The organism is Bacteroidia bacterium, from assembly GCA_041391665.1.
Lineage (GTDB): Bacteria > Bacteroidota > Bacteroidia > J057 > J057 > JAGQVA01.
In genome coordinates this window covers 1,557,129-1,672,471 of the sequence record JAWKNO010000002.1, presented here as the reverse complement: position 1 = coordinate 1,672,471, position 115,343 = coordinate 1,557,129, and the positions used below count along the sequence as shown (strand labels likewise).

Here is a 115,343-nt window from a genome sequence, read left to right as displayed (position 1 = left end):
CAGCACAAATGGCAGGGGATCGCTCATCGCCTGGCTTACCGGCGAATCTTTCAGCGATGGGTCATCCAAAATGGTATTGAGCACCCGGGTTTCATTCAGGCTGCCGATAATGACGTTTCCTTCGGTTACGGGTATCTGGGAAATGTTTTCTCCTCTCATGATTTGGATGGCTTCTGCGAGTGTCTGGCTGGCACTCAGTGTTACCAGTGGCGTATGCGTCTGCTTTTTCTTCAGGATCTGCTCTGCATTCAACATATTTTCCTCGTCGAGGAAATTGCGGTCCTTCATCCACGTATCATTAAACACCTTGCCCAGGTACCGGGTGCCGTGGTCGGGAAGGATGATGACCATTACATCGTCTTTTTTCAATTCGCGCGCATACTCGAGGGCACCGTGTACAGCCGAGCCGCAAGACCATCCTACAAATAATCCTTCCACCCGGGCAAGTTTGCGCGCCATCAGTGCGGCGTCTTTATCAGTCACCTTGATGATCTGGTCTATCACCTCCATATTGCAGTTCTCCGGGAGAATGTCCTCCCCAATCCCCTCGGTCAGGTAGGAATAGATTTCTTTCGGATCGATTTCTCCTGTCTCGTGAAGTTTTTTGAAAACCGATCCGTAAGTGTCAATCCCAATGGTTTTGATGTCGGGATTTTGTTCCTTTAAATAAGTGGATATCCCACTGATTGTGCCGCAGGTTCCCATACCAGCAGCCAAATGGGTGATTTTTCCAGCGGTTTGTTTCCAGATTTCCGGACCCGTAGTTTCATAATGAGCTGCAGTATTGCTCATATTGTCGTACTGGTTCATCCAGATGGAGTTGGGGATTTCGGCGCCAAGCCGTTTGGCGATGGAGTAATAAGACCTCGGGTCTTCGGGTTCGACGTTGGTGGGACAAACGATGACTTCCGCGCCTACGGCGCGGAGAATGTCTATCTTTTCCTTTGATTGTTTGTCTGCCATTGTAAATATACAACGGTATCCCTTCACGGCAGCAGCCAGAGCCAGCCCCATACCTGTATTGCCGGAAGTGCTTTCAATGATCGTACCGCCAGGCTTGAGCGCGCCGCTTCTTTCGGCGTCTTCAATCATCTTGACCGCAATGCGGTCTTTGATACTGTGGCCAGGGTTGAAATATTCAACCTTGACCAAAACGGTTCCTTTTATATGGGAAGCTATGGAATTTAATCTTACCAGTGGGGTATTCCCGATGGTTTCTATGATATTATTGTAGATCATGTAAGTGTTTTGTTTGATCATTATCCTGCCAGGGACAAATATACAAAGTCAAAGGGTGATAAAGTACCACAAATCGTAGAATACATGCGTCCAGACCACAATGGCCAATTGCCTTTTTACGAAAATATAGAACATGATCATCCCAAACAGAAAACGATAGATAATCGTGTAAATGCTGAATTCATCTCCAAATGGATAAAGATAATGAGACAGTGTGTAAATCAGGGTTCCCACTGAAACGACCAGCCAAAACCCGGAATTTTTGGGATTATATTTGGGAACCTGGATTTTCATCCGGCTGATGGGTTGCGTATCGGTTTTTAGTTGCTTAAAGTATTTCGACTTTTTTGCCAGCCAGGCTATTAGCATAAATAACAGCCCTCTGAAAATAATTTCCTCATAAAATCCTGCGCCAAAAGCCAGGGCAATATCCTGAACAAAATTGGTGAGATAGTCGCGCATGGACTGACTGGATTCAAGGGAAAGCGGAATGCTCAGATTGGGGTCCGCAATTCCCCCGAGAAAAGAAACGATCCATGGCAGAAACAAAATGATAAGCGAACCATAGACAAATCCTTCCAGCGCCATAAATCCGAAGTAATACCAGTTTGGGCGAAAAGGTTTTTTGACAATTGGTTTGAAATCTTTCCCCTTTTTTTTCTTTTCCTCGCGCTCTTTTTTTCGGTCATAGCGATCTTTTTCTCCCATCCAATCCATACGAAGGAGATCCCCCCAGTTGACAATCAGCGCTAATGAGATCAATAGAGTACCATGCGGCACAACTTTCTGCGCAAACTTAAACCAGGCATCAACGCCATTGTAAGCCAAAACATGGGGGTTTAAAGAAATTGCCAGTAGCAGTTCGTAAAAAACAAGGACAATGATCAGGTGTCCGAATTCATAAAACCGATGATTCAGGGAGTTGTTATATTTTTCTATTGCCTTGTAGAGCTCTGTTTCGACGAATACGAATACTGCCATATATAAAAAGGAAATAAGCTGTAAGGATCGGCCTTACAGCTTATTCAAAGCTAAAAAACTTTAATCAATAATCCACTTATTCATACATAATCGTAATGTCGGCACCACTTCCTGCGCCTTCCAGTACTTTGAGGCAGGCAGGCGAGAGGGCTACCATTGCGGGATTTTGGGGATCCAGTCTGCTCACGACTTCCACTTCTACAAAGCCTGCATTATTGGGAATCATCAGTTTGAATTTGGATCCGGGAGCCAGTGTTTTGTGGGCTGCATAGAAACGTTGCTGGGTTATGCGATTGTCAACATACTGGCGGAAACTTCCGCGTTCAATGGTGTTGGCGGCCGGGTTGGACCGTGGAGAAGAATTTTCATAACTGCTACCAGTAGTTCTGTAGCTGGAAGCAGTTTCCGGGGCATAAGACTGCATATTATAGTTTGGTGTGGGGGCAGCCGTGCGTTCACTTACGCCTCTGGATTGAGGCTGATTATTGGTTTCCCACTGGCTTCGGGCAAGACGGGCCCTTTCCGCAGTTTCGCGTGCCTGCTGGGCTTTCAGGTCTTCGGTTGTAGCCGATTCATATCGCTTGGCAACAATGATCGCCTGACCTGGGGTAATATTGGAGATGGCATTCCATTCCAGTATTTCTTCCGGAGAAACCTGGTAGGTATCAGCGATGGAAAAAAGATCATCGCCTTTTCTTACCTGATAATAGACGCGTTTTTCAATTTTAGTGGTGGAGGGATCCTGTACTTCTTCGCGTTCTCTCATACGGCTGACCAGGTAAGCGTCCGTAGTGTAGGTGGCGGTAGAAGGTGGATTGGGGCTGTCATTGACAAAGAGATCCCCGAGACTACGGGTTCTTTCCTGCGTGGGGGTGAGGTCAGGTGTCCGGATAGGATCTTCCTGTGCAGGTGCGGCTACTCTTGCCGTTGTGGTTGTACTGACTGTTGCCGAGCGGGTAGTGGTTTCGACGATCAATCGCTGTCCGGGATAAATGGTGTTTTGATTCAGGCCATTGAGCGACTTAATGCGCTCCACCGGAAGATCATATTTTCTTGAGAGGCTGTAAAGGGTTTCGCCAGCCTTAACAAAATGGATAGAAGAGGCGGTTTCCGTCTGGTCATCAGACAAAAAAACCAAATCTCCGACCTGGGCGCGAAGCGGTGTCATTGCCAGAATCGTTCCGGCGAACAGGAGGGTAAAGAAAGGTTTGATTGTGTCTCTTAAATTTCTTTTCACCATAGCATCATTCGTAAGATATTTAGGGATTTGAGTCAGGACGGCAAAATATGCATTGGAATCATTCAGAAGTGGATTTTGCAACAAATTATGGTCATTAGTACGAATAAAATACTCATTTATTGTAAATTTCTATCATGGAGATAATAATCCATATAGTTACTTCAATACAATTGATGAATTCAAAGTCGAAACATCATTGAGCAACGTTTTGAAATTGGTTTCTACCGTTACGTTCCGGTCTTTTTTCCCACCAATGGCTGTTTCTGCGGCGGAGTACACCACCTTAACCGATTTGTCAAAGGTAAAGTTGAGTTTATATTTCATCGATTCCATCAGGCTGCTGACCTGATCTGCTGTTTCCGGATCTTCGAGCTCTGCGGGCAAAGCATCGGTTGGCATCAGGTGGTTTCGGGTAATGGTATTGCCTTCCATCGTAAAAAAAGTGTGAAAACCCGAAGCCTCATTATCTACCAGCATCTCATTGAGTGCCTGGTTGAGCGCCTGAATATTGGAAAAACTAAAGGAAACCCCATACAGCCCTTTGTCTTCATTATCAAGGACCTGGACTTTGGATATTCCGGCAATTGATGATAACTCTGTGGCGGTTTCTGTAAATGAAAGTGAGTTATCCGCTCCGGTAGAATCCGCTTCTGCATTCATTTTCAGGAGAGCGGCGATTTCGCTCATATCTATGAGGTACTTCATTGAGCCGGAGCCGTTCTTTTTAAATACATAGCTCTCCTCAAATGTGAGGCAGGAGGTGGCACTGACTGCCAGAAGAATTACAAGGATTCTTGAAAAGAGAGAAATTATTTTTCTTGGAAGGATCATAGTTAAGAATATGTTACCAGAAAACGGATTGATGAAATACGATACACCCGGAAAACCTTACAATATACACAATAGAGCCGGGATGATCCTAATTTATACGTGCAACATCCTACATGTCTGTTGCAGATTTTGTTTTTTTTCGGAGGAATAAAGATTTATGAATACTTTCGTATCTATGGAAAAAGTGATACAATGCCCAACTTGCGGGGGTTCTTCCCCGTCCAAATCTGAAAGATGCAATTTTTGTGGTAATTACCTGCTTCATCTGACCATTTTTGAGAAAACAAATGAGCCCATACCCGCACAAGCAAAAAAGGAAAATGCTCCGGTTCACTATTTTCGCTCGCTGAAATTATTGTACCAGATAATGATTACTTCTGGCCTCCTTATGGCGGGGACAATTTATTTGTTCATGTTTGATGAGTTTTCGGAAACCGAAATGGTAACCGTTTCCCCAATCTGGTTTTTGTTGATTATTTTTGGCACAGGGGGGTTGTTTACTGAAAAGGCGCTACGTTTGATTTTGGATAAGGAAGTATCGGACTTTCCTTCAGCCGTAAAAAAGGCCGCTGAATCCTTTTCGCCAATTGTGCAGATTGGTGTTTTCCTGATATTTTTAGTGCCTTTTTTTGTCTTCGGGCTTACCAGGTTTTTTTCTTCGCCCCTGATCATAACCACGCTCATGACCCTTGTATGGGCTGCGGTTTTATATATTTTCCTGATAGGGATATTTCCTTCGCTTTGATAAGCAAAAAACCGGTGGCTGGGGTTTCTCGAAGCCACCGGTTTTTTACATTAAATTCCCGGGACAGATCCGTTTAGCTGCCGGGCTTTTGCTTCATTTATAGATCCCTCAAATGAGGTATATATTATTTCAGCTTGATTGTTACTCCAACGTTGGTGAGACCAAAAAGTGCTCTCCCTGCTTCCAGAAATACTGCAATTTTCGGGTTAAAATAGTACCGTCCGCCAACTGTAATGGCAATAGCGGCGCCATCTCCATAGCTAAATGTATTTCCTCCTACGGTTACCCCGTCTGAAGTTGTGTACCTGGCAAATCTGTAACCTGCCAGTGCGGCTACATAGAGGTCAAATTGTTCGGAGTTGAGGTCAGTTTCCAAGGTTTCTTCCAGCAATTCCCAGTAATGAAAATCAACCCTTACCCCTACAGATGAAAACGTCCATCTATAGCGAAATCCCGGAACACCATAGCCATAGCTTGCATATCCTATAAAAGGGCCTACCCCAAGCATGTCGGAAACGCCATATTCCGCCGAAGCGACTACCGGGATGCCTGCGCCGCTGTTGTAAATACCCAAACCACCAAACATAATGCCCGGGCTGACCGTGAGCTGTCCTTGTTCATAGGCCTGAGAAAAAGTCTTCTGGATGGAGAAAATACTCGCCAGAAAACATACTAGTAGAATAGTTTTTAAGTTTTTCATTGGAGCAGATTTTTTTGGAATGTTGTGTTCTTTGAGTAAAAATAAACAGCGTGAGTAATTCTTCCTAGTTGTGAGTCAGGTATTTTATCAGATCAATTTGTCTTTTATCGCCTTTTTTACTGCCTCACCCCGTGAATTGACATGAAGCTTTTTATAAATATTTTTGACATGGGTGCGAATGGTATGACCGCTGACAAACAGATTTTCTGCTATGACTTTATAGTTTTGTCCGTCGCAAAGTTGTTGTAAAATCTCTGTTTCCCTTGCTGTCAGTGGATTCTCGGATGTTGTGCGGAATGATTGTAAAACTTTTCGTGCAATTTGTGAACTCATGGGGGCTCCTCCTTCTTTTACTTCTGAAATTGCCTGAAGCAATTCTACCGGCGGAGTGCTTTTGATCAGATATCCGGTAGCCCCGGCCCTGAGGGATTCAAATACGCTATTGTCATCTGCCTGTACCGTCAACATCAGAATGTCGAGGTCTGGGAGGATAGTTTTTAACTTTTTTGTGCCTTCAATTCCGGACATACCCGGTAAATTGATATCCATTAACACTACGTCCGGCCGGAACGCGGTGAGATCCGGGATGGCAGATTCACAGTCATGAAAAGTTTTCAGGCATGAATACCCCGGGGTACCGTCTATAATAAGTGCCAGTGTCTGGCAGATATCTTTGTCATCTTCAATAATAGCAACATGGATCATAATAGATGGTTTAGATCAAAAGTATCTTGTTTTTATTTGCCTGGCTATCCCCCGAATGAGGTAATATCATGGTTACAACAATCAGCGTACCTCCTTCAGGCGGAGAATTAATCTGAAAAGTAGCCCCGATTTTTCCAGCACGTTCCTGCATATTTTTTAGCCCATAACCAGTTCGTTGGCCTTCTTTATCCAGGCCTTTCCCCTGATCCTGGAACTCAATGGATAAGGAGCCTTCAACATAGTGTACCCGAAAAAATACATCTCCGCCTCCAGCGTATTTTAGGGCGTTGTTCATCGCTTCCTTAAAAATCAATACCAGATGCCTCCTGACAGGAAGTGTCAGCCTGATTTTTTCCAGTTCGGGACTTATGCCTGTTGTGCGGAAACGGGTTTCTGTATGCTCAAACAATCCATCACCAAAGTCTTTGATGTGAACGATTGTATCATATAAAGAATCTTGATCCGGATCAAGTACCCAGATCAGATCGCGCATCCCGTCAGAAAGTGCCTGGACATTATTTTCTACCTTCTGAAGCAATGGTTGCTGAGTCTGAGAAGCCTGACGTTTGGCCAGTTCGATAAACAGGTTGATTTTAGTGAGTTTATTGCCCAGTTCATCGTGAAAGTCGGCTGCAGCATTTTTCCTGACTTGTTCTCTTTCTTCTGCACGGGCGGTTTCCAGACTTATTCTTACCTGATCCCTATAGTGAATAAATCCAGCCAGAAGTATTCCGGATATTATAAAATAGATCGAATAGGCCCACCATGTTTTCCAGGGTGGGGGAGAGACATGAATTGATAGACTGGCTCCTGTTTCATTCCATATGCCATCGTTATTACAGGCTTTTACCTTAAAAATATAATCTCCCGGGTGGAGGTTGGTATAAGTCGCTTTTTGATCCTGACCTGTATATATCCAATCCTCATCAAATCCTTCCAATTTATAGGCATATCTGTTTTTTCCAGGGAATATATAATTCAACGCGGCAAACTCTATGGATACCACATAGTCTCTGTGGGTAAGGTTCAAATCGTGGGTTTGACTGATTGATTCTCTTAGGGGTGTGCTTCCATTGCTGAGGGTTTGTCCGGCAGATACGGTTTCATTCAATATTTTGAGTCGGGTTAATACTACTTCGGGCGGATAGGGATTTCCCTGAATATGGTCTGGCCAAAATGAATTATATCCATTCATTCCTCCAAAATACATTTTGCCTAAAGGGCTGGTAAAATGTGCGCCGTTGTTGAACTCATTGCTCTGAAGTCCGTCGTTTATATCGTAGTTTTTAAAGGAAGAGTAAGTCTCTCCGTTTGTCTCAGGTGAAAATCGGGATAACCCCTGGTTGGTACTGATCCACAAATTGCCTGACTGATCCTCTTCAATGCCATAAATCACATTATCGGGCAACCCGTTTTTTCGGGTATAATTCTGAAAAACAACCTGTCCACCTTCCCTCAGCATTTTATTGAGTCCCCCTCCGTCTGTTCCCACCCAGATCGTTCCGTTGTGATCTCTGAAAAGGGTATTGATAAAATTGTTGCTGAGGCTGTTGACAACGTTTCGCTGATGGGTAAAATGTGTGAAAGTTCCTTTTTCTTTGTCGAATAAGTTTAGCCCTTCATCTGTGGCCAGCCAAATGAGCGTTTCTCCTTCAGGTTCCAGCGCCCATACATAGTTATTGCTAATACTTTCAGGCTGGCGGGGGTCATTCAGGAAGTGGGTGAAAATTTCTGTCTTAGGATCAAAACGATTCAAACCTCCGCCACGGGTTCCAATCCATAAAATGCCGTCCTCGTCAAAAAGAGTTGCAAAAATCCGTTGGTTGTTTAATCCGCCCGCTATATCTTTTCCTGCGAAATAACGGACAAATCCCTGTTTTTCTGGTAAATACCGATTTAACCCTCCAAATGTGCCTATCCAAATATGCCCTTCACGATCTTCTGTAAATGTCGTTACGAGAGAATGACTCAGACTTTGGGGATTTTTTTCATCCGGATAAAAATGTAGTACCTGTCCGTCCGGAGATATTCTTCGGCATCCGCTTCCTTCTGTACCGATCCACAAATTTCCATTTTTGTCTTCATAGAGCGCTGTGATGACATTTGCATAAATCGATTCCCTTGTATCGTCAGAGGTTAAATGGTGGTAGAAACTCCCATAGCCGGGATTTTCGGACGATAGAATTGCCTGTCGGGTAACTATTTGGCTGATTCCATTAGTTTCCAGCCCCACCCAAAGCAAACCATGATGATCTGAAAATAGTGCGATCACCCGATTGCCACCCAGAGATGTAGGATTTGATGGTTCATTTATATGTCTGTGAAAGTGAATTTTTCCATGACCCTCGATCAACTGATTTAATCCGCCACCACGGGTACCTGCCCAAAGTGTGCCGGATTCATCCCGTACCAGACTTGTTACAAAGTTCTCACTGAGGCTGTCTGCCTGTTCCGGATCACCAGAATAGTAGGTTAGTCCAACCGGTAGATAGTTTTTCCCCGAATCCAGCGTAATCCGGTGGAGGCCATTGCGGGTTGCTACCCATAGTATTTGCCCCCTGTATTCGGGATCTTCATAGAGATATTTAATATTCAGACTTTTAAGCCTTAGCTGATGGTCGGGATTTCGGTTAAATCCCCTGACTTCAGGGTATTTTTTTCCGGGTTGAAAGTGCAATTGATTCAGCCCATTTTCTGTTCCTGCCCAAATTACTCCGGAAGGATCCTGCCATAGGGAGGTAATGGTATTGTTACTAAGGGCTGTTTGATGCGGATTTTGATTAGAGAAAACTTCGAATGATCCGTTGGGTAGTGGAATAAATCTATTGAGTCCCTGATTGGTTCCTACCCATATGGTTTCATCCCTGCCGGAATAAATGACATTTACATAATCGTTGCTGAGGCTGGAAGTATCATTTGGGTTGTGAAGATAGTGGGAGAATGTTTCGGTAGCGGGATGATAGACACTTACCCCACCGCCGCTGGTGCCAACCCATATGGATCCGTCAGCAACCTCCAGAAGCGACGTTACGGTGTTGGCACTCAGTGAAGATGAGTCAGCAGGGTCATGTTCATATATACGCACCTCATTCCCGTCGTAGCGATTGAGGCCATCTGAGGTGCCGACCCACATAAATCCCTGCCGATCGCGGAGAAAAGCGTTGACTGACCCATTGGAGAGACCCATTTCGACGGTAATATGACTAAACCGAAGATTGGGTGATTCCTGGCCGTATAAAATACAGGGGATTAAAAGAATTGACAGAAACAGTATTTTACCAGGCAGATTCATAAAGGTAAAATACTAAAATAAAAAAAGGCTGCCAATTCATTGGCAGCCTCTGTATATTTTGCTGGTAAAGCAGATTAGGCTTCGGCCTCAACCACGCTAACTACTTTGCGGCTTTTTTGATTGTAAGTACGGTCAGTAAAAGTAACCACACCGTCTGAAAGCGCGAAAAGGGTATGATCTTTACCCACGCCTACATTTTTTCCCGCACGGAAAGCTGTACCACGCTGACGAATGATGATATTTCCGGCGATTACACTTTGGCCACCATAAACTTTTACACCAAGCCGTTTGCTGGCTGATTCGCGACCGTTTTTAGAACTACCTGCACCTTTCTTATGAGCCATGACGAGATTGTTTTATGGGTTTACGCTTTGATAGATTCGATTTCGATTCTGGACATTTGTTGACGATGTCCATTTTTTACTTTGTAGCCTTTGCGGCGTTTTTTCTTGAAAACGATAATTTTATCGCTTTTTACGTGGTCAACAACTTTTGCAGATACGCTTGCGCCTTCTACAAATGGCTTTCCAACAGCAACTGCGCCTTCATTGTCCACAAGGAGAACTTCTCCAAATTCAACTGATTCGCCGGTATCCTGCGGGAGGCGATTAACATATAGTTTTTGGCCTTCTTCAACCTTAAATTGGATACCCTGAATATTTACGACTGCGTACATGTTCGTTTTTATTTTTGAGTCTGCAAAGATATACAAATTTCCCATTCTTCAAAAAGTTGAACCATAAATTTTGCAATCCGCTGTATTCTATTCACTTATGTTTTAAGCAAATAGGACATTCATGGGTATTTTGGTAGTTTGACTTACAGATTTATTCAAAACTTTCCCGAACTTCCTGTCATGATCTACTGTATCCGCATATTTCATTACACCCTGTTACTCTGTTTACTGACAGGTATTGTGGCCCGGCCCTTATTTGCTGCTGAATCTCCCCAAAAACCCAATGTCATTTTTATACTTACCGATGATCAACGCTGGGATGCATTGGGCTATGCCGGCAATACGATTATTCAGACGCCTGAAATGGATAACCTCGCAAGGGAGGGAGTCTTTTTCCAAAAAGCCTTTGTTACCACCCCCATTTGTGCGGCGAGCCGGGCATCATTACTCACCGGTCTGTATGAGCGGACGCACGGCTATACCTTTCAGAAACCCGCATTGCAAAAACCCTATTGCCAGATGATGTATCCGCAGGTTCTCCGCAAAAATGGTTATTATACCGGCTTTTTCGGTAAACTGGGAGTACTGATTGATAATCCTGAGCAATATTTTGATGTTGCTGAATTTTATGACCGAAGTTCATATCCCGATAAAAGAGGTTATTTCTATAAAAAAATTGACCAGGATACTGTTCATCTGACTCAATATACGGGTTATAAAGCACAGGAATTTTTGAAACAAGTCCCAACGGATAAACCGTTTTGTCTTACCCTCTGTTTTAGCGCTCCTCACGCGCACGACCCGGCACCAGAGCAGTATTTCTGGCAGGAAAAGTCTGATACGCGGTATGCTGATATCACAATTCCTCCGGCGATTATGACTGATGATAAATACTTTAACCTGTTGCCGCCTGAGGTTCAGAAGGGATTTAACCGCGTACGTTGGCACTGGCGATATGATACGCCAGAGAAATACCAGCACAGCATGAAAGGCTATTACCGCATGATCAGCGAAATAGACGATGAGATCGGCGTATTACGCACCCTGCTTAAAGAAAAGGGAGTAGATAAAAATACGGTAATTATTCTGATGGGAGATAATGGTTATTTCACCGGAGAAAGACAACTGGCCGGTAAGTGGCTCATGTACGATGAATCTATTCATGTACCGTTGATTATTTTTGATCCGCGTGCGGGGATTCATGCTGACGTAGATCAGATGGTGCTCAATATCGATGTGCCCAAAACCATACTCAGCCTGGCTGGGGCAGAGGTACCTGCTGCGTATCAGGGGGTAAACCTGACTTCTTTTGTTTATCAGGAAAACCGAAAGCCAGACAGGAAAGCAATACTTTTCGAACATTTGTGGAAATTGCCTGAAATTCCTTCCAGCGAAGGGGTACGCACGGAAGAGTGGAAATATATTCGCTATCGGCTGATCGATGCTCCCGAAGAGCTGTATAATTTGAAGAACGATCCTCACGAGGCCGTCAATTTGGCCAAAAGCCCGGCACACCAGGCGGTATTAAAGAAAATGCGCAAAACATGCAACCGGTTAGGCGAACGCTATGTGAAAGACCAGTTGGCGCCTGACTTTCCCGGAATCACTGGGCCGGGAGGATTTTGATTGGATTTCAGGTGTCCCTCTTTTATTCCCTGAAACGAAGCACAACCCCTGATTCTCCTACAACTATTGCATCACCTTCATCAAAAAGGTAAATATCGTATAGATCCTCGGTGGTTCCTTTGTCAAATTTTTGCCAGCTTTTTCCGCTATCGGTGGTCTTCAGAATTAATCCCTTGTCTCCGACGATATAGCCGGTGGTTGTGTCAAAAAAGCGCACTTTATTGTAGGCGTGCCGGGGGTTTTGCGGGTGGTTTCCATTTCTGATTACTTCCCAGGTATCGCCGCCATCGGTAGTTTTTACGATGGTGCCTGTGCGTCCGACGGCAATTCCGTTTTGGGCGGTAGGGAAGGAGAGGGAAGAAAAGAATTCGTTTTTGGCAGGCGTGAGTGTCCAGGACTTTCCGCCGTCGGAAGTTTTGATGATGGTGCCGTATCCGCAGGCGTAGCCGGTTTTTGTGTCTGTAAAAACCACATCCCGTAATTCATATCCGGGGGTATCGACGACTGTCCATGTATTGCCAAAATCTTCAGAACGGTGAATAATGCCCTGATCATAGCCATTTCCCCCTACAATCACTATGACAGAATCAGAAATAATCGCAATACCTCTGAGAGGCATCCAGCCTTCTGTCTGGCGTATCTCCCAGCTTTCGCCGCCATCAAAGGTGCGCAGCACTTTGCCTTCGTAACATACGGCCAGCCCTTGCATATTTTCGTTGAAGGCCATATTAAAGACGATTTTTTCAAATAAGTCAGTCGTGGTCTGGCGTGTCCAGGTTTGTCCGCCATCATCGGTGCGAAAGAGTAAGTTGAGGTCAAACCGCCTTCCTCCGGCGATAAATCCTGTCTGGCTGTCGTGGAAATAGACCGATGTCAGCCGATCTGAAGCCGGAGGGGCAGCAGTTTCCCATCCAGGCGAAATTTTTTCCCGGCAACCTGCTGCGAAAGTTAGCGAAATGGCGACTGCCAGGAGAAAACTAAGCCGAACCATATATGTATTTATTGTGTACAAATTTTGGGGAAGGTCTATCGTTGGAGATTGCGTTCATAGTTATCGAAGTGGTAGAGCAGGATTTCGGCGGCATCTGAAACCGTTTTACCAAAACTCACAAGGCCTTCCAGGTGCCCGCCCATAACAAATATATTATACTCCCCGAGGTTTTCTTCCCGCCAGAGTCGTTGTACTTCTTTCGCCATTTCCGGCGTACCATAGGTCACAGACTCCCGGGTAGTAGGAATTTTGTGAATAAGCTCATCCCATAATCCCCGGTGGTGGATATGAATGACGCCCTGCCAGGCTTCGCTTAGCCCATATACGGCGGCATGCGTCAGGGATTCCGAAGAGGCTTTTACAGGCCCGGTACAGGAAAGCGTGTTGTTCTCCAGATCAAAGTCTGTGACCCGTGTATAATTTTCAGCGGTGAGTGCCGGAAGGTGGCCGGTCTGGGTACCTGATATAATAAATAGCCCATTTCCATGCAGATTTCTGCATGAAATATTTCCATAGCCCACATTAAGCAATGGGTCATATCCGATTAACTTTTTCTCAAAGAGCACCTTTCGCCAATGATTAATCTCATAGAGCGCGTCATCATTGACTGGCGAACCTGGGGTCCAGTCACAGTGATATTTTATATATCCTTCTTCGTTGAGCACGGGGGAAAAGCAAAAGGTGAAATCCTAGCAGTTTGCACAACTGTTTACACAATCCAGCAACTTATGGATTTCATGGTTTTTAATACTGTAGCAGATGTTTTTACCATCTCTTTCAGAGGTCAGGATTCCCACGTCTTCCAGCGATTTCAGATGTTGGGAGGCGTTGGACTGGCTGATTTTTACTGCTTCAAAGATATCTTTGACAGGCAGGCTGGTTTTTTCAAGCAGCAATTCCAGGATTAATAAACGGGAAGGGTGACCAATGATTTTGAGAAGTTTTGCGACCCTTTTCAGTTTTTCAGGATCTTTCCATAAAGTTAGTACTTCCATAATAATAAGTTTGATTAGACAACTTGGGGGTATTAATACGGTGTTTTTTCAGGAAATAGGGTAAGAATGCCAGATTCGCTTGCGTCGCAGATGCCTTTTTCTGTAATAAAGCCAGTGATATATTTGGCGGGAGTTACATCAAATGCATAGTTTGCAGCCGGACTATTCTCCGGTGTCAGCCTTATTTCGACTACCTGATGATTGCTTTCGCTCCATCCGGATATATGGGTAACTTCTTTTTCTGAACGTTTTTCAATGGCAATTTGTTCAAGTCCATTTTCAATATTCCAGTCAATTGTCGATGAAGGGAGTGCCACATAAAAGGGGACATTATTATCTTTTGCGGCCAGCGCTTTCAGGTAAGTGCCAATTTTATTGGCGACATCTCCGGTCCGGGTTGTACGATCCGTGCCTACAAAACAAATATCTACCATTCCATGTTGCATCAGATGCCCACCTGTATTATCGGAAATCACCGTGTGGGGGATGCCTGCCTGCGCCAATTCCCATGCGGTGATGGCCGCACCCTGATTTCGGGGCCGGGTCTCATCTACCCAAACGTGGACAGCAATGCCCGCCTGGTGGGCATGGTAAATGGGGGATGTGGCGGTGCCCCATTCTACACAAGCCATTCTGCCCGCATTGCAATGGGTGAGAATATTTACCGGTTCTCCTGATTTTCGGGCGCTGATAGACGTAAGCAGAGGCAAGCCATGCAGGCCGATATTCCGGCAAACTTCAGCGTCTTCTTCTGCCATCTGGTTTGCCTGTCGAAATACATTCACTATTTTTTCCTCCGGTGTTCCGGGGATTTTCAGGACTTCTATTTGTTTTTCTATCGCCCATTGAAGGTTAACGGCTGTAGGGCGGGTAGAGAGGAGCCGGTTTGCAGCATGTTGAATGGCCGCGTCAAAATTGGCGGCATTTTTTGCTTCGAGCGCTGCGAAATACATGCCATAGGCAGCGGTTACCCCTATGAGCGGTGCGCCCCGGACCCACATATCGCGGATTGCTACGGCAGCTTCCGATACAGAGCGGATTTCAGCCAATACAAAATCGTGCGGCAGGTGTCGTTGGTCAACAATGACCACGGCGGACATATCATGCTTATTCGCCCAAATGGTGCGGCGTTCATATAGGTAATCGGTCATAGGGAAAAATTAAAAGAGTTTGGTCTGATTACCGTGTAAAACGCCCCATTCATGCTGAAGGAGCCAACGCTTTCGCTGCAAGCCACCGGCATAACCCGTAAGCTTCCCATCGCTGCTGATGACTCTGTGGCAAGGTACGACCACTCCGATTTTATTTTTGTTGCAGGCACTTCCTACGGCACGAACAGCATTGGGTGAAAATACGCGCTTCGCAATCTCCAGGTAAGATGCCGTCGTGCCAAGTGGAATATTCATCAATTCCCGCCAAACCTTTTGCTGAAATTCGGTACCTTCCAGATCGAGGAAAACGGTGAAATGGGTTCTTTTTCCCGAAAAATATTCATCGAGTTGCTCAATACATTGCAGTAAGACGGGAAAATTGGGTTGAATTTCGTAGGTTGGGTAGTCAGTAAAGGATAATGACCGGATGCCGATTTCGGATGCAGTGATTTCAACCGGGCCGACCGGGGTATCATAATAGGTTTTTGCTGTGATATTATCCATTGACCTGCGCAAATGACGGGATAATTTACAAACTTTCCCGCAATTATAACTTCATTGAATAAAGAATATCTAAATCACCTTTTACAAATCATAAATATGCATGTAAAAATTGACATCCGCCCGTTTGAGTATATCGGAGACCGCAAATTTGACATTCGGAAATCGCCGACACAGGTTGAAGATTTTTATAAAGATAAAAGCCATTACAAAGCGTTGATGCAGGAATTTCAGGAGGAGATCAACGATTTGCAGACCATGATGTATGCACATGACAGGTACTCCCTGCTGTTGATTTTTCAGGCCATGGATGCAGCGGGAAAAGACGGAACCATTCAAAATGTGATGTCTGGGGTGAATCCACATGGGGTGACGATTCATTCATTTAAAAAACCATCTGAACAGGAGCTGGACCACGACTTTTTGTGGAGAACTACTATTGCTTTTCCGCAAAGGGGCAAAATTGGTATTTTCAACCGGTCTTACTATGAAGAAGTGCTGGTGGTAAAAGTGCATCCGGAGATTCTGACCAAATATCAGCGTTTGCCGAAAGAGCTGGTCATTGATCCTGAAAAGGTATGGACACAGCGCTATGAAGATATCCGGAATCTGGAAAAATTTGCCTTTCGCAACGGGACCCGTGTCGTTAAATTTTTCCTGAATATATCCAAAGATGAGCAGCGTAAACGGTTTCTCAGCCGCCTTGATGAACCTTCCAAAAACTGGAAGTTTGCGGAAGCCGATGTAAAAGAGCGTGGCTATTGGGACGAATACATGAAAGCCTACGATGCCTGCATTAATGCTACGGCATCACCCGAAGCACCCTGGTACGTCATACCTGCCGATGATAAAAACAATATGCGGCTGATTGTCTCTCAGGTTATTCTCGACCATATGAACCAACTGGATATGCGTTACCCGGAAGTTGACGAGACGAGAAAGTCAGAGTTTGCCAGGTTCAGAGAGATGCTGGAGAAGGATTAATCCTCGTCTTCCGTATCCTGTCCTGTATATAATTCGAGTAGTCCTTCAGGCAATGAGGTATAGATGATTTTCTTTTCCTTGTCTGCCTGGTGGACAAATTCGTCGGTTATCGGAACCAGTACTTCAAATCCCTGATAGTCAATAATCATTAGATTTTGTGCAGGTCCATCTGCAAAGTCTTTGACAATTCCCAGCGGGCCATGTCGCTGGTCTTCTACTGCAAATCCGATCACTTCGAAAAAATAAAAATTCCCATCGGGAAGAGCCGGAAGATTTTCGGCAGGGTAAAACAGCGTGGTTCCGGTCAGGTTTTCGGCCTGTTCGCGTGTCGTAATGCCTTCCAGATTCAGGATCACTGCTTTTTTCCCGGTAACCGTAAGTTTGCGTACGGAAAAGGCCTGAAGTGGCGCAGTTTTTCGGGCCAGGTAAAGTGTGCGTACTTTTTGATAGTCGGCGACATCATAAACATCCAGAACAGCGGTAACTTCACCTTTGAGGCCGTGCGCTTTGGAGATATAGCCAATTTCAATACAGTCTTCCTTTTTCATGTTTACAAAAAAATAGTGCCATCTTCAGATATCCAAAGATGGCACATAGTATGTTGAAAAGTAAACTTATTCTTTTCCTTCTTCCGCAGCAGGCGCTTCTTCAGCAGCAACTTCTTCTGCCGCTTCTTCCACGACAGCAGCAACTTCTTCTACGGCCTCAACAACTTCTTCTGCTACTACTACTTCCTCTTCGACGGGAGCAGCTACAACCACAGGTTTGGGTTTTTCAGTTACCGGAACGTCTTCGAGTGGATTGCCACCGATGTCCACGGAAACCATTTTCTTTTTCTTCTTGGCTTTTTTCTGTTCCCACCAGCGGGCAAAAATGCGGGCAGCTTCCTCTTCGGATTTCCCTTGTCTGATCAAGGCAAATTTTACAGTTACCCCTGCATGGCGAAGAATGTCGCCTACCGTGTTGGTAGGTTGTGCACCATTTTGAAGCCATTTAAGGGCTTTTTCGTGGTCAACATAAATTTTAGCGGGCTGGGATACTGAATCGTAGAAACCGATTTTTTCAATGAAACGGCCATCTCTTGCAGCGCGTGAATCTGCTGCTACGATTGCGTAGTGGGGAAGTTTGCGTCGTCCCTGACGTTTTAATCTTAATTTTACTGGCATATAACCACAAATCTTTAGTTGTACAAATCGAGCCGCAAATTTAGACGAATTGATTGAATTTGCAAAAGGTTTTGTGTTTTTGCTGAAACATATCTTCAGGATATCTTCAGGATATCTTCAGGACTCGGGATACAGCGGGTTGCGATAGAAAATTCAATTCCTTAAGTTGTAGGTTGAAATTGCTATACTAACTAGATATAACCGCTAAGATTTTTCCTATGAAGTTTGCCCCGCTTCTGCTTTTTTCGGTGATAGGCTGGTGTTGTATTTTCCATACTGCTACTGCTGCTCCGGAAATATTATTCTTCCGCGCCAATTCAGACACTGTCGGCCTGTATGAAAAATTTGAAGTCCGTATGGACATAAAAGCCGATTTTGTCAATCCTTTTGATCCCGATGAAATTGATTTGTCTGCTACATTTGTCTCCCCCTCGGGAAAGTCATGGAAAATCCCCGGATTTTACAACTATTCGGACTGGCGGTCGCTGTGGATGCTTCGCTTTTCTCCCGACGAAACCGGGCTTTGGCGATATGTTGTTCATATCAGGGACCGCAATGGCCTGACAGACAAGGATTCACTGTCATTTGTCGCTATGAAATCTTCGCATCATGGCCCGATCCAGGTTGCTGCCAATCAACGATATCTGGAATATAATGACAAAACGCCATTCTACGGGGTGGGTATGTGGTACAACGACAGTTATTCGGGTTATAACTCAGGCCGGATCAATCCTGAAGACCTCGACCGTCTTCAGCGGCAAGGCGTAAATTTTATCAGCTCATTTATTACCCCGCTGGAGACCTATGCCTCCGGGCTCGGGCGTTATGACCAGAATATTGCAGGGCGACTGGACCAGGTGCTGGAAATGTGTGAGGAAAGAGATATGGTTTTGAGTATGAATGTCTGGTTTCATTCTTATTTATCTGAAACTGTATGGGGGGGAGGCAACATCCGTTGGAATTCTAATCCTTATCAGACGATTACGGATGCCCGTGATTTTTTTCATAGCAAACTGGCCTGGTATTATCAGGAAAAGTTGTACCGCTATATGATTGCCCGATGGGGATACAGCCGCGCATTGGGTATCTGGTTTATTGTAGATGAGGTAAATGGAACAGATGGCTGGGTTACCGGAGATACTTTAGGCGCAGCCCAATGGGCAAAAAATGTGCATGATTACTTCAAAGGAAATGATCCCTGGCAACATCTGACTACCGGTACCCGTAGCGGCGGTATCAAAGAGTTTTGGCACGAAGGATATCAGACCTTTGATCTCGCTGCACGTGAAATTTATGAAGCACAGGGATTTGCCATAATTCAGGATGGGAAATATAACACAGGTGATATACATCCGCTCAAAAACAGTTATGGCAATTATGCACAGGAGGTGCGGAAGCTGTGGCATGGGTACGGAAGACCTGCGATTATTGGGGAAACCGGCTGGGATCATACTTTTTATGAACCTCGCACCCCCGGTTATCTTGCGCAGTATCACAATGCAATCTGGGTGAGTATGGCAACCGGAACGGCGATGATGCCTTTCTGGTGGGCGTATTCCGGATTGCTCAACGACAATATCGCGACCAGCAGACTGTGGAGTATCCGGCAGTTTACCGATGCTGTGCCATTCTCCCGGCTTACAGATTTGTCTCCGGTTGATTCTGTGGCCTGTAGTGGCGACGGTTTTGCGATGAAAAGCAAAGAAATGATTTACGGATGGATTGTCAATCCGGAAACCGATGTAGCAGGAGATAATGTTGTGTTAAGAGGTGTGGCAGATGGGACTTATCACCTGCGGCTGTTTCACACCTGGCGTGGAAGGTTTCTGGAAGAATCAGAAGTAGTTGTTGCTTCGGGGGGAACCTTACGTTTTTCTATTCCACAGCCGACGATTACAGGGTCTCACGCCAATTATATCGGTCAGGATATCGCATTTTTGCTAAAAAAGCAGTAATTATCGCTGCTCAAACTCTAGAATTAATTTTTTGACATGAATAGAATCTTACCACTACTTACGATTATGATTTTATTGGCCGGTGGTTGCAGTACAACTGCCGATCAAAATAAAAATGCCGGTCAGGCATGGGAAGGAAATCGCGCTTACACATGGGGGAAAGTCTCTCTGGAAGCTACAGCGAGAGATACAGATCGGTTTAAACCGCGTCCTACCGTCACTTCTCGTATTCTGGGTTTGATATGGACATCGGTTTTTGACGCATGGTCAATGTATGATGAAAAGGCTACCCCTATGTATCTTACCGGTGTTGACCGTCGTCCGGAGTCGGAGCGAACCCTTTCAAACAAGGAAATTGCCATAAGCTATGCTGCCTACCGCACGATGCTCGAATACTATTGGGCCGACTCTACGTATTTCAGAGAAACGATGGTGGAGATGGGGCTGGATCCGGATGACGATTCTATGGATCCTTCAACCCCCGCTGGCATCGGGAATCTGGCCGCCAAAGCAGTGATTGAAGCCCGCAAAAATGATGGTTCCAACCAATATGGCGATCATAGTGGTTCTGATGGCACTGCCTACTCTGATTATACGGGATATAGTCCGGTGAATGACGCTGATAATCTTAAAGATATCAATCGCTGGCAGCCCAAGTACTTTTCTGACGGAAAAGGTGGCCAATATGCCCCCGGTTGTCTTACCCCCCACTGGGACAAAGTAAAACCCATTGCATTGGAAACCGGCGCTCAACTACGTCCAGGCCCCCCACCGATGGTAGGGTCAGCTCAGTTGGCTGCTGAGGTGAAAGAAGTCATTGACCTTCAGGCCAACCTCACCAATGAGCAAAAAGCCTTGGTAGAGTTTATGCGTGACGGACCCAAATCTGTACAGCAGGCGGGGCACTGGCTGATTTTTGCCCAAAAAGTTTCGGTCCGCGATCATCACAATCTGGATCAGGATGTGCAAATGTATTTTCTTGTAGCAGCAACTGCCATGGATGCATTTATTGCTGCATGGGATTCCAAAATGTATTATGACTTTGCCCGGCCTTATGCATTGGTTCATAATTATTACCAGACTCAGGTGATCAAAGCGTGGGGAGGACCAGAGACCGGAATGACTGAAATGCCAGGCAATCAGTGGAGGCCCTATTCCCCTGAAACATTTCTATGTCCACCGTTTCCCAGCTATGTTTCCGGGCACAGCTGTGTCAGCGGCGCTTGCAGTGAAGCTTTGCGGATGTTTACCGGTAGCGATATATTTGGCGACTCTGTACGGCTGGCTCCAGGAGCATTGACCGAACCTGAACATATAGCAGATTCTGTTACCATTCATTTCCCAACGTTTACTGAAACCGCAAATATGGCTGGTATGTCCCGGGTTTTGGGGGGGTATCATATCCAGGCAGATAATGTGGCCGGACTGGAATTGGGGAGGGGAGTTGCGGCAGTTGTCTATGAAAAATTCAAAAAACATACCGGTCAGTAGAAAATTCCGTTATTTACACACTGACCAGAAACTAGCTTATGAAAAGAATTTTCGTTTTGTGGGGATTTGCGCTGACAATCGTATCTTCTTTTGCGCAACCCGTATTTCAGATGTCTGATTATGCGGCTGTAGGCGACTCTTTTGTGATGAGTGCCACACAGTTAAATCTCACCGGACTGGATTTTGCTCAGGCAGGTGCCGGCGTATCCTGGGATTACAGTTCGCTTGTGGGGACAGGGCAGGATGTGGTTGGTTTTATAGATCCTGACAATGCCGGGTATCGGACCGCGTGGATTGCCAATTGTATTGTAACTACCGGCGGGATATTTACCTGTTCGCCCAAATGGAATAATATTACCAATCTTGCGGTAAGGGAAACCGATGACAGCAATCCCGGCCTTCTGAATCTCTTGCCGGTGGGGGTGTCAAATATCGTTACTCATTATAATAACAGCAATAATTACCTTCAGGAGACTTTGCTCGGTATCAGCGTTGGCTCAGGCGGACTTTCGTTGCCTTTCCCATTGGATTATACGATTCCCGACACGATATTCCGTTTCCCAATTAATTATCAGGATGTTGATAGTTCTGCAAGTGCGTTTTCTCTGGATCTTAACCCCTTTGGCGTCGATTTTGTCTATTCCAGTTCGCAGAAAAGAATCAATACGGTGGAAGGCTGGGGCAGTTTGATTACCCCTTACGACACTTTTACTTCTACCCTGAAAATACGCACCGTCATTTATCATAATGACTCCATTTCAACTCAGGGAAATACTCTGCCGGGAAACATTACTACAGAGGTTGTGTACTCCTGGCTGGATCCGGGAACCGGTTACCCGGTATTGCGGGCGACGGGATTGTTGGCAGCAGGGGTGGAGGTGATTACCAATGTTCGTTTTCTTGATTCGGTCAGATGTTATGATCCTGTGGCATTTTTTCTGGCGACGCCCATTCCCGTGATTGCTGATCCCTCGTCAGGGCAGGCTACCGTAAATTTTACGAACCTGAGCCAGAATGCCGACCAGTTTTCCTGGGATTTTGGCGATGGCGGAACTGCTATTTCCCCGAACCCTTCGCATAATTTTATTGGGGCGGGGGTGTATCCTGTTCAACTTATCGCCTGTAACTCGGTGTGTGATCCGCTTCGTTGCGATACGATTGAGATACCGGTAATTGTGATTGATACGGCGCAGATTGCTGCGAATTTTTTCCCTTCTTCTATTACCACCTGTGAGGGGGACTCGGTTACCTTCTCCAATTTTTCTGTCAATGCTGATCAGTATTTGTGGAACTTTGGCGATGGGACAACCTCTGTGTTGGAAGAGCCAACCCATGCCTGGCAGACAACAGGGACGTACACTGTAACGTTGATTGCCAGTGGTTCGGGGTTGTCTGACACACTTTCGCGCGCGGTTACCGTGAATATGGTTCCAGTGGCTTTTGCAGGTAATGATACGAGTATCAATCTGGGACAAAGCGTACAACTGGTTGCCAGTGGCGGTAATAATAATGCTATCTATGCCTGGAACTTTGACCTCACGCTCAGTTGTCTGCTTTGTGCCAATCCTGTCGCAACCCCTACTGTGTCAACAGAATATGTAATTTCAGTGCAGAACAATTGTGGCACATCTACAGATACCGTGAAGGTGACTGTCAATCCGACCGGGACAGGCATTGAAGCCGAGCATCTGATTACCCGCACGTTCAAAGTATTTCCCAACCCAGCGAGAGACTTTATCACGATAGAGCGGACGCAGGATGTGCCAAACCGTTCTGCGTTTGTGTGGTTGTTGTATGATGCAGAGGGACATATGGTCGCACAGGGGAAAACCTCGACCCGGAAAACGGAAGTATCAATTTCACGCTTTCCCGAAGGACTGTATCTGCTTCAGGTGCTTTCTAAGGGAGATTCCGGATTTTTTCGGGTGATAAAGCGTTAGGTGTTGGAAATGGCCAATGATTTAAAATAATTAAAGACCGGTTTGCAATTGCAGGGTTATTTTAGGAGTGGTTTCCATGTGCCCGAAACGGTTTTCAAACGGATTTTTAGCGGGGTAAGTATTTCTTTATCAATTGATTAGGTTTGGGTTGTCCGATTTAAACGGTTTGTAACGGTTTGCAACGGATTCCAACGGTTTGCAACGGTTTTTGGGTGGGGTACTTTTATAAGTATTTGTATATCAATTGATTAGGGTTAGGTTATCCGATTTCAACGGTTGCTAACGGTTTGCAACGGTTTTAAACGGTTTTAAACGGTTTATAACTGACCGAAACGGTTTTCAACGGATTTTTTACGGGGTAGTTTTGTAAGTTTCTGTATATCAATTAATTAAGGTTGTGTTATCCGATTTAAACGGTTTGTAACGGTTTGTAACGGTTTGAATCGGTTTTTTTGGGGGGCTGCTTTTTTAAGTATCTGTATATCAGTTGATTATGATCGGGTTGTCCGATTTAAACGGTTTGCAACGGATTTCAACGGTTTCAAACGGTTTTTGGTTGGGATGTTTTTGTAAGTATTTGTATATCAATTGATTAGGTTTGTGTTATCTGATTTAAACGGTTTGAATCGGATTCCAATGGTTTTCAACGGATTTTTTACGGGGTGGTTTTGTAAGTGTTTGTATATCAATTAATTAAGGTTGTATTATCCGATTTAAACGGTTTGAATCGGATTCCAACGGTTTGAAACGGTTATTGGGTGGGCTGCTTTTTTAAGTTTCTGTATATCAATTGATTAGGCTTGTGTTATCCGATTTAAACGGTTTGTAACGGTTTACAACGGTTTCAAACGGTTTTTGGTTGGGGTACTTTTGTAAGTGTTTGTATATCAATTGATTAGGTTTGTATTATCCGATTTAAACGGTTGGAAACGGTTTGAATCGGTTTCCATCTGATTCCAACGGTTTGTAACGGATTCCAACGGATTTTTTACGGGGTAGTTTTGTAAGTTTCTGTATATCAATTAATTAAGGTTGTGTTATCCGATTTAAACGGTTGGTAACGGTTTTCAACGGTTTGAAACGGTTTTTGGCAGGGTAAGTATTTCTGTATCAATTGATTAGGTTTGGGTTATCCGATTTAAACGGTTTGCAACGGATTCCAACGGTTTCAAACGGTTTTTGGTTGGGGTGCTTTTGTAAGTATTTGTGCATCAATTGATTATGATTGGATTGTCCGATTTAAACGGTTTGTAACGGTTTCCAACGGATTTTTTACGGGGTGGTTTTGTAAGTTTCTGTATATCAATTAATTAAGGTTGTGTTATCCGATTTAAACGGTTTGTAACGGATTTTAACGGTTTCAAACGGTTTTGGGTTGGGGTGATTTTGTAAGTATTTGTATATCAATTGATTAGGGTTGAGTTATCCGATTTAAACGGTTTGCAACGGATTCCAACGGTTTGCAACGGTTTTTTGGCGAGGTGGTTTTGTAAGTGTTTGTATATCAATCGATTAAGATTGTGTTATCCGATTTAAACGGTTTGTAACGGTTTGTAACGGTTTGCAACGGTTTGTAACTGATCGAAACGGTTTTCACCGGATTTTTTACGGGGTGCTTTTTTAAGTACCTGTATATCAATTAATTATGATTGGGTTATCCGATTTTAATGGTTCGAATCGGATTTCCAACGGTTTCCATCTGATTCCAACGGTTTTCAACGAATTCCAACGGTTTTCAATCGCAAAGTCCTTTAAGGACTGGTTTCTCCTTATCTTATCCATAATTTCCCAAAATGAATGCTATTCTGTATCGTCGCACGGATAAGGTAAACTCCTGGGGAAATATATTCGGGAACTTCGATCTGCTGCTCAATTCCCTCAAATTCTTTAGTCCAAACGGCTCTTCCCTGCACATCGGTTATCGTCAGTCCGTCGATCGGAAAATCTGACTCAATATATATATACCCTCCCCGCACCGCCGGATTGGGAAAAATCTGTAATTGATGAAAATATTCCTCGTTCAAACCGTTGGTGTTTACGGGCGGAAACTGATCATAAACAAGCATATACTGATCATCGCCGCCTGCTGATGAGAACCCCGCAGCTAAAAATCCGCCAAATGTGGATGGGACTATATCAAATCCCTGATCAATGCTCGCAGTTCCGTAATAACTTCTGTCAGTTTCTTTTCCCATACTGTCTGTTCGCACCACAATCATATCTGTGGACAGGTTGGCAAAATTGTAACCATAACCGCATACCGTAAATGTTTGGCTCTCTGATTCAAATATCTTAAATCCTGCCTCAGCAAATGGGTCACCAATATAGGAATCCCATAAGACTTGCCCCGACGGATCAACCATCACAAGGTAAATATCAAAATAAAGTATTGTAGTATCCGGGGTGGATTCTCCGGTAATCAGATAATTCCCACTAGCGGTCACTATGACATTCTGAGCACCTCCGTTGTTGCCGTTGGCTATCGTTTTTTTCCAGACGCGTTTCCCGAGCGAATCGAGCCTGGTGATGTACATATTGTATTTTCCCGAGGGCTGCTCCTGGTCTCCTGCCACTACATACCCTCCATCTGGAAGGTTTCGGGCTGCATGTGCTACATCTCCAAGGGAATCCTGGTATTCTCCTACCCATTGTGGATGGCCGGTCGCATCGGTTTTCAGGATGTAGGAATCATTGCTTATGTTGTTGGCTCCTGAAATAAAACCACAGGCAATCAGGCCGCCATCGGATGCTTTTTCTACCGTTTTGAAGTACGTATTGCCGGTACTATCCGGATAATCGTGTACCCATATCTCCTTTCCTGTAGTGTCTATAGCCATCAGAAAGGCGACTTTCCGGAAGGCGCCTGCACTTGTTTCTGTACGGCTTCCCGTGATAACGAGATGATCCTCGTCATACAGCAAAAGTCCATTGGCGTAATCTGGCTCTGGGGTGCCATACGATTTTTGCCAGATAAGATTTCCTTCTGGTGAAAGTTTGCTGACCACAATGTCAAATCCGCCAATGGAGTCAGATCCTGCAGCCCCGGCGAGAAAAATAGAGCCTGATGGAAGCTGTACAACGGCTGTTGCCTGTTCTGGAACCTGGCTGTCACCAAAGATTTTTGTGAATGTGGAAGGCTGTCCCAGGCAGGGTGATGAAAGCGTAAAAACCAGAATGAAAAGTGCTGAAAGTCTGTAAGTCATAATTTCAAAGGAAAATCAAAGTTAGATTAATTATATTCAACCCAAAAATAACATTTATCACCAGGGAGGGAAGGTTGTGTTACTACTATGGAGTATAAAGATTACTACAAGATTCTTGGAATAGGAAAGACTGCTACTGAGGAGGAAATCAGAAAAGCTTTCAAAAAACTGGCACTCAAATATCATCCGGATAAAAATCCCGGCAATACTGCTGCGGAGGATATGTTTAAACAGATCAATGAGGCGAAAGAGGTGCTCGTCAATGCTGAAAACCGGTTTCTCTATGACCAGCTGGGGGAGCGTTTTAAACAATCTCAGCGGATGAAACAACAACCCAAACCTTCTGCACGCAACCCGATGCCGGATATTGAAGATGCCGATCTGAATATGGGTTTCGGGCGGTTTTTTGAAGAAATTTTTGGCGGGGGAAATAGTCGCCGCGGAAAAGATCAGCAGGCGAATGTGAAAATAACGCTCGAAGAAGCCTATCGCGGTATGTCGGATGTATTGGGTTTTGAAGGGAAAAAATTGCGGATTCATATCAAACCTGGTATCAAAGATCAACAGGTGCTGCGGCTCAAGGGGCAGGGCGAACTTTCTAAAAAAGGGGGAGACCCCGGCGATTTGTATATGACGGTCATCATTAAACCTCACAGTATGTTTACCAGAAAGGAAAATGATCTCTACACATCGGTAAATGTCGATCTTTATACAGCCGTGTTAGGTAAAAAAGTGCCTGTGCAGACGATGAAAGGGCAGATGTTTATGTCTGTTCCCAAAGGCACCCAGCAGGGCGAAGTGTTGAAACTCCGTGATCTGGGTATGCCTGATTATGAAAATCCACAGGTATTTGGCAATCTCTATGTGACAGTCAATGTAAAAATCCCCAAAACGCTCTCTCCGCAGGAGCGGGATTTGTTTGAGCAACTGGATCGGATGAAAAAAAGGTAAAACCTTTATCTCTGGTTTCCCCCCAGTACAATATTCAACTGACACCTGAAAAAAGGCCGGAAATTTACGATAGCCTTCCGCAATACTGCCTCCTGATAATTGGTCGAAAGGGTGATGAGTTTTGCGATTTCATTGTATTTATAATCCAAATACTGAACCTGCCACCAAACCGAAAATTCTGCATTAGCCGGTTTGCGGTGGAGATAGCGGACACCTGTGACAATTCCTGTCTGATGGTTGCGGATGTGGAGGTTAATGGGGGTCAATATATTTTGCAGGCTGGTCATTGAGGTGTTGAGGTACCGGAGCTGACTGAAATGTTTGTATCCAAAGTCAAAATACAGTCGCGCATTTTCCCAGGGAGACTTCAATTCATATCGGTTGGTTTGCTCCAGAATATAGGTGGTGGTCGTGTCCAGCGTGGTTTCTGTAAATTGTTCCCAGTTCAGATATGACACATGAATTTCTTTACGGTAAGCTGAAAACTCGCTGGTAAGTTTTCGATTGGCTCTATATCGGGCGATCAGCCGGCTTTCGAGGTTTCGTGTACTTCGGTCTGTGAGATTGCGGTCTTCGAAATCTTTCACATTGTAGGTTACATAAATAAACTGATCTCCACGAATCGATAAACTGGGGGAAATCTGCCATTTATAGGCAAATTCCATCCGAAGTGACGGCTGGGTATAGTTGTCCTGACTGCGTTCCTTAAACAAAAACGCATATCGCCGCACGTTGCCAATCAGTTTGTAGCGGGTGGAAAAATTGCGGGACCAACTGGCATTCCATTCGCCGCTCAGGGCATAGTTCAATTCGTCGTGGTCATCGTAATTGGTTTCCGAGGGTGTATCGTATTGCAGGTACCGATTTGTGCCTATGAGGGAAAATTTTTGCCGCGGATTGAATCGGTAGTTTACCCGCATTTCCAGTCGTGTGAGATTGCGGAAATAGTCTTTTTGTTGTTCGCGTTGCAGGAGCCGGTTAAACTCGATGCCGGGCAGCTCCATCGAATTTTCCAGTTCATATCTTCTTCCCAGTGATTCAAATTCGTAAGTAAAATAGCCATCCATTTTTGCCCCGGAATAGGAGAATTTTTGCCGAGTGCGCCAGTTGATCTGGTTGAAAAGCAGGTCATTGAATTCGGGACTTTTGATGGTAAACAAATCGTAGTCAAATTTCCGCCGTGTAATGATCACTTGATTATCCGACTCCCAAAACATGCCTTTAAACAGCTGGTATTGCAGCCCTATTCGCGCAGAAAGTGTATCGGCTTTGATCCTTTCTATTGAGCCGGACTGGTAATTATCCATTTCGTTGCTTCCGCCTTCGAGTTCGAAAGAAATCCCCGCCTGCTCGCTAAAAGTTTTTGCCCATTCGCTCGAAAGAATCAGGTTGCGCTGGTGGCGGGGATTGATATATTTTACCCTCGCAAAAACATCGGTGCGCATCGAAAGCCCGTCTCCGAAATCATGCCGCGACCGCACAAGTAATCCCGGCGTAAACCCCTGATCCAGTACCGAGGACCGGTAATCCCAGCTATAGCCTGCAATAGGCGAAATGGAAACATCTGGTAAGGGCGTGTATGTCGCTCCGGCATAAATGCTAAGGCGTTGGTTGCCGGTGTTGAAAAACTGATCGGTTTCGAGCCAGGAGGTCAGTTCCCACTGTTTGTGGATTCGGTAATATTGCCAGAGGCTGGTGCGGAGATAGAGCTGAACAAAAGGATCTTGCTTGCGGGTGCTGTTGAGAAGGTTTTCATGATAGACAGACAATTCTGCCCGGTATTTGCCTTTTTCAAAACGCTGGAGGAGATCAAGGCGAGAGCTGTAAGTAAAATTATTTTGTCGGGCAATAGTGAGCTCGAGGCCAGGATTTTTCTCCTGAGCCACCTGGGACCAAACAGTAGTAGTGAATGCCAGACAAATTTGCCAGGCAAACCATAGAAGTAGTAACCGGCTCAATCTCACAAGGGAAATTTACTGGCAAAAATCCTCTCATCAAAACGGCGGCTTATAAATCGCTCCCTGAATAAAATTATTCATGATCTTTGCTGATAACGCTGGGTTGGACGAAAGATCTGGCACATGATCACGTACCATATCTACCGTGTCGGACTGGGTATAAAACAAACGGTTGAGGTCTATTTCGATGGTGTATTGGAGTTCTGCGTTTTTGGGAACTGTAAACGCATAGTCTCCCCCCCGATAAGTAAGTGTATTAAACAAATCATCTCCTCCGATAAAATACTCAAACGGAACGTCCAGCAGTGTACCCGTTTTGTTGGGACTGCTGTCAATATTGCCGGCGAGATGAACAAAAGCGTACCCCAGGCTGGTACTTTCGTGCATATTGTAGCCGGGACTCAGCGGATTGTTGGAAGGGTAGGAGAGGGGATCCGTATGGTTGTAGCGCGGGGGCACGCCGAAGCTGATTTTTGCGCCGTCGTAGTCGCCTGCAGGTACTGTAAAAAATTTAAAAAGCCCTTCTCCGTGAGAAGTTTTGCGTATTTCATCTTCCCCAAAATTGAACAACATCACTTCAAAGTTGGTCTGCGGTGAATGGATGACTGTATCCCAGCCGTCGGACCTGTATAGTGTCAGGTCGGAGATAAAAATTTTGGCTGTATGAAATTCAAACTTCCGGCCATCGGCGTTGAAGTAATCATCATTTTTCTGGAAAAGTTGTCCGCCAACCCGAGGCACGATATTTAGTTCGAGAAGCCCGATCCCGGGGTCAGGTTTTGGTGGCGGATCTTCCCTGCAGCTTTGGCAGGCGATCAGTACAGAAGCGATAAAGATTAACAAAACGGTAGGCCGGAGGTTTTTCATAGATTCTTTCATTACACAAATAACGCTACTGGTAATGGAATAGTTTTTCTAATTTAGACGCGAATTTTGAAAAAACTTTTCGTCTCTGCGTCTCCCGAGGGGATGGCTTTGCTCATTTCCGAGACATAACCATTTTGTTCCAAACTATATTTCATGGACCATCTTACAAACTTCCAGCGCCTGACCGAAATTGTCGAAGAACTTCGCGAAAAATGTCCATGGGACCGAAAACAGACCAAGGAAAGCCTTCGCCATTTGACGATCGAGGAGACTTACGAATTGGCGGATGCCGTGCTGAAAGACGACTACGCCGAGATCAAAGCCGAGTTGGGGGATCTGATGTTGCACGTATTATTTTATTCGAGCCTGGCGGCAGAGAAAGGCAAATTTACCCTTGGGGAGATGATTCAGGGCCAGATCGACAAACTGATTCGCCGCCATCCGCATGTGTATGGTGACTTGCAGGGTGCGACAGAGGAGCAGGTGCGGCAAAACTGGGAGCAGATCAAAGCCAAAGAGCGGGAGAACTCAGGGAAAAAGGAAAGTTCGGCCCTCGACGGTGTGCCTGAAAGTTTGCCTTCGCTGATCAAAGCGCAGCGGATGCAGGAGAAAGCCTCGCTGGTGGGTTTTGACTGGGACAATAAGGAGCAGGTATGGGCAAAGGTGGAGGAAGAAATCGGCGAAATGCAGGCCGCTGAAACCGCCGACGCGTTGGAAGACGAAATGGGCGATTTGTTATTTGCTCTGGTCAATTATTGCCGGTTTTCAGGCATAAATGCCGAAGACGCCCTGGCGCGCACCAACCGCAAGTTTCAGTACAGGTTTACCCACATCGAACGCCGCGCCCGTGAAATCGGCAAAACCCTGCCCGAGATGAGTTTGGAGGAGATGGACGTCTTTTGGGAAGAGGCGAAGAAGCCTTGAATGGTTGCTGAAGCTGAGGCTCTCCAGTGGCTGAGGCTTTCCGGTGGCTGAGGTCACTCGAAGCCACTGCTTTACGGCAAAATAGCAAATACCCTCGCAGGAAATCCTGATCCCTCCTTAGGTTTGGGAAAATGTTATACGAATACCTGAAGTCATGTTCCGGGGTAGAATATATTGATCTGGGGGAGCAGACGCAGGCTATTGACTTTGGCACCACGATTGATGAAAAGTTTCGGCTGGAATATGGAATTCAGTCCGGAACCAAACAACTTCCCGCACAGGCCAACACCTTTGTTTTTCTGAAGCTGAAAGCGGGCAATTTTGGCGTGGTTTTCCAAATGGGGGTATTTGATCGCAATGGTGGCCGGAAAGCCTGGGATCAGATCACAGCCGACCTGACTACCAGCAGACTTTACAATACCGAAGAGCGGCAAAAACTAATCCATACGATGATATCCCAGACATTGAACCGCAGTAATTTACAGAGTATGGCCCCTGGCCTTTCTTTTGATTGCCTGCCTTCTTCCCCGGATATTCCTCCTATTAAGTCCTATAACTTATTGTTCGACATAAAGCGCGCAACCCTCCAGGGGAATACGCTGGAAGTAGAGATGGTGATTACCAATCTGGGGACGTCGAGAGATATTGAATTTTATGCTGGTATAAGTTATCCCCAGTACTCCCGGTTGGTAGATCAAAAGGGGAAAAGTTATCAGTTGGTCAATATAAGCAGTTATGATCAATCAACACAATACCAATTCTCCCTTCAACTTGCCAAAAATATTCCCACACCGGTTACTTTTTCCTTTAAGGAAGCAGATTCAGAGCTTGAATTTATCTCAAGGATTTTTATTCAGACTTATAACCAAACTGATGAAACCTACCCTGCTGCAGATTGGGAGGGAATAAAACTGAGCGTTACCAGGTGAATCGGGCGTAAACACAAAAAAACGTTTCTCCATCCGGAGAAACCGGGCTGCGCGCTTCGGCGTGCAACGAGGGGAAATAAAAAGAGGGAGTGGGCTTCTGTTCTACAAACATTCGACTCCTCCGGAGTCCCGGCCCGGCCGGAAAAAGATATGCGGTTTTTTGCCGACCGGCAAGACCCACGGAAGTGGCCTTCTGGCTCGGAGAGTCGTCAGACCACTTTCTATGGGTCAAATGTACCTGAGGCATCTTCGATTTGTAGCCAAGAGGCCCATTTTTCCCCTTTTTTTAATTCAGGGGGCACGACTTCGCACGCTCTCTTAACCTGAGGTTTTAGGAAGAAAAATATCCATGGGTAAACCCATTGAAACCACTTCTGCGTGCAAAGACGCGCCGCTTGAATAAAATTTGAGGGACAGTCATTGAGGCTACAACCACCAACAGCCAACAGCCAACCACCAACAAGGTTTTCATTTTTTCTTTTAAGGTCGGCAGGCGGTCAGATGGGGAACGCACTTCTATCACAAACTCCGGACAAAGTGGTGGAAACTGTTGTTTTTCTTTGAGGGTGAGTTTGTTCCAGTTCTCTTTTGAAACAAATGCGATGTCGGGGGCACGCATACTGCCATCCGGGAGTAAAAAGCCTGCCGATGATTCAAAGATATACCCTGGTTTTTGTTTTCGGTTCCAAATAACCAGATCGGCGTTGAGCGTCGAAATATAGTAGCTACTTAATCCTCCGGAAGGTGATATAATCGTAATAAAACCGTTGGCATCCCGCTCGATTCTAAGATTTTTATTGGCAGCGCAAAACAAAAATAACTCATCCTCTGTCCATGAGCGCGATTGTGGTATATCGAGGGTGAATGAGTTCATAGGACTAATATATGAAGAGTTTGTGAATATCGGAGGTCAGTGTTGCGATTCTCGCAGCCTCAAACTCATTTGTCCAAAAAAAATGAAAAAATGGACAAATACCCTTGTTTCGAAAAAAACTGTGCATATATTTGTGGTATGTCCAATTTTGGGCAAAAAAATGGACATATATGGTGGCGAAAAAATATGATAGAAATCTTCCCTTTAATGACCTTCCACTGCTTCCACCGCCAGAGGAATTAGAGAATGATCCTCAGATATTAAAAAAATTAGTAACTGCATCGAGGGCTTTGGCTTCTGTGAATGGAAATATTCTCAGGCTTCCCAATCCATCTATGTTGGTCAATACGATTGCACTTCAGGAGGCAAAAACATCAACAGAAATTGAAAATATTTTCACTACCGAAGATGACTTATATAAGGCAATTTCTGACAGTGCCAAGGAAGAACGGGCAGACCCTGCAACCAAAGAGGTTTTGCGTTATCGGGAAGCCTTGTGGGCGGGCTATCATGATATTCTTTCCAACAGCTCTATTACGACAGAATCAATTGTAAAAATATTCCAGCAGGTGAAAAACACAAAGGCCGGAATACGACCGCCGCAGTCAAATGTGGTGATAAAAAGAGGTCAGAGCGAATTTCGTTCAGGCGAAGTAATCTATACTCCGCCAAGGGGTACCGGAGTTGTTGAAAATTTGATGGTAAATCTCATTGATTATCTGAACGATGATGAAAAATATCCTACTGACCCTATTTTGAAAATGTGTATTGCACACTACCAGTTTGAAGCAATCCACCCATTTCAGGATGGAAACGGGCGGACAGGAAGAATTTTGAATTTGTTATATCTGATTCATACCAAACTGCTTTCACATCCTACATTGTATCTTTCAAAATATATCCTTGTCCATAAGGAAGACTATTATTACAACCTTGGCGGAGTTACTATGTGGAGGTCCTGGAAAAATTGGATTATGTATATGCTGGATGCTGTAGAAAAAACGGCTATTCTTACCAATAATCTGATTGAAGAAATCGTCAGTCAGATGGAAGCTACTTTAGCCCATGGAAAAAAAGTGATAAAATGGTACAATAAGGAAATAAATGAGGCTATTTTTAGCCAACCTTACATTAAACCTCCGGTAATTATTGATATCCTGGAAAAGTCTTCCCGTACAACTATAGCCAAGTATATGTCCCAACTTGTGGACGCCAAAATTTTGACTCCCAAAAAAGATGGGGTAGAAGTCTATTTCCTTAATGATGATTTGTTGAGGATATTACAGGGCTAAAATAAAACACATCCCCATGCAAACCCTCTCAGAACTCATATCTCTCCTGACCCTCGAAAAGACGGGCGTGTTTGTTGTTCTGTTTTTTTCAGAAACTTATCTTTGATACAAAAATGCATGCCAGCAAAAGACATTTTTCATGAACATGTGAGAGTTGCCCTCGAAAAAGATGGCTGGACAATTACGCATGATCCATATTATCTGGCTATAGGCCGAAAAAGTTTTCCAATTGATTTAGGCGCAGAGAAAATGCTTGCTGCAGAAAAAGGTCTTGAAAAAATTGTAGTGGAAGTTAAAAGTTTTCGTGGAGGCTCTCAGATAAATGATTTCCATACTGCTTTGGGACAATACTTAAATTACCGGCTAGGCCTCCAGGATGTTGAAACTCCACGCGACTTGTATCTTGCTATGCCAAAAGCCGTATATGAAAGTCTGATAGAAGTTACTTTATTTCAACGTTCCGTTGAGTTTTATGACTTGAAGTTGATTATCTTTCAACCTACAGAAAAACAAATTACATCATGGAGAAAGTAGCCAGATACCAAAAACTGATCCGCGAACTTCTGGAAGAATGGGCTGAAGTGAGGGAATCCGAAGAAAATGTTGAAAATCAGGTGATTGTAGATACTATTCAGAATCACTTTCAATTGGTGCGTGTGGGCTGGGTAGGTGACAAATATATATTTAGTCCCATGATTCACTTTGACATTAAAAATGATAAGATATGGTTGCAGGCAAATTTTACTGATGCAGATGTCGCTAGAGAACTGGTGGACAAAGGGGTTCCCCGACAAGATATTGTTTTGGGTTTCCAGCCGCCTTATGTAAGGCCGCACACAGAGTATGGAGTGGCTTAATAATATATGCAAACCCTCTCAGAACTCATATCTCTCCTGACCCTCGAAAAGACGGGCGACAAGACTTTTGTCGGGCAAAATTACCGCACGCCCTGGAAACGGGTCTTCGGTGGGCAGGTGCTCGGACAAGCGCTCCACGCTGCTTATCAGACGGTGCCTGCCGATCGGGTGGCGCATTCGATGCATGGCTATTTTATCCTGGCGGGTGACATCGATGTGCCCATTACTTATGAGGTAGATACCATCCGCGATGGGGGGAGCTTCTCGACCCGCAGGGTAGTGGCCCTGCAAAATGGGCAGGCTATTTTTATTACCGCAGCGTCTTTTCAACTCCGCGAACAAGAGGGCTTTGATCACCAGATTCCTATGCCTAATGTCCTGCCGCCTGAGGTGCTGCTGCCTGATTTTGAACAGATCAAAAGTCTCAGGGAAACCGCCCCCGAATGGTACGCGCGATTAACCATTATTCACCCCAATGCCATCGAGTTTCGACCTGTAGAGAAAGTGGATCCGACCAATCTCACCCAAAACCGACCCTATCGACATGTCTGGATCAGGTCAAGGGATAGGGCCGATGTCGATCTCCCTATGCAACACCAGCTGCTGGCCTACGCTTCGGATTATAATCTGCTGACCACGGCCACCCTTCCGCATCAGGATCAGGTGAATATTTCACGGTTATTTCTCGCCAGCCTCGATCATGCTATCTGGTTTCACCGCGATTTTAACATCGATGACTGGCTGTTGTATGCTACTGACAGCCCGAGTGCATCCAATTCAAGGGGGTTTTGCAGGGGAAGTATTTTTGACCAGCACGGGAGGCTGGTTGCTTCTGTCGTCCAGGAAGGCCTGATCAGACAGTAAAAATTAGCTCATTTTTGAGTTTTCAACTACGAGCTTATCAGCTTTAACTGACGGAGAAAACGTGATCATCGACCAAAATCTCATGACGTTTTCCATCATATTACTAAATTCATGGTAGTCGTTGGGTTTGCGGAAATATCCATTTGCATACCCCTTATAACAACTGATAATATCTGCATAATTCTCAGATGTCGAGAAAACAATAACCGGAATTACCCGGTATTCCGCATGTGATTTCAGAAATTCCAGTACGTCTCTTCCATGTTTAATCGGAATATTCCAGTCCAGAAAAATCAGATCTGGTGCAAATGCGTCCTTGAAATTTCCTGTTTTTTGTATGAAATCCAGTGCATCCCGACCATTTTCTACATCCATGACCTTATAAGGTTTTTTTGCATGATTTTGAATGGTTCGCTTAAACAAATAGAGGTCGCCAGGATTATCTTCTATGATCAGGATATTCATAATTTCTAAAAAAGGTTGTTACTACTGTTTTGTTTATGTAAAAGCAAAATAAGTAAAAAGCCGCTCATTTAGAACGCTATGATAGATTCTGTGTAAATTTGTTACTTTTTGGGAAGGGTAAAATGAAAGGTCGTCCCTTGTCCTACCGCACTTTCTACCCATATGCGGCCATTGTGGTGGATGATGATTTGTCTGACAATAGCGAGCCCGATTCCGGTACCTGAAAACTCCCGTTGTGTATGTAGTCGTTGGAATATATGAAAGAGTTTGTCGACAAATTTCATATCAAAACCGATTCCATTGTCGCTGATGGAGAACTCGATTTCGTATGGCTTCTCTACCGCAGCAATTGTAATATATGTTTCGGGTTTTCTGGAAGAAAATTTAATGGCATTGGAGATGAGATTTTCCCAAACCGTCGTCAGCATATTCAAATCTGCGTAGCAGTCAGGCAGGGGTTGTATGTCCCACGTGATGATTTGATCGGGAAAGAAGCTGGAAACATGATCCGCAAGATGCATGACTAGCTGGAAACTGTCAAAATGAGTCTTATTGGGCAGTGCCTGTTTGTTTCTTGAAAACTGAACCAGCTCATCAATCATTTTCCCCGCACGTTCAGTAGCGCTGGCGATTTTATTCACGAGTCTTAGTTCTTCCTCGGATAAAGTGTTTTCTGTCTGCCCCAAAATATTGACATAGGTTTCGATATGTCTGACCGGAGCCCTCAGGTCGTGAGAAACCGAAAAAATAAATTGCTCAAGTTCCTGAGATGTGCGACTTAGATGGAGTTGAATGGCTCTCTTTTCGCTAATATTATCAGCAATACCAATAACAGATAGGATTTGCCCATTCTCGTCCCGCTCGTAGACACTTTCTTTAGATTCAAGCCATATGTATTCATGGTTTCTTTTGTGCCTTAGCCTGTATTCGATTTTAACCACTTCCTTATCCTTGAGCAATGGCATAATCGTGGTTCGGTGATCCCGAAAATTGGACAGATCCTCAGGATGAATCAGGCTAGCCATTTGGCTTTCATCCATTTGGAGAAACTCTGTTTCGGTATAGCCCAATTCCTCGTAAAGGGAAGGACTTGCATACAGAAAGATTTGGCTTCGGATATCATATAAATAGAAAATCTGGGAGGAAACGGCTAAGATTTTCTGAAGCCAGATTGATGCGTTCTGTGAAGCTGGGGAGTCCTTCATGTTTTATCTTTTAGGCTACTTCATGGATGGAATTTCGGATGACGAGAGAGGCTGTTTCAAAGCCAATAGAAAATTTGCTGCCACAACCTTTCCCTTTACTATAAACCCGAATCCAGCCTTTCTGTAGTTCGAGCAATTCTTTGATGACCGGAAAGCCGATACCAGGAGTGATTTTAGATATTGCCTGAGTATTTTGCATCTGTAACCACCCTGATATTCTATCTACTTCATCCTGCGAAAGTCCGCAGCCCTGGTCAATGATCTCAATGCTGGCTTTCCCGTCATGTTCATCAAGAATAATTTCGGTCGTTTTTCCTTCGGAAGAGAACTTGATGGCATTTTTGAGAATGTGATCGATAATATCATAAACTGCGAGGCTGTCGGCGTAAATCGTAGGTGATTTTCTTATACTTAAAATGAGCGATTGTCCATTTTTCTGCGCTTCAAATCTATTGATAAAAAATGCTTGTTTTACGATGGTGTCAAGGTGAAGAAGCTGAGGATTGACAGATAGTTTCCGGGAGTTAATCAAAGAAATCTGTAAACGGTTACTAATTTTATCTAAGATCATACTGGGTATCTTATATCATAATAAATGTGGGCTTCAATTCATTTCCTCAAGAAAGAATGATTCTGCTAATTAAAATGTCATAGGGTAAAATACTAGTAAAGAAACCAGTAAAAACTTTCATACCGTGGATTATGTAAGAGGAATAGTAAAGAAAAACGTTGTTCCTGAACCGGGAGTGGACTCAAACCATATTTTCCCCCCCATACGGCTCACAATCCTCCTGCATGTAGCTAATCCAATCCCACTTCCCTGATATGTACGGCTGCTATGCAGGCGCTGGAAGAGATCAAATATCTGATCCCCATAATTAGGATCGATCCCAATTCCGTTATCACTCACCGAAAAAAGCCACATATTGTTCTCCTTTATTGCGGAAATATGGATTTTCTTTCTCTTGCGCTGATTAAATTTTGTCCCGTTTTCAATCAGGTTTTGGAAAAGTTGAGCCAGGTGACTGGGGATCGCCTGTACGGTTGGCAGGTTGTCGTAGCTGACTGTTACCTGTTTTTCCTTGAGCAGGGTTCCTAATTGATCGGTGAGATCTCCCATAAGCGCCTGGACATCGACCGCAGTCATGTCTTCTCCCTGATAGCCCAGTCTCGCAAAATTGACGAGTCCGCCAACCATTTCACTCATGCTCAGGGCATATTTTATGATAAAATCGAGGTGATGCACCGACTCAGGTGGAAGCGTTGTGTGATGATCTTCGTGCATGATCTGGGCAAAACTGATAATTGACCTCAGAGGGGTTTTCAGATCATGTGATACTGAATAGGCAAATTGCTCCATCTCTTTTACCCGGGCAATCAACTCCATATTCATTCGCTTTTGATCCGTCACTTTCTGCACGATTACCATTCCATGCGTAGTAGTACCGTATTCGAGTGGTATAAACCTTGAGTAAAAAAATTCACCCCCTATTGAAAACTCTTTTTCCGAGAGTTTGCCTTGCAGGGTTTGAAGAAAAGACGTGGAAAGCAACTTTTGTACAGCTAGCGGGTATATGTCTTTAAAGGTTTTGCCGATAATGTCTTGTTTCAGAACCGATCCTTCAGCAAAATAGAACTTGAGGTTTTCATCGTAAATCAAAACGGCTGCCTCTGAAATATTTTGTGCCAGCAGTCTTCTGGAATATAAGGCTTCATCTTTTGCTTTTTCCAGTTGTACGATGGTTTCCCGATCTTTAATGATAAAGATCAATTCCTGCGGACTTACAGGAATCAGTACGCCTTCGTACCAGGATTCCTTTTCTTTATTTATCTGTGAAAAAGTAAAGGCGTATTCACTATTAGTTTCAAGTGCAATATCGATTCCATCCAATGTTATCTGCAAAATATTGGCCGGGAGGCATTCTGAAAGTTCGTTTACCTGTTTGGCAGAAGATGGCTGAAAACTTTCGATCCCGCTGATATAACTCAAACATTTTCCGTTTGCATCGATATGGGAATAAGTCATGCCGGATTTGTCGAGCATCAATTGAATAAATTGCCTCTGGATAGCGAGTGTCTCCACAAGCGCCTGTTTTTCCTTTTGGGATTCACCCAGTTTCAGCGCGGTTTGTTTGTATTCTCTGGCCAGGTGTTTGAGCCGGCCTGAATCTTTCAATTCACTGATATCTACAATCGTGATCAGTACACCCAATAGTTTGTGCTGATTGTCATAGTAGGGGAAAATGTGGATTTGGTACCATTTCCCTGTAAGGCTTACTACCTCATCATCAATGACTTCTCTCGTTTCCAGAACCGTATTGACAACTTTATCCAGGTCATAATTGGAAAGGTTGTGAGAAAAATGATGAATAGGCCGGCCGATATCGGAGTCCGTGACGTGGATCTCATCTGCAATCTTGTTATTAAACCTTCTGATTCTCAAGCCATCATCTAAAAACATCACGCCGATCCTGGTATACCGGAGCAGGTTATTCATATCGTGATTCAGGCTGGAGAGTTCTTCAATGGTGAGTTGGTGTTCAGTATTGATGGTGTATAATTCTTCATTGACAGATTGGAGCTCTTCATTGGTTCCCTGAAGTTCTTCATTGGAAGCGGTCAACTCTTCATTGGAAGTTTGAAGTTGCTCAATCGTGGCATGCAGGTTTTCACGGGTAATGCGGAGTTCCTGTTGAAGAATTTCAACTTTCCCCTGTTTAAAATCCTTGTTATCGTTGGTGGGAATCTCTTGTTCCACGTCTGTGGGTAGCTCCTTGATAAGGATCATAAACAGCTTTTCCCGCGGGTTTTCTTCATGACTGGGTTTTACGGTAATTTGGGTATTGATGGGTTGGCCATGGATTTCGTAAATGATGTCGCTATAGACAACGGTTTTGCCCATTTCTATCGGCTGTTTGATGGCTACAGTAAGCGCTGCGGCAATATCTGAGGGTACCATTTTTAATATATTCCATGATTCGGGCATATCGGGAATCCGAAGGTATCTGTCAGCTCTGCCAAAATATTTGAGTAACTGAAAATCCTGATTGACAATCAGGCAAGAGGAGGCAATCTCTTCCAGCAGCATATTATTGGTAATATCCAGTAATCGCGCGTTGATAGCCTTTTCAGAAGAGATCTTTGATTTCCATACATTTTGAACCATGTAGCTGGAATCATTTTTATCTTCTCCTCTGACGGAATGAATTTCGTGCGTATGGGGTAAGTTCCGATCGAAGACTGATTTGTAGATTTTATGTTTTCTGGATACCTGAACAAAAACATGGTCATTGTCAACGAGAATTTCGTTGGTACCCACCATGAGGTGGCTGCCAGACTTCAGCGCATAGTTGAATATGGCCTGTATTTTCTTCTGAATGTTGGATTGAAAAAATACCAGCAGATTGCGGCATATGATAAGATCCATTCTGCTAAATGGCGGATCCTGCAAGAGATCGTGGCGGGTAAAGACAATCATCTCCCGGATACTGTTGTTGACTTTATAGCCTTCCTGTACTTTCATAAAATACACAGCAAGTCTTCGGGGAGAAATATCAGCGGCAGTACTTTCAGCAAAAAAACCTATACTGGCTTTTCGGATTGCTTCCGGGTTGATGTCCGTAGCAAAAATCTTGATGCGCACATCCGTCTGCATCCTTTGCTGATACTCGTGGCATAAGATCGCCACGGAATATGCTTCTTCACCGGTAGCACACCCGGCCACCCATATCCGGAGGGTATTTTCTTTTACATTCTCAAACAATTCGGGTATAACTGTTTGCTCCAGATATTCCCACTCCGTAGTATCCCGGAAAAAGTTTGAAACACTCAGGCAAAATTCATTGAGCAAAAGCTGAATTTCCTGCGGGTTTTTGTGGATTAACCTGGCATATTCCTGAACGGATTTCATCCCGGTGAGATTGATTCTCCGCCTGAGTCTTCGCCAGATTGTCTCATAGTTGTAGAGATAAAAATCTACTCCGGAAAGGCTCTTCAACATATTGAGTATGTCAATCAGTTCATCCGGTGGCTCTGCGAGATCAGGTTTGAGGTTTTCAATGGTTTCCGGTTGTGAAATATATTGTGAGATTTTCTTCGGAATCGCTTCCACTTCCATCTCATAATCTGCTAACCCGGCGAGGATCACATTTCTGGGCATACTGGCAAACTGGGCCTGCCTGATAGACTGGGCGAGGACAATGCCATCTGCCTCCTTGATTGCCCTTGCACCACTCAACCCGTCGCTGCCTGTTCCAGAGAAAACCAATCCGATTGCCTGGTGCCCTTTTTCTTCCGCCAAGGACTGGAAAAATCCATCGATCGGGAAAAATGAGTTTTTATGGTCTTCATCGTGGATAAAGTTGAATTTGCCATCTTTCAACCTCAATATACCCCTTGGGGGATTGAGATAAATCTGGCGGGGCTCTATGGTATCCCCCTCTTCGATTACCTGTACCGGAAGATCGGTCCTTCGTTTCAGCAGATCAGGCATCATACTTTTGTAGTGAGGCGATAGATGCTGAATGACGATATATGCAATATTTGCATGAGGATCGATATTCTCAAAAAATTGTTCCAGTGCTTCCAGGCCGCCAGCAGAAGCGCCGATAGCTACGACGTAAAAATTCTCATGATGAGCAAGGGGGGCCTTTTCGTTCGTGCCTTTTTGAGGTATATTCATTGGGGTCGATGGACATAATATGTATAAACCGAAATCAAACTAAGATACTATGCCAGTAGGTTGTGTCTTGAAAGCCAGGGGGTAATGTTCGGACTAGTTTTCTGATTTCATATCTGTATTATTTTCGGGAGTAACTTCATCTTCTCCGGTATTGTTTTCCTGAATGTTTTTGTTGGCAATCTCTTGCATTTTCGCATCCTGGTTGTTAACAAATGCATGTACTTTGTTGAGAATTACATTGTTGGCCAGAATTTGTTTGTGAACACGGTTTCTTGTGGCCAGTACTCTGGGTAGAAATTCATTTCCGACCAATTCATTGTATTTCAAAACTACCGTTTCGATCACATGGGGAAGTATCTTGATATTATCTTTGAGTACATACCCCCATGCGCCACTGAGAATCGTGTCTGCCGCGAGTTGTTCTCCGATAGAGCCGGTTACAAAAACAAATGGAATCATCGAGTTGCATTCCAATGCCATAATCATCGCCTCATGACCGGTAATATCGGGGAGTCGGTAATCAGCAAGAATCAGGTGAGGATTGGTAAGCCGAAGAAGTGCCTGGTATTCTTCCAGCCTCGCTGCAAAGTGGAGGGTAAAGGTAAATCGGGTCTTTTTCAGGATATCAGCGATCAACTCTGCATCTTCGGGATCATCCTCAAGTATTATCGCTGTAATTTCATTTTTAATGTACTCCATTTAATGCTCACAATTTTAACAGATAAATATCATCCTAAAATAATTACAATAATTGAAACTTCTAATTACTTTTTCATATTTTGGCATTATTATCCTGACCTGTTCCTCTGAAATTGGATTATTATAGCATAATCGGCAATAAATCAGGGGAATGGAAACAAGTGTACTGAACAATTACAGAAGCATGCCCGACTCAAAAAACTCTGCCGACCTATCCGTACAAGAAATTGCACCAGACCCTCGCCCTTATATCGTCGGTATTGGTACTTCTGCAGGTGGCCTCGAAGCACTTCAGCTGTTGTTTGATAATATTCCCCAAAGCAGCCAAATCGCCTATGTCATTGTGCAACATCTTGCCCCTGATTATAAAAGCCTGATGGTGGAGCTGCTCTCCAAACATACACATATGAAGATCAGGCAGATTGATGATGGGATGCAGGTCCAGCCTAATTCTGTCTATGTCATGCCGCCCAAAACCAACCTGATCATCAATAAGGGCCGCCTGTATCTCAAACAAAAAGACCCTTTGCTGAATATTAATTTTCCGATTGATATATTTTTTCATTCCCTCGGTGAAGATCAGGGAGAACGGGCTGTAGGGGTTGTGTTATCCGGAACAGGTACAGATGGTACAAGAGGTATCAAGACCATCAAAGAGTACGGTGGGATTGTCATCGTTCAGGAGCCCAACTCTGCAAAATTTAATGGGATGCCCTTGAGTGCAATCTCTACCCAACTGGTGGATTTTGTGCTTACCCCTCCCCAAATTGCCAGCCAGCTTTCAGAAACCATTCAAAAGTCTATGCTGCAAAGAAATCTGACTATTGCACAGGAGCCTTTTGAGGCTGAAATATTCAGGCGAATCATCAATTTGATTAAAGACAAAACCGGTATTGATTTCATCCTTTACAAACGCACCACCATTTACAGGCGGATTGCAAGACGAATGAAAATCAATGGGATGGAATCCATGGAAAGTTACTATGCAGACCTCCTGGAAAATAAAAAAGAAGTGCATACCCTTCAACAGGACCTGCTTATAGGCGTTACCCAGTTTTTTCGCGATCCGGAGGCATTTGAAATTATTGAGAAAAAAGTTATACCTGAAATCTTTAAAAATAAATCGGAACGCGAAACGATCCGGATTTGGACACCTGGCTGTTCCACCGGTGAAGAAGCCTATTCTATCCTGATTTTACTGGAAGACTATAAAGCCAGACATAAGCTCACCCATCCCATTAAAATATTTGCCACAGATATTGATGTGAAAGCGCTGGAAATTGCAGGGAATGGCGTGTACCCCGTGAATATTTCTGCGGATGTGAAAAAGTCTTATTTGTATGAATATTTTACCCAAAAAGATCAGTCTTACCATATTTCCCAGAATCTGAGAAACCAGGTGGTTTTTGCCCGACATAATATTTTTAGCGATCCGCCTTTCAATCGGGTGGATATGATTGTTTGCCGCAACCTGATGATTTATCTGGAATCTACCCTTCAGGATAAAATTATGACCATCTTCCGGTTTGCGATCAATAAAGGGGGCTTTCTCTTTCTGGGACCCAGCGAATCGGTCGGTGATATCGCAGAAATTATGGAACCTGTCAGCAAACGCTGGAAAATTTACCAACATACTTCTGAACCTCAGACGGTAATGCCCGATTTGCTCTCCGGCCATTCTCCTTCTTTTCTCAATATTACCCCGGCTTCTCTCCACAACCCATTGGGTAATCCTACCAAAAAAAGGTTTCAACCTCATTGGATCGATCAGTTTAAAGATACACTGGTTGAGTTATACTCGCCGAAATGTGTTTTTATCAACGAAGATTTTGATGTCCTCTACCTGGCTGGTGGCGTGTCCAAATATGTGCGGCTTCCCGAAAAAGCCCTGACACTTAACTTCCTGAAAATGGTTCACAAAGACCTTGTGATACCTCTTAGTACTGCTATCAGAAAAGCAAGTAAAACCAATGACCCCGTCCGCTACAATAACATCCAGTTTAAATACAATGATTCGGACCATTTTGTCTGCGATCTCAATGTGATCCCTCTGCCTCAACTCAACCGGATTGAAAAAATCTTACTGATCAGTTTTATTGAACATGATGGGACCGTTGAAAGGGAGGATACGGATTTGTTTGAAATAAACGATGCCGTCAAAGACCGGATCAATTATCTCGAACAACAACTGAAAGATACCAGGGAAAATCTCCAGGCGACAATTGAGGAACTCGAAACCTCTAATGAAGAACTCCAGGCCTCCAACGAGGAACTCATGGCCGCTAACGAAGAGTTGCAAAGTACCAATGAAGAACTTCAATCTGTCAATGAAGAACTTCACAGTGTCAATGCCGAATTTCAGGAAAAAATCCTCCATCTTTCTGAGCTCTCAAGTGATATGGATAATATGATGAGCGCCAGTGAAATCGGAACTATTTTCCTTGATTCCGACATGAGAATCAGAAAGTTTACGCCTGCTATTCAGGAATATTTTAATCTCATGCCTCAGGATATCGGACGCCCTATCAGCCATTTTAATACAGATCTTGGAATAAAAGATATTTTGAAGAAAGCCGAGGAAGTGCTGACAAAAGGTATCAGATTCAATGAGGATATAACCATTAAGGATAAAGGCCACTATTTTATGAGAATACTGCCTTATAAGACTTCGGAAAGAGTCATAAAAGGGATTGTCATTACTTTTGTAAATATTGAGGGACTCAAAGCAACGTAAAACTATGAAAATCAAATTAGGGGATTGAGATGATTGATTTCTTTCGGCATTTTTTCCGGGCCAACCATTTTATGCCTCATGGACATTGCTATTTTTGGCAATCTGATGTTCTATGGGCTCAAATAATTGGTGATTCTCTGACGGTTGCGGCCTATTTTTTAATTCCATTTGCATTATGGATCTTTGTCAAAAGGCGGAAAGATCTGAAGTATAGGCGAATATTTATCCTGTTTGGGGCCTTTATTTTTGCCTGTGGTGTCACGCATTTATTGAGTCTTGTGACAATCTGGTTCCCTTTATATTATTTGGAAGGCTTCATGAAGGTGATTACCGGGATCATTTCGGTTTTTACGGCGATTACCTTGTACCGTCTTATTCCTTCTGCTTTGTCTATTCCGGATATGAATGCTTTCCGGGAGGCCAAAAGCTTATCGGAACAGGCCGATATCGCCTTTTCCCAGATCGAAGGGTATGTGATCATCCTGCTGGATACCAGTGGCTTTATCCGTACCTGGAATAAAGGCGCTGAAAAGATCAAAGGATATACCTCAGCGGAAGTCGTCGGAAAACATATCCGCATATTCTATACACAAGAAGACCAGGACAATGGCCTGCCTGAACGGCTAATTCAAAAGGCACTTATGCATGGTATTGCCCATGATGAAGGTGCCCGACAAAAAAAAGATGGGGGCATAGTATGGGTAAGTACGACGCTCACGGCGATCCGCAATGAAAATGGTGAAATTATAGGTTTAAGTAAAGTAACACATGATCTCACTGACAGACACCGGGAAGAACAAATGCGTGAGCGTCATGCAAGTGATCTGGAGACAAAAAACAAAGAAATGAGTCAAATCACGTATGTCGCCTCCCACGATTTGCAAAGCCCTTTGAAAACCATTACCAACTATACCAACCTCCTGTATGACGAATACCACGATAAGCTGGGGGATGATGCCAATATGTACCTCAATGTGATCCGAAATGCAACAGACCGAATGAAATCCTTGATTAAGGATTTACTGGATTTTTCCCGTATTGGTCAGGATCGTCAACAAATAATCGTGGATGGGAATGAGATTATCCGGAATGTATTGGCTGATCTCGCTTTTAGCATCTCAGAATCTAACGCAACCTTCGATCTGAGCCCAATGCCAATCTTTAATGGCTATAAGACAGAATTGGCGCTTTTATTTCAGAATCTCATCGCTAATGCGTTAAAATTCCGAAAAGAAGGGACCGCGCCTCATATTAAGATTTCCGCTCAAAAGGTATCCAGCGATTATCTATTTACCATTCAGGATAATGGTATTGGGATTGAAGAAAAATATTTGTCAAAAATCTTTGAAATTTTTCAACGACTGAATGCCCGGTCCAAATATGAAGGAACCGGTATTGGACTTGCACATTGCGCAAAGATTGTTGACCTTCATGGCGGAAAAATCTGGGTCGAATCCATTCCCGGTGAAGGCAGTACTTTTTATTTTACTATTCCTGATTACCATATATATGAATCAAATACTGAATTGCGTCCTGCTGATTGATGATGATGAAGATGATAACTTCATCCACAAAATGGTAATCGAAAAAGCTGGCGTTGCCCGGCAAGTACTGGCTGTAGAAAGTGGCATGGAAGCGCTTGCGTATTTAACCACAAAACAAAATGGTGCTTACCCGCAGCCTGATCTCATTTTCCTGGATATCAATATGCCCGGGATGAACGGCTGGGAGTTTTTGGAAGCCTACCGTAAGCTCGAATTATTTCAGCAGGGCAGAGTAATTGTGGTCATGCTGACAACTTCTCCAGACCCCAGCGACAAAAATAAGGCAGAAAACCTGACGGAAATCCGTAAATTTTTAAATAAGCCCCTTACCGCGGAAATGCTCATGAATATTTTAAATGAATTTTTCCCTGATAAATAATGAAAACAGGTGTTTTCCTCTATTCTCATTCCCTAAGCCCAGCTCTCTGAGCTTCTGCCTCTGAAACACACCCTGTTTTCCTGCTCCCGGTATCAAAAATCTGCCCGGACCCCCGCGCCAGGCAATATTATCCCTGCAAGCTGAAAAATAATTTTTCGTTTTCGGAAAAAGCGTTCGTTTTCGAACACTTTTTTATTTGATTTTCTTGCATAAGTATTTGTAAATCAATACTTTATATCCTGGCACAACTCTTGGCTTTCTATCAGTAAATCATTGTGAACGATTTCCAAATGGATAGCCCGATTTCCCAGTCCCATCAAAACCAGGCGCGCCGCCGAACAATCACGAGGATCATTTTGATTGTCTTTGCGTTTGGTATGTTTGCCTGGCTTTTTCAGTATTTTCTCCGCCCGTCTGCCGAAATCAACTCCTTTCGGTTTGCTGTTGTGGAGGAAGGTGAAGTTGAAAATGCCGTTTCTACAACGGGTCTGGTGGTCCCGGCCTATGAGCAATTGCTGACTTCGCCCATTACCTCCCGGCTGGATAAAGTATTTCACCGTGCAGGAACCAGCGTAAAAACCGGAGAACTGATTTTGGCGTTGGATGAAGCATTCATCCGTCTGCAATACGAACAACTCGGCGATGAACTCGAGCTGCGCAAAACCAATGTTACCAGCCTCAAACTTACCTACGACAAAGACCTCCGGGACCTTGAGCTTCGCGATCAGATCAAAGCCCTGCAACTCTCCCGGCTGGAAGCCCAGCTTGCCGATGCGCGGCAACTTCACGCCGTAGGCGGCACCGCCAATGAGGAAGTAAAACAGGCAGAACTTGCCTTACAAATTGCCAGACTGGAAAAATCTCAGCTCGAAAACGAATTGGCATACAGAAAAGAATCATTGGCAAGCGACCGCCGGAAACTCGAACTGGAAGTACAGATTCAGGAAAAAAGATTGGCAGAACTGGCAAAGAAGCTGAATGAAACCAGCTTGCGCGCCCCCAGCGACGGTGTAATCACCTGGATTAATGAAAATATCGGTAAAAATATCACCGAAGGTGAAGCCCTTGTCAGATTGTCCAACCTCTCCGGTTTCCGCATAGAAGGTACCGGCTCAGATATGTATGCAGACCGGATTCGCGCCGGACTTCCCGTGAAGGTGAAAATCAACCGGGAGGTTCTTACAGGGTTGATCACAAGTATTTCGCCTGCAGTTGAACAAAATACACTCCAATTCCAGGTCGTATTGGATGACCCTTCCGCAGATGCCCTTCGTCCCAATATGCAGGTGGAGGTATATGTCATTACTGACCGGAAAGAAGGCGCAATGCGCGTGGTCAATGGCCCCGCATTTTCAGGCGCAAAAGAGCAGGATATCTTTGTTGTGGAGGGAGATTTTGCCCGCAAACGCAGGGTAAAAGTTGGGCTCAATAACCTCGAATATGTAGAATTGCAAGGCGATATACGCGTTGGGGAAAAAATTATTCTTTCAGACATGAGAGACTATGCACATCTCGATCAAATCAAACTGAAGCCATGAATGGGATGAAAATATATCTAATCGGATGGTTTCTGCTGGTGTGCACAGTATCACTTCACGCGCAGGCAGATACGCTGGATCTGAACACGGTATTGACACTTGCCCACCGACAATCTTTGCCCGCTTTCAGGGCGAGAGCCGATTTGCAACAGGCGCAATACCGGCATCAGAGTTTCAGAGCCGGCTTACTGCCCCAGTTGACCCTCTCTGGTACAGTTCCCAACTATACCAATACATTTTCAGAGACCACCCAACCAGACGGCTCTATTGCCTTTCAGCGAATTTCTTATAACAATTCTTTTCTCGCATTGGGTGTCTCTCAAACCGTGGCTGCAACGGGAACCCGTATTTTTGCCCAATCTAATCTTCAGCAGTACAACGACTTTGCCAGTGACCTCAGAAGATACAACGGAACACCATTCCGTATTGGGGTTCAACAGACATTTTCTGCCTATAATCCAACCCGCTGGCAACTAAAACTCGATCCCCTGAGAATCGCTGAAGCTGTCAAACAATATCAGTTTGATATGGAAGTAGTTAGTCAGACAGCTTTGTATTACTACTTTGACCTTTTGCTGGCTCAGGTAGATGGGCAGCTGGCGAAAGCGAACCTGGCCAGCAGTTCGACCCTTTATGGTATTGCAAAAGCGCGATTTGAGTTGGGGAAAATTTCAGAAAATGATTTACTGCAATTGCAGTTGGAGCAGATCAATGCCCGGAAAGCGACAAATGATGCCAGTCAGTCTGTCTTACTTGCCGCCAACCGGCTGAGAAATTTTCTGAGAATACAGGAAAACAGAGATATTTTTTTACTCAATCCGGAGGTCGATTCGCTGCCTGAAGTAAATCTCAACACTGCTATCCATCGTGCGGCAGCCAGTCGCCCGGAGTACGAAACCTGGCGCCGCCGCCAATTAGAAGCTGCGGAGCAAACCGCACGGGCTAAATCTCAAAATGGATTTCAGGTATCTGTGCAGGCATCCATCGGTTATGCCGGGAGTGCGGCAACATTTTCGCCCATTTACCAGAATCCTCAATCAGAAAAAGGGCTTTGGCTGGAACTGAGTATTCCGCTCCTAAACTGGGGCAAAGGCAAAGCCGAAACCCGGTTGTCTGAAACAGAACAAGCCTATACCGTCGAGTGGGTCAAGCAGCAAAATCAGGAATTGGAAAACGAGTTAAGGCAAACGATCGCCGCTTACCAACAGGTACAGCAAACGCTGAGGTTTGCGCTTGAAGCCCAGGAAATTGCTCAAAAGCAGTTTGACATATCTCAAAACCGCTACCGGCTTGGAGAAATAAGCACAACAGATCTGACCCTGAGCCTCCGGTCCAAAGACCTGACCAGGAGATCTTATATCAGTAGTTTGCGCGAATTTTGGCAAATAAGCCAGCAACTGCGCCTGCTTACTCTGTATGATTTTGTCAATGATTCGCCCATTCAACATCCATTGCCTTGATTAACTATTATTTATGATAAGCCTGAAAAACGTAAACAAAGTCTATCGCACCCAGACGGTAGAAACCCTCGCGCTCAATGATATTTCGCTTGAAGTCGCTAATGGAGAATTTATCTCAATTATGGGGCCTTCCGGCTGCGGCAAAAGTACCATGTTAAATATTATGGGTTTACTGGATCTTCCCACGAGTGGCTCGGTAACCATTGGTACCCAGGATATTTCGTTGTATAACAGCAATAACCTGGCAAAGTTCCGGAACGAAAATCTGGGGTTTATTTTTCAGAGTTTTCACCTGATTAATGACCTGGCTGTGGTAGACAATGTCGAATTGCCCCTGATTTATCGCAGTCAGGTCTCTGCTGGCAAACGCAAAAAGATGGCTGAAGAAGCGCTCACCCAGGTTGGGCTCAGCCACCGGTTGCACCACAGGCCGAGTCAGTTGTCTGGGGGGCAGAAACAACGCGTAGCCATTGCCCGGGCGATTGTAGGCAAACCAAGGATCATTCTGGCCGATGAGCCAACCGGAAACCTTGATAGCGTCATGGGACAGGAAATCATGGATATTCTGCTCCGGCTAAATCAGGAGGCAAACACCACAATCGTCATGGTTACGCATGATGAAAATATTGCCCGGCAGACCAACCGTGTTGTGCGGCTGTTTGACGGAAGTCAGGTTTTTTAATCCTTCAACCGGAAAATTCAGACTATGCTAAAAAATTATATCAAAATCGCGTGGATTGTGCTCAAACGAAAGAAGCTGTTCACTTTTATCAGCTTGTTTGGGATAAGTTTTACCCTGATGATTCTGATGGCGATCACAGCTTTTTTTGATAATGCCCTGGGCAGCCATCCGCCGCTTAGTAAGGCAGACCGAATCTCTTTCCTCAACCGGGTAATTATGACAAAAGTACTACCCGATACAACCCGGATTATCGATAGTACCGAAGTCGGAGGAATTATGAAATATGACACCACGCTAAACATTGGGGAGCAGACCAGTTTTTATAGCAGTTCCTCTGCATCTTTTTCTCTGCTCGAGAGATATATGAAAGACCTTCCATATGTAGAGAATTACTCTTTTTTCAGTCCGGATCAAAGTTTTGATTTGTTTATCAACAATAAAAAACTGGTGTTTAGTTCCATCTCTACAGATGCTGCGTACTGGGATATTTTTGACTTCCGGTTTCTAGAGGGGGAGCCATACCGGCAGTCTGCCGTAGACAGCCGCAGCCCGGTAATGGTCATCAGCGAGTCTGCCAGAAATTCGTACTTTGGTTCAAATGTCAGCGCCCTTGGTCAGGAGATCAGATTAAACCAGCAGGCATTTAAAGTGGTCGGCGTGGTGGAAGATGTGAGCGAAACCCAATACTTTTTACACGCTGAGGTCTATATCCCTCTCACATTCATGCAACCTGCTGTGCTGCAATCGCCCAGTCTTATGGGCGGGTTTGAAGCTGCTTTCCTTTCTGCGAGATCTTCGGACCGTCAGCGACTGGAAGCTGAAGTAGATCGGCTGGCTAAAGTCATTCCTTTGCCAGATCCGGATAATTTCAATACCCTATCGCTAAAAACCCATACGCTTGTGGAGGGATTCGCACTTCGGATTTTTTCGGAAGACGACAAAAGGATTGCTATGCGGTGGTTGTATGGCGTTTTTGGCAGTTTGTTGACCCTGTTTATGTTGATTCCTACCCTGAACCTGATCAATGTCAACGTAACCCGCATTCTGGAGCGGTCAGATGAAATCGGGGTAAGGAAAGCCTTTGGCGCAAGAACCCGCGACCTCCTGCTACAGTTTGTTTTTGAAAATGTCTTATTGACACTCATTGGTGGGGTAATAGGCTTTTTGATGGCGTTGTGGCTTATTTATATCCTCAACAGCACAAAATTTATGGGCGAAGTAATGCTTTCATTTAATCCTTCTGTTTTTGCCTACGGATTGATAATTACCCTGTTTTTTGGCATTCTTTCCGGACTTTTACCAGCATGGCGGATGTCCCGGTTACACGTAATTGACGCACTCAAACAAAATGCATCATGATATCTCATATATTTAAACTCATCTGGAACCGCAAGCGGCAAAATAGCCTGCTCATCCTCGAAATATTTTTTGCTTTTCTGATTCTGTTTGGGGTGCTGGGGTTTGTGTTCTTTAATCTTGACAAATATCGTCAGCCACTGGGATTTGATTGCGAAAATACCTGGGTAGTATATATTTCTATTCCTATGGGCGCAGACTCTGCCCAGGTTGCCAACACCCAAAAACAAGTAAAATCAGCATTAAAGCAATTGCCCGAAATCGAACAACTCAGTTATAGCTCGAATATCACACCTTTTTCCAATTCAAGTTCTGTTACCGCCAATCACCTTTCCGGATTCGACCTTCAGACCTGGCTTTGTGAGGTGGATGAAGATTTTGCCGAAACCATGGGGCTTAAACTTGTGGCCGGCCATTGGCCCAATAAGGCTGATTATGCCGGAAAATATCAGCCGATTGTTGTCAACCAGTTGTTGCTCGACACATACTTTAAGGATAGCAGCATGGTGGGGAAAATTGTTCCTATTGATGGTGAAAACATCATTGTCGGAGTAGTGGAGCATTACAAGTACTGGGGAGAATTTGAGAAGGAAAATCCGCTGACCTTTCTTCCTCTGTCTGGCAGGGATATCCAAAATATTGCGCTTTCCATCCGGCTTGTTCCCGGAACGCCTGCTGAGTTTGAAGAAAAACTTAATCAAACCATCAGAAATATCGCCAAAGACTGGGAATTTGTTATCGAACACTATGAAACACGTCGAATCAGAAGCAGTCGTGAAACCTGGGTTCCCGTGATAGCCATGCTGGTAATATGTGTTTTTTTGCTGTTGAATATCGCCATGGGCTTATTTGGGGTGCTGATTTATAATGTCAACCGCAGACGTTCAGAGATTGGATTGCGTATGGCAATGGGGGCGTCTTCGGGTAGTATTGTCAGGCAATTTATGCTGGAACTGTTTTTCCTGACAGGACTCGGATTAGTCATGGGCGTGTTTTTTGCTGTTCAGGTGCCACTACTTAAAATATTGGATGTACCGGTATCCATTTACTTTTATGCAGGTTTAGTGGCGATCGTTATTATTTTTACCTTAGTGGGAATTTGTACTTTTTATCCAAGTAAACAAGCTTCACATATTCAACCGGCCATTGCCCTGCATGAAGAATAAATGCCTCATACTGATCATCGACGATGATATTGCGGTTTGTACATCGCTAAAGTTACTGTTTGGGCGTGCGGGCTTTGAGACATGTACGGCTTCCGGCCCTGAAAGTGCTATATCCTTGCTCAGGGAGCAGACCCCTGACCTCATCGTGCTGGATATGAATTTCTCGATCGACACAACCGGAAAGCAGGGATTGGAATTGTTGGGAGAAATTCGCAATGAGTTTTCTACTGTACCGGTGATTTTGTTGACGGGCTGGGGTACTATGGAACTGGCCGTTGCCGGAATGAAAGCAGGTGCCAGCGATTTTTTGACCAAACCCTGGGATAATATACAACTGTTGAGTGCGGTGAATACGATTCTGGATCTCCGGAAACCTGCACCTACGGAAATCATACTCAATAAAAGTTTTAGCCGGATAGTAGGAAAGGACGCCGGGTTATTACAGATTTTGCAGGTCGCAGACCGTGTGAGCCGTACCGATGCCAGTGTGCTGATTCTGGGTGAAAGTGGTACAGGTAAAGAACTGCTCGCAGAAGCTATTCATTTTGCATCTGTACGGGCCAAAGCGCCTTTTGTAAAGGTCAACCTCGGCGGTATTTCAGCTTCTTTATTTGAAAGCGAAATGTTTGGCCACAAAAGAGGTGCTTTCACCGGCGCGGTGGATGAACGACAAGGGCGGTTTGAGCGGGCGGATACAGGTACTATTTTTCTGGATGAAATCGGCGATCTGGATTCCGGCAGTCAGGTAAAATTGCTGAGGGTATTGCAGGAGAAAACCTTTGAAAAGCTGGGTAGCAGCCAACCCAAAAAAGCTAATGTGCGGGTGATTTGCGCGACCAACCAGAATCTGAAAGAAAGGGTTGCCGAAGGGTTGTTCAGAGAAGATCTGTTTTACCGGATCAACCTCATAACCCTGAGCTTGCCCAGCCTGCGCGACCGGCCGGGTGATATTCCGCTACTCGTGGATTTCTACCTGAAAAACCTCAAGGAAATCTATCAGCTACCCCAGCTGAAAATCACATCTGCTGCCCGCAACTGGTTGCAGGAACAGCGTTTCCCCGGCAATATCAGGCAGCTCAAAAACCTCGTGGAGCGCACTGTGCTTGTAGCCACCAGAGACCAACTCGATCGGGAGGATTTTGTCCGGCAGTATGACGATGAACTCCGAGGTACAGATACGATCGTTTTGCCCAGGGTAGGTGAGATAACCTTGGAAGAGATGGAAAAACAAATGATTCTCAAAGCCCTGGAATTTCACCGGCACAATATCAATCGCACATCCCGTGCACTAGGGATTACCCGTTCGGCATTATATCGCCGTCTGACCAAGTATAATATTCCCTATGACAGTCAGGATTAAATATGCGATATATATAACCCTGCTTCACCTTGTGATCCTCGGTATGGCGTTAAAGCTGTTTGATACAGCCCGACCGTGGATTTTTGCAGTCGAAATCGGCCTGATTATTTCGATTGTGATTGGTGCTTACCTCTACCGCAGTTTTGTGAAACCGCTGAATCTCATACGGCAGGGGATTGAGGCGATTCGGTCCGAAGATTTTCAAAATGCGCTGGCACCCAGCCATTCGCCGGATACACAACGCCTGATCGAAGTGTACAATGACATGATGTCCCGTATCAGGCTGGAACGAAAAGATATTCAGACGCAGCATTTTTTTCTTGAGAAACTGATTGATGCTTCCCCATCAGGGATTCTGATTCTGGATTACGACGGACTTCTCACCTATATCAATCCTGCGGCCTGTAAACTGCTGAATATAACCGAAAACCTGGTCGGGCAACCGCTTGATCAGATTCGGCATCCGCTCATAGGGAAGGTTGCAGATATAAAAGATGGACATTCTGTTGTGATTTCACTCAATGGAGTTGCTCAATATAAATGCCAGGCGGCGCATTTTATCCACCGGGGGTTTGCGCGTAAATTTCTCCTGCTGGAAGAACTAACCCGTGAGCTGCTTGAAAGTGAGAAAAAAGCTTATGGCAAAGTCATTCGCATGATGGCTCATGAGGTCAACAATTCTATCGGTCCGATCAACTCGATTTTACACTCTGTGCTGGAAATGCAAAATGAATCTGTAACTCTCACGGAGAGGGAGCAGATTGTCAATGTGCTGAAAATCGCGATTGAGCGAAATGACAATCTCAACAGGTTTATGCAAAACTTTGCCCGAGTGGTGCGATTGCCCGCAATTCAACCCGAAATATACCCTATGGATGAATTGCTGAAAAATGTGGTGGCATTACTTCAGCCGCAGGCATTAGCGGTAGGCATTCATATTCATCTGCGTCTCCGGTCCGAACCCCTGCCTGTAGCTATCGACCGGGCATTGATGGAGCAGGCGATTTTAAATATTGTGAAAAATGCCATAGAGTCTATCGGCGAAAATGGCGAGATTAATATAATTACCCGCCAGAACCCCCCGGGGCTGGTCATCGAAGACAACGGTCCGGGTATAAGCGCCGAACAGGCGCGACAATTGTTTACCCCTTTTTACAGCAGCAAACCCCGCGGACAAGGCATTGGACTTACCCTGGTGCGGGAAATCCTTTCCCAACACGAGATAATATTCTCCCTCAAAACCCATAAAGACGGCTGGACACGGTTTGAAATGGTGTGGAAAAATCGTGTTTAAATTTGTCTAAACACGAAACTGTAATACGGAATACCCGTAAAGTGACATATTCGCATTACACTCCTCCCTGATTTTTGGTGAAATGATATTTCGCCCTTGTTCTTCTTTTGCAACACTCAAATTTTGTAACACCATGAGTCAACCCTATGCAACCTGGCTTCTGAAACTCCGCGAGAAGGTCAAAAAAATGGTCGGTCGTGTCGAGAAAAACGATCCCACCAACCTCCAGGGGGAGTTTGAACACTGCAAATCGTACCTGGAAAATGTGTTCAAACAGTCTATTGAACACAGTATTGACCTGGCGCCGCTTGTGCCCCTGATCATAGAAATACAGGCGGATCTCGCTAAAGTAGATGCTTTTCTAAAAAAACTTCCCCGAAATCTGGGAGATTTGGTGGGGGATGCCTTTGAGGATATTAGCCACCTTGTTTCCAATTTCTTCGGAATGGATTGGGACAACGGAAAACAGATTGGCCCTCCGGGGAATCCGTAATTTTCGCAACAATCGCTCATACTGTCAGTCAATTTCTTTCGTTTTGAGAGAAATACTTGATAGAAATCTGTGCGTACCTTATTTTTCGTTTGTCTAAATTTTATTTCCCTTTCAGGGTTTATTTTCGGACAAACCGGGGATATAAACCCATGGTTGCTACCTACACATCCGCTGGGTCTGCTTGTCTCACGTATTAATCCCAATTTCCAGATACAACCTGTCGGGGAAAAGGTGATCCGGGTGGGCTTTTCCAGTGGCAATGTCTGGCTTCCTCCGGTAACGGGTTTTATCCCGGCAAGTGCTGAAATTCGCAGCCAGATGGCATCGCTCATCTGGTATGACCGCAATGATGTATTCCGACGCGGACAAACAGCGGCAGACAGTTTGAGTTTTGCTGCTGACGGCGTTCTCCGTGAGTTTCGCGCTCAATATCTTATCCCTCTTCCACACCATCAGCAGTTGGAGATTGGACTTCGATCGTATATACTGGGTGGTGGAAAACCACCATTATCTCTACTTACCAGCGATGCGTTTATCGAGTGGTTTCATACCCATATTGCTGGAGGAGAAGATCCTTTTGCCCGAAAAGTTTACGGATTTGGTCGCGCGGGATTTCGTTTTGTGGATGAAAAAGGCACGGAATATCGCATGAATTCCGGCGACTTTAGTCTTCCTGGTCTGGAACTTGATTATCATTTTTTTCCGAAGGTTGAGTCCTGTTTGTTTGGGATTCATCCCAATATTGGTTTACACCTGGGTTGGAATACGTCGCGGTATAATGTTTCCATAGACCCTGGCATTTCACTTGCCGCTACAAGGGTTTTTCCCTGGGGGAATGGACATGCGTTGAAGCTCTCCGCAGGAATTAGCACTTTGTGGCCCGGCTGGCGGGGAAGTCCTTCCCACGTACAGTTTATCAATGTTCAGGCACTCAAAACAATTTCCTGGGAAATCAACTATCGCAAAAATATCAGCGAAACTACTTCCCTGGGCATAGGGTTGTATTATTATTTCCAGAGTCCGTACCGCCAAAGATCAGAATATGAGTCGCTGGTGCTCTTTGGATCGGAAATTTCTACGCATTGGCATTATGCCCTATCACATTTGTACAAATCCAACGAAAATTGGTCTTTATACTTGAATCTAGCCCGAAAAAGATACTCGCTTTCCGTGTATTTTCGGGAAGATTTTAAAGTGAATAATGCCCCGGATCTGCAAACGGGTATTCAGGTTTCTTTTCCTGTCAGTTCAGCCAGTAAGACAATTTAAGTACCAACGCCCGGTTTTTGTTCCGAAAATCATCGGGATAAGCATTGTCTGTGAATACAATAAACAAGTCTGAAACGGGGGCAAAGCGCCACTGAAAGCGAACATTGACATTGATATTGTTGATCTGGTTGTTGTATTGCACAAATGTGGTCAAAAACAGCTTATTGGTGAAGGTGATATCCAGTCTGGGGCCTACCAGTATAAGGGTAGTAGTGGTAAATGGCTGGGGCAGAATGATCCTGTTCCATGAAGCGATCATAGACAGGTTTCCATAAGGTTGCACCCGGTAGGTGAGTTTTCCGCCAAGACTGATCCGCTCTCCGTTGAAAAAACCGCCATATCGTGCAGAGATTTCGTAGTTGAGGAGTTTTCTGCTGTCCGATAAGTAGGTAAATAACGCTTCATTCCAGTGGTAGTCTGAGCTTCTGGCAAGGGTATCGCCGCCGGTATTGGTGGGATCAAAAGGGGCGAGGAGCCGCACGTAGTTTTCTCTTACTTCGGCAGTGATACTTCGCAGATTCAGCCAGTTTACGCTATAGCTGGCGCTGGTGATCCTGTCCGAAGTTTTTCCCTGCGGATCAAAATACATTTCCAGACTTCCGCCCGGGCCGTGGTTTGCGATGGAAGAGTTGGCCGGAAAAAACTTGTATCTGGCTTCAGGATTGATCCGGAAATATCCCTTTCGTCTGACAAAGCCGGTTTCGGCGAGGTAATCGGCCCCTACCCAAGCCTGATTCCAGGAGGCCAGCAGCGTTTGGGTGTTGTAGGTGACATTTCCGGCAAAAGCAAAAGCGTCTTTTCCCGCTTCCGGGTAAAAAGCCTGATGGTAAAAGACCTTGCCGGTCCAACGGTTACTGGCATTCGCCAGGTTGAGGTCAAAACCGGCTACCCGGTTGTAGGGATTTCCTTTATAGGTTGAGTCCGTGGGATTACCTGTGATCTCTTTATTGACCATAAAAACGCCGACATTTGAGCGGGTAAAAAGTTTCCGCTGAAGTGCCGCCACGCTGAAGTTGGTGGAAGGTATATCTGATGTTGCTCCGGTTTGCATATTCATCAATCCCACCCGCCAGTTGTCGCCCAATTTTCCGCTAAGCCGCGCACCTGCATTCACCGGGCTTTGAAGGCCAATTCTTCTCGAAAAAAATGGGCGGATATTTTCTGTTCCCAGACTGGCAAACAGATCGCTGTTTTCCAGAAAAAACTGCCTCCTTTCAGGGAAAAACAGCTCAAAGCGGTCGAGGTTGGTCACCTGTTGATCCACTTCCACCTGTGAAAAATCGGGGTTGATGGTGAGGTCGAGATTCATCGATGTCGATACGGTGACTTTCGCATCCATTCCCACGTCTCCGCCCGGGTTGATGGCTTCGCCTTTTTCTACATTTTGAGACCCACGACCGGAAACATAAGGAATAACTGAAAATCGTGGCCCTAACTTTGGCGGAGGCGTGTCCCAGACCAGCGTACCTGTAAATGCGAGATTTGCAGTGGGAAATTGCCGGGGTACAGGCGCCCAACTGGATTTTTCATTGCCTTTTAAGGCAAGGCGGCTGAAGTTGATTCCCCACTCGGTCACACCCTCGCGATAGCGGATGCTTCGGAAGGGAATTTCAAACTCGGCAACCCAGCGGTCAGGGTAGTTTTGTACGGCAGATTTCCACTTGCAATCCCAGTCGAGCGATACGCCGCCGCCATTGGACTGAATGCCATCCCATTGGGCGCCGGCAGCCGAAAGGCCAAAGGAGAATCCGTTGGTCTTATCGTTGTAGGTGTCGATAAAAGCAAGAAAATTTTCATTTTTCCCAAATACAAAGTCTCGCTTGAGTGACTCTACCGGTCTTTTTCCGGGGAGCGTATCCCAGCATATAATAGCCATATAAAAATTGACATCTGTATAGGTAACCATCACCGTTGTCTTGTGGCTTGCAAAGCCGGTGTCAATAGGCAGTACCCGGTGGAAATCTTCGGCATGTACGGCCTGATTCCATACAGGCTCATCCAATAAGCCATCAACCTTAATGATGTCATTGGTGTGGAAAATAGGCAGCCGGTAGTTTTTTCTGTTATCCTGGCAAAAAACGTGGAAAGTATTAGCCAGAATCATTAAAAAAAGGCAAATCTGAGAGAAACGGATCATGAGGAAAGTTCTTTGCCGGAAGATAGCGGAAGTGCTTGAAAAAGCCACTTTTTTTAACTTTTTGATAAAGATTGTTGATATTTTTTTCTCGCCATCGTCTATCGTTTATAATTTATTCCACACCCTAAAATCATGATATTATGAGTATCCCTCGTTTTTTTTCCGGTCCCTTGTTTGACATGGCTGATACAGGTGGTGGAAGTGGCGGTGGCAGTGGCGGCGGAAGTGGTCCAAAGGGTAATGAAATCTATGCCATTACGATTTCCAAAACACTGACTGCCGGAGGGTGGAAAGCGCAAAAAGTGCGGATTACTCCTCCTGAGAATCCCAAAGACGTTTTTCAGATTGATATTGAGGCCTCGTTGATTGATCCTTCAAGCAGTGAGATTTTATCAAATGCCTCAGCCGTATTGTTTCGCGCGGCACAAAATGTAAATAACGGTGCCAATGCACCTATTCAGATTTTGTCAGACTGTGAATATTCGGTGGCTATGCCTTTCATTACATTTGAAACGCCTTCTCCGGAAAGCTGCCTGCTTCGGATAAAAGTTACACTTACCTTCTCTGATAATGCCCAGCGCATTGTAGAGACTGATATTGAACCTGTGGTCTATACAACCCATACCTATTTCACGTATTTTGCCGGATCAAATCAGTCGGGCACTATACCTGAACGTCCTGAAGGGCCTGCCGAAATTGCTATTACTAACGTAGTGCCTGGCGATAATGGGGTAGGCATGATGATTGACTGGTCAGAAGATTTGGCAGTAGGTGGATTTACGGTTTTGGGCAGGTTTGATATCGATAATCAGAATCAGGCAAAAGGGCAATCGACGACTGGTTTGGATTTTGTTTCGGGAGAAACCTTCCTTCAACGACCTGCACATGTGATTTTGCCATATCCGGCAGGAATGGAAAGAACTACAGGGCAGGCTTACAACTTTCTGCTGACGGCAGATTTTTTTGTTGACAGCAATGGCGACCCGATTGAAATCCAACAGACTTCCGGCGTTTGTAATATCCTGCAAAATGCGCCTGCTAATCTGCCCAATATGGATTTTTCCGTTTGATACATTTTTTCTTTTCATCAGGATATTAAGGCTTTCCTTTTTTTATACCTATATTGTATTCAGGTATAAAAATACGCTATGACCTTTGCCGGGAATGTAAACATCCTTTCCGTTATTTATCTTGGACTTTTTCTTGCGCCTATTTGCGGTTTTTCTTTTATTCCTTCTGATACGGTTATAGCCGCAGATCACCTTTCGTTGGCAAATAATTACCTGCGGATTGAAGAGTTTGACTCCGCCTCAGTCCGCTTCCGGAAGGCGATTGCTTATTCCCATGGTGTCCCGTCCTGGTCAGGCACGATAGGCAGTCACCTGGGTTTTTCCTACTGTTTTTACAACCTGCAGGAACTGGACAGCCTGGAAAAATATCTTTTATTGACAGAAAAAATTATCCTGGCAGACAAACCCGATGTCGTCAATCTATCAGTACTTTATAATCTGTTTGGCGGTTTGTATCACTTAAAAGGGGATCTTGAAAAGTGGTTGGAAAACTCTCAAAAAGGGTTGGCATTGAATGGGATTTCCCGACATATGCAGTTTACCTTTTACCAGCAGGCAGCAGAAGCCTATCGTACAAAGGGCGATTTTGACCAGTCTGTGAAATATGCCAACTATGCGCTGAATATGCCTGGTTTGCAGACTTTCGTGTACCCGGGTGAAATACTGGATATGAAAAATACGCTTGCAGGAGCATATTATCAGCTTGGTGAGTACGCATCGGCGATTGCTGTATTTGAAGAAAATCTCCAGTTACTCAATGTCATGCAACCTGAGCAGATGGCAGGATTTTATATTGGAACTTACAATGGTTTAGCAACAGCTTATATCGGATCAGGAAAATATCCCGAAGCTTTGCTGCAACTGCAAAAAGCTCAAAATATTCATCGCTTCAGTTCCTGGAGTCAGGAGGAAACCTGGCATAATCTGGGTATTCTCTATTTGGAAAAAAAACAGTTGGATTCTGCCCGTCATTATCTGCGCCTTGCGGTAAATAAGAATCTGGAAAATAAGCACTTTGATTTTGCAAATGTGGCCAGGGAATATCGTTGGCTAGGGAATATTTCCGATGCTTCCGACAGCGCGGAAACGGCCTTGCGCTACTATCAAAAGGCAATTGGTTTGCTGACCGAAACGGGATTTCAGTCAGACTGGAGTATAAATCCTTCATTGGAAAATATTAAATCGGAGACCGAACTACTCTCTGTTTGCTGGGCCAAAGGGAGGTTGCTTCAAAAATTAGCCATTGCTTCACCCTCACAACATGAACAATACCTCCGCGCAGCGTTTGATACGTATGCATTCTGTCTGGCGCTCATTGACCGTATGAGAAAAAGTTATCATGACGATTCAAAAAAATTTTGGAATGAGCAGATTCACCCCATATTTGAAAATGCTGTTCTGGTAGCAGCCAGGCTGTATAAGCTTACAGAAAGGGAAGAATACCTGAATGCGGCTTTCCGATTTGCCGAAAAAAGCAAAACCGCTATTCTTGCAGAGGCTGTGCGAGCCTCCTTGGCAAAGCAGGCTGGCGGGATTCCTCAATACCTGCTTACAGGTGAAAAGGAACTGAAAATGAATATTGCCGCCTACCGCAGAAAGATTTTCGTGGAAGAGCAGTTAGGCAAAATGGGAGACATAAAGAAAATCCAATTCTGGACCCGGAAAATTTTTGAATTTGAACGACTTTATGAAAACCTCCGCAATCAAATGGAGGTAAATTATCCGGAGTATTTCCGCCTGAAATATGATACCCATGTGACAGACATTGCGTCGATTCGCCGGTCTCTGAGGCGCGACGCCCAATGGGTGTCCTATGTCCTCTCCGATCAGGAAATGATCATTTTTAGTATTACCCGCAATCACGCAAAGGTAGAAGTGATTTCCCTGCCGGAAAATTTTAATAAAAAATTTACAGATTACATCTACCTGCTGCGAAACATCCGGGCGGTGGTGGACCACGGCCTTGAGCCTGATTTTTTTTATGATTTTGCCAATCAGTCTTATCAATTATTTGAACTGGCCCTACAGCCTTGCAGGGGAGAAGTCTGATATGCCAACCCCAAAATTACAATTTGCCGGTTTTGCTCCCGAGCATGCCGACGATTGTCCCATGCCAGATAATGATTCTCCGAATGACTGTTTTGGACCTGAGAGAAATACTTTTCCCCCATTGGAGAAAAATGCAGAAGAAGTAAACTATGTTTCAAAACTTTTGGGCGGAAATGCCTATTCGGGACCCGAAGTTACAGAAACACTTTTTCATAAGACTTCCCGGTATGCTTCTATTCTGCACTTCGCGATGCATGGGTTTCTCAACGACTGTGATCCCTTGTACTCAGGTTTGGTTTTTTCGGAAGATGATTTTTCTCTTGACGACGGATTTCTCTACACCTACGAAATTTACAATCTCGACTTACAGGCAGATTTGGCGGTATTGAGTGCCTGCAACTCCGGATATGGAGAACTTCGGAAGGGGGAGGGAATTATGTCACTGGCCAGGGCATTTCGTTTTGCCGGATGTGCCAATGTGCTGATGAGCCTTTGGCTTGCAGAAGATGCTGCTACGGAAAACATCATGAAAACTTTTTATCAGTGTCTGGACATCGGCGATGGAAAGTCTGACGCACTGCGTAAGGCTAAGCTGAACTATCTGTCGGAATCTGCCGGGAATCACCCGGCTTTCTGGGCTGGATTTTTAATGGTAGGCGATAATCTTCCTGTGAAGAAAAAATTCCCATGGATACACATACTTTTTGCCGTCCTCATTGCCGGATTCGGATTGGGAATATTAAGGAAAATCCGGGCCCGTTTCTAATTATGAGAATAACATTCTCTTATCTATAAGTCTTAAGTCCGTATATTTCGTAAATATACAGGCTGATTTGTATTTACGGCTGCTGGCATCGTCCTTGCAGTTGATCTATATATTACTGATACGCTGAAAATAATTTATTTATGGATCCTTTCTTTCTGGTTGAAATTGGCGTTGTTGCCGTCATTATTATTCTTCAGTTTTTGGTTTTTGCCCGAAACAGTAGTACCATCAGGTTGCTGGGGAAAATATATCCGGATGCTGGTATGCTTAAGGTTAAGTCTATTGCCAATCCGGTAAAAGGCGAAGGTGCGGTTGTCGATGCTGAACCGGTAACCGTTATTGATGAAAATGGTTCTTTTAGCCGGGGGTTTCAGGAAATTGTTATCGCCACCAATGGTTATCTGCTGCGAAACCCCGGAGCAGCGGATTTTGAAATCCTCAAAGATGTGGCCGAGCGTAAAGTGGAGTCGGTTGAAAATTCGATCGAAGCCAATATTGCCCTGCCACTGTACATTGGACTCCTGGCAACATTTACCGGTGTGATTATCGGCCTTATCAGAATTGCTTTTGATGGGGTTACTGATGATGCTATCCAGGCATTTATTGGTGGGGTGCTTATCGGTATGATTGGCAGTGCAACCGGACTCGCCCTGACGGTGAGGAGCAACTTTACTTTTAAAGACAGTAAAAAGACGCGTGACAATGACCAATATGATTATCTTACCTTCCTCCGGACATATATTTTGCCCGTACGCCAAAAAGATCCTTCTTACGCGATTTCTTCTTTAAGAGAAAATCTGGGTGCTTTCAACGAGGGTTTTGTGCAATATCAGCAGCATATGAATGCGTCGCTCAGTGATACGCTGCGACTATTTGGCGAATTGAAAGACGTTTTTCAGCAAATCAGGAATATTGAGCAGGGCGTAAACGGTATGGGCCATTTCCTCCAGGCAAATAATGGCCTCATCGAAAAACAAATTGCCTACATCGAGTCTTACACAAACAAAGCACAGGAATTTACCCGGGCCCTTACAGGTCATATTACGGCCGTTGACAAACAAGTCGGTGCGCTGGTTGATGAAAATATCAAAGCGCTTGACCAAAGCAGTCAGGCAGCATTTCTGAAAATGGACCGTTACCTTTCGTCATTGGATAAGGCTGATAATAAGGCGTTTGCAGATGCACTGAATAAAGACCTTACGCATATACGGGGAGATATTGAATCCCTTCAGCAAAAAAGCCTGGAGGTGAATGCACGTCTGCTGGATCTGCTTCAAAAAGATACAAATGTACAGGTTGGAACGAGTGATAAGATGACCGCGATCGGTACGAAACTTGATCAAATGGCGGTTCAGCAGGAACAAGCTTTTACCAGTTCCTTCGGATTTAAGTTGTTTATCTATTCGGGTGTAGCTGCTTTTCTTACCACAATCGCGGGTGGTGTGATTTATCTCCTTAACAATTTTGCAGGATGAAATACGATAGTTCAAGACTTTTCTGGGTAAGCTATGCCGACCTGATGACAGCTTTGTTTATCATCGTCCTGGCGCTATTTATCCTGAGTTACAAAATGTTTAAAATGCGGGCAGATGCGCTGGTGCTGACAGAGGAAGAACTTCGGGTGCGAAGCCTCGAACTGGACCAGCAGAGTCAGGCTTTGGAAGAGCTTCAACGGCGCCTGAGTGAAGAGGAGATGCATGCCAGCTCCCTGATTCAGGAATTAAACAACGAGCGCGCCCGGCTTCTGGTAATGGAAGATGAATACAAAAAACTTCAGGAAATCCAGAAATCGATTGAAAAACTGGATCCCCGGTATTTTGTATATCAACCCTTATACAAACGCCATGTGTTGCGGACACAGGTTCAGTTTCCCAAAGGTAAAAGTGAGATTGCGGAAACATACAAATCCACGCTGGTGGAGGCCGGAAAGGCCCTCAAAGGGCTGGTCGATCAATTGGAACCCAATGACAATATCAAGTATCTGCTCGTCATAGAAGGTATGGCTTCCAGTGATTCCTATACCCGCAACTACGAGTTGAGTTATGAGCGCGCTTTATCTCTCTTCCGTTTGTGGGAAAATCAGGGGATTTCCTTTGACCCCAACCGCGTGGAGGTGATGATCTCCGGAAGCGGTGAAGGTGGTGTAGGGCGTGACAGGGTAGATGAAATCAAAAACCAACGGTTTCTGATTCAGATTATTCCGAAAATCGGAGAGCTGAAGGGCATCTCATATGATGCCCTCCCGGGAAATCCAACGTCGCCTGATCTATAATTCTCTGACCTGCTCCATCAATTCTGCTTTCCATCCTTTGCCTTCGGGCAATTCCGGACCTGCTTGTTTGAACCAGGATTCTGCGGCTTTTTTCTGGTTTCGCTTCTGCGCAGATATACCTAAAAGGTAATATTGAATGCGATCATCTGTGTCATAGGGTTTGCCTACACCCAGATTTTCCGGCCATTCCAGTGCTTTTTTGAGGTATATATCTGCTTGTTTGTAGTTTTTACTTTGAATAGCTGACACTGCCCCAAACAACAGGGCCTGTTCATAAATGCTTCGACCCTCCGAGGCGCCTTCAAATGGCAAAATATTCAACCCTTCTAACTGGCGGATTGCTGCCGGGTAGTCTTTGATGTTCAGAAGGGCTTTGGCAAGGTCAAAACCAAGGGTGTAATTGTCCGGAAACTTTGCTGTTGCTGTTTGAGCAATAGCAAGCGCAGGCAGATTTTCATCTTTTTCCCACTCCTCCTGAATCATCAGGTGGTGATAGCGCCAGTTTGATGGATCAAGTTTGAGTGCCTGGCGCGTATCTTCATAACTACCTCCATTCAAATCGGCCCGTGCTATATAGAAGGGTGCATAGTCAGGCTGATTACCCAATGCGTCAAAAATCATCTTCGCCTGGTCTTTTTGGTTCAGCGCCCAGTAGTTTAAGCCCAGGAAATACGCGGTTTTCCATTCTGCTTTGATTTGAAATGCCCAGTCCATTACAGGCAGACTTTCACGGCGGTAAGGGAAAACATACGCAGGATCTCTGCCAATGGTACTGTTGAGCAGGGGAATGTCCTGTTCAACCCCGTCTTTCATATACAGCCAGGAGATCCACAACAGGTTTTTGGTATGGGTAGGCCCGGCAATGAGCAACTGCCTGGCATTTTCATACAGCCCTGCGTTGGCATATTGAATGGCCGATTCGAGAAATGTTTCGTGGGGAAACTCATTATGAAGGTTATTCAGCGCCTGATAGTTTTCGTTGGACGGATCTGCCAGGTATTTTTCTGAGTAAGCCAGGTGAGAAAGCGGATCTATCCGCAGAATCGTTTCTACTGCTTTTTTCCCCGCATCTCTATTTTCCGTCATCCGCGCTGCCACAGCTTTCGCCCAAAGCGCATTGATCTGCAAAGGGTCATAGGCTAATGCCTTTTCTGCAAATACCCAAACACGTGGATAGTCCTTGGTTGTGAGCGATACCAGTGCCATTTCTGAATAAGCAGCGGCACGATATTGGGGGGACCTTGCCGCCCAGCCCAGGGATTCCAGCGCGTTGACATGATCTTCTTTGGCGCGGTAAATAATCCCTGCGATATAATTGGCGCCGGGATTATACGTATCGATGCTCAATGCCTGATTGGCTATTTTTAGGCCTTTGTCGTACTGCGCATTTCGATAATACATTTCGGCCAGCTTAGTCATCGCGTCAATATGCCATGGATCCATGGAAATGCATTTCTCAAACGCAGCTATGGCTTTGTCAAAGTTGCGAAACTCCATTTCCTGCAGGCCATCAAAATAGTAAAACGATGGGGTATTTTGTGCTACCGGCGGCTTGCCTTCGAAGGGGCGGCTGATAATAAGCGCATTCGGATCGGCGTCATAACGAATGTCTGCCTGTGGCATATTTACCGTCAGTTTCCCTTCCCCTGCTTTCACCCTGATAGTATCTACCTGCATAGGGGTGAGCGTAAGGCTGCTTTGAAGAATTTCTTTCCCATTAAGGGTGATTTGTACGTCTGTTTTCAGATTGGATAATGCGTTGACAATCACCAGAATCTCGCCTGCGTGGCGTTGTACATGCATTACAGCCTGTTCGGAGACTGCTGAGATACCGCCTGTCTTTTTTACGGGAAACCACAATTCTTTCCAGGAGTCAGCGCTGCCGGGATTAAAAGGAACCTGGGTAATGGGGTTGTTGTAGCCTTCGGGAGAGTATTGGTCAAATAGCCTTCCCGCCTGAAATTCAATATATTGACCATCTGTATCGGTCAAGAGATCTTCCCAGATTCCGCCGGAACGGGAAAGTGCCCATAACCATAGTTTTTGCCCGGGCATTTCTTCATACAGCGCTGAATGCCCAAAGCCAAATTCCTTGTTGTGAAAATAACCGCCAAAATAGTTGTTGTATTCTCCTACCACGTGATAAGACTTGGCCGGACCATAATTGTTGTATTTGTACTCGGCAATATGCCTCCCCTCCTGGTCATAGGGCCAGGACATGGGATCTCCGGGATGTGTCAGGTACGTATCTCCCGGACAGAAAAATTCCAAATCCTGAGTGGCTGCTGCAGCGCCTGTCATCCAGTTGTAATAGGACTGATGGAGTGGGGTAGGATTGTACCATAGTACTTTTGTCTCGAAGTAAGCTTTGTCTTTGGGTAGCCGAACTTCCACCCGCCATTGGGTACGGGAGGGCAGATCCATGGTTCCTACCCAGCAACTCACGCTTCCATCTTCATTTTCTACCAGCTTATAATCTACCGGAGAAGCAGTCGACGGGTGATGGCCAATGATCCCAAAGTTAAACTCAATACCGCCTGAAGTCCATGGCCCTCGCATGGAAATATTCCGGAACTTCATCACATCATTCATGTAGATAAATTCTTCCCCGGTGCTTTTTTCGATTGCACCGTACACTTTGCCCCCGCTTTCAGGCAGAACATACACTTCGATATAGTCATTTTCCAGTTTGACGATCTTCCAGTCCATCGGTTTGCCTGTATGGCTGTAGCCGTCAAATTTATGATAGGGGTAAATCTTTGGGTTGCTGCCAAGAATAGGCACAGGGTTGGGGTCATCGTAAGGATATGTGATGACCGACTTTATCTCTTCCGTAATTCGCGCTTTGTTTTGGGCGGATAGCTTCACCTGGAAAAACAGGCATAAAACCAGCAATAAAGGAGTTGTGTATTTTTTCATAGGGATAATTTTGGGGAGGGAACAGGTTTTTTTGCCCCGACTGACTCCATCCAGATTTCTAATAATTGATCCATTTCTTCAACTTTTTGGGGCATGGTGGGGGCAAGGTTTTGTTTTTCACTCATGTCCTGTGTCAGATTGTATAGTTCGTATTCGGGGCCTTCATACCATTTGATAAGCTTCCAATCTCCTGATCGGACGATACTGTAGGGTTTTACCCGATCGCCCCACCAGTAGTGAGGAAAATGCCAGTACAAGTTTTCTCGTTCGATCGTACCTGTCCCGGTAAGTAACGGACTTAAATCCAATCCATCGGGGGTTGTTTGTGGCGCACCTGCAATGGCAGAAAGGGTAGGGAAGAAGTCATTGCTTATAACAGGGATATTGCTTCTGCTTCCGGGTTTGATTTTTCCCGGCCAGTTGACAATCAGCGGTTCTCTTATCCCGCCTTCGTAGGGAAATCCCTTTCCCATTCGCAAGGGACTATTGTCTGTAGATACGATATGGCCACCATTATCAGAGAAAAAGATGATGAGTGTATTGTCTCTGATTTGCAGTGAGTCGAGGGTCTGAAGGATACGCCCCATGACGTCGTCCACACTTTCGATCATGGCTGCATAGATGGGATTTCGCTGGCTGTCAAGGGGGATTTTGGTCTGAAAATGTTCTGCAAAATCATCTTCCGGCCGGTAATCAGGTAAATTTTTGTCCGCTATCTGGAGGGCTTTATATTTTTCGACTACCTCTTCTTTGGCCTGTAAGGGGGTATGAACCGCGTAGTGCCAGAGATTTAAAAAAAATGGGCCGTTTTGGTGGTTTTCCCGAATAAATCGTGTGGCTTCCTCCCCCTCTCTTTCAGACAGATATTGCCCTGTTTTTTTGCCCGGCAGATTTTCAATAGACAATCCCCCCGCCTCATAGGGATCAAAATAGGCGGGCGGTTGCCCCAGATCTTCCCCGCCATAATTAAAATCAAAACCCTGATTTTCCGGCTTCCAGCCTTGAGGGCCCAGGTGCCATTTTCCAACATGGCAAGTGGTGTATCCGACAGCCTTCAGCGCCTCAGCGAGCGTGATTTCCGATGTTTCCATCCACCAGGGATTTTTTGGGGTGAGCAGGGCCATTCCCGGTAGGGTATCATATCCTGCAGGGTTTTTGCGGTCGGGAGGAATGGTTACACCAGAGGCACTTCCCCTGATCCAGTCTGTGATTCCCAGTCTGGCCGGGTACTTTCCCGTCATGATGGATGCCCGGGTGGGAGAACACACGGCACAGGCTGCATAAGCCTGGGTAAAGACCATTCCGTCTCGTGCCAACTGGTCTATCTGTGGCGTTTGGTACAATTTGCTGCCCATAAAGCCTACATCGCGCCAACCGAGATCATCTACAAGTACCAGCACAATATTGGGCTGTCGGCTGCTGATTTCTGTATTCTTTCCACAGGAAAAAAAGGCAAAACTGATTAGGCTTACCAGCAGGATTTTGGGGCTATTGTATTTTAAAAGCATAAGCGTACTGCATTTCCGGTTTGAGTCGGTTTGGGTCAAATTCGGGAAGCATTATCACCATGTCTTTCCCCCGGTTTTTCCAATTGAGTTTCTGACCGGTTGCCAGCAGGGTGACTGTCGCGTTGGGTTTGGGATGATAATCTTTGATGATCATTTCTTTGCCTGTCCAACGTGGAGATATTGCATACAAAACATCGTCTTTTTGGGTGAAAAACAATTCTTTCACTGCATATCCAGGTTCGGGGTCGATGGTCTGTTTGAGTATAAAGTCGCCCCCGAGGTAATGTTGGTCGGGTTTGTAATCCTGTTCACCCGCCGACCATTGTACCGGTCTTTTCCATGCGCGGGTTCCGTAGATGGCTTCTCCATTGACTTTCAGCCATTTACCCATTTGCAATAATCTTTCCTGCATGATAACTGGTATTTTTCCGTTACCATCTGGCCCGATGTCGAGTAGCAGGTTGCCGCCCCGGCTGACCGCATCTGTAAGCAGAAGGATCAATGTTTGAGGAGAATTGTAGTCCTGTACATCTTCATTTTGGTTGTAGCCGAAAGAGAATCCCATGCCTCTGCAAGCTTCCCAGGGGTGATCGGCATTCAATCCTGACTCATACTCTGCGGTGTAATATCCGCCGTGACGGTTTCTTGTACTTTTTCCCCAGCGGTCATTAATGACAATTTTATCTTTGACCGAAGATTCGTTGTAAAGCCAGGCGATGAGTTCGGGTGTTTTCCATTCTTCTGCTTCCAGTTCCCAGTCGCCGTCTCCCCAGGCAATGTCGGGCTGATAGCGCTCAATCAAATCTTTAAACTGGGGGTGCATATATTCGTTGACATATTTCTCTTTGTCTGTCAGATACCAGGGGTGAAACCATTCGTACAGGGAGTAGTAAAAACCAAGCTTTACGCTGGTTTTGTGCATCGCTTCGCTCAGCTCGCCGATCAGGTCGCGTTTGGGGCCTGAGTCGAGGCTGTTCCAAGGATACCCCCGGCTTTCACTGGCGTTTTTGTTGGGCCATAGCGTAAACCCATCGTGGTGTTTGGTGGTAATGACAACGTATTTTGCTCCTGATTGGGAAAGGAGTTCGGCCCATTCATCGGCATCAAATGATTGGGTCGTAAACATGTCGCCAAAGTTGAAGTAACTGAAGTGTGGCCCGTATTTTTGGGTATGGTAATCGTAAACCTCCGTTCCCGTAAACTTACCGTTTCCAAACAGGGTACGGTTTTGCATCCAGTATTGATACCACTCTGAGTAGGTCCCTTTGGGACTCCATGCCGGAACCGAATACGGCCCCCAATGGATAAAAATCCCCAGCTTGGCATCCTGAAACCAGTCAGGGATGGGCCGGCTGTCGAGCGATTCCCAATTTGGACTGTAGGTTTGTGTATAACCCGGGAATGCGGATAATAATGCCAGCAGCAGGATTAGTATATATGGGCGATTCATATCCTGAAGTAGATTTTATGTTTGTGGAGGAAATAGGTCAGGTACCAGAATATACCCCAGACAAGCAGGGCATTGGTAATATTATAGAACAGCGGGGAAAAACCAATTCCGCCCAATACCCCATCATTAAAAATGTGGACCAGATGATCGACCCAATGGGCACCGATATTGGCGAAAATATAGATGAAAATGGAGTTCATCCCCACGACGGCGAAGAAAAATACACTTTTCTGATAACCTTTTACGTCCACCAGCCAGAACATAGCTGTAAGCGTGAGCAAGGCCCACCCACCCGAAGCAAACACAAACGAGGTAGTTGCGATACGTTTGACAATTGGGGTAATGCTCAGCCAGTCGAGGCTGTAGCCGACAAACAGCCCGATGCCTCCGAAAATGAGTAATGTTTTGATTTTTTCTTTTTGAGAAGCTGCTGACAGCAGGAAGTTTCCTGCCATTGCGCCCCAGATGGTATGTGCGGCAGTAGAAATGCAGTTTACCGTAACCCATCCGCCGCCGTTATTGATTTTTCCCATCAGCAACATATCTGACCAGGAGCCAAAGTTTGCGTCTTTTACAAAGGGGGCTGCCGGATCATACACGCGGTAAAGAATTTCGGCCAGAAGCAAAAGTCCTAATGATACCCCCAACTGCAATTTCCAGGTATGACGTAATAGCAGAAAGGTAACCAGCACGGTGAATGACAACTGGGTAAGTACATTCCAAAGCTCCCATACAAGTTTTCCACTATATACACAGTGGAGACCTGTCCCAAACAAAAACAACATCCCGCACCGGAAGAGAATATGTCTGAAAACGCTGTTCCACGACTCACCTTTTTCCAGTCGTTTATTGAGGGAGAGGGGCATGGCGACCCCGACGATAAACATAAAAAATGGTTGGATCAGATCCCAGAATCTCAGCCCGTTCCACGGGTGATGGTCAAACTGCTGCATGACCAGGTGAAAAAAGCCGCTGTCGCCGGCAGCGTCGGTCAACGCGCGGTACACTTCTGCGGATTCTCCAAGGAGCAAAAACATCGTCGCTCCGCGAAACAGGTCGAGCGACAATAGTCGCTTGCCAATGGGGGTTTCGGTCGTAATCATTTTATGGTTCTTAAGTCGGTGATGAGCTGAATCATGGCTTCTGTAACCACCCGACTGATTTCCCAGCCTTTTTCTGTGCTGGCTTTTCGTGGGTCGCCATAAACGCCGTTGGGTGTCATGTCCCGCATCGTACGGTAAAATCCTGCTTTGGGGCCCCGAAGCATATCGCCTTCGGCCCACGGAAAGGTCGCCTGATTTGCGCCTTGTTTTATCAGATGGGTTTTTACCAAACCTGGGGCAATCAGTAGCATGAGGGAGGTCTCAAATTCGCAGGCATGACCAACACCGCCGGGGCCCGTTTCGTTGAGTGGAAAAAGTGCCTCTCCGGCAATTCGCCACCAGGTGGCAAATGTCAGTTTGATACCGGGATTTCGGAACCCGAATTTTTCTGTAATCACTGTACCTATACCCTGGTTTCCGCCATGGCTGTTGAGGATAATAATATTTTTGAATCCGTGTACGACTACGGACTGGAGAATATCCTCAACCTGATGCATAAAGCTTTCATGAGAAACCGTCAATGAGCCGGCAAATTCCATATGATGTTCGCTACAGCCTACCGATACCGTTGGCAAAATCAGCATTTTATCTCCGATTTCTTCATTGACCATTTTACAGAAATATTCTCCGATCATGCGGTCTGTTGCCAAAGGCAGATGAGCCCCGTGTTGTTCGGTGGCTGCTACAGGCAGAATGACGGGAATGCTTCGTTCCAGTGCGTCAATTTCAGGAGAAGTAAGTTGGTCCCAGTACATATTATTTTTTTACAGCCCAAAGTTCAATTTCAACCAACAGCGTATAAAGTAATCCTGACTGTACCGCAGTCCTGACGGGTTTTGGATCAGGAAAATAGGTTTTATACACTTCATTAAACCGCGGCCAGTTGGCCAGGTCAGTAAGGTAAACATTTACCTTAAAAACATCTCGTGCGCTGCATCCGGCAGTCTCCAACTGTTTTAAACAGTTTTCAATGGTATAGGCAGCCTGCTCCTCAATAGTATCTCCAATGATATTGCCCTCCGGATCAATGGCTGCCTGCCCGGAGATGACTACGATCTGATGTGGATTGATCACCAAAACCGGCGAATAAGGTCCGGCTGTTTTGTGCTGCGAAGCGCCTGCCGGAACCGCCCTCGCCGGGCGGTCTGCTGCCGGACTTTGCCCCATGGGATTGGGCATATACCCGGTAAAGCCTGCGATTTTCCATTGCCCGTTTACTTTCCGGCAGCGATAAAGGGTCTGCCAGCTGAGGGTATCGGCTTCTCCGCTCGCTTTCAGGATCTTGCCGTCAAACTTTTTCCTTACCAGCGCGCTGTTGCCGTTGATTTCTATATCCCGCATGGTCGTGATTCTATGGAGGGCTTCCAGCGGGTTTTCCGCCCAGTCTGTCTGTCCGAAAATTTCTGCCTGCCTGATCCATTCTTCCCGGTAAGCCTGCAAATCAGGAAAAGCCAAAGTCCATGAATCGGGGTTGGAAAGTCTCCGGGCGTCTGTACCCATAAATCCTTCTTCAATAAAATCATCTGCAACCATCGACCAGTCAGCTTTTGCAAAAGCTTCAATGTCGCGCATGACAAGCATTTCCCATATTTGATAGCGGTCAGAGTCTGTCAGTGGGAATGGGTTCTGTATTTTCATATTTATTCAAATATTCGTTTTAGTTGGGTAAATTCCTGAATGGCAGCCATATCGGGTACTACGCCCAGTCCGGGCCCTTCGGGCAAATAGACATATGGCGGCTCCAGCCGAATGGGTTTTTCCAGTAAATCGTGGGTGCGGATCAACCGGCCAAATATGTCTCCGGGCCAGATGCAGGAAGCCGCAGCGGCGGATGAATGTACATACATCGCCTCCAGAATGCCCAGATCAATTTCCGATCCGTGCCAGCACGGCAGGCCCGCCGCATCTGCGATGTGGTCGAGTTGCTGAAACTTCGCCAGCCCGCCATTGAAATTAAATCCATCGACGGCATCCAGCCGGATCGCCTGGATGGCATCTTTCACTCGCTGACCGTGAAGTATATAAGGAAGTGATACATGCAGACACATCGGCACAGAACTATAATTCCGAAGTGAGGCGTAGTCGTGAAGCTGCCAGCGGGGAATAGGATCTTCGAGGCAAAGCATATTTCCCACTTCTGCCAGTCCGTCCATTCTTTTCCGGGTCTCATAAGTAAATTCCCATCGCTCGTTGGGGTCAAGAATCACCTGCATACCGGGAGCAGTTTCGGAGATAATACGGCACCAACTCACAACATCATCCTCAAGATCGCATTTGAATTTGAGGCAATCATATCCCATGGCTGCAAACTCATGGGCGAGGTCTGCAATTTCTTCCGTCAATCGATGGCTTGACCAGGCGCCAACCCGCACTTTTTCCTGAACAGGGCCGCCGAGCAAATCAACTACCCGCATATTGTGGGATTTTGCAAAAGCATCCCATATAGCGCATTCAAACCCGTCGTATTCTCGGCAGAAAGTAAAAGGAAGTTTTTGTAAATGGAGTGTGCGCAAGTCTTTGCCAATGAGTATGCCCGCAATATCTGCTACTACATTCCAGTCATGACTTCTGTACAATTCTCCCCATCCGATGACACCATTGTCAATCTCCATCCGGAGAATGATTTTTGAGATCTCGTCAAATTGTACAGACCATCCGGCCTTCGCGCCAATCGGCAGTTTGTGCAGGGGTTTATGAATGCTTTTGCTTGCAATCCGCTCCGGAAAGGCGGGTACGATGACTTCGTAACAGGTGATTTGTTTAATTTTCATTTATTCGACAAATGAATTATTATATAAGGTAAGCGTCATCCCATTGTCCACCATGAGAATTTGTCCGGTGATGGATCGACTCATATCTGAAAGTAAAAAAGCCACGGTATTGCCCACATCTATCGCCTGGATCAGGTGCCGGAGCACTTGTTGGTCATGTGTATGATTGTGGATCCATTTTTCGGGATCGGGGTTCCAGGTACGGATCAGGTCGTAATTTTGCTCGGCATCGACAAGTCCGGGGCCTACGGCATTTACCCGGATATTTTGTTTACCCAATTCGACGGCCATACCTTTGGTCAGGCCTTCTACCGCATTTTTTGCACTGCAATAGATCGCATAACGAAGCGATGTGGCTTTGGCGTGGACAGAGCTTATATTGACAATGGCGCCAGGTTTTCCAGTGGGAAGTAACTGATTGACAAATACTTTGGACATTTGCCAGACACCTTTAATATCGACGTCATACAAATGGGTAAACTCTTCTACTGAAACTTCATGTGCATTTTTGCTTAGACCAATACCCGCATTGTTGACCAATCCATCGATCATGCCGTGTTTTTGATTGATCTCGTGAAACATATTTTCAACCTGGTCCATGTCGGAGACGTCGGCTACGACAGGAATTGCGCCTGGGTATTTTTGTGCGGCATCCCGGGCTTTTTCGGCGGATATTTCGTTGATAAACAATTTTCCACCCAGATTCAAAACGGCCTGACACACGCCTGATCCCACCCCAAATCCCCCGCCGCCGGTAACGAGTATATTTTTGCCCTGTAAATTCATTTAAGGAAGATATTGATTAAGACGATAGAATTCTGGCTCTTGATTATTGCGAACGACGATCAGCATTTTCCCCTTTTGGTCTCCCACAAAAACCATGTCCCTGACGTCGCCTTTTATTTTAAGGCCGGCGTGCATAGGATTTATTGTGGAAAATGTCCCATTGCCATTACCCGCCAGGATTACGCCGTGATTGCCGTCATAAGCACCCAGCTTTACACGGGTTCCGCTGAGGTTGCCCGCCAGGATAATATCCGGATACTGATCTGCATTTACATCTTCGAGGGTGATGGCATAAACCGGAGAAACCTGAGCCTGAATGGGTAATGGAGTGAGGCGGAACTGATTGTTTCCCAGATTTTCGATATAGGAAGTAGCAAATGTACGGGCATTTAATACCTCCGCGCCTTCCAGCTCTTCAGGAGAAAAAATATCAGAAATTGTCGCTGAAGCATAGTCGCTGTACTTAATAAATTTTCCTTTTAGCTTAGGCAGTTGTCCGATCAGATCGTCTTTCCATGCCATGGGATAACTTTTCCCTTCAAGGAAATAGCACAATATCGGGTCGATGGTACCATTGTCGTCAAAGTCTTTGGTGTAAATGGTTGCCGGTTCTGATTGGCTTACTTTGATCTGTGAGTTAAGCCCGTAGTTGCCTGCTACGAAGTCGATATCGCCGTCATTGTCCATATCTGCTGCTGAGAGAACATTCCACCACCCCTGTGAGTTTTCCAGGCCGTTTGTGCCGGTAATTTCCTCGAGCGTCGTTTCTTTTCTGATAAACATCCGCACAGGCATCCATTCCCCAACAACAACAAGATCAGGGCGGGTATCCCCATTGATATCGCTCCAAAGAGCATCTGTCACCATTCCCGGCTGAAGCAGTGCAGGGCAAAGGGTTTGAGTGATATCTGAGAAATTCCCTTTCCCATCATTTTCCAGCACATAACTTCTGGCAGGCAAAGGGTAATTTCCGGGAATAAGTCTTCCCCCTGCAAACAGATCCAGATCACCATCGCCATCAATATCTGCTGCACTGATACATGCGGTAGAAGTAAGCATGGCGGGTAATGCATTTACGGACAGGTTAAAGTTTCCTTTTCCATTGTTGATGTACAGACGATCCTGGAGTGCCGGATCATCAGGCGCAAATTCATAACCACCGCTGGTTACATACAGGTCCATATCACCATCATTATCTGCATCAAAAAATAGTGCTTCCATATCTTCTGAGGCTGCATCAGCTTCAAGGGCAGGTTGGGGGAATGGTTTCCAGCTTTGATCGGCCTGTTGCAGCAATATTTCCCCGGAAAAACCTTTAGCGCCACCGATAAACAGATCTGTTTTTCCATCTCCGTTTACATCTCCCTTGGCTATTTTGGGGCCCTGCGTTGAGAGGAAATGAGGAATCAGCGGCTGGGTTTTGAAATCAACAAATGGATTTTCATGATGTTGATATTCAAATGGAAGCGGCGATGAAATGGTAGAGAATAAGGGCGGGATCTCCTCTTCTTTCCCGGCAAACACGGCATTTTGCTGCTTGATTTCCAGCAAGGTATCTATTGGCGGTGAATCGATCGTCTGGGATTCTCCGTTGGGCCATCGAATTTCTATTTTTTGAATTTCTGAGATTTTCCCCAGACCAAAAAACAGTATGGGTTCAACCGACGACTGGAATCCCCGCACAGGGATAAGGGTCTGGCTGATGCGCTTATTTGCTTCTTTTATCACGACACAAACTTCAGCGCCCGTAGAAAACCGGTTGTTTTCTTCTCCATGAAGTTTGATCCGGAGAAAATGGCTGCTATCAGATCGGGTGAGATTATTTCTGTAAACAGAAGCAGTTTCATTGACATTATTAACCACGAGGTCCAGGTCGCCATCGTTGTCGAGATCACCGTAAGCGGCCCCATTGGAGAGGAATATTTTTTCAAACCCCCATTCGTTGGTTTTCTCTGTAAAAGTCAGGTCGCCGTTATTTTTAAATATGTAGTTGTGAACGTCGATAGGCGGCATTTTGGAGAGCAGGTCTTTAACAGCGATGGAATTGTTTTCCTTTTCAGATTTGATTTTTTCATCTGCGGCAAAGGCCATAAAGTCCATATTGGTATAGTCTCTTTTATAGCCATTGGTCACAAATAAATCCTGGAAGCCATCGTTGTCATAATCGGCAAACAGGGCAGCCCAGCTCCAGTCTGTGTTGGAAATTCCGGCCAGTTGTCCCGCTTCCGTAAATGTGCCATTGCCATTATTGATCTGAAGCATATTGCGCATAAACTGCTTCTGAAACCCGGAGGAAACCAGTCTTTGATTTTTTTCATAATTATCTGCTCCGGTACTCATTTTTTGCCGGTAGGGGTCATCGGGCAACATGTCCAGAGAAAGGATATCGGGTAGCCCGTCGTTGTTGATATCGCCGATATCAGAGCCCATGGAGAAAAGGGAGACATGGTCGAGGTATTCGGCGAGACTTTCTTTGAATGCCCCATTTTGCTGATTGATATACAGATAATCAGGTTCATTATAGTCATTGGAGACATAAATATCGGGCCAGCCATCGCGGTTGAAGTCAGCTACGCCCACACCCAGGCCAAATCCCAGCACATTGGTTAGAATGCCGGAATCATCGGTGATATTTTTAAACTTCCCCTGCGGTTCGCCGGGAGGAGGGATTTGGTCGTTTCTGTATAGTTTATCGCCATAGAAGGCATTTTCCCTGTTTTTCAACTGCGGCAGTAATTGGGAAAAGCCTGCGTATTCCTGGACAGAATGATTAAGTACAAAGAGGTCAAGATCTCCATCGCGGTCGTAGTCAAAAAATACACCCTGAGTAGAATATCCGGGATCGGCAACGCCGTAAAGTTCGCCTTGTTCGGTAAACGTGAGGTCGTGGTTGTTGATAAAAAGGAGGTTTTTGCGAGACTGAGGATTAGCAGCTGCGGAGCGGGAGACGTAAATATCGAGCCAGCCATCGGCATTTACATCAGCCATGGAGACGCCTGTATTCCACAGACCTTCTGCTTTGACTCCTGCTTCATCAGCAATCTCCTCAAAGTAAAGGTTTCCTTTGTTGAGGTAAAGATGACTGGAAACCAGATTGCCGGTGAAGTAAATGTCTGAAAGTCCGTCATTGTTGATATCACCTACGGCTACACCGCCTCCATTGTAGAAATATCCATAATTGAGGACATTAAACTGATCGCTTTCCTGCAGGATATTGCGAAAGCTAATACCGGACTCATTGGAGGAAAGGAGGGAAAAGGGTTTTTCCGGTGTTTTGTCACAGGCAATGAATAATATTGGGAAAGATAGTAGAAGATAAAATCGGTAATACATGAGCGGGGTTAGATTGGTAGTGTTTAGCCCGTAAACGGAGTAGAATTTAATAAAAAAGGCACTAACAATATGGTTAGTGCCTTTTTTATTTCAACAAAAAGATTCGGCGGATTATTTTTTATCCCACCAGACTTTTGTGCTGTTTTTATCGCCGCCGGAGAGTTCAGGCAGACCTTGAGCAGCTTCAGTAGCTGCGCGGTTGTTGCTGAATTCACCATCAACGAATGTCATTCTTCTGAAGATGTCATTCACACCGAGATCTGGGTTGTCAGAATTCAGAATCGGGATCAGTTTAGGATATCCGGTTCTTCTTACTTCAGCGAAAGCTTCCCATCCGTCAGGATAAAGAGCGAGCCATTTTTGTGTAATGATTTGCTCAAGGTTTCTTTCCTGAGAAGCACCATCTTCCCATTTGATCGATACATCGGTAGAAGGCTGAGTGTTGAAAGCATCGCCGGTAGCGATAGGCGTAGCAGTACTTGCGAGGTAAGTATCAATGTCTGCGTCAGAAGCGCCTACGCGATCTTTCATGGACATTCTGATACCGGTCTCGTAGAGATCTTTGGCAGATCCACCCATGTTCCAGCCGATAAGCGCACCTTCAGCACGGAGAAGATATACCTCAGCGCAAGTCATGACAAGGATCGGAGGATTGGTTCCGCCTTTTCCTTCGGGAAGGTAGTCGGGGCCTACGTCAGAGTTTCCGGTGTTGAGGGCAGGCGTTTTGTCAACTTTAGCCTGACCATTGCGGAGACCTTCGTAAGGGCTACCATTGCCGTCGGAGTCACCTTCGTCAGCTGGGCTGAAATATACACCGGTACGTGGATCACCATAACCTACGAGGATACTTTCCATCAGTGCGCTCATCCGGAATTCACCCCAGTTTGTGATGGTGGTGAAAGGGTTAAGAGAGTTTGCTGTGGTAGCAATCCATGCATTATCGCTGTTGTCTTCCATAACACCGGCAGCTACAGCTTTTTCAGCTTCAGCTTTAGCCAGGGCAGGCTCTACGAAACGGATACGCATAGCCAGACGGAGACGGAGAGAGTTGGCGTAGGTAATCCATTTGTCAACATCACCGGCAAAAATCTGGTCATTGTTTCCGAATACGTTTTTACCTCTGTTTGAGTTAAGCGTAGCAACGGCTTCATCCAGTGTAACAAAAAAGCTTTTGTACATGCTTTCCTGGGTATCATAAGCTACAGTGGTTTCTCCATTGCCAAACTGAGTGTATATGGCAGGACCCCAGTAGTCAGTAACCCTGTGGTAAGACTGTACACGCCAGATTTTGGTGATGGCTTCTTCTACGGGAAGATCGTTGTCGCGGGCAAAGTCTTCAACGAACTTGATGTTCGGAGCAGCCTGTCCATAAAACGAACTCCAGCAGAGGTCAATCCAGCGACCAACTTCCGTATACCGGTCAGAGTCAAAGTTTGCAGCCGTAGTAGCGAAATACTGGCAGTAAAGATCAGAGAAAAGATTCTCTCCGATTTGGAAACGCCAGTGTTCACCGTGCATCGCAAAATACTGCGCGCGGGCAAATCCTTGTCCAAGCAGCGATCCGTCAACATTGGATGCAGTAAGTGCATCGGGGCGCGTATTCAGCTCTTCGAATCCTTTTGTACAGCCATTCGCCAGAAGAGCTGTAATAGTGAAGATTAAAACATACTTAATGTACTTCATAATGAAAAGTGTTTGAGTATCCAGACTAAGTTAATTATCCAATCTAAAAATTACTAATTACACACAGTTACGCTCTCCAATTAACTGTCCAAATACAGAATTTGTTCCTCACAGAAATTAAAAATCAAGTTTAATACTACCGCCAATAGATCTCATGGTAGGAGGAGCAAAAGAGTTAAAACCTTCAGCTGCCGTTCCGGTTCCAACAATTACTTCCGGATCAATATCACCGGCTGCATTATAGAAGAAAAACAGGTTTCTTCCCACTACAGAGAAAGTAATTGCATTTAGTCCACCAACTGACATAGGCAGTCTGTAGCCCAATACAATTTCTCTCATACGAATGTTGGTTGCATCAGCAGAGAAAGCTTCACCTACGGGTGCGTTACGACCACCAAAGTTTACCCAAAACTCTTCTGAGGTAATCTGGATATCATTAGGTGTTCCATCTTCTTTTACGGCATCGTATTCTTCAAAGAAGTTTTGTCCGAATACCAGCCCGCCTTCACGACCCTGGAGGGTTTGTTCGGTCAGACCATCAGCATAAATAATAGCATTGGTAAGTGATGTTACACTACCGCCAAAGCGCATATCAACGAGGAAGCTGACGTTCAGGTCTTTATAGTTAAATTCGTTGCGAATACCGCCCAGCCAGTTGGGGTTGTAGTTGGCGACAAGTTCAGTCAGACCACTGGTAACCAATGGTCGGCCATTTGCACCTACGATAACCCGGCCCTGATCATCTTTCTGGAATCCACGGGAGTAAACTTCACCCCAGGGTCTTCCTTGTTCGATCCGGAATGAACGCATGAAGTCTGTAGCGACGGAAATGCTTGGACGCTCGTCGTTGATCTGGATAACCTCATTTCTGTTGCGGGTATAGTTGAAAGAAAGATCCCACTGGAAGTCAGTTGTTTCAACCGGACGCAGAGAAAGGATACCTTCAATCCCTCTGTTTTGAACGTCACCACCATTGGTGAAGAACTGAGAAGCACCAGAACCTACAGGCAGTGCTACTGAGAACAGCTGGTTGAGTGAGTTAGACTTGTAGTAGGTAACATCAATTCCTACACGGTTGTTGAAGAAACGAATGTCTGCACCGATTTCAAGTGAACGGGTTTTCTCAGGAAGCAGGTTGGCATTTGGAATTGTCGTACTCAGACCGAGGAATCCATTTGCACCACCAGCAACAACGGATGCTGTACGAAGTGTTTGGAAAGGCTGGGTATCGTTACCCACTTCTGCCCATGAACCTCTTACTTTTGCGAAGGTGATAAAGGTTGGAAGATCAACCAGATCAGATATAACGGCATTCAATCCAAATGAAGGATAGAAGAATGACCAGTTGTCTGAAGGAAGAGTTGAACTCCAGTCATTACGACCTGTAACGTCAAAGAAGATGGCGTTTTTATAGGAGAATGTTGCAAAAGCATACACCGAGTTTACATCTCTGGGAGCTCCAAAGCTGTAAGAAGCGATGTTGTTTTGGCTGTTTCCGATAGAGAAGAAGTTTGGAACGGTCAGCGCAGTACCTGTGTTGGCATCTACCTGAGTTCCTCTTTCTTTACGAATGTTGCCACCTGCGTTGACATTGAAGTAGAAGTCATCTGTCAGGTTTTTTTCGTAGGTCAGCAACGCATCCAGGTTCAATTCTGAAGACTGACCGGAGAATACAGCATAACGGCCATTGTCAGCGATGATATAGTTGTCATTCCACCATCTGTTTTCACCATTTCTAAAGATTCGGTCAACAGAAGATCTGGCTGATAAAGACAAACCTTCGGCGATATCATATTTCAGAGATGCGAAAGCAATTACGCGGTCTGAGTTACGCTGATTGGTCGCACGGTTGATGGTCCAGTAAGGGTTAGCACCACCATTGGAACCTGGTACCCAGTAGTTTTGACGTACACGTCCTGAAGGCAGGGTGTATTCAAACTGAGAAGCATCTTCGGTACGGATGTTACGTGGCAGACGCAGCGCATGACGGATCGGGTTGTCAAAGCTTTCACCCTGAGGCATCTGGTTGGAAATTTCGTCCCGCAGATAGTTCAGTTTGGTATCCAGTGTCAGCCTGTCAGACAGCTTATTCGTAATACGCAGGTGCACGTTGTGGCGGGCAAGATCGTTACCCGGTACGATACCGGCGGCATCAGTGTAAGTATAGGAGAAATAAGTCTGAGTAGCTTCAGTTCCACCGGAGATGGCGAGGTTGGTTGCCCAGTTGTGACCCGTCTGGAAAAAGTCGCTAACGTTGTTTGGTTGTCCGTTGAGAGAATAAGTCGTAGGAGACCATCCTGGATCGGGAGACCAGTGAGCGACACTTTGTCCGGTCATTTTTGCACCCCATGCAGCTTCAGAAGCAGGAGAATAGGTACCATTGCTGCCCTGGCTATACTCGTTTTGATATTGAGTAAGAAGGATAGGTTGGGTAGCCATGTAGGTAGAGCTGAGGCTGACTTTGAATCCACCGGCTTTACCCCCTTTGGTTGTAATGATGATCGCACCATTGTTGGCACGGTTTCCATAAAGCGCTGCGGCGTTAGGGCCTTTCAGTACGGTAATGGAAGCAATATCATCAGGGTTTACGTTGGTGATATCACCCTGGATGGGCACACCGTCCACAACGTAAAGGGGCTGGCTGTTACCTGCAATAGAGCGGTTACCGCGGAGGATTACCCGTGAAGGAGCACCTACACCAGCACCAGATGGGCTGATAGAAAGACCTGCTACTTTACCAGAGAGCGAGTTGACCACGTTCAGGTCACGGGCTTTGGCAATTTCGTCAGTATTTACACTTTGCGCAGCATAAGTCAGCGCTTTTGTCTCTCTTTGAATACCCAATGCAGTAATGATTACCTCATCGGCAGTGATATCCTGTTCTTTCATAGAGACATTGATCGTGGTGCGACCATTTACTGCCTCTTCAACAGTTTCATAACCGAGGAAAGAAAACACCAGTACACCATCAGATGGTACACTCACTTTGTAGCTACCATTTGATTCAGAAAGCGCACCGGAATTACTGCCTTTAACAGCAACGGTTACCCCGATCATGCCATCGCCGGACGCATCGGTAACACGTCCGGTTACAGTAGTTTGTGCAAACAAACCGGTACTAAGTAACAACGTGATTGACAGTACGCTCAGGAGCTTCCATGAAGAAGTCTGCGTGAACTTGAAATCTAATTGTCGAATGTGATTCATAAAAGGATGGGTTAATGATTTAGAATGCTAATTCGTTTTTCCTGATGTAGTATAGGATGAACGGTTGATAAAGAACGAACCCTGTTCCCTAAATCAATCCTTTACGGTATTGAGGGAAACAGAAGTAAAAGTTATCAGATTATTTTATCAAATAATATGGCATTGCAATAGATATAACTTAAGTAATCGCTATCAGGGGCAATAAGCAGCAATACAATTGAGGAAAATTGTCGGGAGGTAATAATGGCAGATGTAGGTCCATAGTATGATTAGTAGTAGTCTCTCAGTAATCCTGTGCGCGGGCACAAGCTATTAAAAAAACATCAATCTTTACACAACTTAGTAAAAATATTTTTCAACAGCTTATTTTTTTTTGCCTTAATTTATTAAACGACAACTCTAAGGTCTCGGGTTGCTTTGACATAGTAATGAATATTTTCTTTGACGGCAATATCCAGTGGGAGCATACGCATACTCTCTGCTTCTGATTTTTTGATCAGGTGTTCGACAATATTCATAATGCCATAGTAGCCTTGTTTGAATGGGTTTTGGTTGATCAGAAATTGTATTTTCCCTTCTTCCAGTAACTGGATGTTTTTTTCTATCAGGTCAAAACCAACCAGGCTGATATGGTCCATCGCCCGTTCCTGAAGATATTCTGCCAGTAAAAATATACGTGAGGTGGTGACCATGAGCCCGCGTATATCTATTACAGACAGGAGGTTTTGGTCCAGAAAGTCAAATAGCTCCTGCCGTTCGCCAAACGGAGAAAAAGCAAGTTGTACCACTTTTGTTTTTCCGTTGTTGTGCCTGGCAAAAAAATCTCTGAAGCCTTTTTCCTTTTCAATCAGGTGATGGGCATTGGGCAGTCCTTTTTCGAGGTGAAGTACGCCGACTGTACTTTCCGGGGGAATCAGATAGGAGAGTAGTCTGCCGGCCAATACACCGCTTTGGTAGGTGTCCTGACCAATATATCCCAGGTTGCAGGATTCCTTCCGCGCGAGATGTGTATTGATCTGCATATAGGGGATGCCTCTTTGCTGGCATTTTTCCAGAAACACCATAGATTCATTAAAAAAATCTGGTGCCAGCAAAATTGCATCGGGCGCATCCTGGAGCAATTGCTCCGTCTGGTTCATAAAACTCTGTGTGTCATCCTGATCAAAAAGATAATACGATACGGTTACGCCGTAATGCTCTACGGACTTTAGTGCCATTTCGATCCCGTTTTTGGGCTCTTCCCAAAAAGGATCATCCGAATAATCGGGCAAAAGAATGGCTATGCGCAACAACCGGTTGTAGGCAAGGGTACTGGCTATGATATTCCGCTCATAATTGAGTTCTTCCAGGACTTCCAGAATTCTCTGTTTGATCTCAGGCGCTACGTTGCCCCGGTTGTGGAGCACTCTGTCCACGGTTCCCCGCGATACTTGGGCTCTTTCGGCGATATCTTTTATCCTGATCCTGTTTTTCACAACGCTGGTTATTTGTTATACCTCAAAGACAAATCCGCTTTCCCGCAGCTTGTTATATCTTTCGATATCAAATTTGTACAGTCTTGCCGCCCGGTGTGCTACGCCTGTCTGATATTCATTCAAAGATATCAGAAGGTTCATCCCCTGCATTTTTCTTCGGAAGTTGGGTTTGTCCAGTTTTTGCCCTAATACCGCTTCATACAACTCTTGCAACTGAAGAAGGGTGAATTTCTCAGGCAGCAGTTCAAAACCTATGGGTTGATGCCTCACTTTCTGTCTGAGCGTAGTAACCGCATGATCGATGATCGCCCCGTGGTCAAAAGGCAATTCCGGCAGACCTTTTACATCAAACCACCGTACATCACTGGCCTCGGGTCCGGGATTCAGACTGTAGTTTCCGGGTTGTATGAGGGCAAAGTATGCCAGGGTTATTACCCTCCGGCCGGGATAACGATTTACCGCGCCAAAAGCCTGCTGTTGTTCCATGAATAGCTTTTCAACGCCAGTCATTTCCTTTAAAATCCGCAGGGAAGCATCATCTATATCCTCCTTTACCAGGATAAAGCCTCCGGGCAAAGCCCATTTCCCTTTACTTGGTTCGATGGCTCTGCGGATTAATAATACTTCCAGTTTCCCATCCTCAAAACCGAAGATGGTACAGTCGATGGACAGGGGATCTATTTTTTCGGGATGTGTATGTGACATATTCTTACTTCCCGAAAATAGAATCTAATTGACAAAATGCAAAATTTGCATATGTTTGGTTTTATTATATACTTGTTGTAAAATTGACTATAAGGAGATCAGGCGACTACCATTTATAACTTCTATTATACTATGAACCGACTACAAAATTTTTCAGACTCAGTGCTCACCGGATCAGTGGAATTTTTCCCGGGTATAGGGAAAATTCCGTTTGAAGGAAAAGAATCTGACAACCCTCTGGCATTTAAGTATTACAACGAAAGCCAGGTGGTAGGCGGAAAATCAATGAAAGATCATTTCCGCTTTGCGGTTGCCTATTGGCATACGTTGTGCAATACGGGCGGCGACCCTTTTGGCCCTGGAACTAAGGTTTTTCCCTGGCAAAAAAGTGCAGATCCTGTGCAGCAGGCGCTGGATAAAATGGATGCAGCTTTCGAATTTATCACAAAACTTGGTGTTCCTTATTATTGTTTTCATGATGTTGATCTTGTCGATGAGGGGCCAACTATTGCTGAGTACGAGCGGAGAATGCAGATTGTGGTGGATTATGCCAAAGAAAAGCAAGCGGCTTCAGGAGTAAAACTACTTTGGGGCACGGCCAATCTTTTTTCTAATCCCCGCTACATGAACGGGGCTGCAACAAACCCCGACTTCCATGTTTTGCCTTATGCTGCTACCCAGGTGCGCAATGCGTTGGATGCAACGATTGCCCTCAATGGCGAGAACTATGTGTTTTGGGGAGGCCGGGAAGGATATATGTCTCTGCTCAATACCGATATGAAACGCGAACTGGATCATTTGGCCAGGTTTCTTCATATGGCAAAAGATTATGCGCGAAAACAGGGCTTTAAGGGTATGTTTTTCATTGAACCCAAACCTATGGAGCCAACGAAACATCAGTATGATTTTGACTGTGCGACTGTGCTGAATTTCCTGCGCGAATATGATCTCATGGAGGACTTTAGCCTGAACATTGAGGTTAATCACGCTACGCTTGCCAGCCATACGTTTGACCACGAGCTTCAGGTCGCTGCTGCCGCGGGTAAACTCGGGAGTATTGATGCCAATAGAGGCGATTATCAAAATGGTTGGGATACCGACCAGTTTCCCAATAATCTGTATGAGATAACAGAAGCCATGTTGGTCATTTTGGAAAATGGCGGCTTTGGTGGGGGAGGGGTAAACTTTGATGCCAAAACCCGAAGAAACTCTACCGATTTATCTGATATATTTTATGCACATATCGGAGCAATGGATGTATTTGCCCGTGCCTTGCTGATTGCTGACAAAATCAGAACACACTCTCCCTGGCAACAATGGCGTACCGAACGCTATGCGTCTTTTGACAAAGGAAAAGGTGCGGAGTTTGAATCCGGAAAACTTAGCCTCGAAGATTTGTGTTCTCTCGCCATTGAGTTGGGTGAACCTGCTCAAATCAGTGGAAGACAGGAAATGTTTGAGAATCTGATTAATCAGTATATCTGATCAGACAAAATTACCGGCCGGTGATCTCGCCCGGACCAATTTCAAATTCATAAGATACCGCTTGCCTGTGATTGTACAGTCGGGCGGTATATTTTCCTTTAGGCCATCCGTCAATGGTAAGTGTGACTTGCTGGTTGGGCGGAGTCGGAGTAAACAGGCGGCTCATAATTTCATTGCGGTTGGGATCAAGAATCTGTAAGGCCATATCCCTTTCACCTGACAAGGTAAAGGCGATGGTTACCGTATGACTTACCTGGTCAGGTTGAGCACTAATCGCACATTGTTCGTTGCTTCCTTGTGGCAAAAGGCCCGGCCCTGTACCGTCTGGTGATGCCACAAAGAAAGTAGCTGCCAGGGCGACAAGTATCACGCCACCTGTGCGTGCCAGTGCCCTTTTTACCGTAAGACGTGCTTCTGGCTGGATCGATTGTTTATGATTCTGACGAAATGACATATCGTAAAATAAAATTATTCGTACTATTATTTCTACGAATTAAAATTATTTTAGATTGCTTTTCAGTGTTTTATTTTATTAAAAATTACACGTGTTGTAATTTATTAAAATGGGTACAATGAATCCTCCCAGGCATCTTCGGAAAGTTTAGATAAGTCCAAAAAGTTCTGCGTCAATTCGGTTGATAACCTGTCCGAGGTCTTCGGGATTTTGTACATAATCGAGAGAGTCGACATTGATAATGAGCAAATTGCCTTCTTTGTAATTGCTAATCCATTCTTCGTAGTTTCTGTTCAGGTCTTCGAGGTACCGGATGCTGATGCTTTGCTCATAGTTGCGCCCTCTGCGCGAAATTTGTTCGATCAGTTTTGGGATACTTGCCCGCAGGTAGATCAAAAGATCTGGCGGATGAATCATCCTGCTCATAGATTTGAATAAATCAAAATAGTTTTGAAAATCTCGTTCGCTCAGGTACCGGGATTCTTTAAGATTTTTGGCAAAGATAAAAGCATCCTCATAAATGGTGCGATCCTGGATGATTGTATTGGGACTTTCCCTGATTTCGACCACCTGATTAAACCTGCTGTTGAGGAAGTAAATTTGAAGTGGAAAAGCCCACCGCGACATATCCTGATAAAAATCTTCCAGATAGGGGTTGTGATCTACGGCTTCAAGATGGGGTTCCCAGTGGTAATGATTGGCCAATTTTTTTACCAGAGTAGTTTTCCCGGCTCCAATATTGCCGGCGACTGCGATATGTTTGGGGGGTTGCTCTTTCACGCGTGGATAAGTGATATTCGGTTTTGTGGCCAAAGTTAGTAAATGGTCGTTATATTTGCATTATGTCAAGTTTACTCATCAAAGATGCCCTTCTGATCAATGAAGGGGTACAAATCGAAACCGATTTATTGGTTTCGAATGGGCGCATTTCACGTATCGCCCGCAATATTGGTACCATAGCAGACCGCAAGATCATGGCCGGCGGGAAGTATCTGTTGCCCGGCGCAATTGATGATCAGGTGCATTTTAGAGAGCCGGGGCTGACACATAAGGCAGATATCGCCTCAGAGTCTGTTGCGGCGATTGCCGGAGGGGTTACTTCATTTATGGAAATGCCGAATACCAACCCCCAAACCTTGACTCAGGCATTGCTTGAAGCAAAATTCAGCCGGGCGGCGGAAGTCTCTCCGGCCAATTTTTCTTTTTTTATGGGTGCTTCCAATGATAATCTGGCAGAAGTACTCAAAACCAACCCTCAAACGGTATGCGGGATAAAAGTATTTATGGGTTCTTCCACCGGCAATATGCTGGTCGATGATGAAAATGTGCTGGAGAATATTTTTCGGCAGGCCCCCATGCTGGTGGCTACGCATTGTGAAAAAGAGGAAATCATCAGCCAAAATACTGCTCAATATCTGCAACAGTACGGGGAAAATATTCCCGTTTCCAAACACCCGGAAATACGCAGCGGGGAAGCGTGCTATGCTTCTTCTTCTCTTGCGGTTGCACTGGCAAAAAAATATGGAACTCGTTTGCATGTGCTGCATATCTCTACGGAAAAAGAGCTTTCCTTATTTCGCAATGATATACCCTTAGCGCAAAAAAGAATCACGGCAGAAGTATGTATTCACCATCTGTGGTTTTCTGAAGAAGATTATGCGGAGAAAGGAATGTTGATCAAATGGAACCCTGCGGTGAAAAAACTTTCTGACCGGGAAGCGTTGAGAAGAGCTTTGGTTGACGATCGGCTTGATATTATCGCCACAGATCACGCTCCACATACGCTGGCGGAAAAGGCAAACCCTTATACCAAGGCACCTTCCGGAGGACCTTTGGTTCAACATAGTCTGGTGGCCATGCTGGAATTATCTGCAATGGGAGTTATCTCGTTGGAAAAAGTAGTGGAAAAAATGGCGCATGCACCCGCGATCTGTTTTGAAATCAGTGAACGGGGATTTGTGCGTGAAGGGTATTATGCAGACCTGGTTTTGGTTGCGCCTCATCAGCCATGGGTGGTGTCACCTGAAAATATACTGTATAAATGCAAATGGTCTCCATTTGAAGGAGCGACTTTTCAGCACAAAATCGATACAACCATTGTAAATGGAAATGTCGTCTGGCAAAATGGTAAGCTGGCAGGACAAGAAAAGGGGATGAGGTTAAAGTTTGATCGATAAATAATTTTCCGGAAGAAAAAGTGGTCTATTCTTCTTCTAAAACACCTTCATGATCTCCGTCAGGGGTTATCATTAAAAAGTGGGTGTCCAAAGAAGAAGTCTGTTCACGCCATGCTTCGCTCAATTTCTGATACAATTCCTGATTTTCAGTGTTTGAGCTAATCCATGCTTCTACCTGTCTGATTTGTTCTTCATTGGCTTCACCTGAAAGGTACGCCGCTAAGGGATTGGTGGGTGGATTTGACTTCATGAAAAGTATATTTATTTCATCAAGATATTATTATTTGATACTTGAGATTAAATTTACTAAAATTTTGGTAAATACGATTATGCCGGATATTATTTTTCGTTAAATAAAATATGTATATCAGCAATAGTATTAAAGACCTGATTGAGGCAATCAGGGCGCGAAATGTGATTCTTTTTGCCGGAGGTGGTGTCTCGATGAATCTGGGTCTGCCTTCATGGAATCAGTTGATCCACAAACTGGCTGAAGATCTGGGTTTTGATCCGGTGCGCTTTAAGGAAATGGGCGATCACCTTGTATTGGCGGAGTATTACAAACTTAACAAAGGGATTGGTGCGTTGCGAAGCTGGATGGACCGCAACTGGCACTCCGGAGAGATTGATATCTCAGCTTCTGAAATTCACCAGTTGATCATTGATCTCAATTTCCCGATTATTTATACTACCAACTATGACCGCTGGATTGAATATGCCTTTGATAGCCACCAAAAACCTTACGTAAAAATCGCAGATGTTTCAGATATAAAAGACATTCGCGAAGGCGTCACCCAAATCATTAAGTTTCATGGAGATTTTGACCATGATTCTTCCATTGTGCTTACAGAGTCTTCTTATTTTGACAGGCTGGATTTTGAGACGCCGCTGGATATAAAACTTCGGGCGGATGTACTGGGGAAATCTATACTCTTTCTGGGATATAGCCTTACCGATATTAATATTCGTTTTCTACTCTATAAACTCAACAAACTCTGGGAAAAGGCCAACAGCATGCAAGCCAAACCGCGTTCGTTTATCTTGTTGGTGCAGCCAAACCCGGTTCAGGAGAAAGTGCTGGAAACCAGAGGCATTACTGCATTGGTTTCCGAACATCCTGATCCCAAAAGGGGGCTAATTGAATTTTTGCAAATCCTGAAAGGTGAAACCAATCAGAGTTTAACCTCCATCTGAGGATTTGTATTCAGGTTTTCTTTCAGCCGGGACAAATAGGCAATCGACCGTTCGATCTCGCGGCTCACTTCTTCCATCCATTGGTTGGTACCTGACTCGTTGGCCAACAAAAATGCCCGGATATTCTCCAGCCCGGAAATATTAGACTTAATCTGCCTTACTACCCGGGTACGCGCATTTGCGAGATGATCAGGCGGTGCCGGGGTTCTTTTTTTGTAGAGTTGGCCAATCTGTCCTTGCAGATTTTGAATGGAAAGCCAATTGATATCTGAAGGCATCCCCGGCCCGGGAGCTTCTGAAATCACAACATTGCCTCCACGTATGCCATAAACAGGAACCGACGGATGTGTTTCTCTGACAAGGAAAAATGCTTCCCGGATCGGAAATCCAGCGATTTCATCCTTCAGTAAAATCATATCCGGATAGGTATGTATCAGGTGTGAGAGGAATTCATATTTCTCACCAGCAACAATAACTTTTACCGGAAAAGCTGTCTTTTCCAGAAGATGCAGAACAGAAGTAGAGGAATTTTTTTCAAGAAGCAGGATTTTCAGGGGTGATTGACTGGCAACCTTCTCTGTATTATTCGTCATATCAAAAATTACCGATTGAGTTTGGCCCATCTGCGAGGCAGCCTGAGGCCAACGTCAGGTGAATTTGATGGAAAAGTGCTGCATTAGAGTTGCGCTGATTACTTTCCCGCATAATTAACAAAAGAACGTATGGACTCCAAATAAAGGCAATTATCGTGCTGAATTATGCTGGATGTTTATTGTAAGAATCCTGTAAAAAAAAACGAGAAGAAGGGCAAAACATTTGAAATCTTGTAATATTTTGTATTTACCCAATGTTAACCGCGTTCCAAAATTGTCTCTCAATTAAAAATTGAGGGTAAAGGTGGTGCCCGATCCGGCTGTCGTATGGAAGTTGATAGAGCCTTTATGCATGCGCATGATTTGAAGCGATAAACTCAATCCTATACCTGATCCTTTCTTTTTAGTAGTGAAAAAGGGAATGAATATTTTGTCAACATATTCATCGTCAATTCCTTGCCCATTGTCCTTTACCTGGATAGATGGCCGTTGGTCGTGGAGTTGAAATACAGAAATCTCTACGGTTGGCGAGGGGGTACCTTCCACGGCTTCGATGGCATTTTTTATCAGATTGATCAGTACCTGTTCGAGCAATTCGGCATCTCCCTGAATGCTAAGGTCAGACTCTGGTACAGCAACCTGGAGCGTTACTTTTCTTTTTTCAAATTCGGGGCGAAGCAGTGATTCTACCCGGCTGATCAGATCCCGGATGACGATAGTTTTGAAATTGGGCTTCTGAATTCTGGTAAGATTGCGATAAGCGTGAACAAAATGTAAAAGCCCTTTACTGCGGCTCTCAATCGTTTGTACACTGTTGAGGATGTCGTCTGCATCGTCTTCGTCGATGTCCCTTAGCGGTTTTCTTATGCCTTTTTCGTCGGTCATGAGGGTGTTGACAACTTTGGCGAGAGAAATAATAGGCGTTACAGAATTCATGATCTCATGGGTGAGCACGCGAATCAGTTTCTGCCAGGTATCGACTTCTTTTTCATCCAGTTCGCTGCGAATATCCTGGAAGGAGACCAACTTATACTCTGTCTGTTGAAGCTTAAACTCGGTAGCCTGCACGGCCAGGTGCTTAAGATCTTCATTGATCACTACCTTTACCAGCTTTTTTTCTCCTGTTTCAATGTTTTGGACGGCTTCCAGCAGTTCTTCATTTATCCGGGCCAGGATGCTGATATTGCTCATATAAGGTCGGGAAAGCAATTCTGAAGCAGCATGATTCATCAACATAATTTCCCCGTTACGGCTATAACATAAAAGGGCCACACTTACATGTTCGATTACGTTTTGAAGGTACTGGTAATGAGACTCTTTTTCTGCCCGTAAATCCTGATAACCTTTGATGATCTGGTTAAATGCGTCTTTGAGTCCGCTAAATGACTTTCCTCTTTTCTCAGAGGAGAAGGTGAGGGTAAAATCTTTGTGTTTAATGGCAAGCAGGAAATTTTGAAGGTCTCTGTTTGTCTTTTCGACATAGCGAATCAACTCTATGACCAATCCTGCAATCGCCGCTCCAAAAAAAAGTTTGGTCATCGGCCAGTTATGCTGTTCCCATACAAACTGAAATACAAAAACAGCCAGGGCAAGAAACAGAACACGAACGACGATATTAAACCTGAAGGATTTGAAAATCATTTGTAGGATAATTAGAATCCGTATTTAGTCATTTTTCGGTAAAGGGTCGTGCGGCCAAGACCCAGCTCTTTTGCGGCTTTGCTGATATTTCCACTGTGTTTGGAAATCGCATGTTTTATTGCGGACTTTTCTACTTCTTCCAGGTTGTAATCATCTCCGGACAGCGATTCATCCTGGTGAATGGTATTGGAGGGAAACGCTTCAGGGAGCATACTGTCAAGGTCCTCCATGATGATGGCGCGTTCCAATGCATGCTGAAGCTCTCGTATATTGCCCGGCCAGGCATGTTGTTGTAGTTTGTGAATAAAATCAAGTCTGATTTCTGGCGCTTCTCTGCGATATTTTTCTGCAAAGATTTTCAGATAATGCGCGACCAGCAATGGAATATCTTCACTTCTGTCGCGCAGGGGAGGAAGTGTTATTTCGACGGTATTGATTCTGTAAATCAGGTCCTGTCGAAATTTTTTTTGTTCGACCATTTCATGCAGTGGCATATTGGTGGCGCAGATAAGGCGGATATCAATATTTACCGGACGGTTGGAGCCTACGCGTGTTACATGGCGGCTCTGTAGCGCGGTTAATAATTTTGCCTGAAGCGGTAGGGAAAGATTGCCAATTTCATCGAGAAAAAGTGTACCTCCATTGGCCGCTTCAAAACGCCCTTCGCGATCTTGTCGTGCATCGGTAAAGGCACCTTTTACATGGCCAAAAAGCTCAGACTCAAACAAAGTTTCGGAAATTGCACCGAGGTCAACGTGGACAAATGGCCGGTCAGCGCGAAGAGATTGTTGATGGATCGCCCGGGCGACAAGCTCTTTTCCGGTCCCGTTCTCTCCGAGAAGGAGGATATTGGCGTCTGTAACCGCAACCTTTTCGATCGTCCGGAATACCTTTTGCATCGCAGCAGAGTTTCCGATAATTTCATTTTCTGTAACCGTAGATACGACATCGGGGTTTGCGGAGACACCAGGTACAGAAGCCACAATTGGCGGAGGATCCTCCTGAAGGGCAGAGAGAACCGTAGCCTGGAGCGCTTCGTTGTCCCAGGGTTTAACCACAAAGTCTGTGGCCCCATCTTTCATCGCCTTTACGGCGAGATTGATATCTCCGTAAGCGGTCATCAGCACTACATGGGTGGAAGGCGCAGTTTTTCTGATTTTTTTCAACCACCGCAGCCCCTCTTTTCCGCTGGTGAATCCTGCGGTAAAATTCATATCCAGCAAAACAAGATCGTAGGTGTTTTCTGCCAGTAATGTGCTGAGGTTGTGAGGGTTATTTTCTGTAAATATATCAGTAAACTGCTGTTTTAAGACAATTTTTGCAGTTATGAGGATATCCGCATCATCATCCACTACCAATATCTTTGCGTGTATTTTCTTGCTCATTTCGCCTGGTGGCTTTTCTGTAAATATACTCACAGCCATGGCAATATAAAAGCTTTCAAAAATTTATTATGTAATAAAATGTAACGGTGTTATGGAGAATGTTTTTTATCTTTTGTCTGAAACCACCCCAAACATTGACCAGTAGGGGAGGGGTTTTCTGAAAAAATATATTTTAACATTATTCGATCATTCTTATTATCTTGCCAATGGGACATTACCTATTGCGGTTATGAATGATAAAATCAAAGTTCTCTTCCTTTCGGCGAATGCGACGGATAAGTCCATTCGACCGGAGGTTTCTATTAGGGAAATTGAAGAAGGCATAAAAAGGGGTGAAATCAGGGAAAAATTTGATTTTGTACCCAAAACAGCGGTTACAACCCGGGACATAAGCCGGGAGATTTTGAACGAAAAGCCTGATATCGTACACTTTTCGGCCAAAGGGGAAAACCTGAACTCGTTGATTGTGGAGGCTGAGGATGGCTCCGGCCCCAAAACGGTAAAGGTAGATGCACTGGCAGATTTATTTCAGGTGATCAATGAGCGGCATCCGGTTCGATGTGTAGTGATTGCCGCGGCTGTATCGAAGGAAGCCTTAGATGCGATTTTTCAACATGTGCCTTTTGTCATCGGAATGAGTCGGGAATTAGATCACAAAGGCGTCCGCAGTTTTGAAGTGGGGTTTTATGATGGGTTGGTGGCGGGAGAAACAATCCCTTTTTCCTTTTCATTTGCGTGCAGGGGATTGGGTATGGAAGACCATGATACATCTATTCCACAAATCCATAAAAGAGATGACGATAAAGGTGAAATAAAGAAGGCGATACTTCCTCCGATTTCTCCCTCTGCCACAGCTTCCGATAAACTGTTTGATCGTAAAATTCCCCGCCCCAGACACGGCTTTATCTCCTGTAACCGGGATACGGAAATGGAGCTATTAACCGGGCATTTTGAAAAACATAAAGACCAGACCTTTCAGCATTATTTTATTCACGGACACAGGAACGATAAACCCGAAAGCCTGGTGGAAAGGTTTATCCACGAAGTTCTGGCTGTTGGGAAATATGAGTTTGACTATCCGGTCGCTCATGAAAATAACCAGCATCCGGTTCTTGCTCCGGTTCAACTCCGAATTATGGAAAATGAGCATGTGGTGCAAAGTCAGGTTTGTGGCTGTTTTTTGCAGCGTTTTTTTCATCCTTCGGAGCATACAAATACCCGCATTTCCACTCTGGAAGACTTTTTTCAATCAAACAAACCCATTCTACAAAAGGACTATTGTATTTGGGTTTTTAAGTTTGACGGTTCCCGAAAAGATACGGTCATCCCTAATCTTATCCGCTGGATTGTGAACAAGTTCTGTTGCGGCAAGTCTCCCCGTGTGAAGTTTTTGTTTTTTTATATTTTTGAAGGTGTGACAACCGCAGGTCGTAAAAACCTGATGAGCTTATTTGGAAAAAAACAGTCTGATCTCCTGCAACATATAAAAGAGATATCTGCCCAGGAGAATATCTTTTGCTGTCATGTGCCAGGTATGTCTCGTGTCAACTTAGATGATGTTATGAAGTGGTTTGACCGGCATTCCAGCAAAACCCTCGATGCAGAAATGCTGTTGGATAAAGCGATTCAAAATTATGACAAACATTATGATGAAAAGACAAGCTCCTTCCCCATGCACGTAGTAGAAAATTTCCTTGAAGAAATCATGAAAAAGTTTACCGCTCGCGCATTCTAATCCCTCAACATATGCCACTCGACCACTACCAACAAATAAACCTCCCTCCGGTAAAACCCGACGTCAAAAACGATCCGAAAAAATACAAACCCTCCGATGCGCTCATCAATGCCTTTAATGTGGCGCTCGAACTTAATATGCCGCTCCTGCTGACCGGTGAGCCGGGTACGGGTAAAACGCAGTTTGCCCACCATATCGCTCACCGCTTTGGCCTCGGTAAGGTGCTGGTGTTTAACGCCAAAACCTCCTCCATCGCGAGCGATCTGTTTTATCGCTATCAGGCGGTCAAACATTTTCAGTATATCCAGAATATTCAGCACAATGGCGATTCTGGCAAAAATGCGGAAGATTTTATCGAATACGAAGCACTGGGTAAGGCGATCCTGATTGCGCTGACAGAGAAAAAACGATCGGTAGTGCTCATTGACGAAATTGACAAAGCGCCCCGCGATTTCCCCAACGATATTCTCAACGAACTGGAAAACCTGAAATTCTCCGTGCCGGAGACAGACCAGACATTTGAAGCACCCGATGATCTTCGCCCCATTATCATTTTGACCAGCAATTCGGAGAAAAATCTTCCCGCTCCCTTTTTGCGGAGGTGTGCTTATGTCAATATAGATTTTCCAAATGCAGATGGCCTGCTCAAGATCGTTCAGCTCAAACTCGGGCAGTATGAAAATATAGATAAATGGATAACCGAATTTGAAAAAATCCGAAAACGGGCAGCCGACCTCAATACCAAAAAACCCGCAACCGCTGAGTTTATCGCCTGGCTAATGGTGCTGAAACAATTGGACTTTTCGGCGGCTGATCTCAATTCCTCCGACAAGAAAACCCAACTTATGCAGTCGTATGCTGTGCTGGCAAAAAGCGAGGAATTGCTGAAAGATTTGGAAAAAGAACTGGGTAAATAGTATGAGAAGTTCGGGGACCACATACCGCAGCGAATGGACATCCTTTCCCGCCTTCACCGCCGCTCTGGAACAAAAGGGTATATCCATCAGTGCAGATGCCTGGCCGCGTGTGTACCGGATTCTGGAAAAAGCTGAAACCCCGGCTCAACTCAAACTTAAACTCTGCCCGCTTATCGCTGCTTCGCCGGAAGAACAAACGCTCTTCTACGAGACATTTGACCGGTTTTTTGATGATGATAAAATACCGGAAGAATTTTTCGGCAAAGGTGATCATTCCCCGCAACTACCGCCGGAACTTGTCGGAGAGGAGCTTCCGGAAAAACTGGGTTCCAAACCTGAACCTGAACTGAGAACCGGGAACCGGCAGAAATTTATTGCAGTTATTGCTGGTATATTCCTGATTATACTGGCTCTTACAGTATGGGTTTTGCCTGATCTTTCTCTCCAAACCCGGTTAGTGCTGCAAATCATAGTGCTGGTTGCAGCGTTCGTCGGCGTATGGATTTACCGGATATTACAGCGCAAACTGGTCGCCCGAAGGATCGAATCCAAAGAACCTCCCTGGTTTTGGAATATAGACCTGAAAATCGAGGAACGAATGGATTTTGGGGCAGAACTACCCATACTCGCCCGGCAACTGCGTCGCCGTTTGCCCGGCAATATTCCCCATCTCAACCTACGCGCTACGGTAAATGAAACCATTCGCAGCGGCGGTGCACTGACGCTCAGGTACAACTATCGAACCCGTCCGGCGGAGTACCTGTTTCTCATCGACCAGACTTCTTTTGCCGATCATCGCCGGCATGTGTATGAAATGTTGTACAAGGAACTGCTGAATAACAACGTATATGCCGAGCGGTTTTTTTATACCGACGACCTGCGGGTGTGCTGGAACGAAAAACATCCCGGCGGGATCAGCCTCGAAAAAATCGCCCTCCGGTATGCCGACTACCGGCTGATCGTTTTTGGCGATGCCTGGAAGATGATCAACCCTGTGAGCGGTTTGCTGATGAACTGGACCGAAGTATTTGGCCATTGGGAAAGCCGGGCGTTGATGACCTCCCGACCTACTGCTGCCTGGGGCTATGACGAACTGCGGCTTTCGGAGCGGTTTGTGGTATTACCCGCCAATCCCGAGGGACTGTTGCAGGTGATTCACTATTTCGAAGAAAGCAAAAAATACAACCCCAAAGTGGTACGGGATACCCTCATACAGCCGGAGATTGAAACTGATGTTGCGGGGCTGAAAAAATATTTTACCCAATCAGTAAGAACCTGGATCTCAGCCTGCGCCATTTACCCGGAGGTGAACTGGGATTTGACCCTTTACCTGGGAGAATTTCTTGCCATACATTTGAAGGAAAACCTGCTCACCTTTTCAAACCTGGTCAAACTATCTCAATTGTCATGGTTTCGCAATGGGCGGATGTCCGATAAGGATCGGGTAGATTTGCTCAATTCACTGGACAAAACCCTGCGTCTGACCTTACATCAGAAAATGGTGGATGCCCTGGAGGAGCAGTATAAACGGGCGCCGGTTCCGGCAGTATCGGCAGCCTACAGCGAGTTTCGCCTGCAACTGGCGATACACAAACTCGAATCCGGGAACTATGAAGGCGGTCGAAAAGAATTGCAGCGCGAGATCAAAACCCTGATTCAGGAAGGCGTCAAAAACGACTTTATCGCTATCCAGAGTGTAGCCGCCCCCGGTCCGCTGGAGGTGGTGATACCGGAGGGAATGCGTAGTCTGGCTTATAACTCCTCAGGCAGCAGCCTGGCTGATAGGTTTAGGAAATTGATTCCATCTGGAAAGCCGAAGCAAGTAGAGCCAGAGGAGGAAAAATTAGACACGGAATCACCCGAAAACGAAACCTATCAAGAAGAGACTCCAGCTCTGGATACCACGGATGAGATGGAACCAACGTCTTTCGTTTCAACTGTTTCCCAACAGATATTTCCTTTGCCGGAGATGATAAAGATCATGGGCGGGACGTTTAAGCGGGGCGATTATAACGTAAATGTGAGCGACTTCTGGCTGGGGAAAACGGCGATGACAGTGGGACAGTTTGCTGCATTTATTGATGCAACGGGTTATAAAACCGATGCCGAAAAAGGGGATGGAAGTAATATCTGGACTGGTTCAAAATGGGAGAAAAAAGCGGGGGTAAATTGGCGATGTGATACAAAAGGAGATGTACGTCCAGAAAGTGAGTGGAATCATCCGGTGATTCACGTAAGCTGGAATGACGCAAAGGCGTATTGCGATTGGTTGAGTGAGCTGGCCGGTCAAAAGTGGCGTTTGCCGACGGAGGCGGAGTGGGAGTATGCAGCGGGTGGTGGCTCAGAGAATCGGACGGAGTATGCGGGCACAAATAACAAAAGCGAATTAGGCGACTATGCCTGGTATACAAAAAACACGAAAGATACGGGTACGCGTCCTGTGGGACAGAAAAAGCCCAACCGATTAGGTCTTTACGACATGAGCGGAAATGTATGGGAGTGGTGTGGGGACTGGTATGGGGAATATCCTTCCTCGGATATATCCGACCCACAAGGCCCTGAAAAAGGCACGGACCGGGTGTACCGCGGGGGCAGTTGGTTCCACGACGCGGAGTACTGCCGAGTTTCGCGCCGCAACAACTACACGCCCGACTACCGCAGCCGCTACCTTGGGTTCCGTCCCGTCAGGACTAATTAATTTTTGCACTTTCCCGAAGGGATCTGCGATTTACCTTCTTACCTTTTGGGGCGGTTTTTTTACAGTGTCGTGTCGGCTGAGCCGACACGACACTGCCACGTTACGCGTTTAATCAGACCCGGAATCGGGAATCTGGCATGAGAATAGCTATATGGGGTTTTTGTATGAGCATATATACGCAGCATGTAATTGGGAAGAATGGAAATAAGGATTTTTACCTTGCGGTTTGATACAGAAAAGGGGCGGTTTATGACAGAGGAGATGGAGGCGTTTTGTGTGAGATATGGATTGCAAATTTCCTGATTTAGCATCGAGAAACTTTTAGTTTAATAGAAACTTTTTGCACACATTTTCAATTTTCACAATGTTGGAGTTAACTCGGTTTTCGATTTCATCAGTCTCTTTAGTCGGATCAAAATAGATTAATGAATACCATTTTTCTATTTCTTTAATCCTATCTTCTTCTCTCTCTGGGATATATTTGATACGATGTTTTTTTCTTTCAAACTCAGCAATATGGATAATGTAATAGGCGGTAAAAATACTATTAATGATAGAGTCTATGTCCGCCAGAACTGTTAAATATTCTTTTCCAAAAATGGCTGCAAATTTATACTTTTTAGAAGATATAAGATTGAATGCTTCTTGTTCTTTATTATATCGTTCTTTAATGACGAAGTAAGCATCCTGGGCATTTGATTCATCAATGGATTCTCCTTCTTCTTTGGTTCGGCTGCTACCTTCCGGCCCAATGCTAGATGGATTCCGAATTCTTCTGATTCTATCTTTTATATCATACAAAAGGCAAAGCGTTTCTTCGGCAACTTCATTTTCCTTTCTCCAGGCAGCTTCTCTCTTCCATGATAGAATGCCCCATATTGCAACAATTGAAGCAATAATGATTGAAATTGGTTCAACTATTTTTTCAATTATTTCGAAAAATTCCATATTTCCATAATATTTTAATTACAATACGTTACTTAGGGTTGTTGGTTAGTACAAATCTGTTTGGTACTAATGTTTTTGGCATAAAATGCGCGCTGCGGCGCATTTCCGGTGGTTTCGACTCCGCTCACCCACCGGAAAATCACCCACCGGAAAGAAGAGCCTCACCCACCAAAAAGGGAGCCTCACCCACCAGAAAATCAGCCTTCGGCTTTATGATTTCCGCCAGTACCCCTTCAAAGGGGTACGACCGGCGGAAGGGGTTCAACACACTGCGCGCATTGGCGCGCGCAATGGATAAAAAATGTAATGTGGGTGCCGTTGGCTACCGACATCACGTCTCTTTAAGGGACTTGTGTCTCCGACACATAATTTTTTGTGCCGAAGGCACAGCTCCGGAGGAGCGAAACGTCGGTAGCACAAATGTGCCCCCCAAATGTTTCCCGCAAAATGCGCGCATCGGCGCGCAACCATGTGGGAAAAAATAATATAGATGGCCCGATGGCTACAAACATATGACTCCTCCGGAGTCCAGACTACGTCTGAAGAAAAGAAACTGTAATTATTTGCCGTCAGGCAAGACCCACGGAAGTGGCCTTCGTCTCGGAGAAGTCAAATGTACCTGAGGCATCTTCGATTTGTAGCCGTCGGTCCCCCCCCAGATGTTTCCTGCACAAAGCGCGCTTCGGCGTATTTCCGGTGGGTTCGAGAGCCTCACCCACCAGAAAATCACCCACCGGAAAGGGAGCCTCACCCACCAGAAAATCAGCCACTGGCTTTATGATTTCCGCCAGTACCCCTTCAAAGGGGTACGACCGGCGGAAGGGGTTCAACAAGCTGCGCGCTACAGCCCCAATAGCCAACCCCCAATAGCCAATAGCCAACCCCCAATAGCCAATAGCCAAAACCCAAACCCCAAAAATGATAGAGCATAAGACATCCTGCAAAACTGATATGGGAATTCTCCCGGAATGGTTTATCTTCCCGGCATGAAACGTGTTTTCGGAATTTTCTTGCTCTTGGGTCTGTTTTCTGGTGTATGTTTCTCGCAGCTTGCAGAATCTGCGCCTGGCGAACTGGAGATTCGTATCAATCACGAAATTGTTTCGGCTGAGATTTTTAGCCACCAATTGTTCTGTATGAATGCTTCAGATACGATTACCATTACATACCTCCCTGAAGATGTGGTTGAGTCGGAGGACTATGTAATATTTAACCTCGAACTCTGGGCACAGGCAAACCTTGGCCAGCCTCAGTTCATGGGGCGAATTGATAAAAGTGATGCGGCGAAAACCCCTGAACTCAACTTTAGGCTCGCCGAATTGCAAAAATCTGCAATTCTTGCGCCGGGAACCAATGCTATCCGTGGCAGCCTTCAGGTACTTCAGGTTCTGAAGGTATCGGGCAGTCGGGTTCTGGAGGTGATTAATCTGGGCGACAAGGGGATTATTCCGTTAAATATGGTACCCATTTGCCCGGGAAAATAAACGATCAGAATGCGGTATTCCTGCCTGAAATTTTGATCATTTCCCGGAGATAGTCGTTAAACCCATCATTTTTGAGCAAATCTTCCAGTGTCATATGGAATCTGTATCGCCAGTAATGTTTTGGGTTACTGGGAACATTGATTCTTTCTTCATGTGGATTTTCCCTCCTGATTTTTTCATCCATGGCGATGAGATCCTGTATTGGAAAAACCGTCCACATACTGGGTGATTGTAAATGCCGGTCAATGATTTCGCGGCATACCCATGGCTCACAGAAAAAGGGTGCATCGCCTGCATAACCCAGAATATGATTGAAAAACCGCTGGGTTTTTTTGCGGTTTTCTTCCCACCATCCGCGAATGGTGGACATGTCATGACTGGAAGGAGATGAAACCGACATATAGGGTGCTTCACCCGGAATGCCAAATTCTCTTTCTGGATTTTTAGGCATTCGCTGAATCTCCAGACTCAGGATTCCCAGGTCGTCCATTACGCCGGGTACAGAGGCCGGAACCATACCCAAATCCTCGCCGCAGATCAGCATATCGGTAGCTGCCTTTAAGGCAGGGAGTTTGATCATTGCCTGGTCACGCCAGAACCATTCGTGCCGGTGGTAAAAATAGTCGTCATACAGCTTGTTGAGAATTTGCTGTGTGCCATAATCCAGATCAGCAAATGATTTGGTGAAATGCAGGGCAATTCTCGGGTTAAATGCCTTACCCTCGCTTCCTGGCGCTTCAAGGAAAATCACTTCACGTATCAGTCCAAACAGTGCGTCTTTTGCCCGCTCGTAGTAAGCGTGATCTTCAGGGTTTTCGGACTGTTTTGCCAGGCAATGTGCTTCTACTCCTTTTTGTGTTTGAAAGGGAGCCTGGAGGCGATATCTGCCATTTCTGCTCATTTCCAAAAACTCACTGACAGCACGTTCTGTATATTCTCCGAAAAATTCTCCGACCAGATAAGCGGGAATATAAGGCTTACAGAATCTGTCGTAATCCATATATAGCCCTTTGGATTCGAGTTCTTCCCGGCTCAAGGGTAGGGAAGGGCTAAACTGACCGAGCAGGCCCTCGACTGCATGACCGGGAATTTCCCAGATGCGGAAGAATCCGAGGATATGATCGATGCGGAAGGCATCAAAATATGCAGAAAGCTGGATAAGCCGGTCTTTCCACCAGGCAAAATCGTCTTTGGCCATTTCTTCCCAATTGTAGGTGGGAAACCCCCAGTTTTGGCCGGTGATGGCAAAGTCGTCGGGCGGTGCTCCTGCCTGTGCATTCATATGGTATAAATGCGGCGATGTCCACGCATCCACACTGTGCCGATAGATGCCAATGGGAATATCTCCTTTAAGTACCACTCCTTGCGAACGGGCGTATGATGCCGCTTCATGCAATTGCAGGTGGAGGTGGTACTGAATGAAATAATGGACGCCGATATCGTCAAAATGTGCTGAATCCGGCGATGCAAAAGCTTCTACAGCCTGGGCGTCATAGACTGAAAACTCCGGCCACTGTGAAAAATCAGGCGTATGATATCTGTCTCTCAGCATGGAGAAAACGCCATAAGGGAGCAGCCAGTCTCGATTGGTTTCGAAAAATTGTTTATAGGCAGAGCTGGCAAATACTTTTTTCTTTTCCTGATCATATAACGCTTTGAAGTAGGAAGACTTTAACTTCATCACGCCCTCATAGTCAACTTCAGGCAGGGCATTGAGTGTTTTTCTTTCCTCCTCAAAAACCTTCATACTTTTTGCGGACTTCAGTTTGCCCATTTTTTCCGGAGAGAGATAAATGGGGTGAAGCGCAAAAACGGAAATTGCGGCGTAGGGGTAGGAGTCTGTCCACGTATGTGTGGCTACGGTGTCATTTACCGGAAGGATTTGCACCAGTTTCATCCCGGTTCTTACTGCCCAGTCAACCAGCAAGTTGATATCGGCAAATTCACCCACACCCGTGCTGGACTCGCTTCTCAGAGAGAATACAGGAATGGCCACACCTGCTGCTCTCCAGAAGGGGTTTTCGTATCGGAATTTAATATCTGTAACAACAACTGCGATCTTTTTTCCTCTTTGGGGGATGTGGTACAGTTTTCGGTTTTCTCCCGTTTCCCATGAAACGATTTTTTTTGTCGCTGTATCGTAGATACCGTATTTGTATTCGATGATGCCCGGTTTGGCAGCCAGTGATACATAGGTTTGCCACATGGGATACTCATTATCGGAAAGAACTACGGCTTTTTCCTCCTTCCATTCTCCCAGGGATGGATGATTGCCCGAAATGCAGATCCTGTATTTTTCGTCTATCCTTGGCGCATACAGGCGAAAGTGGTAAATGGTACCTGCATCAGGCGCATCCGGAAACGAAGGAAACGTTTCGCCATGATTCGATCGCCCCATGAGTGCACGGGTGAAAGCTGAGGTGAAAAAGGTGTTTTCAATATCTTTTTCCGGGCGCCAGAAGTCAAGAAGGTCTATCCGTTCAAACCCTTTTCCGGGCAGGTTTGCCACGCGGTTTGCCCCCCATTCCCAGGTTTTGGTTCCGCTGGGTTCATGGAGGATAAAATACTTGTACTCAAAGGCCTCATTAATCTCGCCTTCCCATTCCCATCGGCCATTCTCCATATAATGAAGCGGGGTAGCAGATTCGGGAATCCATGCTCCTAATTCAGATGAAGAACCACAAACAAAGAGCCTCTGCCCCCATTGGGTATTATAGTGAATGACAAAACGGAATTTCATATTTCGTTTTTACGTTGCTAAAGGATGAAAAGAAGGGAAAGGTTAGACAGGCAAAATAACAAAAACGATTTGAGAAAAAGAACGACCAAAACCGCAAATATCTGCATAACTCAGGGTTTTAGTAATCCTTCTGACTTACTCAGATCCGCTGAAAAAATATTTCCTTCCCTGATAAAATATCCGGTCTGTCCCTGGGAAGAAATGACAAAACCGTATTCATCGCCCGGGCTGTTGATTTCCGGGCCAAGATTAAAAATGACGCCGGGATTTCCTTTTTCATCGAGGGTCGTTTTGTAAATATCGAGTCCCCCAAAACCTTCATATCCAGACGAGGAAAAGTATAGGGTTTGACCATCGGGCATCAAAAAAACACTGCGTTCATTCGAGGCTGTACTTAAGACTGACTTTTCGGGATATTTCCAGTTTTTACCGGTTTTTCGGATTCTGTAAATGTCCATTTGCTGTTCGCCCGGTTTTCCAGCCACCAGCCAGATCATACGCTTGTCAGGAGATATGGCGATGCTGCCTGTTCCATTAAATTTTTTTAATATCACAGGTAAATTTTTTCCCAGACCGCGAATGGCGGGATTTTCTCTGGCAGATAGTCTGGTTTGATAGTAGGGCCCTCCGGTTTGTTCCCACAGGTAATTCCAGCTTTGGAAGTACAGGGTTTTATTATCCGCAGATACAAATGGTTCGTCTTCGCTCAGCGATGTATTGATTCCGTGAGGCAGGCTGGTGGGTGTCTGCCAATTACCGCAAACTTTTTCACTAATCCAGATGTCCCGATCCCATACGGTATCGCCTTCCGGCGTGATCCAGGCTTCATTCCATTCGTTTCCACCGCGATTTGTAGAAAACAATAAATACTCACCATCCGGACTGATTGCCAACCCTGATTCTGTAAATGAGGAATTGACAACCGTAAGGGGTGTGACTTCAATGTTGGGATCAGGTTCGGGAATAATTACTTTTTGGGCCTTACAGGGTTCGCTGAATGCCCAAACCATAAAAATACCCAGAATAATGGCAGCCCTTCGCATAATACCCGCAAGTTAATATATTCTTATAATCCTCTAAACCTGTCCTGCCAGTAATTGTTTTTGCTCAGGCGAAGGTCTTTGAGGGTCGAACTGCGGACGTTAATCGTAAGTGAGTAACTTTTTTGCACACCAAATGGAATCCATGAAAAGGACATTTCCCAACAGTGGAGATCTCTGAAAATAGATAACCTTGTGTTGGTAAACTCTAGCTTTTCGATATCAAATCCGCTGCTGTAGCCAATTTTCCATTTTGGGGTAAAATTGACGTCTCCGTCAAAATTCATTGTCTGGGTGATTCTCGGCGCATTGAGATCGGGTTTGGAGTAGCTGAGGTTGTAGCGGAACCGCAGCGTCCATGGAATGTCAAAATCGACATACTGGTACATATTGTTCAGAACCTGACGGTATTCTACTTCGTCAAAATCCTCTCCTTTTGTTTTTTTTGCACCCTGTTTTTTTGAACTAAAAGAAGTCGAAAGACTGATTTGTGCCCGTGTGATCCGGCCAAGTTCTCCGGTTTCCTGTAGCATCAATACGTTTTGTCTCCGTGCAGCGGGCGGTTTGATGGGAACGGGTACATTGTCTGGTGCAAATACGTAGGGGTCCATGGTCATAGAGCCGTTGAGGTCCACTTTGTTGTTGAAAAGACTGGTCCTCGCGCGGAAGTTAAACGGTGCCAGCTGGAAGCTGTCGGCGGCAAAATTGTATCCGGTGCTGATGCCGATATTATCCAGGACATTAATCCGGGCAAATTTATCTTCCTTTTCATCAAAGTCTTCGTCAAAACTTTCCTTTTTCCGGTACTTCATTTCAAGTACGCTGGATAGGCTGAAATTGAGTGATTGGCTTTCTCCCCGTGAGGGACCTCCGTAAATTCCATCCTCAAAAATGCTGTACACCTGTGTTTTGGTCCCGGTGGTATCAGACTGTACTTCGTTGTAAAATCCCCATTTTTCGGCAGAAAAATCTGGCTTCAGATTGTAAGAGACGCTGGGGCTAAAGCGCTGCCTGAAAGCGATTTGCCTGCGGGTTTTGGGTAGGACATAAATGCCATAAAAGTTTGTGGTTGCGCTGAGCGACGTGTTAAAGTCATAGGCTCTTGCAAACCCGGCTACCGGGGACTCGACAATTCTTTGTTTTTCCGGATCCCACTCTTTTTGGAGGGTTTCAGTGTACCAGTATTCTGCATAGGAGAAGTTGGGCGAAATATTGAGGTAGTTAAACAGCTTGAGTGTCGTAGAGGTTGAGGCATTGTGCCGCATGCCGTTGGAGTAAAATGATGACCCCAGCCTTTTGGTCAGAATGCTGTCTCCGCCTTCCACGATAATCCAGTCCAGGGAATCTCCGGGGTGGAGGAGAATATCGTCAATCAGCGTGTCGGGAACGGTTTCCAGCGAGTTTCTCGCCTGCATATTGTAGTTGATCCCCAGCTGAGAGAGCCATTTCAGATTTTTGTTGGAGACATTTTTGAACGGCGTCTGTCGGTTCATGTTAAAGTTGAGCTCCGGAAACTGGAGGCTCATAGTCTCTTTATTGAGATCCTGTTGATGCCTTACGCCGACGTTAAAACTGATAGGAAGATTATTGAAGTTTTTCTGAAAGTTGACAGATGAGTTGAGGTTGTTGGTGAAAAAATCGTTTTGGTTGTAGCTGATTTCACGCTGAAACCGATTGGAAGACGAGATATTGACAGAGGCAGAAATTCTTGCAGTAGGGTCAATCGGCTGGTTATGGCTCCAGGTAAGTGTCCATGCAGAGGTTCGCTGAAAGTCCGGATCTGTTTTTTCATTGAAGCGGGTTACGCCGTATTGAAACCCGAGTCTTCCGCTGAATTTATATCGCTTATTGTAGGTTGTGCTGCCGCCCAGCCTCCAGCCACCCCGTGTATAGATATCGCCTTCCAGTCGCAGGTCAAAATTATCGTTGATTCCCCAGTAATACCCCATATTTCGCAGAAAAAATCCACGGTCCTGTGCTTCGCCATACTGCGGGAGGATCAGCCCGTTTTTTTGCCCTTTTTTATTGGGTACAAAACCAAAGGGAATAATCACCGGAATCGGAAAACCTGCAATCACCAGGTTTAGTGGCCCACTGATGAGTTTATCATCGGGGAGCATTTTCAGTTTTCGCGAGCGGATATAATAATGAGGGTCGTCGGCATCGCAGGTGGTATATTTGCCGTTTTGCCCGTGAAAGGTACCGTCGGGGTGATATTTGGCTACTTCGGCAAGGACAAACCCTTCCGACTCCACCATCCGCCCTTCTACGACTCTGCCTTTCTGAGATTTGAAGTTATAAGAAATGGCTCGCGACTGATACGTTTCTCCGCTTTGGGTAAACTCGGGCGCGCCCTGATACACGCCCAGACTATCTGTAACGCCATTGGCATAGAGGGTTTGTTTGTCAATATCTACCCGCACTTCCTTGGCTTTCAAGGCAATTTCGTCATAAGTAATCTCTGCATTTTCGTAGAGGAAAAGAATGCCTTGCTCTACATCAAAGACAATGGAATCGGCAGATTTGTAAGAAACTTCTGCCTTCAGGTCGCTGGCAGCTTCAAGGGAATCGAGAAATATTTTCCGGGGATCTGGTGCGGCCGCGCGCAGGGAATCCTGAGTCGGAATTTCAGAAGAGAGACGGTTTTCCTGCGTGTCCACTCCGGGAAAACGAATGCTGTCAGAAACATTTTCCGGCACAGTGAGGGTGTCTGCTACAGAAACAGAGTCCGGGATTTGTTGCGCGTATAAAGACTGGCCGCCGGAGAAGAAAACCCCCAGGGCTAAAATTATACTTTTAAGGAAAAATCCTATTAATTTGTAGTGTCTGAATATGTATTTTATTTGTAGCAAACTTCTTCTGTTGATATTCCGGCGACTACATCGGGATGCAAATATACAGGAAATCGCAAACTATGCTGTATTCACCTGACAATAGTGTATCCTTAAAAAGAAAAGGTTGGCTTCGTAAGAAAATCTCCTTTCTATGAACAGATTTCTCATTGTATTTGGCTTCTTGTTTATTCCTGCCGTTTTTTTAACCTCAGGTTGGTTTCCTGCCCCTAACGATGGGGAAGGCCCTATCCGAACGGTCATCATTGATGCCGGACATGGGGGCAAAGATCCCGGGGCTTTGGGCGCACGATATTATGAAAAAGATATCACATTGAATGTGGCACTTCAACTAAAAAGGATTCTGAATGAAAGTATGCCCGATCTTAATGTCGTGCTTACCCGGGATACCGATAAGTTTATTGCGCTTCACCGCCGTGCGCAAATCGCCAAAGACAATCAGGGCGATTTTTTTATCAGCATCCATTGCAATGCCCTGAAAAATAATACCAAATACGGCGCTGAAAGTTATGTCCTGGGGATCAATGAAGGGCAGGAAAATTATGAGACAATTATTGCTGAAAACGAATCTATCCTGTTTGAGGACAATTATGGGGATATGTACGGCGGATTTGATCCCAGCTCGCCGGAGGGATATATTTATTTCAAACTTTTGAAAAACGTATTTCGCAATGAGAGTACCCGCCTGGCAGAAAAAATCCAACATCAGTACGCCAGCCGTATTGGCAGAAAAGATCGCGGGGTGAAGCAGGCGCCTTTTGTGGTACTGTATCTTTCGGGTATGCCTGCTTTACTTACGGAGACGGGTTTTATTACGAACTATGAAGAAGAAACTTTTCTCGCGAGCGAATCAGGCCAGATCTATATCGCCAGTTGCATTTACCGGGCGATCAAATCCTACAATATGGAGTTTTGACCAACGTTCATTTTCTGATTTTTCGCAGGGCCAGCTGGTCGCCAATGGATATTCGGCATATATATTCTCCCTTTGGCAGGTTGTCCATTTTCAGTTCTATCTGATGGCTTCCCATGCTGGTGTATTGAGAATAAACCGTACCAATAGGGTGTCCATTCGGATCGTCAATCACTATTCTTACCCGTGCCGGCTGATAGAGATACAGCTCAATGGCGGTTCCAAAAATCATTGGGTTGGGAAATAGATATGTGACGTGCCAGCCGGTATTGAGACTTTCGAGGGCAATGACGTCGCTAAACCCCGCCTTTTTATGGCGATTTTCCTGTCTCAGGCGATAATAATTGGTCCCGCTTACCGGATCAGGGTCAGTAAAAGAGAAGTCCGAAAGATTGTTGTCGGTAGTTTTGACGCGAATTTCTCCGATTTTTTCCCAGGTGTTGCCATCCAGACTTCTTTCTATTCCAAATCCACTGACTTCAGACGATACTGGAGAAGTCCAGTTGATGGCTGCATATTCACCTTCCATTTTTGCTGAAAAACCCGTGAGTGCGACTTCCGGTGTGCGTAAATTTTCCAGTTCTGTAGCCAGCATTTTGTCAAAAGAAAGATCAGCAGAGTGGAAGACCATTTCAGGAATATCATTGTTTCCCCGCCACACGGTTTTTTGTATGGTCATATTACCGGTGAGTTCCCAGGAATCGCTCATCTGAGTTTGGATATTTACCCCTATATCCCCGGCATAGGAAAAATCATCCTGCGCAAAAGCCAGCATAGGCATAATTATCCCAAGAGCTGTGTTTAAAATTGTGTTGAATTTCATAATCAGGCGGACTGTTATTTTTGTTACTCCGAAAATAGATTCCGGTGCCCAAGCTTTTTTTTCGGCCTATGGCAGATTATAACATGCGTTAGAATTTGAATAAAATCACATATATTGTCAATAAATCGCTACTGACCGGATGTCTTTGTTTTTTTCGAAATATCTCCGCCCAGTTTTTTTCTGGATTGCACTGTCCAGTCAGCTATTTCACGTCCATACATTTTTTACTTATTCCGGCTCTGATCGAAATGTTCAGATTCTGGCCGCAATCAACTGGTTGAAAGGCAATGGCATGACTTTGCCAATGGCGTCTGTTTCCGATATTTCCGCTATTTCAATGGTGCCTGTTCACGGGTGGCCACCGGGATATTCGGTCGCCGTTGCGTGGGTTTATCAGCTTGTAGGTAATTCTGCCGATGGTATGCAAGGGTGGTTCTATTCAGCCCTATTACTGGAATATCTGGGAGTAATTCTTGTATTTGCCGGCGCGCATGTGCTGCTTTCACTGCTTCGGAAAGAAATTTCCCCGGCAGTTTATCCTTTGTTTTTTCTTTTCTGGATATTTTCCTTTACCCCTTTTCATTTTACAACAGCGAGTGAGGAAATCGCCTTAGGAGTGTTTTTGCTGGCAACTGGTGCCTGGGTTAAGGGTTTTTGCAGGGAGAAAATATCAGGCTTATGGCTGGCAGTAGCTTTTGCCGGGTTCTTGTTTGCCGGCTGGTTTCGATATGCGTATATCCCGCTGATGATTACCGGGCCTGCGATTGGGCTGGTTTCTGCATGGCGTGATACCCCGGAAAGAAAAAAAACTGCCCTTTGGGCTACTGGTATAGGTTTCATTTTGATGACGGGTTTTTGGTTGATTCTGCATCCGACACATAGCCAGTCGGGAAATCTCAACGATATGGTTTCCGGGGGCAAGGTTCATCTGGAAAATCTGCTGCGAATGTCTGCCTTTCCTTTGAAATCACTGTTTTTTATGGGGCAGGATGCCATCATCGTAAAACTAGGTATAAAACAGCCCCTGGCGGTCTTTATCATTCGGCTGTTGTATGTGGCATCTACGATCGGTCTTATGCTGTTTCCCCTGCGAATGTGGCGGCAGCATGGAAATGATTTTTTACAGGCGAAAGCGCCAGTCCGGCCAGTCAGCACCGTGCTTTCGGCGATGTTTCTGGTTGCTATTCTGGTTGTTTCCGGTACCCTTATGTTGCTTTCTTTGGTAAATCCGGTAGAAGTTTACGAGGGCAAAACGTGGACATATGTGGAGGAAACCCGCTATTATGCGCCGTTGCTGGTAGGTTTGTCCATGTTTTTGTTGGTGAGGTTATTTGATCACGATACCAGCCGGATGGGGCGTACGGCTTTGCGCTTCTTTTTACTATCCGCATTACTTTTTGGTATCGGACACCGGTCTTTCCGGTATTATTCAAGGTTTATAAAAAAAGATACCAGAGAGACCCGGTACGATCCTGAAAATCAATTTATCCTGAATACCTGTCATTATGCTGAGGAAAGGGTGAAAAATGCCGGTATGCCGTTGGTAATTGCGCGGGGTTCTACTTTCTGGGAAGAGGATGAAGCTGTGGTTCTGGCGTGGACAGGTGTGAGTATGATCAACTTTTCCCACCTGCTGGAAACCCATTTTGAATCGTCCCGACCCATAGAGATATTGATACGCAGCGGGGGGAGTATTCGGAAATCAGAAATAGGCCAGGTATTTTCGGAAGCAGCCCCCCCCGAACAGATAATTTCTGAGCCGGGAGGAACGTTATACCGTTTGATGTATCTTCCACAAAATGCGCTGAAATAGTTATTGAAAAGGTGTATATTTGTCATTCATTAATTTTGAACGTTATGAAAGCCAGATCCATTACCCTGCTCTTTGTTTTGTTTTTGATGGGTGTGTATACCTATGCACAGTCAGACGGGAAAATTAAGTTTGAGAAAACCACACATGAGTTTGGCGACCTCAACAAAGACGATCCAGCCATATACACATTTAAATTCACCAATACATCCGGAGAACCTGTAACCCTCAGCCGGGTAAAGGCATCGTGCGGTTGTACGACCCCTTCCTGGACAAAGGACGCTGTAAAGCCTGGAGAAATCGGTGAAATCAAAGTTCAGTATAATACCAGCAGGGTAGGGCCATTTACCAAAACGGTAACAGTTACCTATGATACCCTTGAAAAACCCGTTATTCTGTATATTAAGGGCGATGTAAAACAGCCGGAAGGTGCAGAAGATTTTATCGCTTACGCACATAATATGGGCGGCCTTGCGCTTGACAAGATCAATCACAGCATCGGGACGCTCAATTCAGATGAAGAAAAAACCATCGAAGTGAAGGTGAAAAATGTGAGCCCATATAAGATCACATTTACGGGTCGTTACGATAAAGAAATGATGTTTGAGGTAACTCCTGAAAAAACAGAAATTATTCCCGGAGAAAAAACGACCCTCAAAATCCGCATCATGGGAGACAAATTTATTACTCCCGGCACCTTTAGCAAGCAGGTAGTCATTTATACAGACGAAGCAGAAAACCCCGGTAAGTCTATTCAGATCAACGGAAGCCTCAATAAGGTGTATACACAGGCCGAACTGGACCGCATGCCCAATATTGAGTTTGAAGTTACGGAGTATGATGGCGGATCTGTGATCGACGGGGAAAAAGTCGTTTACGCCTACAAATTCAAAAATACAGGCCTCGATGACCTGGTGATAGAATCCGTAAAAGCATCCTGTGGATGTACAGCCACTGCACCCAAAGA

General features: G+C 45.2%; 91 protein-coding genes and 1 pseudogene (2 of these 92 cut by a window edge). 40 read left to right on the top strand and 52 right to left on the bottom strand.

What is annotated here, in order from left to right; translation table 11 throughout:
- The 4 genes from R3D00_18515 to R3D00_18500 all read right to left on the bottom strand — a co-directional run.
- A protein-coding gene (locus R3D00_18515) for a cystathionine beta-synthase (protein MEZ4775184.1) crosses the window boundary here: on the bottom strand, positions 1 to 1,239 show its 5' portion. Its footprint begins 129 nt before the window's first position; 1,239 of the gene's 1,368 nt are visible here — the first part of the coding sequence; it begins with the start codon at positions 1,237 to 1,239; its stop codon lies off the left edge, out of view.
- A gap of 48 nt (positions 1,240 to 1,287) precedes the next feature.
- A complete protein-coding gene (locus tag R3D00_18510) occupies positions 1,288 to 2,220 on the bottom strand; it encodes a CPBP family glutamic-type intramembrane protease (GenBank protein MEZ4775183.1) in 933 nt (310 codons plus the stop codon).
- 76 nt (positions 2,221 to 2,296) lie between these two features.
- A complete protein-coding gene (locus tag R3D00_18505; protein ID MEZ4775182.1) occupies positions 2,297 to 3,460 on the bottom strand; it encodes a LysM peptidoglycan-binding domain-containing protein in 1,164 nt (387 codons plus the stop codon).
- Between the two features lie 156 nt (positions 3,461 to 3,616).
- Complete coding sequence (locus R3D00_18500) at positions 3,617 to 4,291, bottom strand: hypothetical protein (protein MEZ4775181.1); 675 nt, start codon at positions 4,289 to 4,291, stop codon at positions 3,617 to 3,619.
- A gap of 157 nt (positions 4,292 to 4,448) precedes the next feature.
- On the opposite strand from R3D00_18500, the gene R3D00_18495 reads away from it, so the two are divergent.
- Positions 4,449 to 5,036: a hypothetical protein gene (locus R3D00_18495; GenBank protein ID MEZ4775180.1), complete on the top strand. Its 588-nt coding sequence runs from the start codon at positions 4,449 to 4,451 to the stop codon at positions 5,034 to 5,036.
- A 124-nt stretch (positions 5,037 to 5,160) separates the two neighbouring features.
- Here the strand turns inward: R3D00_18495 and R3D00_18490 are convergent, their stop codons facing one another.
- The 5 genes from R3D00_18490 to rplU form a co-directional block, all read right to left on the bottom strand.
- Complete coding sequence (locus R3D00_18490; protein ID MEZ4775179.1) at positions 5,161 to 5,736, bottom strand: hypothetical protein; 576 nt, start codon at positions 5,734 to 5,736, stop codon at positions 5,161 to 5,163.
- Between the two features lie 87 nt (positions 5,737 to 5,823).
- Positions 5,824 to 6,441 (bottom strand): response regulator transcription factor, encoded by a 618-nt coding sequence (locus R3D00_18485; protein MEZ4775178.1) that lies wholly within the window; start codon positions 6,439 to 6,441, stop codon positions 5,824 to 5,826.
- A gap of 10 nt (positions 6,442 to 6,451) precedes the next feature.
- Complete coding sequence (locus R3D00_18480; GenBank protein ID MEZ4775177.1) at positions 6,452 to 9,733, bottom strand: two-component regulator propeller domain-containing protein; 3,282 nt, start codon at positions 9,731 to 9,733, stop codon at positions 6,452 to 6,454.
- A 74-nt stretch (positions 9,734 to 9,807) separates the two neighbouring features.
- Complete coding sequence (gene rpmA, locus R3D00_18475; GenBank protein ID MEZ4775176.1) at positions 9,808 to 10,077, bottom strand: 50S ribosomal protein L27; 270 nt, start codon at positions 10,075 to 10,077, stop codon at positions 9,808 to 9,810.
- 20 nt (positions 10,078 to 10,097) lie between these two features.
- Positions 10,098 to 10,409 (bottom strand): 50S ribosomal protein L21, encoded by a 312-nt coding sequence (gene rplU / locus R3D00_18470; protein ID MEZ4775175.1) that lies wholly within the window; start codon positions 10,407 to 10,409, stop codon positions 10,098 to 10,100.
- A gap of 180 nt (positions 10,410 to 10,589) precedes the next feature.
- Here rplU and R3D00_18465 point away from each other — a divergent pair, with 180 nt between their 5' ends.
- A complete protein-coding gene (locus R3D00_18465) occupies positions 10,590 to 12,035 on the top strand; it encodes a sulfatase (protein ID MEZ4775174.1) in 1,446 nt (481 codons plus the stop codon).
- Positions 12,036 to 12,057: 22 nt separating this feature from the next.
- Here the strand turns inward: R3D00_18465 and R3D00_18460 are convergent, their stop codons facing one another.
- From R3D00_18460 to R3D00_18440, 5 genes are read right to left on the bottom strand one after another with little or no spacing between them, the layout of a single operon-like run.
- Positions 12,058 to 13,026 (bottom strand): YCF48-related protein, encoded by a 969-nt coding sequence (locus R3D00_18460; protein ID MEZ4775173.1) that lies wholly within the window; start codon positions 13,024 to 13,026, stop codon positions 12,058 to 12,060.
- A 35-nt stretch (positions 13,027 to 13,061) separates the two neighbouring features.
- Entirely contained in the window at positions 13,062 to 13,691 is a 630-nt protein-coding gene (locus R3D00_18455) for a class II aldolase/adducin family protein (protein MEZ4775172.1), read from the bottom strand.
- A gap of 24 nt (positions 13,692 to 13,715) precedes the next feature.
- The gene (locus R3D00_18450) at positions 13,716 to 14,021 is read right to left on the bottom strand and encodes a metalloregulator ArsR/SmtB family transcription factor (GenBank protein ID MEZ4775171.1); all 306 of its coding nucleotides are present in this window, start codon (positions 14,019 to 14,021) and stop codon (positions 13,716 to 13,718) included.
- Positions 14,022 to 14,053: 32 nt separating this feature from the next.
- The gene (gene mtnA, locus R3D00_18445; GenBank protein ID MEZ4775170.1) at positions 14,054 to 15,172 is read right to left on the bottom strand and encodes an S-methyl-5-thioribose-1-phosphate isomerase; all 1,119 of its coding nucleotides are present in this window, start codon (positions 15,170 to 15,172) and stop codon (positions 14,054 to 14,056) included.
- A 9-nt stretch (positions 15,173 to 15,181) separates the two neighbouring features.
- Complete coding sequence (locus tag R3D00_18440; GenBank protein ID MEZ4775169.1) at positions 15,182 to 15,676, bottom strand: methylated-DNA--[protein]-cysteine S-methyltransferase; 495 nt, start codon at positions 15,674 to 15,676, stop codon at positions 15,182 to 15,184.
- A 96-nt stretch (positions 15,677 to 15,772) separates the two neighbouring features.
- Here R3D00_18440 and R3D00_18435 point away from each other — a divergent pair, with 96 nt between their 5' ends.
- The gene (locus R3D00_18435; GenBank protein MEZ4775168.1) at positions 15,773 to 16,657 is read left to right on the top strand and encodes a polyphosphate kinase 2 family protein; all 885 of its coding nucleotides are present in this window, start codon (positions 15,773 to 15,775) and stop codon (positions 16,655 to 16,657) included.
- Here R3D00_18435 and rimM read toward each other — a convergent pair.
- Positions 16,654 to 17,205 carry a ribosome maturation factor RimM gene (gene rimM / locus R3D00_18430; GenBank protein MEZ4775167.1) on the bottom strand — a complete coding sequence of 184 codons (552 nt, stop codon included), beginning with the start codon at positions 17,203 to 17,205 and terminating at the stop codon, positions 16,654 to 16,656. The two genes, R3D00_18435 and rimM, sit on opposite strands and share 4 nt — an antisense overlap.
- A gap of 66 nt (positions 17,206 to 17,271) precedes the next feature.
- Positions 17,272 to 17,823: a 30S ribosomal protein S16 gene (gene rpsP / locus R3D00_18425; GenBank protein ID MEZ4775166.1), complete on the bottom strand. Its 552-nt coding sequence runs from the start codon at positions 17,821 to 17,823 to the stop codon at positions 17,272 to 17,274.
- Between the two features lie 218 nt (positions 17,824 to 18,041).
- Here rpsP and R3D00_18420 point away from each other — a divergent pair, with 218 nt between their 5' ends.
- From R3D00_18420 to R3D00_18410, 3 genes are read left to right on the top strand one after another with little or no spacing between them, the layout of a single operon-like run.
- Entirely contained in the window at positions 18,042 to 19,778 is a 1,737-nt protein-coding gene (locus R3D00_18420; GenBank protein MEZ4775165.1) for a DUF5060 domain-containing protein, read from the top strand.
- Positions 19,779 to 19,814: 36 nt separating this feature from the next.
- On the top strand, positions 19,815 to 21,269 hold the full coding sequence (locus tag R3D00_18415) for a vanadium-dependent haloperoxidase (GenBank protein MEZ4775164.1): 1,455 nt from the start codon (positions 19,815 to 19,817) through the stop codon (positions 21,267 to 21,269).
- A gap of 38 nt (positions 21,270 to 21,307) precedes the next feature.
- Positions 21,308 to 23,209, top strand: a complete 1,902-nt coding sequence (locus R3D00_18410; protein MEZ4775163.1) for a PKD domain-containing protein — start codon at positions 21,308 to 21,310, stop codon at positions 23,207 to 23,209.
- 1,769 nt (positions 23,210 to 24,978) lie between these two features.
- Here R3D00_18410 and R3D00_18405 read toward each other — a convergent pair.
- A complete protein-coding gene (locus R3D00_18405) occupies positions 24,979 to 26,412 on the bottom strand; it encodes a T9SS type A sorting domain-containing protein (protein ID MEZ4775162.1) in 1,434 nt (477 codons plus the stop codon).
- An 87-nt stretch (positions 26,413 to 26,499) separates the two neighbouring features.
- Between R3D00_18405 and R3D00_18400 the strand changes: the two genes are divergently transcribed.
- Positions 26,500 to 27,363, top strand: a complete 864-nt coding sequence (locus R3D00_18400; GenBank protein ID MEZ4775161.1) for a J domain-containing protein — start codon at positions 26,500 to 26,502, stop codon at positions 27,361 to 27,363.
- Between the two features lie 5 nt (positions 27,364 to 27,368).
- Here the strand turns inward: R3D00_18400 and R3D00_18395 are convergent, their stop codons facing one another.
- Together R3D00_18395 and R3D00_18390 are read right to left on the bottom strand one after the other, a co-directional pair.
- Positions 27,369 to 29,321, bottom strand: coding sequence for a hypothetical protein (locus R3D00_18395; GenBank protein ID MEZ4775160.1), 1,953 nt, complete (start codon positions 29,319 to 29,321; stop codon positions 27,369 to 27,371).
- Between the two features lie 36 nt (positions 29,322 to 29,357).
- Positions 29,358 to 30,188 carry an MbnP family protein gene (locus R3D00_18390; GenBank protein MEZ4775159.1) on the bottom strand — a complete coding sequence of 277 codons (831 nt, stop codon included), beginning with the start codon at positions 30,186 to 30,188 and terminating at the stop codon, positions 29,358 to 29,360.
- A 153-nt stretch (positions 30,189 to 30,341) separates the two neighbouring features.
- Here R3D00_18390 and mazG point away from each other — a divergent pair, with 153 nt between their 5' ends.
- Complete coding sequence (gene mazG / locus R3D00_18385) at positions 30,342 to 31,112, top strand: nucleoside triphosphate pyrophosphohydrolase (GenBank protein MEZ4775158.1); 771 nt, start codon at positions 30,342 to 30,344, stop codon at positions 31,110 to 31,112.
- A gap of 131 nt (positions 31,113 to 31,243) precedes the next feature.
- A complete protein-coding gene (locus R3D00_18380; GenBank protein MEZ4775157.1) occupies positions 31,244 to 32,041 on the top strand; it encodes a hypothetical protein in 798 nt (265 codons plus the stop codon).
- A gap of 331 nt (positions 32,042 to 32,372) precedes the next feature.
- Here R3D00_18380 and R3D00_18375 read toward each other — a convergent pair whose 3' ends face one another.
- Positions 32,373 to 32,915: a Uma2 family endonuclease gene (locus tag R3D00_18375; protein ID MEZ4775156.1), complete on the bottom strand. Its 543-nt coding sequence runs from the start codon at positions 32,913 to 32,915 to the stop codon at positions 32,373 to 32,375.
- Positions 32,916 to 33,085: 170 nt separating this feature from the next.
- Between R3D00_18375 and R3D00_18370 the strand changes: the two genes are divergently transcribed.
- The 4 genes from R3D00_18370 to R3D00_18355 all read left to right on the top strand — a co-directional run bounded on the left by R3D00_18370 (position 33,086) and on the right by R3D00_18355 (position 35,928).
- Positions 33,086 to 34,207, top strand: coding sequence for a Fic/DOC family N-terminal domain-containing protein (locus tag R3D00_18370; GenBank protein MEZ4775155.1), 1,122 nt, complete (start codon positions 33,086 to 33,088; stop codon positions 34,205 to 34,207).
- Positions 34,208 to 34,324: 117 nt separating this feature from the next.
- Positions 34,325 to 34,741: an element excision factor XisH family protein gene (locus R3D00_18365; protein ID MEZ4775154.1), complete on the top strand. Its 417-nt coding sequence runs from the start codon at positions 34,325 to 34,327 to the stop codon at positions 34,739 to 34,741.
- On the top strand, positions 34,729 to 35,064 hold the full coding sequence (locus R3D00_18360) for a XisI protein (protein MEZ4775153.1): 336 nt from the start codon (positions 34,729 to 34,731) through the stop codon (positions 35,062 to 35,064). Before R3D00_18365 ends, R3D00_18360 begins: the two co-directional genes overlap by 13 nt.
- A gap of 6 nt (positions 35,065 to 35,070) precedes the next feature.
- Entirely contained in the window at positions 35,071 to 35,928 is an 858-nt protein-coding gene (locus tag R3D00_18355) for an acyl-CoA thioesterase II (GenBank protein MEZ4775152.1), read from the top strand.
- 3 nt (positions 35,929 to 35,931) lie between these two features.
- Here the strand turns inward: R3D00_18355 and R3D00_18350 are convergent, their stop codons facing one another.
- The 5 genes from R3D00_18350 to R3D00_18330 form a co-directional block, all read right to left on the bottom strand.
- The gene (locus tag R3D00_18350; GenBank protein ID MEZ4775151.1) at positions 35,932 to 36,393 is read right to left on the bottom strand and encodes a response regulator; all 462 of its coding nucleotides are present in this window, start codon (positions 36,391 to 36,393) and stop codon (positions 35,932 to 35,934) included.
- A gap of 101 nt (positions 36,394 to 36,494) precedes the next feature.
- Positions 36,495 to 37,598 carry an ATP-binding protein gene (locus tag R3D00_18345; protein ID MEZ4775150.1) on the bottom strand — a complete coding sequence of 368 codons (1,104 nt, stop codon included), beginning with the start codon at positions 37,596 to 37,598 and terminating at the stop codon, positions 36,495 to 36,497.
- Between the two features lie 10 nt (positions 37,599 to 37,608).
- Positions 37,609 to 38,169: a HAMP domain-containing sensor histidine kinase gene (locus R3D00_18340; GenBank protein MEZ4775149.1), complete on the bottom strand. Its 561-nt coding sequence runs from the start codon at positions 38,167 to 38,169 to the stop codon at positions 37,609 to 37,611.
- Between the two features lie 129 nt (positions 38,170 to 38,298).
- Entirely contained in the window at positions 38,299 to 42,279 is a 3,981-nt protein-coding gene (locus tag R3D00_18335; protein MEZ4775148.1) for a CheR family methyltransferase, read from the bottom strand.
- 93 nt (positions 42,280 to 42,372) lie between these two features.
- A complete protein-coding gene (locus R3D00_18330) occupies positions 42,373 to 42,978 on the bottom strand; it encodes a response regulator (GenBank protein MEZ4775147.1) in 606 nt (201 codons plus the stop codon).
- A 151-nt stretch (positions 42,979 to 43,129) separates the two neighbouring features.
- Here R3D00_18330 and R3D00_18325 point away from each other — a divergent pair, with 151 nt between their 5' ends.
- The 12 genes from R3D00_18325 (at position 43,130) to R3D00_18270 (ending at position 58,253) form a co-directional block, all read left to right on the top strand.
- A complete protein-coding gene (locus R3D00_18325) occupies positions 43,130 to 45,712 on the top strand; it encodes a chemotaxis protein CheB (GenBank protein MEZ4775146.1) in 2,583 nt (860 codons plus the stop codon).
- 317 nt (positions 45,713 to 46,029) lie between these two features.
- Complete coding sequence (locus tag R3D00_18320; protein ID MEZ4775145.1) at positions 46,030 to 47,256, top strand: ATP-binding protein; 1,227 nt, start codon at positions 46,030 to 46,032, stop codon at positions 47,254 to 47,256.
- Positions 47,222 to 47,635 (top strand): response regulator, encoded by a 414-nt coding sequence (locus R3D00_18315; GenBank protein MEZ4775144.1) that lies wholly within the window; start codon positions 47,222 to 47,224, stop codon positions 47,633 to 47,635. The genes R3D00_18320 and R3D00_18315 overlap by 35 nt, the downstream gene beginning before the upstream one ends.
- Positions 47,636 to 47,910: 275 nt before the next feature.
- Positions 47,911 to 49,173, top strand: coding sequence for an HlyD family efflux transporter periplasmic adaptor subunit (locus R3D00_18310; protein ID MEZ4775143.1), 1,263 nt, complete (start codon positions 47,911 to 47,913; stop codon positions 49,171 to 49,173).
- Between the two features lie 5 nt (positions 49,174 to 49,178).
- Positions 49,179 to 50,633 (top strand): TolC family protein, encoded by a 1,455-nt coding sequence (locus R3D00_18305; GenBank protein ID MEZ4775142.1) that lies wholly within the window; start codon positions 49,179 to 49,181, stop codon positions 50,631 to 50,633.
- Between the two features lie 13 nt (positions 50,634 to 50,646).
- Complete coding sequence (locus tag R3D00_18300; GenBank protein ID MEZ4775141.1) at positions 50,647 to 51,315, top strand: ABC transporter ATP-binding protein; 669 nt, start codon at positions 50,647 to 50,649, stop codon at positions 51,313 to 51,315.
- Positions 51,316 to 51,339: 24 nt separating this feature from the next.
- Positions 51,340 to 52,674, top strand: a complete 1,335-nt coding sequence (locus R3D00_18295) for an FtsX-like permease family protein (protein ID MEZ4775140.1) — start codon at positions 51,340 to 51,342, stop codon at positions 52,672 to 52,674.
- The gene (locus tag R3D00_18290; GenBank protein MEZ4775139.1) at positions 52,671 to 53,837 is read left to right on the top strand and encodes an FtsX-like permease family protein; all 1,167 of its coding nucleotides are present in this window, start codon (positions 52,671 to 52,673) and stop codon (positions 53,835 to 53,837) included. The genes R3D00_18295 and R3D00_18290 overlap by 4 nt, the downstream gene beginning before the upstream one ends.
- Entirely contained in the window at positions 53,827 to 55,197 is a 1,371-nt protein-coding gene (locus R3D00_18285; GenBank protein ID MEZ4775138.1) for a sigma-54 dependent transcriptional regulator, read from the top strand. The genes R3D00_18290 and R3D00_18285 overlap by 11 nt, the downstream gene beginning before the upstream one ends.
- Complete coding sequence (locus tag R3D00_18280; GenBank protein MEZ4775137.1) at positions 55,181 to 56,491, top strand: ATP-binding protein; 1,311 nt, start codon at positions 55,181 to 55,183, stop codon at positions 56,489 to 56,491. The genes R3D00_18285 and R3D00_18280 overlap by 17 nt, the downstream gene beginning before the upstream one ends.
- Before the next feature lie 133 nt (positions 56,492 to 56,624).
- The gene (locus tag R3D00_18275; protein MEZ4775136.1) at positions 56,625 to 56,984 is read left to right on the top strand and encodes a hypothetical protein; all 360 of its coding nucleotides are present in this window, start codon (positions 56,625 to 56,627) and stop codon (positions 56,982 to 56,984) included.
- A 153-nt stretch (positions 56,985 to 57,137) separates the two neighbouring features.
- On the top strand, positions 57,138 to 58,253 hold the full coding sequence (locus R3D00_18270; protein ID MEZ4775135.1) for a hypothetical protein: 1,116 nt from the start codon (positions 57,138 to 57,140) through the stop codon (positions 58,251 to 58,253).
- Here R3D00_18270 and R3D00_18265 read toward each other — a convergent pair.
- Positions 58,228 to 60,390, bottom strand: coding sequence for a DUF5916 domain-containing protein (locus tag R3D00_18265; protein ID MEZ4775134.1), 2,163 nt, complete (start codon positions 60,388 to 60,390; stop codon positions 58,228 to 58,230). The two genes, R3D00_18270 and R3D00_18265, sit on opposite strands and share 26 nt — an antisense overlap.
- Positions 60,391 to 60,530: 140 nt before the next feature.
- Here R3D00_18265 and R3D00_18260 point away from each other — a divergent pair, with 140 nt between their 5' ends.
- From R3D00_18260 to R3D00_18240, 5 genes are all read left to right on the top strand, one after another.
- Positions 60,531 to 61,460, top strand: coding sequence for a hypothetical protein (locus R3D00_18260; protein ID MEZ4775133.1), 930 nt, complete (start codon positions 60,531 to 60,533; stop codon positions 61,458 to 61,460).
- A 78-nt stretch (positions 61,461 to 61,538) separates the two neighbouring features.
- The gene (locus R3D00_18255; GenBank protein MEZ4775132.1) at positions 61,539 to 63,509 is read left to right on the top strand and encodes a tetratricopeptide repeat protein; all 1,971 of its coding nucleotides are present in this window, start codon (positions 61,539 to 61,541) and stop codon (positions 63,507 to 63,509) included.
- Between the two features lies 1 nt (position 63,510).
- Positions 63,511 to 64,275, top strand: coding sequence for a CHAT domain-containing protein (locus R3D00_18250; protein ID MEZ4775131.1), 765 nt, complete (start codon positions 63,511 to 63,513; stop codon positions 64,273 to 64,275).
- Positions 64,276 to 64,415: 140 nt separating this feature from the next.
- Entirely contained in the window at positions 64,416 to 65,750 is a 1,335-nt protein-coding gene (locus tag R3D00_18245) for a hypothetical protein (GenBank protein ID MEZ4775130.1), read from the top strand.
- A complete protein-coding gene (locus tag R3D00_18240; GenBank protein ID MEZ4775129.1) occupies positions 65,747 to 66,547 on the top strand; it encodes an OmpA family protein in 801 nt (266 codons plus the stop codon). Before R3D00_18245 ends, R3D00_18240 begins: the two co-directional genes overlap by 4 nt.
- Here R3D00_18240 and R3D00_18235 read toward each other — a convergent pair.
- The 14 genes and pseudogenes from R3D00_18235 to R3D00_18170 form a co-directional block, all read right to left on the bottom strand.
- The gene (locus R3D00_18235) at positions 66,542 to 69,466 is read right to left on the bottom strand and encodes a DUF5107 domain-containing protein (GenBank protein MEZ4775128.1); all 2,925 of its coding nucleotides are present in this window, start codon (positions 69,464 to 69,466) and stop codon (positions 66,542 to 66,544) included. The genes R3D00_18240 and R3D00_18235 overlap by 6 nt on opposite strands.
- Positions 69,463 to 70,974: a sulfatase gene (locus tag R3D00_18230; protein ID MEZ4775127.1), complete on the bottom strand. Its 1,512-nt coding sequence runs from the start codon at positions 70,972 to 70,974 to the stop codon at positions 69,463 to 69,465. Before R3D00_18230 ends, R3D00_18235 begins: the two co-directional genes overlap by 4 nt.
- Positions 70,955 to 72,424, bottom strand: a complete 1,470-nt coding sequence (locus R3D00_18225) for an alpha-L-fucosidase (GenBank protein MEZ4775126.1) — start codon at positions 72,422 to 72,424, stop codon at positions 70,955 to 70,957. Before R3D00_18225 ends, R3D00_18230 begins: the two co-directional genes overlap by 20 nt.
- Positions 72,421 to 73,527, bottom strand: a complete 1,107-nt coding sequence (locus tag R3D00_18220; protein ID MEZ4775125.1) for a DUF5009 domain-containing protein — start codon at positions 73,525 to 73,527, stop codon at positions 72,421 to 72,423. The genes R3D00_18225 and R3D00_18220 overlap by 4 nt, the downstream gene beginning before the upstream one ends.
- The gene (locus R3D00_18215) at positions 73,524 to 74,282 is read right to left on the bottom strand and encodes a creatininase family protein (GenBank protein MEZ4775124.1); all 759 of its coding nucleotides are present in this window, start codon (positions 74,280 to 74,282) and stop codon (positions 73,524 to 73,526) included. Before R3D00_18215 ends, R3D00_18220 begins: the two co-directional genes overlap by 4 nt.
- Before the next feature lies 1 nt (position 74,283).
- Entirely contained in the window at positions 74,284 to 74,694 is a 411-nt protein-coding gene (locus R3D00_18210) for a RidA family protein (protein MEZ4775123.1), read from the bottom strand.
- Positions 74,692 to 75,165, bottom strand: a pseudogene (locus R3D00_18205) (hypothetical protein). Before R3D00_18205 ends, R3D00_18210 begins: the two are co-directional and overlap by 3 nt.
- 2 nt (positions 75,166 to 75,167) lie before the next feature.
- Positions 75,168 to 76,298 (bottom strand): mandelate racemase/muconate lactonizing enzyme family protein, encoded by a 1,131-nt coding sequence (locus R3D00_18200; GenBank protein ID MEZ4775122.1) that lies wholly within the window; start codon positions 76,296 to 76,298, stop codon positions 75,168 to 75,170.
- Complete coding sequence (locus R3D00_18195) at positions 76,299 to 77,084, bottom strand: SDR family oxidoreductase (GenBank protein ID MEZ4775121.1); 786 nt, start codon at positions 77,082 to 77,084, stop codon at positions 76,299 to 76,301. It abuts the gene before it with no gap.
- Positions 77,085 to 80,417, bottom strand: a complete 3,333-nt coding sequence (locus R3D00_18190; protein ID MEZ4775120.1) for a VCBS repeat-containing protein — start codon at positions 80,415 to 80,417, stop codon at positions 77,085 to 77,087.
- Between the two features lie 111 nt (positions 80,418 to 80,528).
- Positions 80,529 to 82,100 (bottom strand): SusD/RagB family nutrient-binding outer membrane lipoprotein, encoded by a 1,572-nt coding sequence (locus R3D00_18185; GenBank protein ID MEZ4775119.1) that lies wholly within the window; start codon positions 82,098 to 82,100, stop codon positions 80,529 to 80,531.
- A 117-nt stretch (positions 82,101 to 82,217) separates the two neighbouring features.
- A complete protein-coding gene (locus R3D00_18180) occupies positions 82,218 to 85,307 on the bottom strand; it encodes a SusC/RagA family TonB-linked outer membrane protein (GenBank protein ID MEZ4775118.1) in 3,090 nt (1,029 codons plus the stop codon).
- 386 nt (positions 85,308 to 85,693) lie between these two features.
- Positions 85,694 to 86,782 (bottom strand): substrate-binding domain-containing protein, encoded by a 1,089-nt coding sequence (locus tag R3D00_18175; protein MEZ4775117.1) that lies wholly within the window; start codon positions 86,780 to 86,782, stop codon positions 85,694 to 85,696.
- A 15-nt stretch (positions 86,783 to 86,797) separates the two neighbouring features.
- Positions 86,798 to 87,487, bottom strand: a complete 690-nt coding sequence (locus R3D00_18170; GenBank protein ID MEZ4775116.1) for an NUDIX domain-containing protein — start codon at positions 87,485 to 87,487, stop codon at positions 86,798 to 86,800.
- A gap of 132 nt (positions 87,488 to 87,619) precedes the next feature.
- Between R3D00_18170 and xylA the strand changes: the two genes are divergently transcribed.
- Complete coding sequence (gene xylA, locus R3D00_18165) at positions 87,620 to 88,972, top strand: xylose isomerase (protein ID MEZ4775115.1); 1,353 nt, start codon at positions 87,620 to 87,622, stop codon at positions 88,970 to 88,972.
- A gap of 10 nt (positions 88,973 to 88,982) precedes the next feature.
- On the opposite strand, the gene R3D00_18160 is transcribed toward xylA, so the two are convergent.
- Both R3D00_18160 and R3D00_18155 read right to left on the bottom strand, forming a co-directional pair.
- Complete coding sequence (locus tag R3D00_18160) at positions 88,983 to 89,426, bottom strand: hypothetical protein (GenBank protein MEZ4775114.1); 444 nt, start codon at positions 89,424 to 89,426, stop codon at positions 88,983 to 88,985.
- A 147-nt stretch (positions 89,427 to 89,573) separates the two neighbouring features.
- Entirely contained in the window at positions 89,574 to 90,239 is a 666-nt protein-coding gene (locus R3D00_18155; GenBank protein ID MEZ4775113.1) for a deoxynucleoside kinase, read from the bottom strand.
- 29 nt (positions 90,240 to 90,268) lie between these two features.
- On the opposite strand from R3D00_18155, the gene R3D00_18150 reads away from it, so the two are divergent.
- A complete protein-coding gene (locus R3D00_18150) occupies positions 90,269 to 91,603 on the top strand; it encodes a dihydroorotase (protein MEZ4775112.1) in 1,335 nt (444 codons plus the stop codon).
- A 25-nt stretch (positions 91,604 to 91,628) separates the two neighbouring features.
- Here the strand turns inward: R3D00_18150 and R3D00_18145 are convergent, their stop codons facing one another.
- Positions 91,629 to 91,853 carry a hypothetical protein gene (locus R3D00_18145; GenBank protein MEZ4775111.1) on the bottom strand — a complete coding sequence of 75 codons (225 nt, stop codon included), beginning with the start codon at positions 91,851 to 91,853 and terminating at the stop codon, positions 91,629 to 91,631.
- 128 nt (positions 91,854 to 91,981) lie between these two features.
- On the opposite strand from R3D00_18145, the gene R3D00_18140 reads away from it, so the two are divergent.
- Entirely contained in the window at positions 91,982 to 92,797 is an 816-nt protein-coding gene (locus R3D00_18140; GenBank protein ID MEZ4775110.1) for an SIR2 family protein, read from the top strand.
- Here the strand turns inward: R3D00_18140 and R3D00_18135 are convergent.
- The 3 genes from R3D00_18135 to R3D00_18125 form a co-directional block, all read right to left on the bottom strand.
- Positions 92,776 to 93,390 carry a hypothetical protein gene (locus R3D00_18135; GenBank protein ID MEZ4775109.1) on the bottom strand — a complete coding sequence of 205 codons (615 nt, stop codon included), beginning with the start codon at positions 93,388 to 93,390 and terminating at the stop codon, positions 92,776 to 92,778. The genes R3D00_18140 and R3D00_18135 overlap by 22 nt on opposite strands.
- 285 nt (positions 93,391 to 93,675) lie before the next feature.
- Entirely contained in the window at positions 93,676 to 95,031 is a 1,356-nt protein-coding gene (locus tag R3D00_18130) for an ATP-binding protein (GenBank protein ID MEZ4775108.1), read from the bottom strand.
- An 11-nt stretch (positions 95,032 to 95,042) separates the two neighbouring features.
- Positions 95,043 to 96,416, bottom strand: coding sequence for a sigma-54 dependent transcriptional regulator (locus R3D00_18125; protein ID MEZ4775107.1), 1,374 nt, complete (start codon positions 96,414 to 96,416; stop codon positions 95,043 to 95,045).
- A gap of 229 nt (positions 96,417 to 96,645) precedes the next feature.
- Here R3D00_18125 and R3D00_18120 point away from each other — a divergent pair, with 229 nt between their 5' ends.
- From R3D00_18120 to R3D00_18110, 3 genes are read left to right on the top strand one after another with little or no spacing between them, the layout of a single operon-like run.
- Positions 96,646 to 98,151: a hypothetical protein gene (locus R3D00_18120; GenBank protein ID MEZ4775106.1), complete on the top strand. Its 1,506-nt coding sequence runs from the start codon at positions 96,646 to 96,648 to the stop codon at positions 98,149 to 98,151.
- Between the two features lie 11 nt (positions 98,152 to 98,162).
- Complete coding sequence (locus R3D00_18115; GenBank protein ID MEZ4775105.1) at positions 98,163 to 99,068, top strand: MoxR family ATPase; 906 nt, start codon at positions 98,163 to 98,165, stop codon at positions 99,066 to 99,068.
- Between the two features lies 1 nt (position 99,069).
- Positions 99,070 to 101,766 carry a formylglycine-generating enzyme family protein gene (locus R3D00_18110; protein ID MEZ4775104.1) on the top strand — a complete coding sequence of 899 codons (2,697 nt, stop codon included), beginning with the start codon at positions 99,070 to 99,072 and terminating at the stop codon, positions 101,764 to 101,766.
- A gap of 321 nt (positions 101,767 to 102,087) precedes the next feature.
- Here R3D00_18110 and R3D00_18105 read toward each other — a convergent pair whose 3' ends face one another.
- Together R3D00_18105 and R3D00_18100 are read right to left on the bottom strand one after the other, a co-directional pair.
- Positions 102,088 to 102,714, bottom strand: a complete 627-nt coding sequence (locus tag R3D00_18105; protein ID MEZ4775103.1) for a hypothetical protein — start codon at positions 102,712 to 102,714, stop codon at positions 102,088 to 102,090.
- A gap of 569 nt (positions 102,715 to 103,283) precedes the next feature.
- Positions 103,284 to 103,658, bottom strand: a complete 375-nt coding sequence (locus R3D00_18100; protein MEZ4775102.1) for a hypothetical protein — start codon at positions 103,656 to 103,658, stop codon at positions 103,284 to 103,286.
- A gap of 42 nt (positions 103,659 to 103,700) precedes the next feature.
- Here R3D00_18100 and R3D00_18095 point away from each other — a divergent pair, with 42 nt between their 5' ends.
- Positions 103,701 to 104,198, top strand: a complete 498-nt coding sequence (locus tag R3D00_18095; GenBank protein ID MEZ4775101.1) for a hypothetical protein — start codon at positions 103,701 to 103,703, stop codon at positions 104,196 to 104,198.
- Between the two features lie 4 nt (positions 104,199 to 104,202).
- Here R3D00_18095 and R3D00_18090 read toward each other — a convergent pair whose 3' ends face one another.
- The 3 genes from R3D00_18090 to R3D00_18080 all read right to left on the bottom strand — a co-directional run bounded on the left by R3D00_18090 (position 104,203) and on the right by R3D00_18080 (position 110,830).
- A complete protein-coding gene (locus R3D00_18090) occupies positions 104,203 to 106,938 on the bottom strand; it encodes a 4-alpha-glucanotransferase (GenBank protein ID MEZ4775100.1) in 2,736 nt (911 codons plus the stop codon).
- Positions 106,939 to 107,048: 110 nt separating this feature from the next.
- Positions 107,049 to 107,981: a hypothetical protein gene (locus tag R3D00_18085; protein MEZ4775099.1), complete on the bottom strand. Its 933-nt coding sequence runs from the start codon at positions 107,979 to 107,981 to the stop codon at positions 107,049 to 107,051.
- 23 nt (positions 107,982 to 108,004) lie between these two features.
- Positions 108,005 to 110,830, bottom strand: a complete 2,826-nt coding sequence (locus tag R3D00_18080; GenBank protein MEZ4775098.1) for a putative LPS assembly protein LptD — start codon at positions 110,828 to 110,830, stop codon at positions 108,005 to 108,007.
- A 133-nt stretch (positions 110,831 to 110,963) separates the two neighbouring features.
- On the opposite strand from R3D00_18080, the gene R3D00_18075 reads away from it, so the two are divergent.
- The gene (locus R3D00_18075; protein MEZ4775097.1) at positions 110,964 to 111,746 is read left to right on the top strand and encodes an N-acetylmuramoyl-L-alanine amidase; all 783 of its coding nucleotides are present in this window, start codon (positions 110,964 to 110,966) and stop codon (positions 111,744 to 111,746) included.
- Between the two features lie 7 nt (positions 111,747 to 111,753).
- Here R3D00_18075 and R3D00_18070 read toward each other — a convergent pair whose 3' ends face one another.
- Positions 111,754 to 112,566 (bottom strand): T9SS type A sorting domain-containing protein, encoded by an 813-nt coding sequence (locus tag R3D00_18070; GenBank protein ID MEZ4775096.1) that lies wholly within the window; start codon positions 112,564 to 112,566, stop codon positions 111,754 to 111,756.
- A gap of 139 nt (positions 112,567 to 112,705) precedes the next feature.
- On the opposite strand from R3D00_18070, the gene R3D00_18065 reads away from it, so the two are divergent.
- Together R3D00_18065 and R3D00_18060 are read left to right on the top strand one after the other, a co-directional pair.
- Positions 112,706 to 114,379: a hypothetical protein gene (locus tag R3D00_18065; protein MEZ4775095.1), complete on the top strand. Its 1,674-nt coding sequence runs from the start codon at positions 112,706 to 112,708 to the stop codon at positions 114,377 to 114,379.
- Positions 114,380 to 114,423: 44 nt separating this feature from the next.
- On the top strand, positions 114,424 to 115,343 hold the 5' portion of the coding sequence (locus R3D00_18060; GenBank protein ID MEZ4775094.1) for a DUF1573 domain-containing protein. 202 nt of this gene lie beyond the right edge of the window; 920 of the gene's 1,122 nt are visible here — the first part of the coding sequence; it begins with the start codon at positions 114,424 to 114,426; its stop codon lies beyond the right edge, outside the window.

Excerpts from the sequence above, each read along its gene's own strand:
- mazG (MEZ4775158.1), top strand. The coding sequence starts at position 30,342 with ATGGACCATCTTACAAACTTCCAGCGCCTGACCGAAATTGTCGAAGAA.
- R3D00_18090 (MEZ4775100.1), bottom strand. The coding sequence starts at position 106,938 with ATGAAATTCCGTTTTGTCATTCACTATAATACCCAATGGGGGCAGAGG.
- R3D00_18285 (MEZ4775138.1), top strand. The coding sequence starts at position 53,827 with ATGAAGAATAAATGCCTCATACTGATCATCGACGATGATATTGCGGTT.
- R3D00_18075 (MEZ4775097.1), top strand. The coding sequence starts at position 110,964 with ATGAACAGATTTCTCATTGTATTTGGCTTCTTGTTTATTCCTGCCGTT.
- R3D00_18085 (MEZ4775099.1), bottom strand. The coding sequence starts at position 107,981 with ATGCGAAGGGCTGCCATTATTCTGGGTATTTTTATGGTTTGGGCATTC.
- R3D00_18390 (MEZ4775159.1), bottom strand. The coding sequence starts at position 30,188 with ATGAAAAACCTCCGGCCTACCGTTTTGTTAATCTTTATCGCTTCTGTA.
- R3D00_18435 (MEZ4775168.1), top strand. The coding sequence starts at position 15,773 with ATGCATGTAAAAATTGACATCCGCCCGTTTGAGTATATCGGAGACCGC.
- R3D00_18335 (MEZ4775148.1), bottom strand. The coding sequence starts at position 42,279 with ATGAATATACCTCAAAAAGGCACGAACGAAAAGGCCCCCCTTGCTCAT.
- R3D00_18375 (MEZ4775156.1), bottom strand. The coding sequence starts at position 32,915 with ATGAACTCATTCACCCTCGATATACCACAATCGCGCTCATGGACAGAG.
- R3D00_18320 (MEZ4775145.1), top strand. The coding sequence starts at position 46,030 with ATGAAGGTGATTACCGGGATCATTTCGGTTTTTACGGCGATTACCTTG.
- mtnA (MEZ4775170.1), bottom strand. The coding sequence starts at position 15,172 with ATGACCGATTACCTATATGAACGCCGCACCATTTGGGCGAATAAGCAT.
- R3D00_18150 (MEZ4775112.1), top strand. The coding sequence starts at position 90,269 with ATGTCAAGTTTACTCATCAAAGATGCCCTTCTGATCAATGAAGGGGTA.
- R3D00_18420 (MEZ4775165.1), top strand. The coding sequence starts at position 18,042 with ATGAAGTTTGCCCCGCTTCTGCTTTTTTCGGTGATAGGCTGGTGTTGT.
- R3D00_18415 (MEZ4775164.1), top strand. The coding sequence starts at position 19,815 with ATGAATAGAATCTTACCACTACTTACGATTATGATTTTATTGGCCGGT.
- R3D00_18315 (MEZ4775144.1), top strand. The coding sequence starts at position 47,222 with ATGAATCAAATACTGAATTGCGTCCTGCTGATTGATGATGATGAAGAT.
- R3D00_18265 (MEZ4775134.1), bottom strand. The coding sequence starts at position 60,390 with ATGATCCGTTTCTCTCAGATTTGCCTTTTTTTAATGATTCTGGCTAAT.
- R3D00_18070 (MEZ4775096.1), bottom strand. The coding sequence starts at position 112,566 with ATGAAATTCAACACAATTTTAAACACAGCTCTTGGGATAATTATGCCT.
- R3D00_18460 (MEZ4775173.1), bottom strand. The coding sequence starts at position 13,026 with ATGGTTCGGCTTAGTTTTCTCCTGGCAGTCGCCATTTCGCTAACTTTC.
- R3D00_18255 (MEZ4775132.1), top strand. The coding sequence starts at position 61,539 with ATGACCTTTGCCGGGAATGTAAACATCCTTTCCGTTATTTATCTTGGA.
- R3D00_18450 (MEZ4775171.1), bottom strand. The coding sequence starts at position 14,021 with ATGGAAGTACTAACTTTATGGAAAGATCCTGAAAAACTGAAAAGGGTC.
- xylA (MEZ4775115.1), top strand. The coding sequence starts at position 87,620 with ATGAACCGACTACAAAATTTTTCAGACTCAGTGCTCACCGGATCAGTG.
- R3D00_18135 (MEZ4775109.1), bottom strand. The coding sequence starts at position 93,390 with ATGACGAATAATACAGAGAAGGTTGCCAGTCAATCACCCCTGAAAATC.
- R3D00_18125 (MEZ4775107.1), bottom strand. The coding sequence starts at position 96,416 with ATGAGCAAGAAAATACACGCAAAGATATTGGTAGTGGATGATGATGCG.
- R3D00_18365 (MEZ4775154.1), top strand. The coding sequence starts at position 34,325 with ATGCCAGCAAAAGACATTTTTCATGAACATGTGAGAGTTGCCCTCGAA.
- R3D00_18340 (MEZ4775149.1), bottom strand. The coding sequence starts at position 38,169 with ATGATCTTAGATAAAATTAGTAACCGTTTACAGATTTCTTTGATTAAC.
- R3D00_18195 (MEZ4775121.1), bottom strand. The coding sequence starts at position 77,084 with ATGAATTTACAGGGCAAAAATATACTCGTTACCGGCGGCGGGGGATTT.
- R3D00_18510 (MEZ4775183.1), bottom strand. The coding sequence starts at position 2,220 with ATGGCAGTATTCGTATTCGTCGAAACAGAGCTCTACAAGGCAATAGAA.
- R3D00_18235 (MEZ4775128.1), bottom strand. The coding sequence starts at position 69,466 with ATGAAAAAATACACAACTCCTTTATTGCTGGTTTTATGCCTGTTTTTC.
- R3D00_18290 (MEZ4775139.1), top strand. The coding sequence starts at position 52,671 with ATGATATCTCATATATTTAAACTCATCTGGAACCGCAAGCGGCAAAAT.
- rpsP (MEZ4775166.1), bottom strand. The coding sequence starts at position 17,823 with ATGCCAGTAAAATTAAGATTAAAACGTCAGGGACGACGCAAACTTCCC.
- R3D00_18330 (MEZ4775147.1), bottom strand. The coding sequence starts at position 42,978 with ATGGAGTACATTAAAAATGAAATTACAGCGATAATACTTGAGGATGAT.
- R3D00_18275 (MEZ4775136.1), top strand. The coding sequence starts at position 56,625 with ATGAGTCAACCCTATGCAACCTGGCTTCTGAAACTCCGCGAGAAGGTC.
- R3D00_18325 (MEZ4775146.1), top strand. The coding sequence starts at position 43,130 with ATGGAAACAAGTGTACTGAACAATTACAGAAGCATGCCCGACTCAAAA.
- R3D00_18190 (MEZ4775120.1), bottom strand. The coding sequence starts at position 80,417 with ATGTATTACCGATTTTATCTTCTACTATCTTTCCCAATATTATTCATT.
- R3D00_18305 (MEZ4775142.1), top strand. The coding sequence starts at position 49,179 with ATGAAAATATATCTAATCGGATGGTTTCTGCTGGTGTGCACAGTATCA.
- R3D00_18145 (MEZ4775111.1), bottom strand. The coding sequence starts at position 91,853 with ATGAAGTCAAATCCACCCACCAATCCCTTAGCGGCGTACCTTTCAGGT.
- R3D00_18185 (MEZ4775119.1), bottom strand. The coding sequence starts at position 82,100 with ATGAAGTACATTAAGTATGTTTTAATCTTCACTATTACAGCTCTTCTG.
- R3D00_18490 (MEZ4775179.1), bottom strand. The coding sequence starts at position 5,736 with ATGAAAAACTTAAAAACTATTCTACTAGTATGTTTTCTGGCGAGTATT.
- R3D00_18350 (MEZ4775151.1), bottom strand. The coding sequence starts at position 36,393 with ATGAATATCCTGATCATAGAAGATAATCCTGGCGACCTCTATTTGTTT.
- R3D00_18120 (MEZ4775106.1), top strand. The coding sequence starts at position 96,646 with ATGAATGATAAAATCAAAGTTCTCTTCCTTTCGGCGAATGCGACGGAT.
- R3D00_18225 (MEZ4775126.1), bottom strand. The coding sequence starts at position 72,424 with ATGAATCGCCCATATATACTAATCCTGCTGCTGGCATTATTATCCGCA.
- R3D00_18170 (MEZ4775116.1), bottom strand. The coding sequence starts at position 87,487 with ATGTCACATACACATCCCGAAAAAATAGATCCCCTGTCCATCGACTGT.
- R3D00_18115 (MEZ4775105.1), top strand. The coding sequence starts at position 98,163 with ATGCCACTCGACCACTACCAACAAATAAACCTCCCTCCGGTAAAACCC.
- R3D00_18245 (MEZ4775130.1), top strand. The coding sequence starts at position 64,416 with ATGGATCCTTTCTTTCTGGTTGAAATTGGCGTTGTTGCCGTCATTATT.
- R3D00_18160 (MEZ4775114.1), bottom strand. The coding sequence starts at position 89,426 with ATGTCATTTCGTCAGAATCATAAACAATCGATCCAGCCAGAAGCACGT.
- R3D00_18440 (MEZ4775169.1), bottom strand. The coding sequence starts at position 15,676 with ATGGATAATATCACAGCAAAAACCTATTATGATACCCCGGTCGGCCCG.
- R3D00_18480 (MEZ4775177.1), bottom strand. The coding sequence starts at position 9,733 with ATGAATCTGCCTGGTAAAATACTGTTTCTGTCAATTCTTTTAATCCCC.
- R3D00_18200 (MEZ4775122.1), bottom strand. The coding sequence starts at position 76,298 with ATGAAAATTAAACAAATCACCTGTTACGAAGTCATCGTACCCGCCTTT.
- R3D00_18130 (MEZ4775108.1), bottom strand. The coding sequence starts at position 95,031 with ATGATTTTCAAATCCTTCAGGTTTAATATCGTCGTTCGTGTTCTGTTT.
- R3D00_18280 (MEZ4775137.1), top strand. The coding sequence starts at position 55,181 with ATGACAGTCAGGATTAAATATGCGATATATATAACCCTGCTTCACCTT.
- R3D00_18405 (MEZ4775162.1), bottom strand. The coding sequence starts at position 26,412 with ATGACTTACAGACTTTCAGCACTTTTCATTCTGGTTTTTACGCTTTCA.
- R3D00_18105 (MEZ4775103.1), bottom strand. The coding sequence starts at position 102,714 with ATGGAATTTTTCGAAATAATTGAAAAAATAGTTGAACCAATTTCAATC.
- rimM (MEZ4775167.1), bottom strand. The coding sequence starts at position 17,205 with ATGAAAAAGGAAGACTGTATTGAAATTGGCTATATCTCCAAAGCGCAC.
- R3D00_18240 (MEZ4775129.1), top strand. The coding sequence starts at position 65,747 with ATGAAATACGATAGTTCAAGACTTTTCTGGGTAAGCTATGCCGACCTG.
- R3D00_18210 (MEZ4775123.1), bottom strand. The coding sequence starts at position 74,694 with ATGGGGCAAAGTCCGGCAGCAGACCGCCCGGCGAGGGCGGTTCCGGCA.
- R3D00_18360 (MEZ4775153.1), top strand. The coding sequence starts at position 34,729 with ATGGAGAAAGTAGCCAGATACCAAAAACTGATCCGCGAACTTCTGGAA.
- rpmA (MEZ4775176.1), bottom strand. The coding sequence starts at position 10,077 with ATGGCTCATAAGAAAGGTGCAGGTAGTTCTAAAAACGGTCGCGAATCA.
- R3D00_18095 (MEZ4775101.1), top strand. The coding sequence starts at position 103,701 with ATGAAACGTGTTTTCGGAATTTTCTTGCTCTTGGGTCTGTTTTCTGGT.
- R3D00_18180 (MEZ4775118.1), bottom strand. The coding sequence starts at position 85,307 with ATGAATCACATTCGACAATTAGATTTCAAGTTCACGCAGACTTCTTCA.
- R3D00_18380 (MEZ4775157.1), top strand. The coding sequence starts at position 31,244 with ATGTTATACGAATACCTGAAGTCATGTTCCGGGGTAGAATATATTGAT.
- R3D00_18370 (MEZ4775155.1), top strand. The coding sequence starts at position 33,086 with ATGGTGGCGAAAAAATATGATAGAAATCTTCCCTTTAATGACCTTCCA.
- R3D00_18410 (MEZ4775163.1), top strand. The coding sequence starts at position 21,308 with ATGAAAAGAATTTTCGTTTTGTGGGGATTTGCGCTGACAATCGTATCT.
- rplU (MEZ4775175.1), bottom strand. The coding sequence starts at position 10,409 with ATGTACGCAGTCGTAAATATTCAGGGTATCCAATTTAAGGTTGAAGAA.
- R3D00_18300 (MEZ4775141.1), top strand. The coding sequence starts at position 50,647 with ATGATAAGCCTGAAAAACGTAAACAAAGTCTATCGCACCCAGACGGTA.
- R3D00_18345 (MEZ4775150.1), bottom strand. The coding sequence starts at position 37,598 with ATGAAGGACTCCCCAGCTTCACAGAACGCATCAATCTGGCTTCAGAAA.
- R3D00_18500 (MEZ4775181.1), bottom strand. The coding sequence starts at position 4,291 with ATGATCCTTCCAAGAAAAATAATTTCTCTCTTTTCAAGAATCCTTGTA.
- R3D00_18260 (MEZ4775133.1), top strand. The coding sequence starts at position 60,531 with ATGAGTATCCCTCGTTTTTTTTCCGGTCCCTTGTTTGACATGGCTGAT.
- R3D00_18220 (MEZ4775125.1), bottom strand. The coding sequence starts at position 73,527 with ATGATTACGACCGAAACCCCCATTGGCAAGCGACTATTGTCGCTCGAC.
- R3D00_18355 (MEZ4775152.1), top strand. The coding sequence starts at position 35,071 with ATGCAAACCCTCTCAGAACTCATATCTCTCCTGACCCTCGAAAAGACG.
- R3D00_18110 (MEZ4775104.1), top strand. The coding sequence starts at position 99,070 with ATGAGAAGTTCGGGGACCACATACCGCAGCGAATGGACATCCTTTCCC.
- R3D00_18065 (MEZ4775095.1), top strand. The coding sequence starts at position 112,706 with ATGTCTTTGTTTTTTTCGAAATATCTCCGCCCAGTTTTTTTCTGGATT.
- R3D00_18215 (MEZ4775124.1), bottom strand. The coding sequence starts at position 74,282 with ATGTACTGGGACCAACTTACTTCTCCTGAAATTGACGCACTGGAACGA.
- R3D00_18230 (MEZ4775127.1), bottom strand. The coding sequence starts at position 70,974 with ATGCTTTTAAAATACAATAGCCCCAAAATCCTGCTGGTAAGCCTAATC.
- R3D00_18495 (MEZ4775180.1), top strand. The coding sequence starts at position 4,449 with ATGAATACTTTCGTATCTATGGAAAAAGTGATACAATGCCCAACTTGC.
- R3D00_18400 (MEZ4775161.1), top strand. The coding sequence starts at position 26,500 with ATGGAGTATAAAGATTACTACAAGATTCTTGGAATAGGAAAGACTGCT.
- R3D00_18505 (MEZ4775182.1), bottom strand. The coding sequence starts at position 3,460 with ATGGTGAAAAGAAATTTAAGAGACACAATCAAACCTTTCTTTACCCTC.
- R3D00_18250 (MEZ4775131.1), top strand. The coding sequence starts at position 63,511 with ATGCCAACCCCAAAATTACAATTTGCCGGTTTTGCTCCCGAGCATGCC.
- R3D00_18295 (MEZ4775140.1), top strand. The coding sequence starts at position 51,340 with ATGCTAAAAAATTATATCAAAATCGCGTGGATTGTGCTCAAACGAAAG.
- R3D00_18465 (MEZ4775174.1), top strand. The coding sequence starts at position 10,590 with ATGATCTACTGTATCCGCATATTTCATTACACCCTGTTACTCTGTTTA.
- R3D00_18485 (MEZ4775178.1), bottom strand. The coding sequence starts at position 6,441 with ATGATCCATGTTGCTATTATTGAAGATGACAAAGATATCTGCCAGACA.